This is a genomic window from Inquilinus sp. YAF38, assembly GCF_052113205.1.
GTDB lineage: Bacteria > Pseudomonadota > Alphaproteobacteria > DSM-16000 > Inquilinaceae > Inquilinus.
On sequence record NZ_JBFRCU010000014.1, the window covers coordinates 1 to 108,621 of the forward strand.

The window sequence follows — 108,621 nt, forward strand, 5'->3', positions numbered from 1 at the left end:
GGGCTTGGGGCTTGGGCGTGAAAGCCGCGGGCCAGCGCCTCCGCGAGCTCCATCAGCTCGGACAGCATCGCGGCGTCGGCCTCGATCGCGCCCGGCCACGCTACGGCATCCTCCCGCCGCCGGCGCAGCTTGAGCGCGACGGCGCGGCGGATGGCGAGGAAGAGGGTGCTGAAGCGGGCTTCGGCCTTGCCGGCACGGCCGAGATCGCCGGCTGCGAGGGCAGCGAGTGCTTGAGCCTGGAAGGTCCGGGCCATCTCAAGGGCGAGCTTCGTCAGCCCGGACAGCACCTCGGTCTCCCGGCCAGCCTCGTCGGCGGCCGGCGAGGCGGCGGAGGGAAGTCTCGGCTGAGGAGGCATTGACCATGCCTCCATTAGAACAAAACAGGAACATAAAGTCAAGCGGAAGCGCGCTGCGATGGCATCGTCATTGCACCGTCGGGCCGGAGCTGCTGGATGGCCAGGCCCCTTCGGGGCTCGCCATGACGGTTTGATCGAAGCCGTGCATCCAGACTGGCGAAACCTGTACGGCCTCTCCCGTAAACGGGAGAGCCAATCGGACGGCGCCTGATATGGCAAGGAAGAGACCGATCACCGGCTCGGCAATATCACACCGTCCCGGGGATCGGCTCCCAGCCCTGTGCCCCCAGGCGGAACTGCGGGATATGGCCGAGCGCCGTGACCAGGGCGGCATCGGCACCCAGCACCGGCTCCCAGTCATGCGCCTCGGTCAGGATCACGCCGATGCCGGCCACCTCGGCGCCGGCCGCGCGCACCAGCGCCAGCGACCCGGCCAGGCTGGAGCCCGTGGCCACCACGTCGTCCACCACCACGACCCGCTTGCCGGCGAGGAGCGGCACCGCGGCCCGATCCAGCAGCAGCCGCTGCTCTCCTTTCGAGGTGATCGAGGTGATGCTCTGCACCAGCGCGTCGCCGAGATGGATCTTGGGCGATTTCTGCAGGATGACGTAGCGGTCGAGCCCGAGATGGCGGCTGACCTCGATCGCGACCGGGATGCCCAGCGTGGCGGCGCCGACGACGATATCCGGTTTCAAGGGGGCCAGGCGCTCCGCCAGGGCGCGGCCGATATGGGTGCCGAAGGCGATTCCGGCATCGATCATCATCAGCAGCGAGATGGCGAAGTCCGGCTTGATCGGCACGATCGGCAGATCGACGGGCAGCCCCGCCACGTCCACCCGCCAGCTCGGCTTGTTCTGCTCCGTCACGTCCTGCGGTCTCCATTTTCGGCGGCCGGCAGCCGCTCCTCCACCAGCACCCCGACCCGGCGCCAGCTGCTGCGCCGCACCGCCGGGTCGAAGCCGTAGACCGACAGCGAGGTCGCGATCGCCTGAGCCATGCGGATGCTCTGCACCAGCAGCGGCACGCCGCGGGCCAGACCATAGCGCAGCCGGGTCCACAGCGGCACGTCGTCCAGCTCCATGCCGCGGGCGCGTTGGGCCTCGCCGATGCGTTCGAACTCGTCGCGCAGCATCGGGATCAGGCCGAAGATCAGGGCCAGAACCAAAGTCGCCATGGACGGCAGGCGCAGCGCGCTGGCCGCGGCTAGAATCGAGCCGGGGCTCGACGTCTCCATGACGAAGAAGAAGGCGCCGGTCGTCGCCACCAGCCGCGCCGCCATGCGCAGCGCCGTGGCCGCGGCCTCGGCCGGCGGGGCGCCCTGCAGCCAGAGATTGAGCAGCCAGGTGGCGAACACCAGGGTGAACAGGATCGCGGCACCCTTCAGATAGCCGCGCAGGCCCGGAAGCCGCAGCGCCAGCAGCACCGCCAGCACCGCCACCATCAGCAGCAGTGCCGGCACGGGCGTGCCGACAATCCAGGCCGCGGCGGTGACGGCAGCGGCCGCCAGCAGCTTGAGGAAGAAGTTCAGCCGCAGCAGCAGGCTCATGCCACCGCCTCCGCGGCTAAGGGCAGCGGCGCCGGCCAGCCCAGCGCCGCGAAGGCGGTGGAGCGCCAGCCCGCCTCCGGCGGCCCGTCATGGCGGATCCTGCCGCCATCCATGATCAGCAGCCGGTCGGCGACGTCGTCGATCAGCTCGAGGTCGTGCGAGACCAGCAGAGCGCCGCCGCCCCGGCCGCGCAGATCGTCGAGGAAACGATCGAGCAGCGCCCGACCGGCAAGGTCGCGCGCCAGCAGCGGCTCGTCGAGGATCACCAGCTCGGCCTCCGCCGCCGCGGCGCAGGCGAGACCCAGCACCGCCTGCTCGCGCGCCGACAGGGCGAAGGGGCTGTCCCCCGCCCGGCAGTCGAGGCCGAAGCGCATCAGCGCCGCCTGCGCCTTGGCGCGGACCTCGGCGCTGCCGACCGCGCGTGGATTGCCGGAGACGGCGAAGGCGGCCTCGTCCAGCACGGTCAGGTTGAACAGGATGCGCCGGACATTCTGCGGCACATAGGCGATGCGGCGGGCCCGGCGGGCGACGGTCCAGCCGCCGGCGTCCTCGCCGCCCAGCACGATGCGCCCGGCCGCAAGCGGCGACAGGCCCAGGATCGACTGGAACAGCGTGGTCTTGCCGGTGCCGTTCGGCCCGATCAGCCCTGCCACCTCGCCGGCCCGGACAGTGAGGTCGACGCCGTCCAACACCGGCCGGCCATCGCCGCGGCGCAGCCGGCTGACCAGTCCGATGGCCTCTATCAGGATCCGATCGGCGCCCGCGCCGCGGCGGCGGCTGCCGGCCCGGCGCCGCAGCGGCAGCAGCCCGTGGTCGAGCCACAGCCGGTCGTCGGTTGCCGCTTCGGCTATCGGCCGCGGCGTGCCCGCGGCGCCGTCCTTCTGCAGCAGCACGGCATCGGCGACTTCGGCCAACGCACCCGCATCCTGCTCCGCCGCCAGCAGCATCGGCAGATCCCCGCCCAGCCGGCCGAGCAGCCCGGCCAGGCGCCGCCGCGCCGCCGGATCGAGGCCGGTGGTCGGCTCGTCCAGCACCAGCAGCTCCGGCCCCGTCGCCAGCGCGGCGGCCAGGGCGACCATGCGCCGCTCGCCGCCGGACAGGGTCAGCACCCGGCGGCCGAGCAGAGCCTCGAGCGACAGGGCCGCGACCAGCTGCAGCACCCGGTCCCGCACCTGCAAGCCCGGCACGCCGCGGCTTTCGAGCGGGAAGGCGATCAGGTCCTCGACCCCGAGGTCCCAGAGCTGGTCGTCGAGGTTCTGAAACACGATACCGACGCGGCGGAACAGCTCGGTCCGGGGCAGGCCGCCCAGCTCGGCGCCGCCGAGGCGGACGGATCCGGCCAGCAGCGGCGGCCGGGACAGCTTCGGGATCACCCCGGCGGCCGCGGCCAGCAGGGTCGACTTGCCGGAGCCGTTGGCGCCGCACAGCAGCAGCCGCCCGCCCGGTTCAATCCGGAATGAGGTCGGCAGGATGGTGGGCTTCGCTGGGGCGAAGCCCATGCTCAGCGCTTCGATCTCCAGCACGCCCGGCGCCGGCCCTCAGAACCGGGTGATGCCGGCGGTCAGGCCGGACCCGGCCAGGATCTTCAGCGCCGGCTTCACCAGGAGCGGCGTGCCGATGATCATCGGCACGATGTCCGACAGGCCGAGATACAGCAGCCCCCACCAGAACGGGAAGATGCCGAGGAAGGCCAGGCTGGCCGCCACGGCGGCCACCATCACCAGCCCGACGACCAGGCAGGTGGCGGCGATCTTCGCCAGCCCGGCGGTGTCGATCGGCTTGCGGGCCGGGTCGAACAGCAGCCCGGGCGCGGCGCCGGTCAGCCCGACCATGAAGCCGTCGACGATCAGCGTGTGGGCCGGGATGAAGGTGCCGGCCAGCAGCGACCAGACCAGCGACCCGACATAGCCGCAGATGAAGCCGCTGCGGAACCCGAACAGGATGCCGACCAGCGGTGGCAGGAAGGCGAAGATGCGCCACTGGATGACGCCGGGCACCAGCTGGATCGGGTTGGCGTAGCACCACAGGACGCCGGTGGCGACGCCGGCGACCAGCGCCAGCACGATCGGGAACAGGATGTTGCGTTCGGTCTTGACGGTGGTGATGTCGGTCATGGCGGGACCTCGCTTTCGTCTCAAATTCGAAGCAAGGCCCGTGCCAGCCGCCGGAGGGCTCAAAACCGCCGGCTCCGCCCTCCCCTCGCCGCCTCCCGGTGGGGCACACTGCACAGAATGTGGTCAGCTTGCGCAGGCGGTCTCCGGGCGCAGCGGCGAGGCCAGGGCCAGCTCCGGCCGGATGCAGGCGCTGAGGTGCCCCTCCCCGACCGCCTGCAGCGGCGGCACGATCTCGGCGCAGGCCGGCAGGGCGTAGCGGCAGCGGGTGCGGAAGGCGCAGCCGGAGGGCGGCGACAGCGGGCTGGGCAGCTCGCCCTTCAGCAGGATGCGCTGGCGGCGCAGCGTCGGGTCCGGGATCGGCGCGGCCGACAGCAGCGCCTCGGTGTAGGGGTGGCGCGGCGTCTCGAACAGCGCCCGGGCCGGGGCGATCTCGATGATCCGGCCGAGATACATCACCGCCACCCGGTCGCAGATCTGCCCCACCACCGCCAGGTCGTGGCTGATGAACAGGATGGTCAGGTCCAGCCGCCGTTTCACCTCCATCAGCAGGTTGATGATCTGGGCCTGGACCGAGACGTCGAGGGCGGAGACCGGCTCGTCCGCCACCAGCAGCCGCGGCTCGGTCACCAGCGCCCGGGCGATGCCGATGCGCTGGCGCTGGCCGCCGGAGAATTCGTGCGGGAAGCGGTCGGCATGGCTGGCGGACAGGCCGACCGTCTCCAGCGCCGCCGCCACCCGGGCGGCCCGCTCCGCCGCCGGCGGCGGATCTTTCTGCACCCTGAGCGGCATGGCGACGATGCGGCCGACGGTCATGCGCGGGTTCAGCGACGCCGCCGGGTCCTGGAACACGAATTGCAGCCGCGGCCGGATCGGCTTCAACTGCCGGCGGCCGAGATCGGTGATGTCGGTACCCTCGAACAGCACCCGCCCGCCGGTCGGCCGCATCAGCCGCAAGAGGGTGCGGCCCAGCGTGCTCTTGCCCGAGCCGGATTCGCCGACCAGGCCCAGCACCTCGCCCTGCGTCACGGTGAAGGAGACGCAGTCGACCGCGCGCACCTGCAGCCGCTCGCGGCCGAACAGCGAGCCGCCGACCGGGAAGGACTTGCTGAGCTCCTGCAGCTCGAGGATGGGCGGCGGTGTCGTCATCATGCGCCTGCCGCCTCGATCTCGCGCCACCGAAGGCAGCGCACCACCCGGCCATCCGCCTCCTCCAGCGCCGGCACCGCGGCGTCGCAGGCGCCGGGCCGGGCGTGGCCGCAGCGCGGGTGGAAGGAGCAGCCGGGCGGCAGCCGGCCGGGGTCCGGGACGCTGCCGGGGATGGCCGGCAGCACGCCGCCGCCGAAATCCAGCCGGTCGATCCGCGGCACCGAGCGCAGCAGCCCCTGGGTGTAGGGCATGCGCGGCCGCTGCAGCAGCCCGACGGCGTCGCCGCGCTCGACGATCCGGCCGGCATACATGACCATGACGCTGTCCGCGATCTCGGCCACCACGCCGAGATTGTGGGTGACGAAGATGATCGCCATGCCGGTCTTGGCCTGCAGCGATTTCAAGAGGTCGATGATCCCGGCCTGGACGGTGACGTCCAGCGCCGTGGTCGGCTCGTCGGCGATCAGCAGGCTGGGGTCGCAGGCCAGGGCCATGGCGATCATCACCCGCTGGCGCATGCCACCCGACAGATGGTGCGGCCAGGCGGCCAGGCGCCGCCGCGGCTCCGGGATGCCGACCAGCTCCAGCAGTTCCTCGGCCCGGGCCAGGGCCTCGCGCCGGCCGAGGCCGCGATGGTAGGTCACCGCCTCGGCGATCTGGTCGCCGATCCGGTGCACCGGGTTCAGCGAGGTCATCGGCTCCTGGAAGATCATCGAGATCTCGTCGCCGCGCACCGCCCGCATCGCCTCGGGGGCGAGCCGCAGCAGGTCGCGGGCCCGGCCGTCGCGCCCGGCGAAGCGGACCGACCCCGTGATCGTGCAGCGCGGCGCCGGCGGCAGCAGCCGTAGCACCGCCAGGCTGGTGACGCTCTTGCCCGAGCCGGATTCGCCGACCAGCGCCAGGGTCTCGCCGCGGCGGACCGAGAAGGAGACGTCGTTGACCACCGTCACCGCCCCGGCTTCGCCGCGGAAGGTCACGGCCAGGTCGCGGACCTCGAGGATCGGGGCGTCGGTCATCACGTTTCCAGCCGGGCGTCGAGCGCGTCGCGCAGCCCGTCGCCGATGAAGTTGAAGCTGGTCACCGCCAGGGTGATGGCGATGCCCGGGACCAGGGCCAGCCAGGGCGCCGAGGTCAGGTATTGCTGGGCGTTGTTCAGCATGTTGCCCCAGCTCGCCGTCGGCGGCTGGATGCCGTAGCCGAGGAAGCTGATATAAGCCTCCATCAGGATGGCGCGGGCCACCGTCAGGGTGGCGGCGACGACGATCGGGCCGACGGCGTTGCGCAGCAGCTCGTCGACCATGATGCGGGCGTCCGACGCGCCCATCATCTCCGCCGCCAAAGTGAAGTCGCGCTCGCGCAGGGTGCGGATCTGGCTTTCGACCACGCGCGCCACCTCCATCCAGCTGGTCGCGGCGATGATCAGGGTGATGGTGATCGGGTCCGGCTTCAGCAGGGCGGCGAGGGTCAGCAGCAGGAAGACGGCGGGGAAGCACAGCATGGCGTCGACCAGGCGCATCAGCACCGCCCCGACGGCCCTTCCGTAATAGCCCGCCACCACCCCGACGGTGGAGCCGACGATCGTGCTGATCACCATCGCGGCGAAGGCGACGGACAGCGAGATCCGCCCGGCCATCAAGAGCCGGGCGCAGAGGTCGCGGCCGAGCGGGTCGGTGCCGAACAAATGCCACCCAGTCAGCGGCGGCGCGAAGCGGGCGCGCATGTCGATGCGCAGATCGTCGAAGGGCAGCAGCCAGGGCCCGGCGACGCAGGCCAGCACCAGCAGCAGGATGCAGGCGACGCCGATCATCGCGAGGCGGTGCCGGCGGAAGCGGCGCCAGCCACGGTTCCCGGTGCGGCGGGCGGTGTCGACGGCGGCGTTGGGGTCGGCGGCGGTCGCAGTCATCGTCCCTCCCCTCAATCCAGCCGGATGCGCGGATCGGCGACCGCGCAGAGGATGTCGGCCAGCAGATTGCCGAGCAGCACCAGCACGGCCGAAAACATCAGGATCCCCATCACCACCGGATAGTCGCGGTAGCCGAGGGAGTCGAGGAACAGCCGGCCCATGCCGGGCCAGGTGAACACCGTCTCGGTCACCAGGGCGCCGCCCAGCAGCGCCGGCAGCTCCAGCCCGGCCAGGGTGATCATCGGCAAGAGCGCGTTGCGCAGCGCATGCCGGATCAGCACCCGCTTCTCCGGCAGGCCCTTGGCCCGGGCGGTGCGGATGTAGTCCTGGTTGATCACGTCGATCATCGAGGCGCGCATGTAGCGGCTCCAGATCGCCACCTCGACCAGCGCCAGCACCAGGGCCGGCGCGATCAGGTGATGCAGGAAGTCGAGCAGCGACCCGTCGCCGACCGTGTACATGCTGCCGGCCGGCAGCCATTGCAGCCGGACCGAGAAGATGTAGATCACGACCAGGCCGAACCAGAAGGTCGGGATCGACAGCGCGACCATGGCCCCGACCGTTGCCAGCATGTCGGCGACGGAGTAGCGCCGGACCGCTCCCATGACGCCGATCCAGACGCCGAGCAGCACCGCGATCAGGATCGCCGTCGCCATCAGCTCGAGCGTGGCGAAGAGGTGTGAGCCGATAACCGAGAGCACCGGTGACTGGTCGCGGTAGGACCGCCCCCAGTCGCCGGTCAGCAGCCGGCTGGCCCATTCCCAGTATTGCACCGGCAGGGAGCGGTCGAGGCCCATGTCATGGGCGATCTCGGCCAGCCGCGCCTGGGTCATGCCCGGCACCAGGGCGAATTGCGACAGCGGGCCGCCCGGGGTCAGGTGCAGGATGGCGAAGCCGATCATCGACACGAGCCAGAGCAGCAGCAGGCTCTGCAGCACGCGGCCAAACAGGAATTGCGCCATCGCGTCCTCCTTACCCGGGCGATCGCCTCCCTCAGCTCGCCCAGTACCAGGTGCGGGCGTTCCAGCAATTCTCCTGGACGTTGACGTTGGGGGTGAAGCCAGTCAGCCCCTTCTTCACGCCCTGGACCATGGCGTATTGGAAGATCGGCAGGTAGGGCAGGTCCTTGCGCGTGAACTCCTGCATCTTGAAATAGGCCGCCTTGCGCTTGGCCGGGTCGACCGTCGACGCGCCCTCGGCCAGCAGCTTGTCGACATCGGCGCTTTCATACTGCGTCGTGTTCTGGCCGCCGCCGCCCTTGGCGCCGATCGAGCGGCTGGAGAAATAGTCGGTCGCATCCGGGTCCGGGCCGACCATGAAGTAGATCCCGACCATCGCCGTCTCGAACTTCGACTGCATCCAGTAATCGCCCCACATCACCGCCGGGGGCAGGTTGTTGATCGTCATCTTGACGCCGATGTCGAGCCAGTTCTGCTGCAGCAGCTGCTGCGCCTGCTCGCGCACATGGTTGCCGGCGGTGGTCGAGTTGACGAATTCGAGCCGCACGCCGTTCTTCTCGCGGATGCCGTCGCCGCCCGGTTTCCAGCCGGCGGCGTCCAGCATCTGCTTGGCCTTGTCGGGATCGTAGGCCTGCTTCGGCAGGTCCGGGTTGAAGGCCCAGGACTGCTTCGGCAGGAAGGATTCGGACGGTGACGGCAGGCCGTAATAGATGCTGTCGATGATGCTCTGCTTGTCCATCGCGGTGTACAGCGCCTCGCGCACCGCCGGGTCCTGGAAGATCGGCAGCCCCTGGTTGAGGGCGATGTTCTCGATGAAGGCCTGCGGCACCGGCGAGACGTCACGGTCGGCCAGGCCCTTGGCCTCCTCGTAATGGTCGGCGGTGATGCCCTGCAGGCCGATATAGTCGATGTCGCCGGTGGTGAACTGGGTGAACAGCACCGTCAGGTCGGGGATGTACTTGATCACCAGCCGTTCCAGATACGGCCCGTCCAGATGGTAGTCCTCATGCGCGGCCAGGGTGATGTGGTCGCCCGGCACGCGCTCGACCCATTTGAACGGCCCGGTGCCGACCGGCTTGGTGGCGAAGACGGACGCGTTCGGGTCGGCCTCCTTCTCCAGCAGGTGCTTCGGCACGATGAAGGTCCAGGACAGGATCGACGGATAGGGCGCGTAGGGCTTTTCCATCTTCCAGGTCAGCTCGGTCGGGCTGACCACCGTCAGGTCGCGCACCAGCTCGTGCCCGGCGCGGCGGGCGGCGCGGAACTTCGGGTTGTTGTTCAGGTCGATCGAGAACTTGACGTCCTCGGCGGTGAACGGCGTGCCGTCATGCCATTTGACGTTGTCGCGCAGCTTGATGCGCCAGGTCAGCCCGTCGGCCGAGACGCCGCCATTCTCCAGCGTCGGCACCTCGGCCGCCAGGTCGGGGACGAACTTGCCCTCGGGGTCGACCTGCCACAGCGGGCTGAACAGGTTGAAATAGACGCCCTCATCGACCTCGATGTGCAGCATCAGCGGGTTGAACACCGTCGGCTCCTGCGACAGGCCGATCACGGCCTGGCCGGTGGCTTTGGTGGGCGGCCCGGCAGCGCGGGCGGCCTTGACCCAGCCCTGGCCGGGGCCGAGCCAGACCGCCGTGCCGGCGGCGAGCCCCGCGGCCAGCAGGCGGCGGCGGGTGGTCTGGGCGAATGGAAGATCCCTGGTGTCGTCGGTCATGGTGAAGCTCCCTTATTCGTTGCCTCCAAGGCCCGGCGGGGGCGGGTCTGTGCCCGTCTCCCCGCCCGGCCGTCTCACACCCCGGCCATCGGCCGAGGCTTCGATCCATCGGTAAAGYGTGAGAAGCGGAAATCCTTCGGGTCGACGATCGGACGGGCGCCGGTCGCCAGGTCCGCGGCCAAGTGCCCGGCGCCGGGGCCTATGCCGAAGCCGTGGCCGGAGAAGCCGGTCGCCACCACCAGGCCCGGCACCGCCTCGACCGTCGAGATCACCGGCACCGCATCGGGCGTGACGTCGATCAGCCCGGCCCATTCCTGCACCACCTTGGCCCCGGCGAAGGCCGGGAACTGCTTGGCCAGGGCGTCCATGGCCTTGCGATTGGCGGCGCGGTCCGGCTCCGGGTCCAGCACCCGGGCCTTCTCATAGGGCGAGACCTGGTCCAGCGGCACCGGCGCCGCCTCGCGCCACTCCTGCAGGAAGCGGTCGTCGAGCCGGATCTTCAGCCCCGACCATTCCATCCGCAGCGCGGGCAGGAAGTCGTTGAAGAAGCGGACGCTGTCCGGCACCAGCGGGGCGATGTTGGAGTTGCCGTTGGCGATGGTGTAGCCGCCATCCTGGCGCTTGCGCAGCGCGAACTCCTTCGACCACATCGCCGTCTCCGGCGCGCCCTCCAGCGGCGCCGTGCGCTGCACGCTGGCCCGGACCTTGAGCTGCGGCAGGGTCAGGCCGAGATCCTTGAGGAAGCGCCGCGACCAGGCGCCGCCGGCCACGATCACGCTGTTGCAGGCGATGCGGCCGCGTTCGGTGACCACCCCGGCGATGCGCCCGCCGGCCCGGTCGACGCCGCGCACGGCGCAATCGGTCAGGATCGCGGCGCCGGCCCGGCGTGCGGCGCGGGCGATGGCGGGGGCGGCGCGCTGCGGCTCCGCCCGCCCGTCGGAGGCGGAGTACAACGCCGCCTTCCAGCGCCCGCCGGCACCGGGCATCAGCCGGTCGAACTCGGCCGGGGAGATCAGCCGGGCGTCGAGCTGATAGGGCCGCGCATGCTCCAGCCAGGCCTCATACTCCGCGATCTCCTTATCGGTCTCGATCGCGAACAGGATGCCGCTCTGACGGAAGCCAGTCTCGGCCTCCACCGTCTGGTTCATGCCCTCCCACAGCCGCATGCTCTCGATCACCAGCGGGATCTCCCGCGGATCGCGCCGGGTCTTGCGGCACCAGCCCCAGTTGCGGCTCGACTGCTCGCCGGCGATGTGGCCCTTCTCGCACAGCGCCACCGAGACGCCTCGCTGCGCCAGGGCCAAAGCGGCGCTGGTGCCGATGATGCCGCCGCCGACGATGACCACGTCGGCGCGCTGCGGCAGCACGGCATCCGGCTCGACGCTGTCGACCTGCAGCCCCATCAGCGGCCTCCCCGCACGGTGATGACATGCATCGGGCTCACCAGCTGTCCTCCAGGGTCGAATTGATCGGGATCTCGGCGATGCTCGCCGTGTCGGGCAGGTCGAGCAGGAAGGCGACGATCCGTGCCACGTCCTGCGGCTGGGTCATCGCCTCGGGCGGCCGGTTGGCGAGGCCCGCGGCCATGTCGGTGGCGACGAAGCCGGGGCAGATCGCGGTGGCGCGCACGCCCTCGTCCCAGCCGGCATGGCGGATCGCATGGGTCATCGCCAGCGCCGCGAACTTGCTGACGGCATAGAGACCGGAGGTCGCCGACTTCACCCGCTTGCCCGACAGCGAGGCGATGGTGACGACGCGGCCATGGCCCGAGGCGACGAGATGCGGCCAGGCCGCCCGCACCAGCCGCAGCGGCGACTTGACGTTGACCTGGATCAGGTCGTCGAGGTCGGCGTCATCGGCCGCGATCACCGTCTTCGGGATCATGATGCCGGCATTGGCGATGACCGCGTCGATCCGGCCGAACCGCTCGGCCGTGGCCTCGGCCCAGAGCCGCTCGGAGTCCGGGTCGCGGGCGTCGAAGCGGTGGACCAGGGCGCCGTCGGACGGCGTCAGCCGCGCCGGGTCGCGGGCGCCGAGGCTGAGCCGCCAGCCGGCGCTGGCCAGGGCGGTCGCGATCTCGGCGCCGATGCCGCGGCCGGCCCCGGAGATCATGGCGACGCGGGCGGTCGTGTCAGACGACATGGAGGTGCCTTCCGTCAACGCCTGCTGTCGGATGCTCCCATTCCCCAGCCAAACCCCAACGCGTCCCCCCTCCCCTCGCGGGACGGGGGACAGGCGTCGTCGTTGGAGCGCGTTGCCTCTCCCGCTTGCGGGAGAGGTCGGACATCCGAAGGATGTCCGGGTTAGGGCCGTCGTGGTCTTGCCGAAGGAGCGGCCTTGCCAACAGCGAGCAAACGACCCGTTCACCATTCCGGCGCCGCGGCTCGGATGATCGCGGCCGCTGGCCCTCACCCGGAGCCGCTTCGCGTCTCCGACCTCTCCCGCAAGCGGGAGAGGCAACGCAAGCTACAGAGGCTAATCCCCCGGCGGCGCCTGCTCGACATAGCCGACATAGACCTTGCGCAGCAGGTGCAGCAGGTCGGCCTGTTCCTCCCCGCTCAGGATCGAGAAGAACTCGGCGGACTGCCGTTGAGCGACAGCGCGCACCTGCCCGGCCACACGCTGCCCCTTCGGTGTCAGGTACAACTCGCGGGCCCGGCGCTCCTCCGGCGAGATCTTCTGCTCGACCAGCCCGGCCTGCTGCAGCTGGTCCAGCAGCCGGCCCATGGCCGAACGGTCCTTCAAGATGAAATGCGCCAGCACCGAGGGCCGGATGCCCGGGTTGCGGCCGACCAGCAGCAGCGTCGAGATCTTGCCGGTGCCGCCCGCCACCTCGAGCGCCGCCATCTGCTCGTCCAGATCGCGGCTGACCAGCATGTTGACGGTGCGGACGTAGAAGCTGAGCAGGTCGGTGAAGATGTCGAAGTCGATCTCCGAGAAGTCGATCGTCTTCGGGACCTGCGGATTGCGCCGCGGGCCGGCGCGGCCATCGCTCGTGGCGGACATAGCCGTCCTTGGTTTCGCTGAGGTGGGTCAAACCGGGGGTCCGCATGGTCAGAAGGGCGGCGGGTCGAGGCCGTCGCGGCGGGCGGCGCGCTGGTCGCGGATCCGCGACCAGGCCAGCATGACGCGCGGCATGAAGCTCATATAGACGGGCGTGCGCTGCAGCTTCTCGATCGGCAGCGCCAGGTCCCGCGGCGGCGTTCCCGTCGCCCAGTCGGCCAGAACCGTGCCCATCATCGTGCCGGTCGGCACGCCGCGGCCGGAATAGCCGAGCGAGGCGATCACGCCCGGCGCCAGGCCGTACAGCCGCGGGAAGGTGCGCGGCTGCATGTCGAGCGCGCCGGTCCAGCTGTACTGGAAGTCGACATCGCCGATCTGCGGCAGCAGCCATTGCAGCTTCCGGCGCATCAGGTCGTGGGTATATGTCGGATCCGTGCCACGCCGCCCCTCGACGAACAGCGAGGTCACCAGCCGCCCGTCCTTGTCGAATTTCCAGATCGAGATGTCGCGCCGGCTGTCGACCACGGTGTTGTTCTCCGGCGCGATCGTCCGCCGGACGTTGTCGCCGAGCGGCTTGGTCGCCAGCACGGCGACGCCGAGCCGGGCGAAGCTCTGCTCCAGCCCCGGCCAGTAGCCGTCGGTGTAGGCGCCGGTGCCGCACATCACCTTGTCGGCGACGACGGCGCCGGTCGGCRTTTCGACCCGCCAGCGCCCGCCCTGCGGCCGGATCGCGGTGACCGGCGAGCCGGTGAAGACCCGGGCGCCGCGCGACATCGCCGCCCGCGCCAGGCCGCGGGCGTAGCCGAGCGGGTTGAGATGCCCGCCCTCCGGATGGATCCAGCCGCCGCAGAAGCGCGGCGACCCGGTCAGGCGCTGGGCCTCGTCGCGGTCCAGCATCCTCGTGGCCTTGCCGACCGCAGCATACTCCCGGCAGCGCCGCTCCAGCTTCGCCAGGGCGGCGGTGGCGTGGGCGGCGTGGATGTAGCCGGTCTGCACCGCCTCGCAGTCGATGCCGTAGCGGCGGATGATGTCGAAGACCAGGTTGGCGGCGTTGGTCTGCCGCTCGATCAGCCGTTCGGCGAAGGGCTCGCCCAGGATGCGCCGGACGGTGGCGATCTCATGGACATGAAAGGTCGGCGTGCAATGGCCGGCGTTGCGGCCGGATCCGCCATGGCCGATCTGCGCCGCCTCCAGCACCACCGCGCCGACGCCGCGCTCGCCGAGATGCAGCGCGGTCGACAGGCCGGTGTAGCCGGCGCCGATGACACAGACCGGCGCGTCGATGGTGCCGTCCAGCGCCGTCGTCTCCGGCGCTGCGGCCGCCGTGGCGAACCACAGCGACGGCTCAAGTGGTGTCTTGTGCATCATGTCCTCCTCATCCTGGAAGAACTGACACAATTCCGATGAGAGAACGCAGAATGCCTATCGCAGGCGCATCATGCCTTCTTTTTCACCAGAACTTGGCGCGGCAGCATGCGATCAAGCAAGTCCGGATCTGAGACCGGTCTCAGGATTGATCGTTTCTTGGCAACTGAGATTATGATTGTGATCGTCCACTATCGACGGAGTCAAGTGTCAAGTGAGGGATTGATGCTCGTCCCCTCAGGCGAAGGAGGACTGGTCCAGCGTGGTCGCGGAATAGAAGCTGAGGCCGCCCGGCAGGTTGCGGAACCCTTGCAGCGCCTTGCGCATGGCGAAGCCCTGGGCCCGGTAGGCCAGGGTCACCATCGGCGCCTGGTCCAGCACCAGCTGGCCGGCCTTGGCGTAGATCTCCTTCCGCTTCGCCGTGTCGAACTCGCCCCGCCCCGCCGCCAGCAGCTCGTTCAGCCCGGGCACGGTGATGCCAGCGCTGCGGATATAGGACGGCGACAGCGAGGAATCGACGAAGGAGGACAGGCTTTCCGGGTCCGGGCTCTCCATCGCCGTGCCCATCACCGCGAACTCGTATTGCCCGCGATTGCCCAGGCTGACCCGGGTCGGCCAGTCCGGCATGTTGAGCTCGACCTGGATGCCGAGCTCGGCCAGGTTCTGCTGGATCACCTCGGCCGTGCTCTTGTGCATGCCGTACTGGGCGGTCGACAGCAGGGTGCAGGAGAAGCCGTCGGCCACGCCGGCCTCAGCCAGGAGGGCCTTTGCCTTGTCGAGGTCATGGCGCCAGCCATGCGCCGCCGCTTCATCATAGAAGGGGGTCTCCGGCGGGAAGGGTAGCCCCTCCAGCGGCGCACCGCGGCCGAAGAAGGCGGCCTGCACGATCTCGTCGCGTTTGATGCCGAGCGCCACCGCCTTGCGGATGCGCGGGTCGGCGAAGGGCCCGGCCTTGCCGTTGAAGGTCAGGTACATGAAGGGGCCCAGCTGGTTGTCCAGCTTCAGGTTCTGGTCGGCCTCGATCGACTGCATCGACTGCCATGGGACGTAGTCGATCAGGTCGACATCGCCAGCCTGCAGCGCCGCCACCCGCAGGGTCTCGTCCGGATAGGCGATGACCTTGACCGCCTTCAACTTCGGCAGGCCGGGCTTGTAGTATTTGTCGAAGGCGACGAGGTCGAGCGAGACGCCGCGCTCCTGCCCCTGCAGCACGAACGGCCCGGCGCCGCTGCCGAGCGGGTCGTCGGCGGTCGACCCCTTCGCCACGATCGGCATGTAGTAGTTGGCGAACCAGTGCGGCACGCACACGGTCGGCTGCTTCATCACCAGGCGCACGGTGCGGTCGTCCGGCGTCTCGACCCGCTCCACCCCCTGCAGCTGGGTGCGCAGATAGGCGGTCGATTTCTCGCCGGCGACCTGCTCGATGTTCCACTGGATGTCGGCGGCGGTGACCGGGGCGCCGTTGTGGAAGAAGGCCTGGCGCAGTCGGAACACCCAGGCCTTGTCGCCCTCCGGCTGCCAGCTCTCGGCCAGCTCGCCCTGCAGGCTGCCGTCGGCGGCGTAGGACAGCAGGCCGCGATGCAGCAGCGCCGCGACCGATCCCGCCGCGCCGCCGGAATTGATCCAGGGCTGCAGATTCGGCGGATAGCTGGAGAGGCCGAAGCGCAGCGTGTCCGGCGACGCCTGGCCCCAGGCCGGCAGGCGCAACGCCGGCAGCACGGCGCCGGCGGCGAGCCCGGTGGCGAGCAATGTGCGACGGGACAGCAGCATGATGGCCTCTCCCTGTTTGTTGTCGTGGTCAGAGCACGGCGCCGTAGACCCTCTGCGCCGTCTCCCGGTCGATCCGTCCCTCGGCGACATCGCGGCGGACCGCCTCGGCCGCGCGCCCGGCCGGTGGGCCGTAGCCGCCGGCGCCCGGCGTGATGATCTCGATGACATCACCGCGCTTCAGGTCGCCATTGCCGTGGTCGAACGGGGCGACGCCGGGGCCGAAGACGAAGCCGCCGCGGCCGCCCGCCATCCCGCCCTCCAGCCCCCAGGGCGCGGAGCGCAGGCGCGAGCCGTCGATATGCACACGGCAATCGGCCTCGGCCCGGTAGACCCGGCTCAGCCCCATGCCGCCGCGCTGCGTTCCCGGCCCGCCGGAGCCGTCGACCAACTCGTAGCGCAGCAGGGTCAGCGGATATTCCAGCTCCAGCGCCTCGGCCGGCAGGTTGGAGGTGTTGGTCATGTGGACATGGACGCCGTCGAGCCCGTCCTTGCCCGCCCGGGCGCCGCTGCCGCCGCCGATGGTCTCGAGATAGACCCACAGGCCGCCGGTCTTCGGGTCGCGCCCCATGAAGGTGGCCGAGGCGCAGGAGCCGTTGCTGGCCGCGGTCAGCCGCTCCGGCACCGCCTGGGCCAGGGCGCCGTGGATCAGGTCGGCGATGCGCTGGCAGGTCGCCACCCGGCCGTTGACCGCCGCCGGATGGACGCAGTTCAGCACCGTGCCCTCTGGCGCCGTGACCGTCAGCGGCCGCGCCAACCCGGCATTGGGCAGGATGGTCGGGTCGACCACGGTCTTCACCGCGTAGTAGACCGTCGACAGCAGCGCCGTGTAGACGACGTTGAGCCCGCCGCGGACCTGCGGCGGGCTGTCGAAATGCAGCGTCATCTCGTCGCCGGCCACGGTGATCTCGACTGCGAAATCGAGCTCGCCGTCCAGCTCCGGGTTGTCGAAACGGTCGTTGAAACGGTAGGTGCCGTCCGGGATCGCGGCGATGCCGGCGCGCATCTTGCGCTCGGCATAGTCCTGCAGCGCGGCGCCGGCCGCGAGGACGACGTCGACGCCGTATTTGGCGCACAGCGCCGTCATCCGCTGCACGCCCAGCCGGTTGGCCGCCATCTGCGCCCGCAGGTCCGACAGCCGCTCGCGCGGGACCTGGCAGTTCAGCAGCACCAGCTCCTGCACATCGGCCTGCAGCTGGCCGGCGCGGTACAGCCGGATCGGCGGGATCCGGATCCCCTCCTGGTAGATATGGGCGTGGCCGCGGTCGGCGAAGTCGGCGTGATGGGCGGTGTTGACCGCCCAGGCCACCATCCGGCCGTCAACGAAGATCGGCTCGGCCAGCACGATGTCGGGCAGATGGGTGCCGCCGCCCTCATAGGCGTCGTTGCCGATGAACACGTCGCCCGGCCGCATCTGGTCCAGCGGGTGGCGCTTCATGATGTGCGGGATGATGCCGATGAAGCTGCCGAGATGCATCGGGATGTGTTCGGCCTGGCACAGCGTGTTGCCGGCCAGGTCGAACAGCGCGGTGGAGCAGTCGCGCCGCTCCTTGATGTTGGTCGAGTAGCTGGCCCGGACCAGCGCCTCCCCCATCTCCTCCGCGATCGAGGCGAAGGCGCTGCCGATGACCTCGACCGTGATCGGGTCGAGCGCGGCCTCGCTCCGCTGCGGGACGGCGACGCTCATCGGACCTCCAGGACCAGGTTGAGATAGGGTTCGACACGGGCCGTCATGCCCGGAAGGATGATGGTGGTGCTGTCCATCTGCTCGACCACGGCCGGGCCGGCGATGCGGTTGCCGGGCTTGAGCTGGGCGCGGTCATAGACCGGGCAGGACACCCAGCCCCCCGCCTCCGGCAGCCAGACCTCGCGCACGCCGGTGACGGCGTGGCCCGCCTCCGGTCCCGCATCGGGCTGCGGCTGGAAGCTGGCCTTGGTGACGACGCCCGCCGCCTCGACCCGGAAGGTGACCAGCTGCACCGGCTCGCCCGCGGCGACGAAGCCGTATTGCCGCTCATGCGCCTTGGCAAAGCCCGCCGCCAGCGCCTCCAGCGTCGCCGGCCCGACCGGCCCGTCCGGCAGCGCCACCGGCAACTCGTAGTTCTGGCCGGCATAGCGCATGTCGACGGTGCGGGTGACCCGCCGGGCGCCCTGCGGCACCTCCTCCTGCGCGAACCACGCCTCGGCCCGGACCAGCAGCCCGTCGAAGGCGGCCTCAACCGCGGGCAGCGCCGCCGGGTCCAGCGTGGTCAGCCGGGTGGCCGCGAAATCGGCACGCAGGTCGGTCAGCAGCAGCCCCATGGCGCAGAGGATGCCCGGAGTCTGCGGCACCAGGATGCGGCCGATGTCGAGCTCCTTGGCCATGCGGGCGGCGTGCAGCGGGCCGGCGCCGCCGAAGGCCATCAGCGTGTAGTCGCGCGGGTCGTGGCCGCGCTGCACGCTGATGACGCGGATCGCCTTGGCCATGTTGGCGGTGACCACGGTCAGGATGCCCTGCGCCGTCTCCATCGGCCCCAGGCCCAGCCGCTGCGCCAGCCGGCCGATCGCGGCCTCGGCCAGGTCGCGCCGCACGGCCATGCGGCCGCCCAGCAGCGACACCGGGTTCAGCGTCTGCAGCACGACATTGGCGTCGGTCACCGTCGGCTCGTCATTGCCGTGGCCGTAGCAGACCGGCCCCGGAAAGGCCCCGGCGCTGCGCGGCCCGACCTTGAGCAGGCCGCCGCTGTCGACAGTGGCGATCGAGCCGCCGCCCGCCCCGACCGTGTGGATGTCCAGCATCGGCGCCTTGATCGGATAGCCATGCACCACCGCCTCGCCGGCCAGGCGGCACTGCCCGCCGGCCAAGAGCGCGACATCGGTGCTGGTGCCGCCCATGTCGAAGGTGATCAGGTCCGGGAAGCCGGCGATCGCCCCGATCGCCTGGGCCGCTACGACGCCGGTGCTGGGGCCGGACAACACGGTGCGGACCGGCAGCCGCGCCGCCGTCTCGAAGCTGATGACGCCGCCATTCGACTGGGTCAGCCGCGGCGCCGCCTTGACCCCGATCTCCGCCAGCCGCCGGCCCAGGCGCTCGATATAGCCGCGCATCACCGGGCCGAGATAGGCGTTCACCACGGTGGTCGAGACCCGCTCATATTCGCGGAACTCCGGCGCCACGCCATGCGAGGCGCAGGCGAAGGCCTCCGGGAACTCCTCGGCCAGGATTCGCAGCGCCGTCTCCTCATGCTCGCTGCGGACGAAGCCGTACAGGAAGCTGACCGCCACCGCCTCGACCCCGGCCGCGCGCAACTGGCGCACCGCCCGGCGCAGCGCCGCCTCGTCCAGCGGGGTCTCGACCGAGCCGTCATGGCGGATGCGCTCCGGGATGTCGATGCGCAGGTCGCGGCTGACCAGCGTCTCGGGCTTGTCGGCCTGCAGATCGTACAGGTCCGGGCGCTTCTGCCGGCCGATCTCCAGCAGGTCGCGGAAGCCGTCGGTGGTGAGCAGGCCGGTGCGGACGCCGCGGTGCTGGATCAGCGCGTTGGTGCCGACCGTGGTGCCATGGCCGAAATAGCCGATCTCGCCGGGCGCGGCGCCGACCCGGGCCGCCCCCTCCTCCACCCCCTGGACGATGCCGCGGGATGGGTCGTCCGGGGTCGAGGAGACCTTCCAGACGTCGAGCCGCCCGCTCGTGTCGTCGAACAGGCAGACGTCGGTGAACGTCCCTCCGGAATCCACGCCAATGCGCCAAGCCATGCGAGGTGACCTCACGAAACCGAAGAACCAGAAACCATCGCGCGCCTCCTGAGCCGCGGCCCGCAGTAGGACCTTGGCGAAGCACGCATGGCGGAACGGGGCGGGTCGACGGTGCCCGGACCGTCCGGCAATCGCGAAACGATGCTAGGCAGCCTCGCGCCGTCATGGAAAATTCATTTATTCGAGCTTTCCATTCCGAAACGGAATGAGCAGGGACCCATGCACAAGATCAAGATCCGGCACCTCGAGACCCTGATGGTGTTCATGAAGACCGGATCGGTGACCGAGGCCGCGGCGGCCTTGGGCACGACTCAGCCGAACGCCAGCAAATCGCTGAAGCAGCTGGAGGATTCGATCGGCATCTCGCTGTTCCAGCGAAGCGGCGGCCGGCTGCAGCCGACGCCGGAGGCCGAGATCCTGTTCACCCATGCGGCCCGGCTGATGGAGGAGCTGACCTTCTTCGAGACCCTGTCGGTCGATCTGGCGCGGCTAAAGAGCGGCTTCGTCCAGGTCGCGACGCTCGCCACCTTCGGCGTGGCGCTGCTGCCGCTGGTGGTCGAGGGCTTCAACACCCGCTATCCGGACGTGTTCGTCCAGATCGACATCCTCGATTCCGACAAGATCCATTCCTTCGTCAGCCGCGGCAACTACGACCTCGGCCTGGTCCACCACCCGAGCCAGGAGATGGACCTGATGGCGCAGACGCTGCGCACCGGGTCGATGGTCTGCATCATGCCGCCGGCGCACCCGCTGGCGCGACAGGCCGGGATCAAGGCGTCCGACTTGGCGGGCCTGCCGCTGATCACCTATCCGAAGACCCTGCCCTTCGGCGCCGCGGTCGCCAAGACGCTGGCGGATGAGGGCGTGCAGATCCGCAACCCGCTGTCGGCCAATCACAGCCATGTGGTGCGCAAGCTGGTCGAGCGCGGCCGCGGCCTGGCCCTGGTCGACGAGTTCTCGGTCTGGGACGCGGCGGCGGCGCCCGGCATCGCGATCCGGCCCTTCATCCCCCGCATCCCGGTCTCGATCGGCCTGATCGTGCCGAAGCGCCGGCCGCTGTCGCTCGCCGCCCAGGCCTTCCTCGCGACGCTGCAGGATGCGCTGGCCGCGCCGCCGTTGTAGCAGTGCCGCGAGTGCGGAACTCCCGCATCTCATTTGCTTGATACAAATGCGGAGATCCCGCACTATCCCCTCATGAAGACGCCGACGGCATTCGATTGGGATGACGCCAAGGCAAACGCCAACTTGGCCAAACACGGCATTCCATTAACCTTCGCCGTCCGGGTGTTCCTCGATCCGGCTCACGTGATCGAGGAAACCATCCGCGCCGAGGACGGTGAGGCTCGCCACAAGGCGATCGGCGCCATCGGCGGCAAGCTATACGCCGTCGTCTTCACAATGCGCGGCGACGCCTGCCGGCTGATCTCGGCCCTGCGGACGAACCGGAAAGAGGATCGGATCTATGGCTAGGTTCACGCTGGACCCGAAGAACCCGCCCGAGCTGACGCCGGAAGAGCAGGCCCGGCTCGAGGCGATGACCGACGAGGAGATCACGGCCGCCGCCCTGAGCGATCCCGACAATCCGCCGATGACCGAGGAGGAGATCGACCGGATCGCGGCGGCCCGGGCCGCCAAGATCGCGCGCCAGCGCACGGGCCTGACACAAAGGGAGTTCGCCCGGCGCTACCGGATCAATTTCGGCCGGCTGCGGGATATCGAGCAGGCCCGTAATGCCCGGGCCGACAGCGCCCTGGTCGCCTATCTGACGGTGATCGCCCACGACCCGGAGGCCGTCGACCGCGCCCTTTCGGTCACTGCAACATAGCCAAGCGCTCCAGCATCCGTGCGTAAAAGGCCGGTGCGTCGCATCCGGTCAGCCACAGGCCGTTGGCCGGGCGGCCGGAGATGCCCCACCAGTCGACCACGGTCATGCCCAGGGTCAGCGCCGATGCCGTCTCGATCTCGACATTGCAGCGCCGGCCGGTGAACAGCTCCGGCCACAGCAGGTAGCCGACCGCCAGCGCATCATGCAGCGGCCGGGTGGCGGTGCCGTATTTCTCGTTCCCGAAGCGCTGGAAGAACCGCATCATCCCGGCCCCGGCGGCCCCGACGCGGGTGCCCAGCGCCGCCAGGTCGGCGGTCCAGCTGTCCGGCGTCGGCGCCGCATAGGTGCAGTCGATCGGCACGACGACCAGGTCGATGCCGGCGCCGAACACGATGGCGGCGGCGTCGGGGTCGACCAAGATGTTGAATTCCGCCGCCGGGGACATGTTGCCGCCCTGGAAGAAGCCGCCGCCCATCAGCACGATGCGGCGGATCTTGCGGGCGATGGCCGGGCAGCGGCGGAGCGCCATCGCGATGTTGGTCAGCGGGCCGACCGGCACCAGGGTGATCGCGCCATCCGGCCGGGCCAGCAGCGTCTCGACCATCCAGTCGACCGCATGGCCGGGCTCCGGCGGCCGCGCCGGGACCGGGAAATCCCAGCCGTCCAGGCCGGTCTTGCCGTGCACCTCCTCGGCGAAGCGGGCGGGCCGCAGCAGCGGCCGCTCGCAGCCGGCCCGCACCGGGATCTCCGGCCTTCCGGCCAGCTCCACCACCCGCCGGGCGTTCGCGGCGGTGACCCCGACCGGCACGTTGCCGGCGACGGTGGTGAGGCCGAGGACCTCGAGCTCCGGCGACGCCAGCGCCAGCAGGATGGCGAAGGCGTCGTCCTGCCCCGGATCGGTGTCGATGATGATGGCTTCGGCCAAACTCGCCTCCTCGTTCTTCAGAAAAATGTATACAAAAATTAGTTTCTGTATACAGATATCCCAAACAGGGGAGCTTGCGCATGGGTCGGGGAGAATTCTCGAACATCCCGGTGCTCGACGTGTCGCCGCTGCGCGGCGGCGCGAGGCCGGAGGACCGGGCCGGCACGGTGGCCGAGCTGCGCCGGACGCTGGAGACCATCGGCTTCGTCTACCTGGCCGATCACGGCGTGCCGGCGGAGCTGGGCGAGCGGCTGCACCGGCTGTCGGTGCAGTTCCACGACCTGCCGGCCGAGACCAAGCTGCGCATCCGCATGAACGAGGCGCATCGCGGCTACATGCCGTTCAGCACCTCGACCATCGTCACCTCCTCCGTCGCCGCGGTCACCAAGCCGAACCAGAGCGAATCCCTGATGGTGATGCATGACCTGGCCGAGGACGACCCGGCGCAGGGCGAGCCGCTGCAGGGCCCGAACCAGTGGCCGGCGGAGATCCCGGAGCTGCGGCAGGCGGCGCTCGACTACATGCGGGCGATGTCGGCACTGGGCCGCGACATGGCGGTGGCGATCGCCGAGGCGCTGGGCCTGCCGCCGACATATTTCCTGCCCCACTTCGACCGCCCGACCCTGTTCCTGCGCCTGCTGCACTATCCCGAGCAGCAGCGCGAGGAAGGGTTGTTCGGGTCGGCCCCGCACACCGACTACGGCTTCATCACCCTGCTGGCGCAGGATTCGGTGGGCGGGCTCGAGGTCCGCAACCGCGCCGGCGACTGGATCCCGGCGCCGCCGATCCCCAACACCTTCGTGATGAATGTCGGCGACATCCTGGCGCGCTGGTCGAACGACCGCTTCGCCTCGACCCCGCACCGGGTGCTGAACCTGAGCGGCCGCGAGCGCTATTCGCAGCCCTTCTTCTATGACCCGTCGATGGACACGGTGGTCGATTGCCCCGCCGCCATCCTGACCCCAGGCGAGGCGCCGCGCCACCCGCCGGTGCGCTACGGCGACTATCTGCTCGACCGGCTGAACAAGAACTACGCGTACCGCAAGAAGGCGTCCTGAGAACGCCAAGGGACCCGGCAGAGGTCCCATTGGGAGGCGCCGCCCGGGTCGGCGGTCCACAGCGAGGCCACGAACAGCGGAGATTGAGACATGCAGCCCACTCGACGGCAGGTTGTCATGGCATGCGCGGCCCTGATGGGCCCGGCCATGCTGCGTTTCCCGGCCCTGGCGGCCGCGGCGCAGGAGCTGGTGATCACCACCTATGGCGGGGTCTGGGAGGCGTTCTGGCGCAAGAGCCTGGTGCCTGCCTTCGAGACCTCGACCGGCGCCAAGACCAAGCTCGACATCGGCTTCGGCCGCACCTTCACCTCGACCCTGCGGGCCGCCGGCAAGGACCAGCCGCCCTATTCCATGGTGATGATGAACGAGGTCTTCGCCTCGCTGCTGCGCAAGGAAGGGTATTTCGAGAAGTTCGACCTCTCGCTGGTGCCGCACTACAAGGATCTGTACCCGATCGCCCAGACCGGCGACGGCTGGGCCGCGGTCGGCATGATCTCGCCGCTGGGCCTCGGCTACCGCACCGACCTGGTCCAGACCCCGCCGAAATCCTGGAAGGATTTGTGGACCAACCCGGAGTTCCAGGGCCGCATCGGCCTCTACAACATCGTCAACTCCGCCGGCAAGGCGATGGTCATGCTGACCGGCAAGCTGTTCGGCAGCGGCCCGCAGGACCTGGACAAGGCCTATGAGAAGCTGAGTGAGCTGGCGCCCGTGCTGCAGACCGACTTCAACATGTCGACCCTGATGTCGACCGGCGAGATCGTGGTCGCGCCCTATGATTTCGGCGAGATCGCGCGGCTGAAGCACCAGGGGCTGCCGGTCGACTGCATCGTGCCGGAGGAAGGCCTGCTGATGTGGGACCAGACCTTCAGCATCTGCGCCAACGCCCCGGCGCGGGAGCTGGCCTACAAATACATCGATTTCATCCTGTCGCCGGAGACGCAGCTGATGCTGGCGCGGGAGTTCTTCGTCTCCCCAGTCAACCGCACGGTCGAGGTGCCGGAGGACCTGCGCGCCGACGTGCCGGTCTATGGCGAGCAGATGAGCAAGATCCTGACCTGGGACTGGGATTGGGTGAACGCCAATGCCACCGAGATGACGGAACGCTGGAACCGGACCTTCCAGTGACAGCGGTCGTCATTTCAGAGCTGACCCGCAGCTTCGGCGCGGCCCGCGCGGTCGACCAGCTGTCGCTGTCGATCGCAAGCGGCGAGTTCGTCTCGCTGCTGGGCCCGTCGGGCTGCGGCAAGACCACCACGCTGAAGCTGATCGCCGGCTTCGAGGAGGCCGAGCACGGCAGCATCGCCTTCGACGGGCGCGATGTCTCGGCCCTGCCGCCGGAGCGGCGGGACATCGGCATGGTGTTCCAGTCCTACGCCCTGTTCCCGCACATGACCGTGGCCCGCAACCTGGCCTTCGGGCTGGAGATGCGGAAGGTGAGCCGGGCCGAGATCGCAACCCGTGTCGCCAGGGTGCTGGAGATGGTGCAGTTGCGCGGGATGGAGGAGCGCTATCCGCGCGAGCTCAGCGGCGGCCAGCAGCAGCGCGTCGCCCTGGCCCGGGCGCTGGTGATCGAGCCGAGCATCCTGCTGCTGGACGAGCCGCTGGCCAATCTCGACGCCCGGCTGCGCGACGAGATGCGGGTGTTCATCCGCGACCTGCAGCGGCGGGTCGGCATCACCACCATCTACGTCACCCACGACCAGGCCGAGGCGATGACGATGTCCGACCGCGTCGTGGTGATGTTCGGCGGACGCATCGTCCAGGCCGGCGCGCCCGAGGCGATCTACGAGCGGCCGGCCGATGCCAGGGTGGCCAGCTTCGTCGGCCAGGCCAACCTGCTGCCCGGCATCGTCGTGGCCAACGGCGCCGACGCCAAGATCCGCACCGTGTTCGGCGACCGTGCGGCCGACGGGCTGAACGGCACCGCGCCGGGCACCCCGGTCAGGGCCCTGCTGCGGCCGGAGGCGATCACCCTTGCCCCCGCCGGCATCGGCACCACGGCGACGGAGGGCGTGGTCGAGGGCCGCTACTATCTGGGCAACATGGTCAATTACCGCATCCGGCTGCCGGACGGCAGCGATGTCGAGGCCCACAGCCTGACCCAGACCCGCTTCGCCGAGGGGCAGCGCGTGGCGGTGCGGCCGCCCGCAGCCCCGCTCTGGATCGTCCCGGAGGCGCCATGATACCCCGGCGCAAAAGGCTGCCCTTGACCTGGCTGCTGATCGCGCCGGCGGCGGTGCTGCTCGGCGTGTTCCTGCTGGTGCCCTATCTCAACATCGTGCTGATGAGCTTCCGGCCGCCCGCCACCGGCGCGCCCTACGGGCCGGGGCTGACGCTGGAGAACTACCAGCGCGCCCTGACCGACGGCTACTATCTGGGCCAATTGGGTAGCACGCTGTGGATCGCGCTGCTGACCACCGCGGCGACGCTGCTGGTCGGCTTCCCGGTCGCCTGGCAGCTGGCGCGCAGCCGGTCGCGCTGGCGCCCGGTGCTGTACGGCATCGTGCTGTCGCCGCTGCTGGTCGGAATCGTGGTCCGCAGCTTCGGCTGGACCATCCTGCTGGGCAACAACGGCGTCCTCAACAAGGCGGCCCGGTCGCTGGGCCTGACCCTGGCGCCGCTGCCGCTGATGTACAACACGCTCGGCATCGTCATCGCCCTGACCCATGTCTTCCTGCCCTTCATGATCCTGCCGGTCATGGCGGCGCTACAGACCATCGACCCGGCGCTGGAGGCGGCGGGCCGGTCGCTCGGCGCCACCAGGCGGGTGACGTTCCGGCGCATCGTGCTGCCGCTGGCCCTGCCCGGGATCCAGTCGGGCTGCATCCTGGTCTTCGTGCTGGCGCTCAGCGCCTATGTCACCCCGGTGCTGATCGGCGGCATGCGCGTGAAGACCATGACCCTGACCGTGGTCGACACGCTGACCGACGCCTTCCAATGGCCGCTGGGCTCGGCGCTGGCGCTGATGCTCAGCGTCGCCGGCGGGCTCTGCGTCATCCTGTTCGCCCGGGCCACGCGGATGCGGTGGGCGGCATGAAGCAGCGGCGCCCGATCCTGTTCCTGATCTTCTGCGGCCTGGTCTACGCCTTCCTGCTGGCGCCGATCCTGGTCGTGGTCGGCGCCTCCTTCAGCGCCGGGGCCTTCCTGGCCTTCCCGCCGCAGGGGCTGTCGCTGCGCTGGTACGAGGCGTTCTTCGCCAACGAGGTGTTCGTCACCGCGATCTGGACGTCGCTGCAGGTCGCCACCATCGCCACCGTGGTCTCGGCCGCGATCGGCACCGCGGCCGCGCTGTACCACGCCCGCCATGCCGGCCGGTCGAAGGAGGCGATCCGCATCGCCGTGCTGGCGCCGCTGCTGCTGCCCGAGGTGCTGACGGCGATCGCCCTGCTGTTCTTCTTCTACGCCATCGGCATCGGCACACGGAACCTGGTGGCGCTGGTCACCGGCCATGTGCTGATCACCCTGCCCTTCGTGTTCATGAATGTCTCGGCCTCGCTGCAGGGCTTCGACCGGTCGTGGGAGCTGGCGGCGCGCAGCCTCGGCGCCCGGCCGTGGCGGGTGTTCGTCCGCATCACCCTGCCGCTGATCAAGCCGGGGCTGATCGGCGGCTGCCTGTTCGCCTTCATCATCTCCTTCGACACCTTCGCGATCTCGTTCCTGCTGAAGGACGTCGGAACCTCGACCCTGCCGATCCAGCTGTTCGACTATCTTCGCCTGAACTTCACGCCGGAGGCCGCGGCCGTCTCCACCATCAGCATCGTCATGACGCTGCTGGTCGTGGTGGTGACCGAGAAGATCCTCGGCCTCAAGATCCAGAGGTTCTGACCCGCGACCATGGAAACCCCGGACGAAGACAGCGCCACCCCGCGCCGGCCGGTGCTGTCGCAGACGGTGCTCGCCTTCCTCGAGCGCAAGATCATCCTGCGCGAGCTGCCCCCCGGCGCCAAGCTGGTGGAGGAGGAGCTGTGCGAGCGCTACGGCATCAGCCGGTCGCCGGTGCGCGAGGCACTGCGGCTGCTGGAGGGCACCGGGCTGGTGATCCGCCGGCCGCGCCAGGGCGTGCGGGTGGCGCCGATGTCGCTGGCCGATCTCGACCAGATCTATTCCTGCCGGGTGAGGCTGGAGGCGCTGGCGGCGGAGGGCGCGGCCCGGTCGGCCAACCCGGTCGCGGTCGCCGGCGAGCTGTCGGTCGCCCTCGCCGCCATGCGGTCGGCGCTGGAGGCCGGCGATGTCGAGCGCTGCTTCGACGCCAATGTCGCCCTGACCGAGGCGCTGCACGAGGCCTCGGGCAACGCCGTGCTGCAGCGCCTGCTGGCCATCGTGCAGAGGCCGGCGCTGCGCTACCGCCACCTGGCCTATGGCGTGTCGGCGGAGATGACCGCGATCGCGATCGAGGCCAACCAGCAGATGATCGACGCCATCCGCCGCGGCGACGCCCCGGCCGCCGGCCGGGTCACCGCCGGGCTGGTCGAGGCCGCCTGGCAGATCGTCCGCACGGCGCTGTCCTCGACCATCGGCAGGCGGTGACGAATCCGTCCGCTGAAACTGCCGACCTCAGACCCGGAGCAACGTCTTGATGGCGCGACGGTCATCCATGGCGCGATAGCCTTCGGCCACGTCGGCGGCTGGGCGCTGATTGGCGGAAACCCTCCTCGTCGATTCTGCTCGCGATCAGACCGGCTGGGCGGTCGGCCGAAAGAGAATCTCGTTCACGTCGACCTCGTCAGGCTGGCTGATGGCGAATGCGACCATCCGGGCAAAGCTGTCGGCAGGGATCGCGATCTGGCTGACGAAATCCCTCGTCTCCGCCTGGATCTCCTTTTCGCTGATGTGCTCGAGGAGCTCCGTTGCGACCGCGCCTGGAGAAATGACGGTCGTGCGGATGTTGTAAGGCTTCACCTCCTGTCGCAGGCCCTCGGACAGGGCACGAACCGCGTGCTTGGTCGCGCAATAGACGGTCGCGTGCGGCCCGAGCTTGTGACCATAGACGGAGGAGACGTTGATGATGTGCCCCGATTTCTGCTCCTTCATGTACGGGAGCGCGGCGGCGATGCCGTAGAGCGTGCCCTTGAGATTGACGTCGATCATCCGGTCCCACTCGTCGATCCTGAGGCTCTCGAGAGGGGCGAGCGGCATCAGCCCGGCATTGTTGATGATCACGTCGACCCGGCCGTAGCCTTGGACCGCCGCGTCGACCAGCCCCTGGACTTGGGCTCGGTCGGCGACATCCGTGGCGACGGCGAGGGCCTTGCCGCCCCGCCAGGTCAATTCATCGGCCAGCACCTTCAGCCGGTCGGCGCGCCGGGCCCCCAGCACAACGGTGGCGCCCTGCTCGGAGAGAAGCCGAGCCGTGGCCTCGCCCAGGCCGCTGCTGGCGCCGGTGATGACGACGACCTTGCCTTCGATATTGGTACTCATGGTGTCCTCTGTTCCAGGTGGCCGCGACTACTGCGGTGTCAGGTGAGAAACTCGACGCGGAGCGGGAATTCGCCGCGCACCAGCAGCGGCTCGATGCCGCCGTCCAGGCGGCCGAGCCGGATCAGCCCTTTCGAATAGCGGTAGCCGGCGTAGAAGAACGCCAGGTTGCCCCACGGGACGTAGTAGCAGAGGTCGCCCGGGGCCTCGTTCGTGATTGGCCTGCTGCCGTCCTCGGTGAGCTTCCGCGGCAGATACGCGATCTTCTCGTTGGTCGAGTAGTCGTCGATGGTGAGATCGAGCGGCAGCATCGATGCGAGGTCGCGGGCCGACGGGGTGTCGTCGAGGGTGGCCGTAAAGTCGCGGCCGTTGAAGGCGATCCGTATCTTCATCCTGGTCCCTCCCAGGTCAGTCGTGTTGTGCGCGGTTTGAGCCGGCGCTGTGTGCGGCATGACGGTGCCGACGAGAGCGGCTCCGAGGAGGGCTCGGCGCCCGAGCGACCGGGATTCAAGCTTCATGCGATAGCTCCCATTCGAACCACGCGGCGGCCGCGGCCAGCGAAGAGCCCAGCAGCAGGATCGCCGCGACTGCGAAAGAGCTCCACCAGCCCGTCCAGTCGAACAGCAGGCCGCCGATCGCGGCGCCGATCGTGATCGCAAGCTGAATGATGGCGACCTGCAGGCCCCCGCCGGCTTCGGCGTCGTCGCGCAGGACCCGGCTCAGCCAGGTCCCCCAGCCCACCGGCGCGGCGGTGCCGAAGAAGCCCCACGCGATCAGCAGGAGGGCCGTCGGCACCTGCAGGGAGCCCAGGGCGATCAGCAGGATCGCGATCCCGGCCATCACCAGGGGAATCGCGATGACGATCGAATACAGGCGCGTGCGAAGCAATCGGCTGATGCACCAAGTGCCCGCGACACCTGCAAGCCCCATCAGCAGGAGGGCCAGCGACAGCGCCGAAACCGAATAGCCGGAGACGGATTCGAGGAAGGGCCGCAGATAGGTGAACAGCGCGAACTGCCCCATGAACAGCAGGAAGATCGACGTCATGCCCAGGGCGACCTGGCGGCGCCACAGCAGCCGGAACACATTCCCCCGGCCGGCCCGCCGCCGCGGCGGCAGCGACGGCATGCTCACCCACTGCCAGATCAGCGCCATCAGGGTGAGCGGCACCACGAGGAAGAAGGCGCCCCGCCAGCCGACATAGGCCCCCAGAAAGCTCCCGAGCGGGGCCGAGATCGTGGCCGCGACGGCATTGCCGGCGTTGAGCATCGCGAGGCCCCGCGGCACCGAATCCTCCGGCAGCAGCCGCATGACGATGGCGGTGGACATCGACCAGAACCCGCCGATCGCGATGCCCAGGAGCGCGCGGCCAAGCATCAGGATCGAATAGTCCGGGGCGAAGGTCACGACCGTGCCGGAGACGATCAGCAGCAGGGAGAAGGAGGACAGGACGATCTTACGGTCGATGCGCCGGGTCAGCCCCGCGACGAACAGGCTGGTGACCACGGCGAAGAGGCCCGAGATCGAGATCGACTGCCCGGCCTGTCCCTCGGCGAGCCCAAGGTCGTGCGCGATCGGCGTCAGGAGGCTCACTGGCATGAACTCGGACGCGATGAGGGCCGCGACGCAGAGGGCCATGGACGCCACCGCGCCCCAGGCCGCGCGCGGCCTGACCAGCGTCTCGTCATAGGCTGATTGCATGATGCGTCTTTCACCGGCGTGTACGCCTCTGAAGGTAGCGGCGGCGGGCCCCATAGATTAGCGGCCATAATTCGCTTGCATTTATCGATATAAGCCATAAATCCCTGTGGCCGATTGCGAGGAGCGCCGATGGCCAGGGAAGACTTCAACAACCTGCTGTGGTTCCTGGCCGTCGCCGAAGAGCGCAGCTTCACCAGAGCGGCCGCAAAGCTCGGCATTGCCCAGTCGACGCTCAGCCACACCATAAAGGGCCTGGAATCGCGGATGGGCATCCGGCTCCTGACGCGGACGACGCGGAGCGTCGCGCCGACCGAGGCAGGAGAGCGGTTGCGGCAGTCACTGGCACCGCGGGTGGCGGAGATCGAGGCCGAGATCGCCGCGCTCATGGCGTTTCGAGACAAGCCGGCCGGGACGATCAGGATCACCCTGTCGGACCATGCCCTCGAAACCGTCGTGTGGCCGAAGCTGCGGCCGGTCCTGAGTTCCTATCCGGACATCAAGCTCGAGCTGAGCATCGACAACAAGTTCCGCAACATCGTCGAGGACGGGTTCGATGCCGGCATCCGGCTGGGGGAAAGCGTCGAGCGGGACATGATCGCGGTTCGGGTGGGGCCGGACTGGCGCATGGTCGCCGTCGCTTCGCCCCGCTATCTGGCAACCCGCCCCTCGCCGAACCATCCGCAGGACCTGTTGGGCCATGACTGCATCAACATGCGCCAGGCCGCAGGGGGCTTCTATGCCTGGGAGTTCGCCAAGGACGGCAAGGACCTCCGGGTCAGGGTGGACGGGCAGTTCACCTTCAACAGCTCCTACCCCATGGTCGATGCTGCCCTGAACGGCTACGGGATTGCCTATGTCCCCGAAAGTCTCGTGGCGCCGCAGGTTGCGGACGGACGGCTGATTCTACTGCTCGACGACTGGTCGCCGAGCTTTGAGGGATATTACATATACTACCCGAGCAGGCGCCAGAACTCGCCTGCATTCGAAGTCATCGTCGATGCGCTCCGATATAGAGACGCCTGATCCGCAAGATGTCCTCGCGGCTCAGTCCGCGGCCGCGAGCGGACGGATCTCGCCGGTGGTGCCGTCGGCCAGGCCGAGATCGGTGACATGCGGCCCCGGGTTGCAGGCCAGGCTAGCACCGACCACGGCCTTGAAGGTGCGGTAGGGCGGCTGCCAGTCGACAATCCGATCCGCCGCCGCCTTCACCGCGGCGAAATCGGCCGCCACCTCCGCCGCCGGCGCGTCGGACAAGAGGCCGCAGACCGGCAGCGCCACCAGCGCGGTCACCACGCCGGCTTCGGCCACCGCCATGCCACCGCCGGCCGCGATCACCGCGTTCGCCGCCGCCGCCATGTCGGCCGGGTCGCGGCCGAACACGGTCAGGTTGTGGCTGTCATGCGAGATCGTCGTCGCCAGCGCGCCGCGCCAATGGCCCCAATCGTCCAGGATGCCGATCTGCGGCACCGCCGGGCGCCGGCCGTGGCGGTGGATCACCGCCATCAGGATCCTGTCGGCCGGCAGCACCACCGCGCCGTCCCGAACCTCGACCGCCAGGTCGCGCCATTCGGTGAAGCGGGGCCGGAAGATCGAGTTGACCACGGCGGAGCCGCGCCCCGGCAGGCGGAGGACGAAATCGTCGGCGGTCAGCGGCAGCACCTTCACGCTGTCATGGAAGGCGTCGGCCGGGCGGCCGAGCGGCCCCGCGGTCAGGCGCCCCTCCGCCGCGACCTCGCGGCCCGAGGCGAAGACCCGCTCGACGCCCAGCGTCTCCAGCCCGTCGAGCACGATCAGATCGGCGCGGCGGCCGGGGGCGACCAGGCCAAGGTCGCGCCGGCCGAGCCGCATCGCCGCGTTCAGCGTGGCTGCCCGGATCGCGTCGACCGGACGCATGCCGTAGCGGATCAGCCGCCGCAGCACATCGGCGATGCCGCCGACCGCGACCAAATCGTCCGGGAAGATGTCGTCGGTGCAGATGGTCAGGGTCTGCGGCAGATGCGGCAGTGTCGCCAGCGCCTGCACCGCGCCGGGCAGGACATAGTCGTGCGACCCGCGCAGCTCGACGGTGAAGCCGGCGCGCAGCTTGGCCAGCAGGTCGTCGCCCGAGGTGATCTCGTGATCCGACTGGATGCCGGCGGCGGCGAAGCCCTGCAGCGCCGCGCCCTCCAGCCCGCGGGCATGGCCGCAGACCAGCTTGCCGCTGACGAGGCCGGCGGCGACCACGCCCTGCATCGGCTCGCTGCGGTCCAGCACGCCGCGCATGTTCATCACCTCGGCGACGCCGACGATCTCGGGCCAGCGCAGCATCTCCGCCATCTCGCCGCCGCCGAACTCGGCGCCTGCCACCTCCAGCCCCGGCGCCGAGGGCACGCAGGACGGGGCCAGGGTCAGGATCCGCAGCGGCAGCCCCTGCCCCGCCTCGACCGCCCAGCGCACCCCCGCCAGGCCGGCGACGTTGCCGACCTCATGCGGGTCCCAGCAGATCGTGGTCGTGCCCTGGGGCACCACCACCTCGGCATAGCGCCGCGGCGTCATCATCGAGCTTTCGACATGCATATGCGTGTCGATCAGCCCGGGCGCGACGAAGCGGCCGGCGGCGTCGACCACCCGGCCCGCGTCGGCACGGCTGCCGGGGGCGTGCACGCTGGCGACCAGCGGCCCGACCAGGCCGATATCGGCGGCGCGGATCTCCGAGGTCGCGACATCGATGAGTTGGGCGCCGGTGATCAGCACGTCGAAGGGGATCAATCCGCGGGCGGCGCGCACGGCGCGGTCGCGCAGGCCGGGTTCGTCGAGGTCACGCGGTTCGCGAGTCATGGCTGGACCTTCGGTTGGGCGGCGCGTTCCAGCGCGCCGAGCGCCAGGGCGCGGATGCGATCGGCGTCCGGCACGGTGGCGATGTCGGCATTGGCGGCGGCCTTGCGCGGCACCCGCCATTCGATGACGGTCATGCCGCGGGTCATCCGGCCGGACAGCTCGGCATCCAGCCGGGCCGGGCGGAAGCCGACCGTCGCCGGCTCGATCCAGGCGGCCGCCGCCACCGGGTCGTAGAGCGGATGCGGCACCCCGGCCTGGCCGATGCGGGCATAGCCCTCCAGCAGGTCGGCCAGCACCGCGGCACGGTCGCCGCCGACGGCCCGCAGCCGGCCGGCATCGGCGACCGAGACCGTGACCGGCCGGCAGGCGTCGAGCCCGACCATGGCGATGCGCACCCCGGCATCGATCACCGCCTGGATCGCCTCCGGGTCGACCGCGGCGTTGAACTCGGCGACCGCCGTGTGGTTGCCGGGGCCGGCGCTGCCGCCCATCCAGACCAGCCGGATCCGAGCCGCCAAGTCGGGCCGGGCGAGCACCAGCGCCGCGATGTTGGTCAGCGGCCCCAGCGCCAGGATCTCGGACCCGCCCTCCTCCAGATATCGCGTCAGCGCCGCCAGCGCCGGTTCCCCGGAAAGCGGCGTGTCCGCCTCGGGCAGGGTACGCCCGGCCGTCGGCATGGCGCCGTCGCCGAGCGCATAGGCGGCGGTGACGAGATCGCCGAGCAGCGGCCGGTCGCGGCCGAGGTGGATCGGCATCGCCCAGCCGAAGAAGGCGGCGGCGGCACGGGCGTTTTGCGCCACCCGGTCGAGCGGCGCGTTGCCGGCGACCAGTGACATCCCGGCGATCGAGACATCCGGCGCGTCCGCCACCATCGCGATGGCGATGACATCGTCGAAGCCCATATCGGTGTCGATCCAGACCCGGCGCATCATGCCCGCTCCATCACCGCCGCCGTCGCCAGCGGCAGGTCGAAGGCGATCTCCGCCCCCGCCTCGTGCCGGGGCGCAGCCGCCGGCACCTCGGCCTTCACCGGCCCCGCCGGCGTCTCCAGCAGGTATTCGACGGTCTGGCCGAGATAGGAGACGCCGCGCACCCGGCCGCGATGCGGGCCGGCGCCCAGCGCCACCGCCTGCGGCCGCCAGCCCAGCGCCTTGGCCGAAACCGGCAGGGCGAAGCCCGGCGCCAGGCTGCCGCCCGTGGCGGCCAGCCGCCCCTGCTCCACCGCGAAGGTGTTCTCGAAGCCCATGAAGCGGGCGACGAAGGGCGAGCGCGGCGCCTCGTAGATCTCGTCCGGCCGGCCCATCTGCTCGATCTGGCCGGCGCGCATGACGATGATCCGGTCGGCCAGGGCCAGCGCCTCGGCCTGGTCGTGGGTGACGTAGATCATGGTGATGCCGAGCTCGCGCTGCAGCCGGCTCAGCTCGCTGCGCATCTCCAGCCGCAGCCTTGCGTCGAGGTTCGACAGCGGCTCGTCCAGCAGCAGCAACTGCGGCTCGACCACGATCGACCGGGCCAGGGCGACGCGCTGCTGCTGGCCGCCGGACAGGGCCTTGGGCAGGCGCTGGGCGAAGCCGGAGAGGCCGACATTTTCCAGCGCCGCGCCGACCCGGCTGGTGATCTCCGCCTCCGGCAGGCGCTTCAGCCGCAGGCCGAAGGCGACATTCTCGGCCACCGTCAGATGCGGGAACAGGGCGTAGGACTGGAACACCAGCCCGACGCCGCGCTTGTTGGCCGGCACCCGGGTGATGTCGCGGCCGGCCAGGGTGATCTGCCCGCCGGCCGGCGCCATCAGCCCGGCGATCGCGCGCATCGTCGTGGTCTTGCCGCAGCCGGAGGGGCCGAGCAGCGCCACCAGCTCGCCGCGCCGGATCGACACGGTCAGCCGGTCGACCGCGACCTGGCCGTGATAGGCGAGCGTCAGCCCGTTGATATCGAGGAAGGCGTCAGACATAGCGGGACAGCCCCAGCAGGCGTTCGGCGACCAGCACGATGGCGAGCGACATCAGGGCCAGCAGGCCCGACAGCGCGGCCACCGACGGGTCGTAGTTGAATTCCATGTAGAACATCATGTCGATCGGCAGGGTCGACACCCCGGGGCCGGACAGGAACAGCGACACCGGCACCTGGTTGAAGGAGGTGACGAAGCCGATGACGAAGGCGGCCATGATGCCGTTGCGGATGTTCGGCAGCACCACCCGGAAGAAGGCCCCGGCCCGGCTGGCGCCGAGCAGCACCGCCGCCTCCTCCATGTCGACCCGCAGGTTCTTCAGGCTGGCCGAGGTGATGCGCACGGCATAGGGCACCAGGAGGGCGGTGTGGGCAACGAACAGCGCGGCCATCACCGGGATGCCGGCCGGGATCACCAGGTGCCGCAGCAGCGCCAGGCCGACGATGATGCCGGGCACGATGATCGGCGCCGTGACCACGCCGCGCACCGCCTCGCGCCCCGGCAGGTCGTAGCGCTCCAGCGCGTAAGCCGCGGGAATGCCGAGCAGCAGCGCAGCACCGGTGGCGCCGAGGCCGAGCGCCAGCGACAGGGCGAAGCTGGAACGGAAGCTCTCGACCTCGAACACCTTTTCCACCCAGCGCAGCGACAGGGCCTGCGGCGGAAAGGCCAGGGTCTCGCCGGCAGACAGGCCGGCGACGCAGATCAGCAGGAACGGGCCGATCAGGAACACCATCACGGCGGCGAGCAGGGTGTGGCCGGCGATCCGCATCAGCCGGCCCTCCGCCGCGCCGTCGCCAACCGCTTCAGCCCGCTATGGGTCAGCAGGCTCATGCCGATCAGGATCACCGCGATCACCCCGGCGGCGGCATAGTCGTTGGCGACCGAGACGCGCTGGTACATCAGCGTCTCCAGCATCAGCACCTTGGAGCCGCCGAGGATCGCCGGGGTGACATAGGCGGTGAGCGAGCCGACGAAGACCAGCGTGCCGCCGACCACCAGCCCCTCGCGGGTCAGCGGCAGCAGGATGCGCCGGAACACCGTCCACCAGGAGGCGCCGAGCACCCGGGCCGCCGGCACCACATCGGCCGGCAGGTTCTCCAGCGCGCTGACCAGCGGCAGCACCATCAGCGGGAAGAACAGCTGGATCAGGCCGATGAAGATCGCGGTCTCGCTGAACAGGAAGCGGATCGGCTCGTCCGACAGGCCAAGGTTCGTGAGCGCCACGTTGACGATGCCGGTGCGGCCGAGGATCACCAGCCAGGCATAGGTCCGCGCCACCGGCGAGATCATCAGCGGCAGCACCAGGAGGCCGACCAGCTTGCCCTTCACCCCCGGCGAGGCGTCGACAATCACCAGCGCCACGGCATAGCCGACCACCGCCGCCACCGCCGTGACCGTGAGCGCCAGGCGGAAGGTGCGGAAGAACACATCGCGGTTCAGCGGCTTGGCGAAGAACTCGGTGAAGTTCTCCAGCCCCCAGCCGGCGGCGGAGTGGAAGCTGCCGGCCAGCAGGATCGCGACCGGCAGCAGGAAGCCGACCGCGACGAACAGGGCCGCGGGCGCCATCAAGGCCAGGCCGATGCCTCGCTTCTCGAACATGGGGCGCTCAGAACGTCGAACTAAAAGGAAAATTGTCATGCCCGGGCTTGACCCGGGCATCCAGAGTCTGTCGACAGCTTCTGGATTGCCGGATCAAGCCCGGCAATGACAGGTAAGAGAAAGCCTCCTGTTCGGAGCATCTATGCTTGAACCTGTTCATGCTCTGGGCCTACTGCGCGACCTTGGCGTTCCAGCCGGCGACCCAGGCCTCGCGGTTCTCCAGCATCGCCGCGGGCGTGATGAAGCTGAGGCTGGCCGCGGTCTCGGCGCCGTAGGTCAGCGCCTCCGCCGTCCCAGCCGGCACCTCGACCGATTTGTTGGCCGGGCTGTCGACCAGGTCCATGGCCAGCCTGGTCTGGACTTCCTGGGACAGCCAATAGTCGATGAACTTCAGCGCCAGCGCCTCGTTCTTCGTGCCCTTGACCAGGGTCAGCACGTTCATGCCGCCGGTCTGGCCCTCGCTCGGCGTCGCCCATTTGATCGGCAGGTCGAGCTTCTTGATGTTGGCCCAGCCGAAGCGGCCGACCACCGCCGCCAGGATCTCCTCCTGCTCGAACAGCTGCGGGATCTGCGAGCCGCGCTCATAGAAAGTGACCACGTCCTCGCGATGCGCGGCGATGGCGTCGATGCCGGCCTTCAGGTCGGGGGTGGTGCCGCCCTCGGCCTTGTCGATCATGTAGAGCGCCAGCGGCCCCTGGGTGGTGGTGATGTTCGGCAGGGCGATGCGGCCGGCCAGCTCGGGCTTGAACAGGTCCTTCCAGCTGGCGATCGAGACCTTGTCCGAGCGGTAGACGATGCTGGTCGAGTAGAAGGTGTAGCCGACCGCCAGATGGCCGCCGAGCGGGTCCTGGGCGAGGTCGTAGAGCGCGGCGTAATTCGACAGCTTCGACACGTCGATCGGCTGGATCAGGTCCTTCCTCGCCGCCTCCAGCGCGTTGAAGTCGGCGATCGCGGCGACGTCGATCACCGGCGCCGCCTTGTTGGCCTCCAGCTTCGCCAGCCGCTCGCTGCTGTTGCCGGTCTCGACCACCAGCTTGCAGCCGCAGTTCGCCTCGAACGGGTCGTACAGGTCTTTCTTATAGGCGTCCTGCGCTATGCCGTAGACCGAGATGGTCAGAATCGGCGTCTCGGCGAAGGCGGGCGAGAGGCCGAGAACAGTCAGCGCGGCGCCGGCGGCCATGCGTGTCGAGATCATGAAGCACCCCCTCTTCGGTTGTCGTTGACGTGTCGCGGGCAGGCGGTCGAGGCCCGGAGCACGAGCTCGACCGGGAACAGCCGCGCGCCCTGCCGCTCGCCGGTGGCGACAGCCAGAGCATGGTCGGCGATGGCGGCGAGGTCCTGCCGCACGGTGGTCAAGGGCGGCGAGACGATGCGCGCCCACATCAGGTCGTCGAAGCCGGTGACCGAGACGTCCTGCGGCACCCGCACCCCGCGCGCGGCCAGGGCGGTGACGAAGCCGACGGCCAGCGCGTCATAGGCCGCGGCGCAGGCGGTGACGCCGGCGAGGTCGGCCGCGGCGCCGATCTCCGCCCCCATCTCGAAGCTGGTGACGGAATGCCGGATGTGCGGGGTGATGTCGGCCCGGGCGAAGACCTCGCGCATGCCGTCGGTGCGCTCGCGCGCCACCTTGGAATCCTTCGGCCCGGCCAGCAGCAGGATGTCGCGGTGGCCGAGCCCGATCAGGTGGCCGGCGATCTGGCGGCCGCCGTCGCGATGGTTGCTCGCCGCCGTGTTGCCGCGGGTGGCGGCGCTGTCGATCACCGCCACCGGCACCGGGATCGCGGCGGCGTCGACCGTGGTGCCACGGGTCGGGATGATCACCAGCGCGTCGATGCCGCGGCCGAGCAGGTTGGCGATCTCGGCCGCCTGCCCCGCCGCCGTGCCCAGGCTGTCGCCGACCAGCACGGCGACGCCGCGGCTCTTGGCGGCGCGCTCGATCGCCTGGGCGAAGATCGGAAACAGCGGCTGGCCGAAATCCGGCACGATCAGGCCGATGGTGGCGCTGCGGCCGGTGCGCAGCGCCCGGCCGGCATGGGCCGGGATGTAGCGCAGCTCCGCCGCCAGCGCCCGGATCCGCCCCGCCAGCTCCGGCGACAGCCGCCCCTTGCCGCGCAGCGCGTTCGACACGGTCGCCCGCGACACGCCGAGAGTGCGCGCGAGATCGAGCATGGATGGCGGCTTGCCGGGCATCGGCTTCTGGTGTCACGATTAAGCAGATTGCACGATTAACCATGCAATCGCTGCAGCGCAAGCCGAAACCGCGAGCGGCTGCGCCTACCCTCCCCTCACTCGGCGCCGGCCGGAGCGGGGATCGCCTCGCCGTGTCGGTGACCAAGAGCGGCTTCCGGTGAGACGGAAGGCTTCACGCGGAACCAGGTGGCGTAGAGCGCCGGCAGGAACAGCAGGATGAGCACGGTGCCGATGGCCGTCCCGCCGATCAGCGTGTAGGCCATCGACCCCCAGAACACCGAATGGGTGAGCGGGACGAAGGCCAGAACGGCGGCGAGCGCCGTCAGGATGACCGGCCGGGCGCGCTGCACGGTCGCCTCGACCACGGCGTGGTAGTCGTCGAGCCCGGCATCCTTGTTCTCCTTGATCTGCCCGATCAGGATCAGGGTGTTGCGCATCAGGATGCCGGCGAGCCCGATCAGCCCCAGGATGGCGTTGAAGCCGAAGGGCTGGTTGAAGGCGAGCAGGATCGGCACGGCGCCGACCAGGCCGAGCGGGGCGGTGAGCATCACCATGGCGGTCGCCGAGAAGGAGCGGACCTGCAGCATGATGAAGACCAGCATCAGGGCGACCATGATCGGGAACACGGCGGCGAGCGCGGCATTCGCCTTGCCCGCCTCCTCGATCGAGCCGCCCATCTCGATGCGGTAGCCGTCGGGCAGCGAGGCGATCAGCGGCTGCAGGGCCTGCATGACATGCTTCGAGACTTCGGGCGGCTGGGTGGCCTCGCCGATGTCGGAGCGGACGGCGATCGTCGGGATCCGGTCGCGCCGCTTCATGATCGGATCTTCCATGCGCACCTCGGCGTGGCCGATCTGGTCGAGCGGGATCAGTCGCCCGTCGCGGCTGGTGAGCGAGAAGTCGGTGAGGCGGGCGGGATCGAGCCGCTCGCCACCGGCGCTGCGGGCCACCACGTCGACGGTGCGGATGTTCTCGCGAACCTGCGTGACGGTGACGCCGGTGAGCAGGAACTGCAGTTGCTGCGCCGCTTCCGCCGGCGACAGGCCGATCAGGCGCAGCCGGTCCTGGTCGAGGACATAGCGCAGGGTCGGCACGCGGTTGCCCCAGTCGCGATTGGCCTGCTGCACGTCGGGCACGCCCCGCATGATGGCGAGAGCCTGCTCGGAGATCCGGCGCAGCTCGCCGGCATCCGGCCCCATGATCCGGAACTCGACCGGGAACGGCGTGTAGGGGCCGAACACCAGCTGGGTGATGCGCAGATAGGCCTCGGGCGCCAGCCCTTCGGCCACGGCCGTGCGCAGCCGGTGCTTCAGGGCCTCGCGGGCCTCCGCGTCCGGCGTCAGGATGACGATCTTGGCGAAGGCGGGGTCGGGCAGTTCCGGGGACATGGCCAGGAAGAAGCGCGGCGCGCCCTGGCCGACATAGCTGGTGACGATCTGTGCCTCCGGCTGGTCCGCCAGCCAGCGCTCGACCGTCTCGACCGTCCGCTCCGTCGCCTCGATGCTCGTACCCTCCGGCATGCGCACCTCGACCAGCACCTCGGGACGATCGGAGGTCGGGAAGAATTGCTGCTTCACCGCGCCCATCCCGATGACGGAGAGCACGAAGACGATCCCCACCGCGCCGCAGGTCAGGAATTTGTGGCGCACGGCGAAGGCGATGACCCGGCGCAGGCGCCGGTAGTTCGGCGTGTCGTAGATGGCGTGGTGCCCACCTTCGACCGGCTTGATCTCGGGCAGCAGCTTCACGCCGAGATAGGGCGTGACCGCGACCGCCACGACCCAGGAGGCGATCAGGGCGAAGCCCACGATCCAGAAGATGTTGCCGGCATATTCGCCGGCGGTCGAGCGCGCGAAGCCGACCGGCATCAGCCCGACCACCGTCACCAGCGTGCCCGACAGCATCGGCGCCGCCGTGTGGCTCCAGGCATAGGCCGCGGCCGCGATCCGGTCCATGCCCTCCTCCATCTTCACCACCATCACCTCGATGGCGATGATGGCGTCGTCGACCAGCAATCCGAGCGCGAGGATCAGGGCGCCGAGCGTGATGCGGTCGAAGAAGCGGCCGGTCTCCAGCATCACGAGGAACACAACCGCGAGGGTGAGGGGAACCGCGGCCGCGACGACGATGCCGACCCGCCAGCCGAGGCTGAGCAGGCTGACCAGCAGCACGACCCCGAGCGCCATGAAGAATTTCAGCATGAACTCGTCGACGGACTCCGTGATGTTCACCGCCTGGTCGGTCACCTTGGTCAGGCTGAGCCCGAGCGGCAGGGCGCCGGCCACCTTCGCCGTCTCCGCCTCCAGCGCGCGGCCGAGGTCGAGGCCGTTCCAGCCGCCCTGCATCACCACGGACAGCATCAATGCCGGCTCGCCCTGATGACGGATGATGAAGGTCGCCGGGTCCTCGTATCCGCGCCGGACATCGGCGATGTCGGAGAGCTTGAGCGTGCGGCCGCCGGCGGCGATCGGCGTGTCGGCGATCTTCTGAAGGTCGTCATAGGCACCGTCGAGACGGATGAAGACCTGCGGTCCCTCGGTGTCGATCGAACCCGCCGGCGTCACCGCGTTCTGCCGCTGCAGGGCGACGAAGATGTCCTGCGCCGAGACGCCGAGCGTGACCAGCTTGGCATAGGAGAACCCGACGAAGATCCGTTCCGGCCGTTCGCCGAGAATGTCGATCTTCTTGACGCCGGGCACCTGAAGGAGCTGCTGGCGGATCGCCTCGCCCTGCCGGACCAGAGCGCGCATCGGCATGCCGTTGGCCTTCAGCGCGTACAGCGCGAAGCTGACATCCGAGTATTCGTCGTTGACGAACGGGCCCATGGCCCCCGCGGGCAGCTTCCGGGCCTCGTCGCCCAGCTTCTTGCGGGCCTGGTAGAACTGCTCCTGCACCGCGGCCGGCGGGGTGCCGTCCTTCAGGGTGAGCGTCATGAAGGCCAGCCCGGGCCGCACCATGGTCTCGACCCGGTCGTACCAGGCCAGCTCCTGCAGGCGCTTCTCGAGCGGCTCGGCGACGAGATCCTGCATCTCCTGCGCCGTCGCGCCCGGCCAGGCGGTGGTGACGGTCAGCGTCTTCACGGTGAAGGCGGGGTCCTCGGCGCGGCCGAGTTCGAGGAAGGCGAAGGCGCCGGCAATCGCGATGGCGATGATGAAGAACAGCGTCACCGCACGCTCGCGGACGGCGAGCGCCGAAAGATTGAAGCTCATGGCGAATCCGCCTTTGCCACCAGGGTGCGGACGGTCTCGCCGTCATGCAGGAGGTGGGCGCCCAGCGCCGCGATCCGCTCGCCGGATTCGACGCCCGACACGATCGCGGTCTCCTCACCGAGCCGGCGTATCGTCACCGGCCTGAAGCCGACCGTGGATTTGGCCTGGTCGATCACCCAGACGCCGGTCTTGCCGCCATTGTCCAGAACGGCGCCGATCGGGACCTCGACGTCTTGGGCGGCATCGGCATCCGCGATCCACAGCGTCACCGTCGCGCCCAGCGGCGCCGATGCCGCATCGCCATCCAGCACGTAGCGCGCCTCATAGGTCCGGGTCTGCGGGTCGGCTGAATCCGACAGTTGCCTCAGGCGGGCGGGCCAGCGCCGCTTGTCGAGGCCGTAGACGGTCGCCTCGGCTTGGGAGCCCAGGACCGGCCTGACCGCCTCGGGAAGCGCGACGATGGCCTCGCGCGGCCCGGCATGGGCCAGCCGCACCACCACCTGTCCGGCGGTGACGACCTGGCCGGGCTCGCCGAGCGTCTCCATGACCACGCCGTCCGCGTCGGCCGCGAGGATGGAATATCCGGCCTCGTTCGCCGCGACTCTGGCCTCGGCTTCGGCGGCGGCGAGCTGCGCCTCGGCGGAGTCCAGCGCCGCCTTGGCCTGCTCATGGCGCTGCTTCGTCGCCCATCCCTTGGCAACGAGATCGGCATATCTCTTGTCGTCCGCGCGGGCCTGCACCGCGACTGCCCGGGCGGCGGCCACCGCGTTCTGCCTGGCGGTCAGGGCAAGGCTCAGGTCATTCTCGTCGATGCGCATCAGCGGCTGGCCGGCGGCGACCCGCTCGCCGATATCGACCATGCGTTCGACGATCTTGCCGGGCACGCGAAAGCCGAGATTGCTCTGCACCCGCGCCGAAATCGAACCGGTGAACGCGCGCTCGGCATGCCCGACCCGCTTGGCCTCGGCGATCGCGACGACCGGCGGAGCGCTGCGCGGATCGTCCTGCACCCTTCGCTCTTCGGCCGCTCCGGAGACCACGACGAAGCCCGCCACGCCAGCGGTCAGCAACGGGAGAGCGACGAGGAGCAGAAGGTACGTCTTTTTCATGAGCGGGTTTCCGACAGCTGGGGTGGCGGCTCCGGAAGGCGGAATCGAACGCAAGCCCGGAAATCAGTGGATATGCACATATATGGCCGACCTTCGAGACTGGTGCCCATCATTCAGCCCCTCTCCGTAGCCTGGAAGCGCTCCAGCGAGGATGTCAGTTGCGCGAATTCTTCCGGCGGGATGCCCGCAGTGACCGCCCGCTGGGCCTGATGCCAACCGTCCTTGGCCTCGGCCAGGATCCCCTCCCCGGCTGCCGTCAGGGTGATGCGCCGCGCCCGCGCATCGTGCTCGTCGGTGGCCACGCGCAAAAGCTCGCGCCGGGCCAGCGGTTTCAGGTTCTTGGTCAGGGTCGTACGGTCCATCCCGAGCACCTCCGCCACTTCCCCGATGGTCGGGGACCGAAGCTGCCGGAGCGCGATGAGGATGGAGAACTGCCAGTTGTTGATCCCGAGCGACCGGAACGCTTCGTCGAAACGGCGGCCGATGATCCGCCCCGCCCGCTGGATGCGCTGGCACAGACAGGTGCGGACGATGAGGTCGGCGGTTTCGTCGTCGAGAGCTTGCGAAGAGGACATGCCGCCTAAATAGGTGCATATGAACGTATCGTCAAGAGGGAGCGCTTGGTGCTGGAGCCGGGCGAAGCCGCATCCTGCTTGAAAATGCCGACGGAGAAATTATCTAGTTCACTAGATAATGCTGCACTAGTGTATCGCGATGCCTGAGATCGAACCCGATGCCCGTCGCCAGGTCGGCACCCAGCTTTCATTCGCGCTTTACGGTGCGGCCAACCGGATGGCCCGCCTCCACAAACCATTCCTGGAGCCGCTGGGTCTGACGTTCCCGCAGTATCTGGTGATGCTCGAACTTTTCGCGGGCACGCCGCGCGCTGTCGGAGAGTTGGGCACGAAACTCGGCATGGATACAGGGACGATCACGCCGCTTCTCAAACGGCTCGAAGCATCCGGCATGGTGACCCGGACACGCGACCGCGACGACGAGCGCCGTGTCCTGATCAACCTTACAGCGGGCGGCGAGGCCCTGCGCGAGGAGCTCTGGGGCATCACCGACAAGATCAAGACTGCCTGCCGGCTTACCGACGACGGGCTGACCGAACTCAGGGACACGCTCGATGCGTTCGCCCGCCCCGCCCGCGACTGAAAGGACATCCTATGAAGATCGGAATCATCGGCGCAGGAAATATCGGCGCGACTCTGGCCCGAAAGCTTGCCGCCAGCGGCCACGAGATCAAGCTCGCCAATTCGAAGGGGCCGGACTCCATCCGCGATCTGGCTCGCGACGTCGGCGCCACCGCCGTCTCGAAGGAGAATGCCGTTCAGGGCGTCGAGGTGGTCGTCCTTTCGATTCCGTTCGCAAAGCATTCCGAGCTCTCGAACCTCTTCAAGGACGTGCATGCCGGCATCGTCGTCATCGACACGTCCAATTACTATCCGTTCCGTGACGGCGCGATTGCCGAGGTCGTTGGCGGCAAGCCCGAAAGTATCTGGGTCGGCGAGCGGATCGGTCGACCGGTCGTCAAAGCCTGGAACGCCGTGCTGGCGGCAACGTTGTCCGAGAAGGGACGACCGGCCGGAGCATCGGGTCGCATCGCCATTCCAGTCGCGGGTGACGATCTGAAGGCCAAGGCCATTGCCATGGAACTGGTAAAAGCCACCGGTTTCGATGCGGTGGATTCAGGGGGCCTCGCCGAATCCTGGCGGCAGCAGCCCGGCACCCCTGCCTATTGCACGGAACTGACGGCGAACGAACTGGAGCCGGCGCTGCAGTCCGCCGATCGGTCCCGTGCTCCCGGCAACCGTGAAGCCCTCATCCGGGAGTTCATGGCAGCCGGCGACAAGCTCGCCCATGACGACATAGTCGCCCGCAACCGCGCCGTGACGGCGTGATTGTAGAACCTACTAATGCGCCCGGCGCTGCGCCGCGACGAGGCGGGAGATGCGGACGAAGTCGAGCACGGCCGGCGAGGTCTCGCCGGCCGGCCAGGCGATGGCCAGCTCCACCGCCTGCGGCAGGTCGTCGAGCGGCCGGTAGGCCAGCTCCGGCAGCGGCATGTGCGACACCCAGGACGGCACGATGCCGAGGCCGACGCCGGCGGCGGCCAGGGTGACGATCGACAGGGTGTGTGAGGCGTCCTGCACCACCATCGGCCGCACCCCGGCCTGGCGGAACGCCTCCAGCACCAGGTTGCTGTAGCTGGCGCCGAGGATCGGCGCATAGCCGATGAAGGGCTGGCCGGAGAAATCGCGCAGCGACAGGTCCGGCTTGGACGCGAGCGGATGGTCCCGCGGCAGCACCGCGACGAAGCCCTCGCTCGACAGCCGCTCCATCTGCATGAAGCCGGCTGCGGTGGTGGGCCGGATGAAGGCGACGTTGATGCCGCCGGTGTCCAGGGTCTTCAGCTGCTCGGCCGTGGTCAGGGGCACGACGTCGACCGAGACCGCGGGATAATCCTGGCGGAACGCGCGGATGATGCCGGGCAGGAACTGCGACAGCGCCAGATGCACGCCGCCGACGACGAGGTGGCCGACATGCTCGCCCGAGATCGCCCTGGTGTGGGAGATGGCGCGGTCCAGGCCGCTCAGCACGTCGCGCGCGTGGCGCAGCAGGATCTCGCCGGCCGCGGTCAGCTTGACCCGCCGCGTGGTGCGGTCGAACAGGCGCACGCCCACCCGCTCCTCCAGCTGCCGGATCTGCTGGCTGAGCGGCGCCTGGGCCATGCCGAGGCGGTCGGCGGCACGGCCGAAATGCAGCTCCTCCGCCAGGCAGGCGAAGTAGCTCAGATGCCGCAGCTCGATGCCCCTATTCATATCTGCGAGATATAAATGCCTTTGTATTTTTGTGATAGATCCCATGGGATCGCTGTGGTTCGCTAGCCCCTTCGATGCCCCGGATCGGCCGCTGTCCTGCCGATCGCGGGCCCTCTCCCGAGACCGGCCCTGCCCGCCCCCGACACGGAGAAGGCTGCTGTATGGTGCGCTTCTGGTCGGTGAAAGCCGCACGGACCCTCCTGACGCTCTGGTTCGTGGTGACCTTCGCCTTCATCGTCCTGCGGGTCTCGGGCGACCCGGTGCAGTCGCTGCTGGGCCCCGACGCCACGATCGAGGAGATTGCGCAATTCCGGGAGGCCTGGGGCCTCGACCGGCCGCTGCCCGAGCAGTATCTGCGCTATGTCGTGCAGATGGCGTCGGGCCAGTTCGGCACCTCCTACCGCGACGGCAGGTCGGTGACCGAGATCATCGCCGAGCGCGTGCCGTGGACCGTGCTGCTCGGCCTGTCCGCCTATGCCGTCGCCATCCTGGTCGGGGTGCCGGCCGGCATCGTCGCGGCGCTGCGCCGCGGCTCTGCCCTCGACCGGCTGGTGATGGGCTTCGCCGTGTTCGGCTTCGCTTTGCCGAACTTCTTCCTCGGCATCCTGCTGATCCTGCTGTTCTCCCTGACCCTGCAATGGCTGCCAAGCTCGGGCACCGGCTCGATCCTGCACCTGCTGATGCCGGCCGCGACCCTCGGCGTCTACACCGCCGGCACGCTGGCCCGCTTCACCCGCTCGGCGATGCTGGAGGTGCTGGACAAGCCCTATATGCGGGCCGCGGCGGCGAAGGGTGCGCCGCCCTTGTACCGGGTGCTGCGCCACGCCCTGCCCAACGCCGCCATCCCGATCGTCACCGTCATCGGCCTCAATCTCGGCGCGCTGGTCGGCGGCGCGGTGGTGGTGGAAACGGTGTTCGCCTGGCCCGGCATCGGCCGGCTGCTGGTCACCGCCGTGACCTCGCGCGACCTTGCCGTGGTGCAGGCGCTGGTGCTGCTGGTCGCCGTCACCATGGTCGCGGCCAATCTGGCGGTCGACCTGCTGTACGGGCTGCTCGACCCGCGCATCCGCACGGCGCGCTGAGGGCCGGGCGATGCGGCGCTTCCCCTGGCTCCTTGCAGCGGCCTTCGCGATCCTGGCGGCGGCGCTGCTGGCCGCCCTGTTCGGCGGCTGGCTGACGCCCTATGGCGTGACCCAGCAGAACCTGCTCGCCCGGCTCAAGCCGCCGGCGTTCCTGGGCGGCGATCCGCGCCACCTGCTCGGCACCGACCGGCTCGGCCGCGACATGGTGGCCCGGCTGGTCGGCGGGCTGCAGATGTCGCTGTCGGTCGCCGTCGCCGGCACGGTGATCGGGGCGGTGGTCGGCTGCGCCATCGGCTTCATCGCCGCGCATTTCCGCGGCTGGGTCGAGGAGTCGCTGATGATGCTGGTCGACTTCCAGGCGTCCCTGCCCTTCATCCTGATCGCGCTGACCCTGCTGGCCTTCTTCGGCAACAGCCTGACGCTGTTCGTCATCCTGATGGGGCTGCATGGCTGGGAATCCTATGCCCGGCTGGCGCGCGGCGTGGTCCTGTCCGCCGCCAGCCAGCCCTATGCCAAGGCGGTGGTGGCGCTGGGCGCTTCGCCGATGCGCCTGTACCTGCGGCACATCCTGCCGAACGTGGCGAGCGCGCTGATCGTCCAGGTCACGCTGAACTTCCCGCAGATCATCCTGCTCGAGACCTCGCTGAGCTTCCTCGGCCTCGGCATCCAGCCGCCCATGACCAGCCTGGGCCAGATCCTCGGCGATGGCCGCGAATACCTGTCCAGCGCCTGGTGGATCGCGGTCTGGCCCGGGCTGGTGATCTTCGCCGTCACCCTTTCGATGAGCATCGTCGGCGACTGGCTGCGCGACCGGCTGGACCCGATGCTGCGCGTCCGCACCGCCTGACAACGAAACAAGCAAAGGAGGCTTCGATGTTCACAAGACGCGGTTTCGGCAAGCTGGCGCTCGGCGCCGGCGCCGTCTCGCTGGCGACGCCGCTGCGATACGGGCGGGCGGCGGACCGGCCGGTGCTGACCATCGCGGTCGACAACCTGTGGCAGACGATGTCGCCGATCAACGGCCTCAGCACCACCTCGAACCGGATCTTCCCGAACTTCTATGAGGCGCTGATCGAGCGCGACTACCTGTCCGACCCGAACGGCCTGGCGCTGCAGCCGAAGCTGGCGACGAAGTGGGAGCGGAACGGCACGGTCTGGACCATCGAGTTGCGCCAGGGCGTGAAGTTCCACGACGGCACGGACATGACGGCCGAGGACGTCGCCTTCACCCTCGGCGCCGACCGGCTGTGGGGCCCGAAGCCGTTCGAGCCGCGCGGCAAGACCTTCACCGCCGGCTTCAAGCGGGTCGAGGCCACCGGGCCACACACCATCGAGATCGAGACCGCCACGCCCGACCCGAACGTCCCGGGCAAGCTGACCGGCAATATCGGTCTGGTGGTGCCGAAGAAATACTATCTCGAGGTCGGCGTCGACCGCTTCGGCCAGGCGCCGATCGGCACCGGACCCTACAAGGTCACCACCTTCCGCTCCGGCGAGGTGATGGTGCTCGACGCCTTCGACGGCTATTGGGGCGACCCGCCGCCGGCGCGGCAGCTGGTGTGGAAGATCGTGCCGGAATTCGCGGCACGCCTGGCCGGGCTGGTGTCGAAGGAGTTCGACTTCATCGTCAACATCCCGACCGACCAGGAGCCGACGCTGGCGGGCTATCCCGAGGTCAAGCTGGTCCGGCGCCAGGTCGAGAACTACCCGGCCTTCGCCTTCAACACCCTGCCCGACCCGCCGGACAATCCGCTGGTCGACTCGAAGCTGCGCTACGCCATGGTGCAGGGCGTCAACATGGACGAGATCGTCACGGCCCTGTTCGGCGACAGCACCTTCCACCCGGCGGTGCCGTTCAACTTCACGGAATACGGCAGGTTCTACGACCCCGAGGCGAAGCCGAAGCTGCCCTTCGACCCGGAGCGGGCCAAGGCCCTGGTCAAGGAGACCAGCTATGACGGCCAGAAGCTGCTGTGGCACATCACCCGGCAGTTCTATCCGAACTACGAGGCCGCGGCCGAGGTGATGGTCGAGCAGTGGCGCGAGATCGGCGTCAATGTCGAGGCCCAGGTGCTGGACAATTTCGAGCTGGTCTATCGCCGGCCCTATCACCTGATGAACATGTCGATGAGCTCGGACTTCATCCCGGGCGACCCGTACCAGCCGCTGTGGCTGGATTGGGGCCCGACCGCGACCCGCTCCACCGCGAGCTGGAAGACCTGGACACCGACCGACAAATTCGTCGAGCTCGGCCGCGCCTTCGAGAAGGAGATCGAGTTCGAGAAGCGCAAGGCGGCCTATCTCGCCTTGTCCGAGGAATGGCAGCGGGTCACGCCGGGCTTTTACCTGTGGAAGAGCGTCTACAACTGGGCGCATCGCGGCGACATCCAGTGGACGCCGATCGGCGACAGCGACATGCGCCTGTATGGCGGCTACCTGAAGCTGGGCTGAGACCGATGCCGCTGCGCAAGCACGCCCTGAAGGACATGACCTTCGTGGAGTTCCGCGAGCGTCTGGCCGAGCGCCCGGTCATCCTGCTGCCCTTCGGCAGCCAGGAGGAGCAGGGCCCGCACGCCCCGATGGGCGACTTCATGCTGACCGAGCGGCTGTCGCTGCTGGCGGCGGAGGCGGCGGACGCGATCGCCGCCCCCACCGTCCCCTTCGGCTATGCCGATTTCTTCCGCACCGTGCCGGGCGGCATCCAGCTGCGCCCCGAGACCTTCTCGGCCGTGCTGGAGGACACGGTGACCGCCTTTCTCGACCATGGCGTCGAGCATCTGGTGGTGTTCAACGGCCACAGCTCGAACGCGCCGCTGATCGACCAGACGCTGCGACGCCTGCGGCGCGAGCGCGGCGTGGCGGTGGCGGCGCTGAACATCTGGCGCCTGATCCCGCCGGAGCTGTGGCGGGAGCTGCACGGCGACAAGGCCGGGCAAGCCCGCGGCCATGGCGGCGACCCGCTGACCTCGGTCTATCTGCACCTGTTCCCGGAGCTGATGCGGCCCGACCTGGTGCGCCCGGCGACGCCCTCCCAGGCCTTCGGCCTGCCGACCGACGGCGTCGCCGCGGTCAGCTTCGAGGGGCTGCCGGTGCAAATGCCGCTCGACGTCACCGAGGTCAACCCGGACGGCATGCTGGGCGGCGATCCCACCCTGGCCGATGCCGCGATCGGCGCGCGGGTGGTCGAGCACATCACCGGTTTCACCGCCCGCTTCGTCGCCCATTTCCGCCGCTGCGACCCGCGCCGGGTCGAGACGGCGCCGGCATGACGCCGCTGCTCGCCATCGAGGATCTGCGGGTGCCGCTGCCGCCGGCGGCGGAGCGGCCGGATGCCGTCTCCAACCTATCGCTGACGCTCGGCCGCGGCGAGATCCTCTGCGTCGTCGGCGAATCCGGCTCCGGCAAGTCGATGACGGCGCTGGCGGTGATGGGGCTGCTGCCGGCCAACCTGCCGGCGGCGAGCGGCCGCGTGCTGTTCGAGGGCCGCGACCTGCTGGCCCTCCCCGAGCGGGAGCGACGCGACCTGGCCGGCCGTCGCATCGCCATGATCTTCCAGGAGCCGAGCGCCGCGCTGAACCCGATCTACCGGGTCGGCGACCAGGTGGCCGAGACCTTCCGGCTGCACACCAAGCTCTCCGCCGCCGAGATCCGGGAGCGGGTGCTGGCGCTGTTCCGCGAGGTCCGCCTGCCGGACCCCGAGCTTCTGTATCACAGCTATCCGCACCAGCTGTCCGGCGGGCAGTGCCAGCGCGTGATGATCGCGACGGCGCTGGCGCTGGACCCCGCCATCCTGATCGCCGACGAGCCGACCACCGCGCTCGACGTCACCACCCAGGCGCAGATCCTGCGGCTGATGCTGGACCTGCGGCAGCGGCACGGCACCGGCATCCTGTTCATCACCCATGATTTCGGCGTGGTCGCCGAGATCGCCGACCGGGTCGCGGTGATGCAGAATGGCAGGCTGGTCGAGGAAGGCCCGCGCGACCGCGTGCTGCGGCGGCCGGAGGCGGCCTACACAAGCGACCTGCTGGCCGCGGTGCCGATGCTGGAGCCACGGCGCGCCCGGCCGGGGCTGGGCCCGATCGCGGTCTCGGCCAAGGGCATCGCCAAGACCTTCCGCAAATCCGGGCTGTTCGGCGGCGGCCGCAGCGTCAAGGCGGTGGACGGGGTCGATGTCGAGATCCGCCGCGGCGAGACGCTGGGGCTGGTCGGCGAATCCGGCTCCGGCAAATCCACTTTGGCACAATGCGTCATCCGGCTGATCGAGCCCGAGCGCGGCGACATCACCCTACCGGGCGGCTCCTTCTCTGCCCTCAGGGGCAAGACGTTGCGGGCGGCGCGCCGGCGGGTGCAGATCGTGTTCCAGGATCCCTACAGCGCGCTCGACCCGCGGCAGAGCGTCGGCGCCGCCATCGCCGAGGGGCCCACCATCCATGGCGTCGACCGGGCGGCGGCGCGGGACCGCGCATTGCGGCTGCTCCAGGCCGTCGGCCTCGATGCCGAGGCGGCGGTCCGGTTCCCGCATGAATTCTCCGGCGGCCAGCGCCAGCGCATCTGCATCGCCCGGGCGCTGGCGATCGAGCCGGACCTGCTGATCGCCGACGAATCCGTCTCGGCGCTCGACGTCTCGGTCCAGGCCCAGATCCTCGACCTGCTGGCGGAGATGCAGCAGCGGCTGGGCTTCGCCATGCTGTTCATCACCCACGACCTGCGCGTGGCCAGCCGGATCTGCGACCGCATCGCCGTGATGCGCCAGGGCCGCATCGTCGAGGAGGGCGAGCCCGCCGCCCTCTTCGGCGCCCCGCGTGAGGCCTACACCCGCGAGCTGCTGTCGGCCGTGCCCGGCCGCGACTGGGACCGGAACGCCGCCGGGCCGGAAGGAACGAAGCTGCATGAGAAAGTATGAGATCGGCGCCGTGCCGCCACAGATCGCCCCGGCCCTGGCCGAGAAGCTGGCCGGGGTCGAGATCGCCACGATCGGCCATTTCCGCCATCGCGGCTTCGTCCATCGCAGCATCGCGCCGTTGCAGCCGGTGCGCGGGACGCTGGTCGGCACGGCCGTCACGGTCGCCATCCCGGGCACGGATTCGACCCTGCTGCACCATGCCATCGGCCTGCTGCGGCCGGGCGACGTGCTGGTGATCGACCGGCTCGGCGACGACCGCCATGCACCGGCTCGGCGACGACCGCCATGCCTGCCTCGGCGGCGGCGTCGCCCGGGCGGTGAAGCGGGCCGGCGCGGTGGCGATGGTGCTCGACGGCCCCTGCACCGACCCGGAGGAGATCCGCGAGGCCGGGCTGCCGGTCTGGTGTCGCGGCGCCTCCGCCATCACCACCCGGCTGAACGATCTGGGCGGGGCGCTGAACCTGCCGGTGTCCTGCGGCAACGTCCCGGTGCTGCCGGGCGATGCGATCCTGGCCGATGCCACCGGCGTGCTGGTCCTGCCGCCCGGCGAGGCCGAGGCCGCCGCCGACGAGGCGATCGCCCGCGAGGCCCGCATCGCCGAGCGGCAGGCCCGCGCCCGGGCCGGGCAGACGCTCGGCGACCTCTCCGGCGCCAGCCGCCTGGTCGCCGCCGACCAAGAGGCCAACCAAGGCTGATCCCCGCTACGCTGGTGCCCCGGGTCGAGTATTGGGGAAGGTGCCGCGAGAGTATTCGGTGGGCGGGTCTTGAATGCGCCTAAACCCCGAAGGCCGGCCACGCGTTCAGGTCGTCGATCTCCTTCCAGGCGCGGACGCAGGCGTCAGTCGGGTCGAGGCCCAGGAAGATCGCGGCCTCGGCCCATCGGCGCCGCAGCAGGCCGAGCAGCGGCTTCCCCGCCTGATTGATCCATTTGCGCATCTCGTCGGGCACGGCCCCCTTGTCGCCCGCATTGAGCCGCGTGAGCATCGTCGACTTCGCCAGGTTCCCGCCACCGAGATTGTAGGTCCATGAGATCAGGGCCGCAGCCTCCCGCGTGAGCAGGGCGACCTTGACCCGTTGATCGACGTCCCGGGCCGATCCCTCCATGTCCCGCTGCAGCAGGATCTCGGCCTCGGCCTCGGTGATCGGCGGGGTCTTCGACGTCACCGGCTTGCCGTTCTTGTCGAAGATACTGCCGTAGCCGATGGTCATCGTTCCGCCAGGCAGGCTGCCGTTGTCGTCATAGGGATGGGGGATGAAGCTCTCGATGCGCTTGACGACGACCGTGGCTGCCAGCGGGACCGACTTGTCCCACGGCTTGTTCAAATCACTCATTGCAATAGCTCCCAGGCATCAAATAATATTTACAGGAAATTGGCGTCTCGGCGGCATGACGGCCCTATCTACGAGCCTCGGGCGGCCAGATCGATCAGATATTGGGTGGGGTTCAGCAGGCTGGGTGGCCGCGGCTTGTGCGCCTTCCAGCTCGAATTCTGGATGGTGCCGGAGATCGGGATCGCGAGGGCCTTCGGAGCCTTGGCCATCAATGCCTCCATGAAACAGGATAATGAAACGACTTCGATCAATGGCGCGCATATCGGGCCGAGCTTGGCTGGGACGGTAATGTCCCGGCGACGGAAACGCCGCCCATCTCGACCTTGGCAGAAACGGATCGGATGATAGTGCCGCCGCGGCGATCCCGTCATCCCTCAAACGGGGTATGTCGGTTTGGCAGCTGCCTTCCGGACCGATCCCTGCCGGGAAGGTCCGCGAGGGCACCTGGCACGGCGGCTCGGCCGGCGGGTGGGCCGGTCTTGAACGTGGCCTGAAGAGCGAAATCAGCCAAGCCGACCGCGCGGGGACCGTTCAATCTTCGGTCAATCGAAGCGAGGCGGTTCGGCGGCGGTGCGAAGCGCCTCCAGCAACGCCGCCGAGGGCCGCCCCGTGACCGGCAAAGCATGGCTCCCCTGGAAGGTGGCAATCGCGGCCCGGGTCTTGCGCCCGAGCCGGCCATTGGCCCGACCGGCATCCAGGTTCAACTTACCCAGAAGCAGCTGGATTTCCCTGATCTGGGCGCTGGTGGCCGGCCGCTCCGGCGCGATTGCCGGTAGCGTGGCAGTCCCGACTGGCGGAGACACGGTTGCCATCTGGCCGGAGCCGGCCGGCGCCGGCGCCGCTCGATTGTCCGGGACCTGCTGCGGGCTCTCGTCGGCCGCTGCGGTTTGGGCCGGTGCCAGACGCCCGGCGTCCAGCGCCGCCTGCAGCCTCGCCAGCGCCTGCTTCCCCGGCTCGTCGCCGGCCTTGGCTGCGATCCGGTACCAGCCGGCGGCCATCACCGGGTTGGGTGGACCGAGCTCGCCAGCTTCATACAGGCGGCCCACCTCGTACGCGCCGCGGGGATTGCCGGTGACGCTGGCCTTGCGGAACCAGGTCATCGCCTCCCTCGCGTCGCGCGGCACGCCGAGACCCTGTTCCCACAGAAAGCCGAACGCATAGGCGGCATCGGCTTTGCCCCGGTCGGCGGCACGGCGGTACCAGTAGGCGGCGTGCTCATAGTTCTGCGGCACGCCCACGCCCTGTGCGAAGACGGTGCCGATCTCATACTCGGCATTCGCGTCGCCGGCGATGGCCTTGCGCGCCAGGTCGCGCAGTTCGGGAGAAGCGTTGTCCGGCAGCTGCAATTGGGCTGCCGGGTCACCGTCCGGGATCTGCGGCGATGGCGCGGCCACCCTGACAACGGGCGCCGAGACCGCGGGCATGGCCTGCGGAGTAATGATTGTGGCAGCTTCCTGCGGCGCTTCGGCGGAAGCCGTGTCGCCCCAGCCCAGTCCCAGGTCGTTCAGCGTGGAGCAGCCGACCAAAGTCAAGCCGAGCAGCACCGCCGCCGCGTGGCGGGCGGCGCCTCGGCGCATAGGGTTCGGCTCACGCTCGAGGCTGGTCCCATCATCGGCCAATGATTTCACCGAAGCTCCTCGCCGTTGCCGGATCGAGATTCGCCCCCAATACATCGGCCAGGCCCCGATGGCGACTCGGCAGGGGAAGAATTCACCGGCGGGCTGCTGGACGATGACTCATTGCCCGGATGATCGCGAGTGGCCCAATGGTACATCCCCTGCCTTGTCGCGCGTCCGATACGGGGTGGAGCTTCCCCGAATTCCGAATAGCCATACGTCCTTCGTGGTACTCACTGGCGCCGTATCGCTGCTGGCCCGCTCACCTGCGCGACAACACCGGCACAGGGGCATCGATCCGCGGCGATGATCGATCGGCCGCTGCCGGCCGGCCGGGCGCGTGGACATCGAGCAGCTCGGTCAGCCGTTCCAGGTTGCCGGCGGTCATCTCGGCGCGGGTGGCGAAGGCCAGCGCGCGCGCCTTGCGCTCGCCGTGGCGAAGGATCGAATACTTCTTCTGGTGCCGTATGCCGTCCTGGGTCCAATAGGCGACCCAGAAGGCGGTCGTGCCCTGCGGGCGGGCATAGCGCGAGACCCCCGGGATGCCGTAGGGGGTGTTCTTGCGCCGGATCAGCATTCTGCGCAGCGATCTGATCTGTCGGTGCTCTTCGAGATCTTTCATGGCGAACGCCTTGGCCGCGGCCTTGGCCCGCGCCGAGCTGCCGAACGCCCGGTCGGAGAAGAATTTGCGCGTATGCAGCCCAGCAACCGAGTACTGGACGAGCCAACCGAGCATCCGTTTCGTCTTATCGTCAATTCGACTGACGCGCATCGGACTCTCCAAACCGACCCGCGGAGTCTCGCATACTGTGCCGCTGATTAGCAGGATCGACTGGATACCGCTTCCGGATGAGACAAGCCGCCGACCCCTTGTCCGGCGCTCTACCCGCTCGCCCTGACCACCAGGCTGAGCTCCACCAGCTCGATCCCGCGCTCCGGCGTGCCGCCGCCGAGGCGGGTCAGCAGCATCCGGCCGGCGCGGCGGCCGATGTCGTCGCTGTCGATCCGCACCGTGGTCAGCCCCGGCTCCACCGCCTCCGCCAGCTCGATGTCGCCGAAGCCCGCCACCGCGAGGTCGCCGGGCACGGCGAGGCCGCGGCGCCGCGCCTCGAACAGCGCGCCGATCGCCAGCAGGTCGTTGCCGAAGAACGCCGCGTCGAGCGGCTCGCCCTGCCCCAGCAGCGTGGCCATCGCCTGGCGCCCCTCGGCCAGCCCGGCAGGTCCCTCGACCGACAGCTCCGCCGCCGGCCGCAGGCCGTGCTTGGCCAGGCCTTCCTTGAAGCCCTGCAGCCGCAGGACGCCGCGGCCGCCGCCGCGGCCGACATAGGCGATGCGGCGATAGCCGCGCTCGCCGAAATGCTCGCCGACCAGCCGGCCGCCATCAAAATTGGAGAAGCCGACCAGCATGTCGATCGGGTCCTGCGGATAGGCCCAGGTCTCCATCACCGGCACGCCGAGCGAGCGCAGCGCCTCACGGTTCCCTTCCAGCTCGATCACCCCGGTGAACAGCACCGCGGCGGGCTTGAGGTCGCGCAACGACTGGATCATCGCCGTCTCGCGGGCATAGGAATAGGCGGTCTCGCCTGTCATCAGCCGGTAGCCCGCCGGCTCCAGCACCTCGGCGCAGGCCCGCACCGCGCGGGAGAATTGCGGGTTGGCGATGTTGGAGACGAAGGCGGCGACCAGGGTCGACGGCGCGGCCCCGGCCGACGCCGCCGCCGGCCGGCCGCCGGAGCGCAGGCGGATGGCGTCCTGGTTCGGCGCGTAGCCGGTCTGCTCGATCGCCGCCTGAATGCGGCGGCGCTTGTCCTCCGCCACCTTCTCCGGCTGGCGCAGCGCGCGGGACACGGTGATCGGCGACACCCCGGCGATGCGCGCGACCTCATCGATGCGGGGCGGCCGCTTCTCCGAATCCGTCATCCCTTCCCCTCCGCCCCGCCTTCGCCTCGCCCCGGTCACCGGCCGGCGTCCAGCACCTCGGCTACCTGAATCAGACAGTCGCCCGGTTCGCACCGGCTGTGCAACCGGTGCGAGATCACCACCCCGGCCTCGGCGAAGCGCAGCGGCGCCTCCGCGATCTCGAGCCGGTCGAGGTCGTGATACCAGCCGGCCAGGTCCCCGACCTGAACCTCGGCGCCGACCTCGACCGCCGGCTCGAACCAGCCGGGGGCCGTGGCATAGATCGCCTGGGCATGCCGGGCCAGGGACAGCAGGCGCATCGGCACCACCTCCGGCGCCGGGCCCAGCAGGGGCGCATCGATGATGCCGAGCGCCAACAGCAGCGCGTCGATCGCGGCCGAGGCGCCGCGCATCGTCGCCGGGGTCACGGTGCCGCCGCCGCCGAACTCGCCGGACAGGCCGATGATGCCGGCCCGCGCCGCGGCACCCATCGAGGTCGGCGCCGCCGGCCMGTTGTCGGCGATGAAGCCGTAGGGCAGCCCGAGCGCCCGCATCAGCGCCACCCCCCGTTCCTGCCGCGCCGGCTCGGCCTGGCGCTCGATCAGGGCGCAGGGCAGATGCGCCATCGAGGTGCCGCCGGAATGCAGGTCGAACACCACATCGTGGCGCGGGAACAGCTCATGCTCGAGGAAATCGGCGATGCGCTGGGTCGGGGTGCCGTCCGGGTCGCCCGGGAAGGCGCGATTGAGGTTGCCGCCGTCCAGCGGCGAGCAGCGCTTCGACGCCCGTACCGCCGGCGCGTTGGTCATCGGCAGGATGGTCACCGCGCCGCGCATCCGGGCCGGGTCCAGCCGGCGGATCAGCCGGGCCAGGGCGAACTCGCCCTCATATTCGTCGCCATGATTGCCGGCCAGCAGCAGCACGCGCGGGCCATCGCCGTTCCTGATCCGCGCGACCGGCACCTTGACCTGGAAATAGGGCGACCGGTCGACCGAGAAGGGCACGCCCAGATGGTCCAGGACGCGGCCGTCGGCGTCGAAATCGATGGTGTGGAACAGGCCGGTGTGCATCAGCCGAAGCAGGTGGGATAGGCGGCGCGGACGCGGCCCTGGCCGTCGATGCCCCAGATCACCCGCCAGCGGTCGAGGCAGGTGCAGGGGTGGGAGATGCCGAACTCGATCACGTCGCCGACCGCGACCGGGCTGTCGGCGCCGAGCGCCAGGAATCCATGCTGGTCGTTCAGCTTCATCACCCGCGCCTCTTCCGGACGGGCGAAGGCGGCCAGCGGCCGGCCGTCGCGATGCAGGCGCAGCGGCGTCGGCAGGTCCTGGTCGAAAGACACGTCGCGCATGCCCATGCCGCAGATGGCCAGCCCCGGCGCCGGGCGCGACAGCACCTCGGCCCAGATCCGCAGCACCGGGCGGAACCCGTCCGACGCGCTCGCTGTCTCGCCGCCGAGACGGAACCCCTGCCGGGCGTCGAGCGCCGCCAGGCCGCGCTTGTAGATGCCGTGGTCGTGGAAGAAGATCGCGCCGCTGCGCAGCACCAGCCGGGCCTTGCCGTCCGCCGCCGCCACGGGGCCGAGATGCTGCACGATCATGTCGAAATAGACCGAGCCGCCGGCCGTCAGGATCAGCGGCGCCTGCGGCCCGGCGGCCGCGCGCACCTTTTGGAAGGCCTGGGCGGCCAGCGCGGCGAGGTCGGCGATCGCCATCCGCGTCCGCTCCGCATCCGCCGTTGCCGCCGCACCCTCATAGGCGCCGACACCGGCCAGGCGCAGCCGGCCCTCGCTGGCCTGGATGGCGTCGATCACCCGCTCCGCCGCCAGGTCGCGGGCGCCGGCGCGGCCGGACCCGACCTCGACCACCACCGGCAGCGGCGCCAGCCGCTCCTCGCCCCAGGCGGCGTCGAGCGCCGCAGCGGCTTCGGGGGAATCGACGAAGGCGTAGATCTCGGCCCGGGGATAGGCCTCGTGCAGCCGGGCCAGCCGGCGCGCCCCGCCCGGGCCGCCGACCTGGTTGGCCAGCAGCAGCCGGTTCAGCCCGGCGCGCAGCATCACCGCGGCCTGGCGGATGTCGGCCACCGTGGTGCCCCAGGCCCCGGCCGCGACCAGCGAGGCGGCCAGCGCCGGCGCCATCGGCGTCTTGGCATGCGGCGCGATCACCGCCCCCTGCTCCGCCGCATAGCGCAGCATCAGCGCGCGGTTGTCGGCGAAGGCGTCCTCGTCCAGGGTCAGCACCGGCAGCGACATGATGCCCTCGGCCGGATGCCAGCCCTGCGCCGCCACGTCGTCCAGCGGGATCGGCCCGGCGCCCGGGGGCACGCCCCGGATGCCGTCATGCAGCATGTCCGCTTCCCGCACGATGATCCCGTCGGCCACGATCGCCGCTCCCCTTCCCTGCTATGGTCTTTCTTAGACGGCAGCGGCAGGTTATCTGTCAAGACAACGTTGTCATCGAGCAGGACGGTTATCCTGCGGGAGCAGCTTCGTGACCCAGCTTTATGACGGCCCGATCATCGACGCCCACCACCATCTTTGGGACCTCTCGATGGACCGCCATCCCTGGCTGCGCCCGGCGCAGGGCGAGATGGTGTTCGGCGACAACGCGCGGCTGCGCCGGAACTACCTGCCGGCGGATTACCGGACGGATGCAAAGAACCAGCCTGTAGTCGCGACCGTGCACATCGAGGCCAGTTGGGACCCGGCCGACCCGGTGGCGGAGACCGAGTGGCTGGAGACGCTGGACAAGGCCGACAGCACCGCCAGCCGGTATGTCGCCCATGTCCCGCTCGAGTTATCGGACGCGGCGGCGCTGCTCGAGCAGCAAGCCGCGTTTCCCCGCGTCGTCGGCATCCGCGATATCCTGAGCTGGCATCCCGACCCGGCGCGCAGCTTCGTCGCCCGGCCGGACCGGATGGACGACCCGTCCTGGCGCCGCGGCTTGGCCCTGCTCGCCGCGCTCGGCCTGAGCTTCGACCTGATGATCTATCCGGGCCAGATGGCGGATGCGCTGCGGCTGGTGCGCGACTTTCCGGACCAGGTCTTCATCCTGAACCATTGCGGCAGCCCGGCCGACCGCGACCCGGAGGGCATGGCCCGCTGGCGCACCGGCCTGGCCGCGCTGGGCCGCGAGCCCAACGTCCATCTCAAGATCTCCGACCTCGTCGCCTACGACCATGACTGGACGCCGGACAGCCTGCGCGACGTTGTCCTGACCTGCCTCGACGCCTTCGGCCCCGGCCGGTCGATCTTCGCCAGCGACTTCCCGGTGGCCGGGCTGCACGCGTCCTTCGACCAGGTCTGGGACGGCTTCAAGGCCTTCACCGCCGACCTGACCCCGGCCGAGCAGCGCGCCTTGTTCCACGACAACGCCCGCCGGCTGTATCGCCTTTGATATGTCTTGAAGGTAGCTACGCCTCGGCGATCATTGCGATCGAGACCTTGAGCCCGAGCATGCGGACAGGGAGCTTGGCTCCCTGTCGTGCCGGCGGGTCGGTCGGAAACCACCTCACCCATTCTTCATTCATGCCTGGAAAGTCGTCCTCATCGGCAAGGATGACGGTGGCGCTGACAGCCTTGTCGAGCGTGGTTCCGGCTGCTTTCAGAATGGCTGAGATGTTCCGCAGGGCTTGCGCCGTCTGCTCCTGTATCGTCTCGCCGACGATCTTGCCCGTCGCCGCGTCGTAGGCGGCCGTCCCTGAGACGAACACCAGTCCCGCACACTTGACCGCATGACTGTAAAAGGGTGGAGCCTTGGGAAGATCATCGGCGGAAACAATGGTCCGCGACATGTCGCTGCCCCTCATCCTCTGATGACTGTCTCCTCGCACCCGATTGCGGCGGAAATCCAGTCGATCGGAGAGCGAAGATCCTCACCGAATGGACGATGGAGATAGCTTCATCCAGGTCTGATCGGGGTCCCGATCAGCGCCGCGCCTCTCGCCCCGACAGCAGCAGCAGGCCCAGGATCAACCCGCCGAACAGGATGCTGCGCCAGCCGGGCGAGGCGTTCACCACGGTGATCAGCGCGGTGATGGTGACCAAGAGGATCGCCCCCGGGATGGTGCCGGCATAGGTGCCGCGCCCACCCAGGATCGAGGTGCCGCCCAGCACCACCGCGGCGATCGAGGTCAGCAGATACGGGTCGCCGATGCCGACATAGCCCTGCCGATTCATGCCCAGCACCAGCACCCCGGCGATCCCCGCCATCAGCCCGCTCAGCGTGTACAGCAGCACCGTCGTCCGCCCGATGTCGACGCCGGACAGCCGCGCCGCCAGCGGGCTGGTGCCGAGGGCGAAGATCCGGGCGCCCGCGGCGGTGCGGTGCAGCAGCACCAGCACCCCGGCCGAGACCACGAGCCACAGCAGGATGCCGACCGGCACCCCGGCCGGGCGGGCCGAGCCGAGCCATTCCACCACCGGGTTGCGCACGGTGATGGCGCTGCCGCCGGCGACGATCACCAAGAGGCCCTGCAGCAGCGTCGCCATCGCCAGGGTCATGATCAGCGGATGCACCCTGAGGGCGGCGATGCCGAGGCCGTTGAGGAAGCCGATGCCTGCGGCCACCAGCAGCGTCGCCGCCACCCCGACCAGCCCGGTCGGGTCCCAGGCCACCGACAGCAGCGGCAGCACGATCGCCGTCACCGTGATCACGGCGCCGACCGCGAGGTCGATGCCGCCGCCGATCACCACCAGCGTCTGCCCGGCGGCGACCAGGCCGATCACGGCCGCCAGTTCCAGCAGATAGCGCAGATGGCCATAGGCGCCGAAGCCGCGGGTCAGCAGGCTGGCGGCGATCCACACCGCGGCCACCACCAGCCAGGCCAGCACCACCTTATGCCGCAGGATCGCCGGCAGCCTGGTCGCGATTGCGCTCATGCCCGCCTCCAGCGGATCTGCGGCAGCGCCACGGCGCCGACGATGATCAGCCCCTGAGCGATGTACTGCGCCACGGGCGGAAAGCCCAGGAAGAACATGACGTTGATCATGACGCTGAGCAGCAGGCTGCCGGCGATGGCGCCGCGCATGGTGCCGGCCCCGCCGAGGAAGCCGACCCCACCCAGCACCGCCGCGGCGATCGAGTTCAGGGTGAAGGGCGTGCCGATCACCGGGTCGCCCGACCCCGTCTGCGCCGACACGAACAACCCGGCCAGCGCCGCCAACATGAAGCTGATCGCATAGGCCACGATCTTGGCGAGGTCGACCGGCACGCCGGAGCGGTAGGCGCCGACCGGGTTGTCGCCGGCGGCATAGAGGCCGAGGCCGATCGGCGTCGCCAGGTACAGCTTCCAGCCGACCGCGAGCAGCACCAGCAGCAGCAGCGCCACCGGCTGGTTGCCCGCGAGAAGATCCGACAGCCAGTCGGGCACGTCGCCGCCCGGCCGCGGCAGCACCAGCAGGGCCGCGCCGCCGAGGATGAAGGACCCGGCCAGGGTGACGATGATCGCCGGCAGCCGGAACAGCGCCACGATCGCCCCCGCCCCGGCCCCGACCGCCAGCCCGATCGCGGCCACGGCCAGCACCCCGCCGGGCACGCCGAGCAGCCCGTCGAAGCTGGTCGCGGCGACCACGGCGCCGAGGCTGACCATGGCGCCGACGGCGAGGTTGATGCCGCCGGTCAGCATGATCATCGCCTGGGCCATCGCCACCAGCGCCAGCGGGAACCAGTTCTGGGTGAATTTGGCGACGCCCTCGACGCTGACCAGCCCCGGGAACAGCGCGACATACAGCGCCAGGAACAGCGCCACGATCAGGTACAGCCCGCGCAGCCCCTGGTGCCGGCGGCCCTGGATGGCTCGGTAAAGCGCCGCGCTCATGCCGCCAGCCCCGGCGCCGCGACGCCCATGGCGGCGCCGACGATCGCCTCCTCGCTGATCCCCGGCCGCTCCAGCGTCGCCACGGTGCGACCGGCGAACATCACCGCCACCCGGTCGCAGAGATGGACCAGCTCGGGCGTGTCGGAGCTGAGCAGCACGATCGCCTTCCCCTGCGCCGCCAGCGCCCGCAGCATGACGTAGATCTCCCGCTTGGTCTCGACATCGACGCCCCGCGTCGGGTCGTTCAGCAGCAGCACGCGCGGCGCCAGCGGCATCCACTTGGCCAGCGCCACCTTCTGTTGGTTGCCGCCGGACAGCGCCTGCACCGGCCGTGCCGTGTCGCCCTTGATGGTCAGGCGCTTCGCCAGATCGGCCACTGTCGCCGCCTCCGCCGCCCGGTCGCGCAAGCCCCGCGCCGGCCGTGCCAGCGTCGGCAGCATCAGGTTGAAGGCGATGCTGTGCGGCAGCAGCAGCCCCTCCTTCTTGCGGTCGGCCGGGATATAGGCGAGGCCGGCCGCCGTCGCCTCGGTCACCTTGGCGAAGGGCCGGTCGGCGCCGGCGATGCGCGCGGCATCGGCCGCCGCCGGCAGGGCGCCGACGAGGCCCAGCAGCAGATCCTCCTGCCCCTGCCCGACCAGCCCTCCGATGCCGACCACCTCGCCATAGCGGACCGTGAGATCAACCTCACGCGCGGCCCCCGCTCGGAAGCCCTTGATCTCGATCGCCGTCTCCGCCTGGGCGGCAGGCTGCCAGGCCGGGAACAGATCGCCGGGATCGCGCCCGACCATCAGCCGCACCAGCCCTTCCGGGTCGACGCCCTCCAGCTTCCGGTCGGCGGTGCGGCTGCCGTCCTTCAGCACCGTGGCGTAATCGCAGAGGTCCAGCACCTCGTTCAGCCGGTGCGAGATGTAGAGGATGGCGACGCCCTCGTCGCGCAGCCGCCGCACCAGCCGGGCCAGGGTCTGCGCTTCATGCGCCGACAGCGAGGAGGTCGGCTCGTCGAGGATCAGCACCCGCGGCCTGCGGTACAGCGCCTTGGCGATCTCGACCATCTGTCGGCGGCCGAGCGACAGGGCGTCGACCGGCAGGTCCAGCGGCTCGTCCAGCCCGACCAGGGCGCAGGCCGCCCTCGCCCTCTCCGCCAGGGCGCCGTAGTCGATCAGCCCGAGCCGCCGCGGATAGGCGCCGAGGCCGATATTCTCCGCGATCGACAGGTGCGGCGCCAAGCTCAGCTCCTGCTGCACCACGGCGATGCCGGCGCGCTGGGCCTCGCGCGGCGTCAGGTGGCCGGCGCCGCGGCCGTCGACCGTCAGCGACCCGCCATCGGGCCGCAGCGCCCCGGACAGGATGTTGATCAGGGTCGACTTGCCGGCCCCGTTCTCGCCCAGCAGGGCGTGGACCCGGCCGGGATGCAGCGCAATCGAGACGTCGCGCAGCACCGGATTGCCGAAGAAGGCCTTCGAGACGCCCTCGGCCGTCAGGATGGGCGACGCCGTCACGGCGCCGCCCCCAACCCCCAGGCTCACTTCGCCGCCAGCAGCTTGTCGAACAGCGCCGTGTCGTACTCCGAGAAGATGTAACCATCGGCCGGGAACTTGTCGGCCCGCGCCAGGTAGCCGTCGATGCTGGCGTCGTCGATCACCGGCAGCGGCACCTTGACGAAGGCCGGCACGTCCTTGCCCGACAGCGCCTGCACCGCGGTGTAGACGGCCAGCGCGCCGAGCCAGTTCGGCTGCATCGTCGCCCAGCCCTTCATCTCGTGCTGCTTCCACAGCTCGAGGAACTGGCGGTAGTTCTCGCCGGTGGTCGGCACGAAGGCGCGACCCTGCCGGTCCATCGCCAGGATCGCGCCGGCCGACAGTGCGCCGCCCATCGACAGGATGCCGTCGATCTCCGGGTTGGCGAACAGCAGGCTGGTCACCGCCTCCTGCGCCGGGGCGACATTGTAGTCGGTGTTGGTCTCGGCCAGCACCTCGACCCCCGGATTGGCGGCCAGCACCGGCGTCGCGCCCTTGCGGCGGTCGTCGCTGACCGAGATGCCGGCCGGGCCGTTCAGCACGATGATCTTGCCCTTGCCGCCCATCGCCTTGACCAACCACTCGGCCGCCTGCTTGCCCCAGTCGAGCGAGTCGGTGTTGATCTTGGCCGTCACCTTGTCGGTCTGCACCAGGCTGTCGAAGTTGATCACGGCGATGCCCTTGGCGCAGGCGTCGGCGACCACCCGGTCCAGCGCCGTGGCCGATCCGGCGATCAGGATGATCGCGTCGACATCGGCGTCGATCATCGACTGGACCTGCTGGATCTGCGTGTTGGCGTTGCCCTGGGCGTCGGTGATGACCAGCTTGTCGACCAGCCCCTTGGCCTTCAGCTCGTCCACCATCCCGGCGATGGTGCCCTCGGTCTGCTTCATCCAGGTCGGCACGGAGTAGATGTTGGCCCAGCCGACCGTGAAGGGGGGCTTGCGGTCGCCCTTGATGCAATTGGCGGCGGCATCGGCCGCACCGGTGGCGGCGACCAGGGCCGCGATCGCAAGAGCGGCACCGCAGACGGCGCGGCGCGCCAGATCCTTCGTCATCATCCTCTCCCTGTTTGATCCGGACCGTCGCGGGCCGGTGCGTCGTCGGGATGCTGCGACGCCGTCACACCGGCCGCAATCTTCCGCTGCGGGCCGGCGACGGGACGACATCATCCACGCGCATAGAGAGACGAGCCGGCAGGATTCTGTCAAGACAACGTTGTCATCGAGAGTGATCGAAGGCTGGGCGGCGATGCTGCCGCCTCACAGCCCTCTGGGCATCAGGAGCCTCGCCGCGAGGGCCTTCACCTCGCTGTCCTGGAACGGCTTCGACAGCATCGGCCGGGCGACGAACCGATCTTCGATCCGGTCGCCGGCGCAGGACGACACGAAGGCGAACGGAACATTGCGCTCGGCCAGGATCTGCGCGGCCGGGAAGACCTCGTCACCGCCGGACAGCTCGACATCGAGCAGGGCGGCATCCACGCCGTCATGTCCCGCCAGCTCGACGGCTTGCTCCAGGCTCGCAGCCGGCCCCAGGACGCGGATGCCGGCCCCGGCCAGCGCCTCCTCCACCAGAACCGCCGTGAGGAATTCGTCCTCGACGACGAGGACGCAGGGTTTTCGCTCGGGCACCATGGGCCGTTCCTCCGTATTGCGCTTCTATTGCAACAGCCGGGGCGGCAGAGGAGTGCAAGTAGCTTTCTTGCTTATTTCCGAGCGATGCGCGACCCGGGGCAGCCACTTTCTCAGACACTTGCCCCCTCTGCCGAAGGCGTGCATCACCATCGAGCCCACAGCCTGGAGCCCGACATGCCCGCCAACGAACGCGACGACGAGCTGCGCTACGCGATGACCCAGCTGGAAGCCTGGCTGGCGCGGTGGCATGCCGGCCAGGCCCCGAACGGGGTTCAGTCGGCCGCGCTCAAGCGCGCGGTCGGCGAGCTCCACATCGACGAGGGCGAGGTCCATGACGACGCCGAGCCCTCGGCGCATGAGGAGATCGCCAACCTGCTGGCCGCGGCGGATCCGGAGCATTCAGCCCTGGTCGAGGCCGGCGATGCCTCCGCCGTCGACTACTCGCTGCCGGAGTTCGAGCGCGACATGGAGCTGCTGCGGCCGAAATACGAATATCTGAGCTGGCACGGAGGCCGCCCGGTCGGGAACGCCTAGTCAGACGGCTATGGACCCGACGCCGAAGCGCTCTCCCGCTGGGCGGGCACCGTGAACTGAAACACGGCTCCTTGCGGCTGACTCGCCTCGACCCACAGCCGGCCGCCATGCGCCTCGACGATCGATCGGCAGATCGCCAGGCCGATGCCCGTGCCGCCGGGCTTGGTCGTGTAGAAGGCCTCGAACAGCCGGTCCATGCGGCTCGGGTCGACACCCGGTCCCGAATCCCGCACCGTCACGCGCACGTCGCCGGCCTCGGACCTGCCGGTGCTGATCAGCAGCTCTCGCGCCCCCCGGCCGACTGCGCTCATGGCTTCGACCGCATTGATGACCAGGTTGAGGGCCACCTGTTGCAGTTGGACCCGATCGCCTTCGATCGGCGGCAGGCCGTCCATGAGGTCCGTCCGCACCGAGACGGCGTTCTTCCTCGTCTCGCCTGAGGTGAGCTCGATCACCTCGCGGATCGCATCGTTGATCTCCAGCCGATCGTTGCGGGGCGGCGCCTTCCTGACCAGGGCGCGGATCCGGCCGAGCGTGTGGCTCGCGCGATTGCTGTCCCGGACGATACGATCGAAGGCCGCCCGGGCCTTGTCCAGATCGGGCCGCGGGCGGTCCAGCCAACGCAGGCCTGCCATGGCATTGGTCACCGCCGCGGCGATGGGCTGCTTCATCTCATGGGTGATCGAGGCGGCGAGATAACCCAGGGTCGCGAGCCGATTCTCGTGAGACAGCTCCATCATCGCGACCATGTCGATGCCGGCGGTGGCCCGGCAGATCTCGGCACCGGCAGGCTCGTGATCGTCGCTCGACGCTTGCATCGCTGGATCCCCTCAAGCCGGCTCTCGAAGACCTCGATATGGAGGCCGTCATTCGGCGGCCCGATGTCGTCGGGCCGGATCTGCGTCATCGCGATCGAGACCGGATGGCCACGACGTCCGGCGCCGCGGAGCACAGCACTCGCCACTTCATCTTCCGTACTCCGTCGAGCGCGACATGAGCGACAGTAGGGCGTCGCTCCATGACAGGATGCCGGGATGATACGCACGATGCCGGATGGCCGTGAGTTTACTCTTGTAAAAACAGGTAAAGCCGCAGCCGGCCCGGCGTGTCGACGCCACCATCTTCACGATGGTGCCGGGCTTGCGGCCCGTCAGTCCGGCTGCGGCCGAAGCGTGCCGATCCATGCGCCGGCTGTCCTGAGATCGCTCGTGTCGTAACCCTCCGTGAAACGATCATAGACGGAGGAAAGGAGCTCACAGGCCTCCGCGGCCTTGCCGCTTTGGTGCCGAAGCTGGGCCAGGCACGTGACGGCCCGCAGTTCCCATGACAGGGCGCCCTGCCGCCGCGCCCAGGCCGAGGCTTCCCGGAAGTTCTCCTCCGCCGTCGCAATCGATCCTTTGGCCCAGGCGAGCCGGCCCTTCACGCGCAAGAGTTCCGATATGCACCAGCGATCCTCATGGGCCGCGCACCGGGCCAACCCTTCATCGACGGCGACCAGCCCCTCCTCGATCTCGCCGGCATCGCACATCGCTTCGGCCAACATGCTTAGAATCAACGTGATATGGGCCTCGAACCCGGTATGCCGCAGCTTCGCGACCGCCGCTCGCAGGAGCGGCAGCCCGGTTCCGGGATTGGTCGACCGGACCAGCCGGATCGCCTCGAAACAGCGGCCGCAGGCCTCCCAGATGAAGAAGCCGTGCTTGGTGGCGAGATCGAGCAGCAACGCGGTCAAGCGCCCTGCCGCGTCCAGATCGCCCACCAGCAGCGCGAGCGGTATCGCGGTTTCGCTCAAGACGTATTGCAGCGTCATGACATGGCCGAGCGCCTGAGCGTCTGCCAGCGATCCTTGCGACATGCTCAGCGCCTGGTCGGGCGCACCCTGCAGCCAGAGAACGCGGGCAAGGTTCGCGCGTCCGACAATTCTGTGGTCCACGCGAAAGCCGGCCGTATGCCATCGATGCAGATCGCGCTCGTAGCGTGAAAGCATATACTCAAGAATCTGTTTGGCCTCAGCCTGCTCACCAAGATAATGCTTCGAGATCGCGGTGATGCGCTGCCCCATCAGAAGCTTTGCCGTGTCGCCGCGTTTTGCAGCCAGATCGCAGAAGCGTTCCGCAAAGCCCAAAGCGATTCGGGGAGAACCGCCATAAAGCCTCGCATTCCATAAGCCCCATAGCGCCCGTGCCTCGTAGTCTGATTCGCCGAGTTCGGTGGCGAGTTCAAGGGCGCGCAACCAGGCCGCATCGGTGGCTTCGCCAGGGCCTCGCGTATAGACCAACGCCGCTCCCAGCGCCGAGCGCAGCCGCATCTCGCTATGCAGATCATGACCAGGGTCCGCCTCGATTGCATCGAGTGCCCGCTCGGCACTCGCCACGCAGGCGTAGATCTGGCCCAGGTCAAACAACAATATTGCGGCGGCGACGGAAAGCGAGACGCCGATTGCCGGATCGCCGCCGGCCGAGAATGCCCAATCGAGCGCCGAGCGTATGTTGTCGACCTCCTGACGATAGATGGCCAGCCACTCGTCGGTGGAGCGCCGGGCCCACTCGGCCCGCGCTCGATCCAGGAGGTCACGGTAAAACTCGGCGTGGGCCCGCGAGGCGAGTGGAGCTTCTCCGCTGTCACGGAGCTTTTCGATCGCATAGGCGCGCGTCGTGTCGAGCAGTCGGTAACGCACGGCGACGTCACTCACATCCGCCGAGATCAGCGACTTCGCCATCAGGTTCGACACCCCGCCGACGACCTCGGGACCGGCGATGTGACCGCCCGCGGCCACGGCACAGGCTGATTCGAGCGTGAAATCGCCGGTGAATACGGAGAGGCGTCGCAGGATGATGCGCTCATCCTCCGACAGGAGCCTGTAGCTCCAGTCGAGTGTCGCGGCCAAAGTCTGCTGCCGTGCCGGAGCGGTCCTTCGCCCCTGGTTCCCCAGCCGGAACCCGTCATTGAGAAGGGCCGCGAGTTGGTGGATCCCGAAGGCATCGGTGCGGGCGGCCGCTAGCTCGATCGCGAGTGCGATCCCATCCAGCTTGCGGCAGATATCCGAAACGATGGGCGCCTCGGCATCGCTGAGCTCGAAATCCTCCCGGCTCGCCGTTGCGCGTTCGACAAAGAGCTGCACCGCCGGAAAGCTGAGCGCCTCCGCCGCCGTCGGATCGGACCGGCGGGGCGGGCTCGCCAGCGGCAGCAGGCGATGCACGTGCTCTTGTCTCAATCGCAGCGGTTCACGGCTGGTCGCCAGGATGTCCACGTTTGGCGCGCTGGTCGCGATCTGCTCCGCCACGGCGGCCGCAGCCCCGATGACGTGCTCGCAGTTGTCGAGCAGGATCAGCAAACGCTTATCCCGCAGATGGTTCGTCAACCTCTCGATGACATCCCGTGAGCGAATTTCCAGCCCGAGCGCGGAGGTCAGAGTGGCCGGAACGAGTTGAGGATCGCGCAAGGGCGCCAGATCGACGAACCAGACCCCATCATCATAGGCGGACATCAGGGCGTCGGCCGCGGCAAGTGCAACGGTTGTCTTACCGATGCCGCCGGGCCCGACGATGGAGACGAGCCGGTACTGCCGCAATTGCCTCAGCAACGCGCCGAGACTATCGGCGCGGCCGATGGTCCGGATCAAGGAAGGCGGCAGGTTGTGCATGCGCTGGACGGCGGAGCTCTGAGCCACCGGCGCCGGCTCGCAGGGCTCCACCGGCGCGACGAAACAATAGCCGCGGCCGGTAACGCTGGCGACATAGCGATGGCCGGGCCGACCTTCGCCGAGCGCCTTTCTCAGCGCCGTGATCTGGACTCTGAGATTGGCTTCTTCGACGACGACGTCGGGCCAGACGCGCGCCATCAATTCTGCCTTGGTGACCAGCTCGCCCGACCGTTCGACCAGCGTGGTCAGAATCTCCAGGGACCGGTTGCCCAGGCGCACTGGTCTTTCCCCCTCCAGAAGGAGCTGCCTGGACGGAAGGAGGCGGAAAGGACCGAACGAATAGGCGCGTTCGCGCGAGGCGGACGCGTCGACCACGGTTTTGAACCCCTTTGGCAATTTCTAGCTTGGCCACAGGATATGGGTGCAGCCCGGGCTTGTCCATTCCGGGCGTACGGGTCGATGCTGGCCCGCCGGGCACGCCTGGCTTGCCGGAGTGCCCGGCCGCCGCCATGTCCTTTGGACGACCGAAGGGGAGAGAGGCGATGCCCGGCACCGACCGAGACGCCGAGCTGCGCTATGCGCTGGGCCAGCTCGAGCAATGGCTGCAGCGCTGGCAGGCCGGCCACAGGATGACCTCGCGCGAGCGCTGGAACATCCGGTTCGCCGTCCAGCAGCTCCAGGCCGACGAGGGCGCGAGGCAGGACCCGGACGTGGTGACCAAGGCGGACACCATGATCGACCCGATCCGGCGAATAGATCCCGCCCTGCCCGACCAGCCCGACGCCAGCGCCGCGCCCGAGATCGACTATCCCCTGGAGCAGTTCGAGCGCGACCTGGAGCAGCTGCGGCAGAAATTCGCCTATCTCGAGGGCGATTCCGTCGGAGCGGCTGACGGGCCAGCGCGTTGACGTTAGTGCCTGACGCCTGACACGCAGCAGTCGTGAGGGACCGGAGCCGGCGCGGCGGATTTGAGCCAGCACCGGGCTTTGGGGCCTTGCACTCCACCCCTGACATAGGTGTAGGCGACGCACATGGCGTCCGCCGCGCAGGCATCGCGGCACAGTTCCGGGACCTCCTGGATCAGGTCGGAATCCCTGAAGTCCAGGCCGGGGCGATTGGTGTTCGGCTCGAGCGTGAATTCAAGGCTGCCGTCACGATGCGCCGTGCACCCGCCGGTCGCCGGGTTCCACAGGATGTAGCCACCCTCGAAGTCGCCGCGGCGGCCGCCCGCAACGTCGATCTCGTCGCTGACCGGGAAACCGAGCCAGGAGCCGGTTCCGCCCAGGCCCTGGTAGGCGGAGCCGATGCAGCCATGTACGGCGAAGGATCTGCCGGCCAGGGGCCCGTCGCGGTGCCAGATGATGACGCCGCCCGTGAACGTCCCATACCGCCCGGTCGTGCCGGTTGACGAACGGCCTGCCTCGTCCTCGTTGCCTGTCGCGCAGCCGAGGAGTCCGGCTTCGCCCCCGAATTCCTGCCATTTGGCGAGAATGCCGGACCCGAGCGTGAATCCGCAGGCGCCGTCGCCGGTCACCACGGGCGGCTTGAAGGGCGTGTCGGTGCCGCCCTTGTACAGATAGATGACCTGCAGCATCCCCGCACCGCGGAAGCCGAACTGAAGAACGAAATACGCATAGGGGCGAGTGCTGCTGTGATCGTAGACGTCGAGACGGATGATCCGCGTCGTGCTCGTTGGGGCACCGCCGTCATTGGTGCCGAAGGCGAAGCGGGTGGCGATCGTATCGGGGCCGGTATAGAACCGGTCCCCATCCGTGATCGTCATCTGCTCTTCGGACACGGCCGGGCTGCCGCCCTTGCTGCCGATGGCGGTCGTTCTGGCGTCCGCGGCAATCGCCCCGCCGCAGGGCGGCGTGATGTGCAGCAGCTCGCCGTGCAAGCCCAGCTGCACATCGGATCCTTCCGGCAGCTGCGAAACGTCTCCGAAAAAATCCCAGCTGAAGCGCACCTGCTCCGAGCCCCCCGGACAGCTGGACAGCATGTCGTCGCCGCTCAGCTGGAACTCGAGGAAACCGCCCTTGCCGTCCAGGCGTTTGCTGATGACGGTCGCGCTGCGGTAGAGCTTCTCCGTGTTGATCCTGATGTCCTGCAGCGTCCAGATGTCGTCCTTCGCGGCGAGCGCCTGGCCGCGTGGCCCGAGGCCGGCAAAAACCGTCGCAAGGACGGCAAGAAGGACCGCTCTGAGAAGAAGATCGAATGCGCCGCGCGCTGACTGGATCATGATCCCCCTCCCGAGGATCATTCGCCGCTGCGCATGATTGCATATTTCGAAGAAAAGCGACATGGCGTCTGATGCATCGAGTATTCGAAGGCAATCGTTTCGGGCTATCCGGCACATCGGCAGTGTCGTGAGAAATAAATCTCAGAGTACTTCTGATTATATCATGGGAATTGCGCCGCACCGCATTCTGGTCGAGGCAATGGAGTTAGGAATTCCGGTGAGAGTCCGGAATTGACGCAGCTTCGGTGAGCGGAGCAGGTCGGGCAGCCGCCTGCGCGTCCGGCGCTCGGACCGAACACGTGACCGCGCCGGCGAAATGCCGCCCTAATGCGGCTCCGTTCAGCGGCATTTTATCATTTGATATTTTGCATTGAATTTCAATGCCGTACGGAACGGTGCGGCCATGAAGTCTATTGCTTTGGTGTCGTCTCTCCCACCCGGGAGGGACCCCACCTCCGGAGATTGCTGATGCTCCGCACAGCACTTTTCGCTGCCCTTCTTTCCGTCGGCGTCGGCGGACCGATGGCAGCAGCCCAGACCACCACCCCCTCGACCGATCCCGGCGCCGCGACGGACGCCAAACAGGGCGTCGTTCTCCCCTCGACCGCGGGCCTGCAGAAGGGCGCCAACAGCTTCACCGAGGCGCAAGCCACGTCGCGATTGGAAGACCACGGATTCACCGGCGTCACCGGCCTGACCAAGGACGATGCAGGTATCTGGTGGGCGACGGCGTCCAAGGACGGCAAGAGCGTCAAGGTCGGGCTCGACTACCAAGGCAACGTCGCCACCCAGTGACGGCCTTCCACCGCATCATCAGGAGATAGCCATGTCCCGGGTCACGATCACCGGTCTGTTCGACAATCCACAGGATGCCGCGGATGCCCGCCGCGACATCGAAGCCTTCGGCATTTCGCACAATGACATCGGCTTGCTTGCTCACGGTTCGGAGTACACCGCCGGGGACGCCGACCACTCTGACGCGGGGTCCGGCGCCGGGACCGGAGCTGGCATCGGCACGGTGCTGGGCGGTGGCGCCGGGCTCCTGACCGGGCTCGGGGTCATGGCCATTCCCGGCGTCGGCCCGATCGTCGCCGCGGGCTGGCTGGCAGCCACGCTGGCGGGCGCGGCGGCCGGAGCCGTGGCCGGCGGCGCCACCGGTGGGCTGATCGGGGCCATGACGGGTTCCGGCGTCGATGAGGACTCCGCCCATGTCTATGCGGAAGGCGTCCGCCGCGGCGGCACGGTCCTGACGGTCCAGGCCGACGAGGCTCAGGCGAGCCAGATCCAGGCGATCCTGCTGGAGAACGGCGCAGTCGATGCCGCGGCTCGCGGCCAAGCGTATCGCGCCTCGGGCTGGACCCGCTACGATCCCGCCGCGCCCGCCTACACGCCGGAGGAGATCGCCCGCGAACGTGACCTGTATGGCCGCGGCGACACCCGCATCTAACCGCACTGCCCCCTGCTCGGCCGCTGCCGGGCAGGGGAACGCGCTGATACAGTGAAGGCCGCTCATGCGGCCTTTACGGCTGCTGGAGCGGCTCGCTGGTCCGACGACGCCGTTTGGATGGCCAACGATCGCCGACGAAGGTTTGCCCCGAATGCAACGAGGCCCGCCACCACCGGGTGACGGGCCTCGTCGAACGAGAACGGATCAGTGGCGGCTGGCGTCGCGAATCGCGTCCTTGCCCTTGCCGATTTCCTTCTGCAGCTTGCCTTCGGCCTTGTCCATCTTGCCTTCGGCCTGCATTTTCTTGTCGCCCATGACCTTGCCGGCGGCATCCTTCACCGCGCCCTTGGCCTGCTTGCCGGCGCCAGCAATGCGATCCTTGTCCATTTCAGCTCTCCTACGAGTTGCCGTACAGGATCAATGGCGTTTCGGTCCGGCCGGTTCCAATAAATTAAGAAGATCGCTGCGAATTACGGCGAGGCGATCGCGGCGATCAATCATGTCGATCAAGCAGGGCGACCTCCGGCATTTGGTTTAGGTCCGGCGAATTCGTAAACGCAATGTTCATTGCGCTCACCGGCACAGCACGTTCATTATATGTTCCATGAAGGAGATCCCTGCTGATTTCGACCCCCGGGCCTATGGCTGCGGCTGCGCGCTTCAGCAGTGCGAGATGCTCTCGCGCTTGGCCGAGATCGGCATGCAATTGGCCGAGGCGGCCGGCGCCCGCGCCCTCGCCGCCCAGGCGGCGGAGGCTCAGCCCGCGGCTGCGGCCGAGGCCCCGGAAGCTCAGCCCCAGGCCGCGGCCCCTGGTCTCGCCTTCGCCCGCTACGCCCATCTGGTGCGCCAGACCCTGGCCCAGCGCGCCCGCGCCGTGAAGGACCTCTGCGCCCGCGGTGGCGGGCGCGACGATCGCCGCGCCCGCCACCGCGAGCAGGTCGAGACCATGATCAGCCGCCTGATCTGGAGCGATGCCGAGGACCGCGGCCGCGCTGCGACCCTCGACCTGCAGGCCGCCCAGGCCTTCGCCGACCTCTACGCCGACCAGGAGGATCCGGTCGAGGACCGCCCGGTCGGGTCGGCCGCGTCCGGGCCGGCCATCGACGACCTCGCCGCGCCCGCCGTGGCCGTCGATATCCGGGCCGGGCTGGCGGTCCGGATGCGGAGCCCGATGTCGAGACGCTGCTCGACACCGAAAGCTTCGGCACCGCCGTGATCCGCCTCTGCCGCTTCCTCGGCTTCGACATCGGGAACGACCTCGACATTCCGCTCGACGACGATGACGAGGACAACGAAGATTCGCCCGACAGCAGTTGATCGCCGGAGACCAGAGCGCGATGGATCAGGCCGGGACGGTGATCGCACCGAAGCGCTGACGCGTGGCCTCTCCCGCTTGCAGGACCAATTCACCCCTCGCCGTCATTGCGAGGAGGCGAAGCCGAGGAAGCAATCCAGGGCCGGTTCGAACGGCCCTGGATTGCTTCGCTGCGCTCGCAATGACGGTTTTAAAATTCTGCAAAGGCCCCTCCTCCCCGGGGTCAACCTGGGAGGAGAGGCGACGCGAACACGCTCGATATCCAGTCAGCCCACCGGCACCGTCGCCGAGATCGAGAGCTCCCCGCCCGCCAGGTCGGTGGTGCGGATGCGATAGAAGCCGCCCGGCCGCTCGACGGCGTGGAGATACATGCTGGACAGCAGCCGGACCGGGTTGACCGGCTCGAACGGTCCGGTCTCGGCGGCGCTCCACAGCACGTCGAACAGGCGCACGCCCTCCCCGGCCGGCGGATCCCAGAACAGCAGCTGGTTGGGGCCGTTCAGGCCGCGGTCGCGCCGCACCCGGATGTTCGTGGCCGGTGCGCCCGTCTGCGCGGCGCTCTCTCGCGCCAGCACCACCAGCGCCACCGAGGGCAGCAGCAGCTCGAGATCCAGCGTCAGGCGGCCATCGGCGCCGATCTCGACCTCGCGAACGCTCAGCGCCGGCTCCTGCGCCGTGCGCATCGCCGCCAGCTGCGCCGCGTTCGGCGTGCTCAGCGCCGCCAGCTGCTCCGGATGCGGCAACGCCCGGGCCTGGTCTTCCCAGACCGAGAACGGGTCGCCCTTGTCCCGGGCGATCTCGAACAGGCCCAGCGCATAGCGGCCGGGGGCCAGGCCCGCGACCTCCAGCTTCACCGGGCTGAGGCCCGACTGCCAGATCCGGTCGACGCTGTTGTAGAGCAGCACCGCGGCGCCCTCGGGCGTCGGCGTGGCCATGGCGCCGAGCCCGGTGCGGTCGGGGTCCAGCGCGCCCGGCGCATCGACCCGGCGGTCGCCGAGCAGGGCCAGCAGCTCCATCACCGTCAGCCCCGGCTTCTTGACGTAGTCGAACGGCTCCGGGTTGGCGCGCCGGTCCGCCAGCGCCGCGAGGTCGGTGACCCAGTCGCGCTGCGCCGCGTCGAACTGGCGGGCGCCGAAATGGGCCAGATGGGTGCGCTGGCCCCAGCGGCCGAGGAAGCCGTTGTCGTTGCTGAGGATGTCGTAGTCGACGCCCTCGGCCTCGACCAGCAGGCGCTGGTGCTGGTCGATCACCTTGGCGATCAGCCCGGCGAAATACGGCATGGCGTGCCAAGTATGATAGTGCTCCCAGCCGATCTGCGGGTCGCATTCATCGTTGATGAAGGGCAGCCCGGCGAAGCCCGGATGGTGCTCGCGGATGTAGCTCACCGCCTCCATCTCGTGCCGGCAGATGCCGACCGTGTCCGGGGTCAGATCCTCCGGATGCTTCACCGCCCCCTTCTCATGCACCGAGATGAAGTCGAGCCGCACCCCGGTCTCGCCGGAGAAGTAATTCGTGCCGGTGTCGCAATGGGCCAGGAAGCTGCGGAAGATCGCCGGCACCCGCCGCGCCACGCCCGGCCCGCCCAGGCGCAGCGCCGGGTCGACCGTCTTCAGGCCCTCCGAGCAGGCATCGTAGTAGTTGTTGAAGCCGGTCTCGCCGCCCAGCTTCCACCAGATGTCCGGCTCGTTCCAGGTTTCGAAATACCAGCTCCGCACCTCCTCCGCGCCATAGCGCTCGACGCAGCGCCGGGCCAGGGCCTCGACCAGGTCGCGCCAGTGCCGCACCTGCGCATCCTGGTTCAGGTCGGTGAAGAGCTTGCCGGGGTTGCCCATCAGCTCGAAGAACGGCCGCAGCCGGTGGCCGATGATGGCGTCCAGCGCCTGGTCCAGCAGGGTCCAGTCATAGGCGCCCAGCCGGTCCGCCTTCACCAGGTCGAGCATATAGTGGACCCGCAGATACTCGATGCCGCGGTTCGGCACGGCGCCGAGATGGGCCAGCGCCTGCTGCATCTCCGGCTCCAGCAGCAGCTCCGCCGGCGAGAAGCCGGTGCTGCGCCAGAAGCGCTTCCACGGGCGGGCGGGGCCGTTCAGGTCGACCCGGATCGGGGTGGCGGTCACAAGTGTCTCCTTGGTCTCCGCTCTCGCGAGCGGCTGAGTCACAGATCCTTCAAACGGATTGCCTCTCCCGCTTGCGGGAGAGGTCGGAGACGCGAAGCGGCTCCGGGTGAGGGCTCTTTGTCGAGGCCCGGGCCAGCCCTCACCCGGCCGTCCTGCGGACGTCCGACCTCTCCCGCCAGGCGGGAGAGGCAACGCAAAATCAGCCGCCGGATCCCCTTGCCAAGGCCCGGGAGTCAGACAGAAGCCAGCAGGCCGCCATCGACATAGATGATCTGGCCGTTGACGAAGTCGGAGGCGCCGGAGGCCAGGAACACGGCGGCGCCACCCAGCTCGTCCGGATGACCCCAGCGCGCCGCGGGGGTGCGGCGCTTGACGAAGGCGTCGAACTCCGGATCGTCCATCAGGGCGCGGTTCAGCTCGGTGGCGAAATAGCCGGGGCCGATGCCGTTGACCTGGATGTTGTGCCGCGCGAACTCGACCGCGAGGTTTCGGGTCAGCATCCTGAGGGCGCCCTTGGCCGAGGCGTAGGGGGCGATGGTCGGCCGGCCCAGCTCGCTCATCAGCGAGCAGATGTTGATGATCTTGCCGGCCTGGCGCTCGACCATCCCCGGCAGCACCGCCTTGGCGGCGACGACGCTGCCGATCAGGTGGACGTCCAGGATCATCCGCCAATCCTCGATCGCGAAATCGAGGAACGGCTTGCGCAGCTGCACGCCGGCATTGTTGACCAGGATGTCGATCGCCCCGACCGACTGCACCACTTGGCCGATCGCGGCGGCGGCGGCCTCGGGCTCGGTCAGGTCGAAGCGGGCGGCGTGGACGTCGATGCCCTCGTCGCGCAGCTTGCCGACCGCCTGGGCCAGGGCCCCGTCGTCACGGCCGTTCAGGATCACCGTGGCGCCGTGCCGGCCCAGCGCGGCGGCGACCGAGAAGCCGAGGCCGCGCGAGGAGCCGGTGACCAGGGCACGCTTGCCGGTCAGGTCGAACAGGGTGGTCATCGGAACTTCTCCCGCATCGCCTGGATGCCGGGGATCCGGTCCATCAGATGGGCGTGCGCGGGATCGAAATACTGCACCAGGCCGCGCTCCGTCTTCCCCGCCATGACGGTGAAGATGTAGGCGCGGTGGCCCGGCGAGGTGACGGTCGGGTGGTAGCCGCGGTCGACCGTAAAAGTGTCGCCGTCGCGGGTCAGCCAGGCCTGCGGCTCGCCGCTGTCCTCGTAGATCAGTTGGGCGCCGAAGCCGGAGGGCGGGTCGTAGCGGAAATGGTACAGCTCGTCGTGAGCTGTTTCCTGCATACCGCCCTGGCCCGGCACGTCGGTGTCGTGCTTGTGCGGCGGATAGCCGTTCCAGCATCCGTCATCGGCATAGAGCTCGCTGACCAGCAGGCGCCCCGCCCGACCCTGCCCGTTCTGGCCGAGGATGTGGAAGATCCGCCGCCGGCTGTGCGTCTCCGGCGACCCGACTTCGACCATCACCACCTCCTCCGGCGGAATGCGGAAGGCGGCATGGCGCTCGGTGCTCAGCCCGCCGCCGATCGCGACCTCGGCCGGCCCCGTCCCCGCCGCGATGCGGATGGCGCTGCCGACCGGGGCGTAGACCGAATCCGCCGGGCCGGACCAGATGTCGGCGCGCCGGCCGACCGCGGCGAAGGCCTCGCCGTCGACCGTGATGTCGACCGTGCCGGACAGCACGGCGAGGATCGCCTCATGCTCCGGCAGCCGGGTCTCGAACACCTCGCCCGGGCCGAGCCTGACCAGGTTGAAATGCACGCTGGCCATGCGGGCGTCGTGATGCAGGATCGGCCGGTTGCCGTTGTCGTGGCGGCGGATGATGTCAGGCATGGGCAATCTGCGGGTTCGGGTCGGAGAGGACGCCGCGGAGATCGAGCTCCTCGGCGTAGTGGCAGGCGGCGGCATGACCGCCGAAGTGCTTGAGCGGCGGCGCCGTGGTCCGGCACAGCTCGGTGGCGAAGCGGCAGCGCGGGTGGAAGGCGCAGCCGGAGGGGCGGTTGGCGGGATCCGCCACCTCGCCCTTCAGCTGGATGCGCCGGCGCTGCCGCTGGCGCCGCGGGTCCGGCACCGGCAGGGCCGACAGCAGCGCTTCGGTGTAGGGGTGGCGCGGCCGGGCGTAGAGTTCGTCGATCGGCGCGCTCTCGACGATCTGGCCGACATACATCACCACCACGCGGTCGCAGATGTACTGGATGACGCTGAGGTCGTGGCTGACGAACAGATAGGTCAGCCCGAACTCCTCCTGCAGGTCCTTGAGCAGGTTCAGGGTCTGGGCCCGGACGCTGACATCCAGCGCCGACACCGCCTCGTCCAGGATCACCAGCCGCGGCCGGGTGGCCAGCGCCCGGGCGATGCCGATGCGCTGGCGCTCGCCGCCGGAGAAGGCGTGCGGGTAGCGATGGGCGTATTCGGGCCTGAGGCCGACCCGCTCCATCAGCCCGGCGACGATGCCGGGGATCTCGCGGCCGGTTGCCAGCCCGTTGACGCGCAGCACCTCGCCGACCAGGTCGACCACCGTCATGCGCGGGTCCAGCGAGGCCTGCGGGTCCTGGAACACGAAGCGCAGATCGGTACAGTAGGGCCGGCGCTGGGCTTCGCTCAGTGCCGCCAGGTCGACCACTTTTCCCTTTGGGTCGCGATAGGCGATGGTGCCACCGGTCGGCCGGTAGGCGCCGAGGATGCAGCGGGTGACGGTCGACTTGCCGCAGCCGGATTCGCCGACCAGCCCCAGCGTCTCGCCGTGGCGGATGTCGAAGGACACGCCGTCGACGGCGCGGACCGGGTTGGCCAGGCCGGAGCGGAACAGCCGCTTGCGCGGCGCGAACTCCATCCTCAGGTCACGCAGCTCGACCAGGTTCTCGGGCGCGAGCTCAGGCATGCTGGACGCTCCTCGGCTGAAGCTGCGGCCCGGCCGCGTCCTCCAGCAGCACGCAGCGTGCGCCGCGGCCGGGACCGAGCGCCGTCTCCGGCGGGTCCTGCCGGTCGCACAGCCCGGCCACCGCCTGGTCGCAGCGCGGATGGAACGGGCAGCCGGGCGGCCGGTCGAAGGCCGAGGGCACCATGCCGCGGATCGCCGCCAGCCGGTGCACCCGCTGCCGCGACAGGGTCGGCACCGATTGCAGCAGCGCCCGGGTGTAGGGGTGCTGCGGCTCGTAGAACAGCTGGTCGACCGACCCGCGCTCGACCACCCGGCCGAGATACATCACCGCCACCTGGTCGGCGACATCGGCGACCACGCCCAGGTCATGGGTGATGAACAGGATCGACAGGCCATGCTCGGCCTGCAGCTTCTTGAACAGGTCGAGGATGTTGGCCTGGGTGGTGACGTCGAGCGCGGTGGTCGGCTCGTCTGCGATGATCAGCCGCGGGCCGCAGGACAGCGCCAGCGCGATGCAGACGCGCTGGCGCATGCCGCCGGAGAACTCGAAGGGATAGCTGTCCAGCCGCTCGGCCGGCTTCGGGATTCCGACATCGGCCAGGCATTCCAGCGCCCGCTCGCGCCTCGCCTTGCGGCCCAGCCCCATATGCTGGCGGATCACGGCGTCGAGCTGCTGGCCGATGGTGTGCACCGGCGACAGCGCCGCCATCGGCTCCTGCGACACCAGCGCGATCTCCGCCCCGCGGATGGCGCGGATCGCCGGACCGCGCGGCGGCAGGGCGGCGATGTCCACCACCGGGCCGGCCCCGGTGCGATAGGCGATGCTGCCGCCGGCGATGTGCATCCGCTCCGGCAGCAGGTTCATCAGCGCCCGGCCGGTCATGCTTTTGCCCGAGCCGGATTCGCCGACGATGCACAGGGTCTTGCCGGCCGCCATCTCGAAGCTGACGCCGTCGACCGGCCGGATCACCCCGTCATCGGTGCCGACCTGCACCCGCAGGTCCTCGACCCGCAGCAGCAGGTCGGGGTCCAGACCCGCGGGGCGCAGATCAGTTGTAGGGGTCGGCGGCATCGCGGATCCCATCCCCCAGGAAGTTGAGCGCCAGCACGGCGACGACGACGGCGATGCCCGGGATGAACAGCCAGGGCGCGGTGGTGACGGCCAGCAGGTTCTGCGCGTCCTTCAAGAGCACGCCCCAGCTGATCACCGGCGGCTTCAGCCCGATGCCGAGGAAGCTGAGCGCGGTCTCGGCCAGAATCATGGCCGGGATCGCCAGCGTCACCGAGGCGATGATGTGGCTGGTGAAGGACGGCACCATGTGGCGCCAGATCACCCGCTGCTGCGAGCAGCCGTCGAGCCGCGCCGCCAGCACGAAATCCTCGGTCCTGAGCGACAGGAAGCGGCCGCGGACGACGCGCGCCAGGTCGGTCCAGCCGATCAGCGACAGGATCACCGTGATCCAGAAATAGACCATCAGCGGCGCGATGTTGGTCGGGATCGCGGCGGCGAAGCCCATCCACAGCGGCACGGTCGGGATCGATTTCAGCAGGTCGATGGTCCGCTGCACCACCTCGTCGATCCAGCCGCCGTAATAGCCGGACATGCCGCCGAGCAGGATGCCGAGGAACAGGCTGATCGCCACCCCGACCAGGCCGATCGACATCGACACCCGGGCGCCGTGGATGGTCAGGGACAGCACGTCGCGGCCCAGCCGGTCGGCGCCCCACAGGTAGAACGGCGCCTTCGGGTCGACCGGACCGATCAGGTGCCGGTCCCAGGGGATCAGGCCGAGGAGATGATAGGGCTCGCCCTTGACGAACAGCCCGACCGGGATCACCGCCTTGGGATCGCTGACATAGGTGCGCTGCACAGTCAGCGGGTCGACCGTGCTCTTGATGCCGTTGACATAGGCCAGCACGAAATTGCCCTGGGCGTCGTGGCCGCCGAACTTCAGCAGCTGCGGCGGCGCGTAGGTGTAGCGCGAGCTGTAGGTCTCCGGCCCATACGGCGCGACGAATTCGGCAAAGGCGGCGACGAGGTAGATCGCGATCACCACCACGCCGCTCCACCACGCCAGGCGGTGGCGGCGGAAGCGCCGGTAGATCAGCGCCCATTGCCCCTTCTCCGCCATGGTGGCGCGGCGCGGGGCCGGGAGGACGGTCGGGTCGGCGGCAGGGTCGGCGACTGTCATGACATCCTCCTCAGCCGTGCCGCACGCGCGGGTCGAGCCACGCCAGCAGCAGGTCGGAGATGAAGCTGCCGAGGATGGTCAGCGCGCTGAGCATCAGGATGAAGGATCCGGCCAGGTACATGTCCTGGGTCAGCAGCGCGCCGAGCAGCAGCGGCCCCGCGGTCGGCAGGCTGAGCACGACTCCGACGATGACGGTGCCGGAGACCAGGTTCGGCAGGATCCAGYCGATGGTGGAGACGAAGGGGTTCAGCGCGACCCGCACCGGGTAGCGCAGCAGCACCGTCATCTCCGGCAGCCCGGCGGCGCGGGCGGTGGTGACATAGGGCTTGTTCAGCTCGTCCAGCAGGTTGGCCCGCATGATCCGGACCAGCGAGGCGGTGCCGTGCACCGCCAGCACGAAGACCGGCAGGTACAGATGCGCCGCCAGGTCGGCGACCTTGCCCCAGCTCCACGGCGCGTTGATGTATTCGGCCGAGAAGAAGCCGCCGACATCGGCGCCGAAGCTGCGCGACAGCACGAACATCAGCACCAGGGCCAGCAGGAAGCTGGGGATGGCGAGGCCGAGGAAGCTGAGGAAGGTGACCAGGTAGTCGAGCGTCGAGTAACGCCGCACCGCGCTGTAGATGCCGATCGGCAGCGACACCGCCCAGGTCACGATCAGGGTGATGAAGGACAGCAGCAGCGTCATGCCCAGCCGGTCCCACAGCAGCACCGAGACCGGCCGGTTCCAGTCGAAGGATTGGCCGAAATCGCCCTCGAAAACGATGTTCGAGATCCAGCGCCAGTACTGCACGTACCAGGGCTGGCCGAGGCCGTATTGGGCCCGCATCGACTCCAGCATCGCCGTGTCGACCGACCCGCCCTGCTCGGAATAGCGGGCGACATAGCTGGTCAGGAAGTCACCCGGCGGTAGCTGGATGACGATGAAGACGACGACCGAGACCGCGGCCAGCGTCACGGCCATATAGGTCAGGCGGCGCAGCAGGAAGCGGAGCATCGCGGTCTCGGTGTCGTTGCCGGGGCGGTTTCGACTATTCGTAGAAGTAGGTTTCCGGGTTGGTCGGCCCCGGGGTCATGTAGAAGACCGTGTCCGGCATCGCGTCCGGCACATTGTGCATGTTGGTCTTCACCACCCCAACATTGTCCGGCTGCATCACCGTGCCGATCACCCAGAACTGGTCGCGGGTGATGGCCAGCAGCTTCTTCATCACCTCGATCTGGCGGGCGGTGGTCGGCTGGGCCTTGAGCTGCTCGTACAGCTCCTGTTGCTCGCGCGCCGGGCCGGTTGGCTCGACCCCGTTCGGGTCCTTCGGGTTCTGGTACCAGATGCCCCAGGCCGAGGCGAAGGCCGACTGGTTCTCGTAGGGGAAGTACCATTTCGGGTCGAGCAGCCCGAGGAAGTCGTAGCCGCCGCCGCCGAGCCAGACCAGGCCCTGCTGGTCGTTGGCGAGCTGCCGGGCGAAGGCGAAGGAGGATTCGATCGCCTTGACCTGCATGTCGATGCCGACGTCGCGCCAGTACTTGCGGATCAGCTCCAGCGCGTCGACGTGATACTTGCGCGAGGCCAGGGCATCGATGTCGAAGGAGATGCGCTTGCCGTCGGGGCCGAGGCGGAAGCCGTCGCCATCCTTCTTGTCGAAGCCGGCGGCGTCGAGCAGCTGGTTGGCCTTGGCCGGGTCGTATTCGGTGTACTGCGTGGCCATGGTCTCGTCGTACAGCGCCATGTCCGGCCGCGGCGCCGCCTGGTAGGGCCGCGACAGACCGGCATAGATCAGCTCGTTCAGCTCGTCGCGGTTGATGGCGTAGGACAGGGCGATGCGGAAGTCGCGGTTCTGGAACACCTTCTGCAGGCTCGCGTCCTTCACCGTCTGGTTCAGGCAGATCAGCATCGAGTTGGAATAGGCCGGCCGGGCCCGGAACAGGCGGTAGCCGCCCTGCTCCCTATGCTGGGCCATCACCGCCTGGTTCTCGATGCCGTCGAGGCCATAGGCCTGCATGTCGAGGTCGCCGTTGATCGCCTTCAGCACCAGCCCCTGGGTGTCGCCGACCACGTCATAGGTGACCCGGTCCATGTAGGGCAGCTGGTTGCCCTCGGTATCGACCTTGAAGAAATACGGGTTGCGCTCGGCCACGACCTGGCTGGTGCCGCTGTAGCCCACGGTCAGCACCCAGGGGTCGAGCACCGGCCGGCCGACATCGCGCCAGCGGCTGGCGTTCTGATAGGCGGTCCGGTTCTGGAACAGCGTCGTCCAGTTCGGCGCGCCGGCCGCCTTGACCAGGGCGTCGATGCCGTCGGGGTTGTACGTCTTGTGGAACTGCTTGAGGTAATGGGCCGGCGACGCCGCCAGGATGTCGGAGCCGAGCTGCGTCGCCATCGCCGGCAGGAACAGGCCGTTCGGCGCGGCGAAGCTGAAGCGGACGGTCTCGGCGTCGATCTTCTCCACCGTCACCGGCTTGCCGCCCGCCCGGAGCCAGCGCGGCGCCGACGGCGTCAGCTCGGTGTTCATCAGCACGTCCTGGTACCAGAACATGATGTCGTCGGCGGTGAAGGGCTGGCCGTCCGACCACTTCATCCCCTTCCGCAGATGGAAGGTGAAGGCGGTGGCGTCGTCGTTGACGTCGACGGATTCGGCGGCGTCGGGCACCACATCGGTCCAGGCCGGGTTCCAGCGCACCAGCCGGGTATAGCCGATGGTGCGCTCCATCGAGCCGTCGGAGCCGCCGACCACGGCCTGCCGCCAGGTGCCGCCGTATTTGCCGACCTTCTCCAGCGGCGTCACCACCAGCGGATGCTCCGGCAGCCGCTGCGCCAACGGCGGCAGCTTGCCGGCCGTCACCTCGGCGGCCAGGGCCGGCGCCTCACGGTATTCGGCGGCCGCGATCGCGGTGGCAAAGAACAGCATCGGGATCAAAGCCGCGCCCCACAGCGCGCGTGTTCCGGCGCCCATCCTGGAGTCCTCCCTCTGGGTTGGTCTTCGACCTTATGTCCGACTCAATATCGTTAACGTTAACTCTCGTCAATGCCGCTTGCGGTCCGTGGAAGTTCTCCGTATTGCTCTGATATAGCGCCTAGCCTTGTCAGAGACCGTGAGAGTGACCGTTAACGATACCATGCAACGCGGCCCGAAGCCCCTGCCCCGCGGCGCCACCTTGACGGATGTGGCTACGGCGGCGGGCGTGTCGACCATGACGGCGTCGCGGGTGATGAACGGCCGCGGCGGCGCCAGCGAGGAGACCCGGGCCCGGGTGCTGGCGGCGGCGGCCAGCCTGGCCTACCGGCCGAACACCTTCGCCAAGGGGCTGAAGGGCGACCGCTCCTACACCGTCGGCATCGTGGTGCCGGACATCGGCAACCCGTTCTTCCCGGAGGTGATCAAGGGCGCCGAGCTGGCGGCCCGGGCCCGCGGCTTCACCCTGTTGACCTGCAACGTGGTCGAGGACCCGGAGCGCGAGGCCGAGGTGCTGGCGACGCTGCTGGACCGCCGGGTCGACGGCGTCATCGTCTGCAGCGCCCGGCTGGAGGACAAGCGGCTGCAGCAGGCGATCGAGCCGCACCGGGCGGCGGTGCTGATCAACCGGCCGATGCCGCGCCGGGTCGCCGGCACCATCGAGATCGACTTCCGCACCGGCCTGGCCGCCGCCACCCGCCTGCTGATCGGCCGCGGCCGCCGCCGCATCGCCTATATCGGCGGCCCGCCGACCTCCTATAGCGGCCGGATGCGCCGCGCCGGCATCCTCGATGCCCTGGCCGAGCACGGGCTGGACCTGGCGGCCGAGGAGGCCACGGCGCCGGACCTGGAGGGCGGCATCGCCGCCGCCCGCCGCCTGTTCGACGGGGACACCGGGATCGACGCGGTGATCTGCTACAACGACCTGATCGCGATCGGCGCCCTGTCGGTGCTTCGCGAGATCGGGCTGGCGGTGCCCGGCGACGTCGCCGTGCTGGGCTGCGACGACATCCTGCCGGCCCGGCTGGTGAATCCGCCCTTGTCGACCATTCATGTCGCCAAGCAGGATCTGGGCGACGCCGCCATGCGCATGCTGATCGACCGGATCGAGGGCCGCAGCCTGCAGCATTCGATCGTGATCGAGCCCGAGCTGATCGAGCGCAGCACGACTTGAGGCCTGGCCCTACGGCCCCCACAGGTCTAGCACCAGCCGCCCGACCACCTCGCCCCGGCGCAACCGCGAAAGCGCTTCGTTTACTTGGCCGAACGGCACCGTCTCGACCGTCGCCGCCACCAGCCCGCGGGCGGCGAAATCCACCGCCTCCTGCAGATCCTGGCGGGTGCCGACATTGGAGCCGCGGATCGACTTCTCCCAGTTCGAGATGGCGGCGATCGACAGCCGGATCGTGTCACGCTGGCCGCCCGGCAGGCCGATGAAGACGGCGGTGCCGCCGGGGCGGATCAGGGTCAGGCTCTGCTCGAAGGCGGCCGGCGCCGGGGCGGTGACGATCGCGGCCGCGGCCCCGCCGCCGGTCAGGGCGGTGACAGCTCCCGCCGCGTCGGACCCGGCCTCGACCACCGCCTCGGCGCCGAGCCGTCGGGCGAGGTCGAGCTTGGCCGGATCGACGTCGAGCACGATCGGGCGGAAGCCCATGGCGCGGGCATATTGCACGGCGACATGGCCGAGGCCGCCGGCGCCGACGATGGCGACGAACTCCCCCGCCCGTGCCTCGCTGCGCCGCAGCCCGCGATAGGTGGTGACCCCGGCGCACAGGATCGGGGCGATGCGGACCAGGTCGACGCCGTCCGGGATCACGCCGACGAAATCCGCCCGCGCCACCATGTATTCGGCATAGCCGCCGTCGCAGCTGAAGCCGGTGGCGGCGCCCTCCGGGCAGATCGTCTCCATCGCCGCCCGGCACCAGGCGCAGCGACCGCAGGCGCCGGCCATCCAGGGCACGCCGATGGCGGCGCCGAGTGCCGGCCGGTCGACTCCCGGGCCATGCGCCACGACGTGGCCCGTCACCTCATGGCCGGGGATCAGCGGCATCTTCGGCGGCTCGCCCCAGTCGCCGTCGACCGCATGCAGGTCGGAGTGGCAGACACCGCAGGCGACGACCCGGATCAGGATCTCGCCCGGCCCCGGCTCCGGCACCGGCGCGGTTCCGATCTCCAGCGGCTCCCCGACCCGGCGCAGCAGCGCCCGACGCATCAGCGGCATTCCGGCTTCCTTCGATGGTTCGCGAATCCAGTTAGTTGAATATTCAACAATCTGAAATTACGGTACAGCGGAGAAATCCAGGCACGGGAGACCGGACGGAATGATCACGATCACGGCGATCCTGCGCGCGAAGCCGGGAGCGGAGGCCGAGCTGCAGGCGGCACTCCTCGCCGTCGCGGCGCATGTCCGGGCCGCGGAGCCCGGCACGGTCGACTTCTTCGTCTCCCGCGACATCGAGACGCCGGCGGTCTTCACCACCTATGAGCGGTTCCGCGACCGCGCCGCCATGGACACCCATAACGGCTCCGCCGCTGTCGCCGTCTTCTTCGCCGCGGCGACGCCGATCCTGGACGGGCCAGTCACCTTGCACATCTGCGACGAGGTCAGCACGAAACGGTGAGGCCCTACTCCGCGATCAGGCCGCGCAGGATCTCGGTCAGGCGCGCCAGATCGCCGGGGGAGAGGCGGTCTAGGACGCGCTTCTGCTGCTCGCGGGCGTAGCCGCCGATCTTTTCCCACAGCGCCTGACCACGCTTGGTCGCGTAGATCAGGACGCGGCGCCGGTCGTTCGGGTCGGGCGCCCGGATCACCAGCGACTGCGCCACCATGCGGTCGATGATCTTGGTCAGGGTCGGCGCCTCGACGAAGACCTGCTCGGCCAGCTCGGTCATCGGCCGGCCCTTGCCGTCGGCGAGCAGGCCGAGCACCCGGGACTGCTCGATCGGCACCCCCTGGGGGCGCAGCTTTTCCCTGAGCTCGTCCTCGAATTGACGGTTCACGCCGGCGATAAGGTAGGCCAGCTGGTCTTCCAGGCGTTCCGGCGTCATGGCCTTATCGATTGTCAAAATTTCATTAGATGACTTCCGAAGCAAATAGCTGAGACAGAGCCGGTTTTCAAGACCAACAGGACCGCTGTCTACCAAGCGCGCCCCTTGCCCAGAACATGGGCAGCCGGGATCGCCCCGCCGATTTTCGCGCCATGCCGGCCGCGGCCGAAGCGGCAGGGGGCCAGCCGAGGCCTGTTCGCCGCGATGGCATGCACATTGCTTCTTGTTGTCGACAGACTCGAGCGCGCGACGGGCGCGTCCGTCCGGCGAGGCCGGTCTGCGAGGGATTTGGCGTGAAGATCGGGTTGCTGCTGCCGCGGGACGGGCCGGCCGGCCTGTGGTCCCCGTCCACCGAGGCCAGCGCCCTGCTGGCGGTCGCGGAGATCAATGCCCGCGGCGGCATTCGCGGCCGCCCGGTCGACCTGGTCCTCGGCGATGCCGGCGGCACGGTAGCGGAAGCGGCGGAGGCGGCCGACGACCTGATCGTGCTGGACGAGGTCGACCTGCTGGTCGGCATGCATCCGAGCGACATGCGCGAGGCAGTGACCGCGGCGGTGCGCGGCCGCCGGCCCTATCTGTACACGCCGCAATACGAGGGCGGCCGGATCGAGGCCGGCGTGACCGCAACCGGCGTCACCGCAGCCGAGCTGCTGCGGCCCGGCCTGCACTGGCTGTCGGAGCGGCGCGACGCCCGGCGCTTCTTCATCGTCGGCAACGACTATGTCTGGCCGCAGGTGTCGAGTGCCGTCGCCCGGGCGCTGATCCGCGACGGCGGCGGCACGCTGGTCGGGCAGAGCTTCCTGCCCTATGGCGCGCGGGACTACGACCCGATCTTCGCGGCGATCCGGCGGACCCGGGCCGATGTCGTGATCCTGCTGCTGCTGGGCCAGGAGGCGATCGCCTTCAACCGCGACTTCGCCGAGGCCGGGCTGGACCATCGCCATCTCCGCTTCGCGCTGGCGACCGACGAGACCGTGCTGTACGGCATCGGCGCCGAGGCCTCGGCTGGCCTCCACATCACCGCGACCTATCTGGCGGCGCTGCGTTCGGCCGGCAATGACGGCTTCCTCGAGCGCTATCACGGCAGCTTCGGCGACCATGCGCCGACCCCGAACGCCTTCTGCCAGTCCTGCTACGACGCGCTGCACGCTTTGGCGGGACGGCTGCGGCCGACGCCTCGCCGCGCCGTGCACCTGGCCGAGGCCGACGGGCTCGACTTCCGCGTGATCGCCAGCTTCTGAGCTGGCCGATAAACCTATTGCAATAGCAATAATTGCCGTTTCATATATCTCCAATCCAAAAATGAACGGCAGGAGAGGCGGCACATGCGGATCTCGCGGCGCGACGTTCTGAAGACCACGGCCCTGTCGGCGGCCGGCCTGCTGGCCAGCCCGGCGATCCTGCGGCACGGCGCCCTCGGCGCCGACGACCCGATCCTGGTCGGCAGCCTGCACGACCAGTCCGGCCCGCTTGCGGCCACCGGCGTGCCGATGGTCGCCAGCCTGCAGCTGGCGATCGAGGAGGCGAACGCCGCCGGCGGCCTGCTGGGCCGGCCGCTGAAGCTGGTGCATTACGACACCCAGTCGACGATCCAGATGTACAGCCAGTACGCCCAGCAGCTCGCGCTCAAGGACAAGGTCGCGATCGTGCATGGCGGCATCACCTCGGCCTCGCGCGAGGCGATCCGGCCGATCTTCGACCGGTTCAAGGTGCTGTACTTCTACAACACGCTCTATGAGGGCGGCGTCTGCGACCGCAACATCTTCTGCACCGGCACCACCCCGGCCCAGACGGTGGAGAAGCTGGTCCCTTCGGCGATGAAGAGCTGGGGCAAGAAGGCCTACATCATCGCCGCCGACTACAATTACGGCCAGATCACCGCCAAGTGGATGACCAAATACGTCCGCGACAATGGCGGCGAGGTCCTGTCGACCGACTTCTTCCCGCTGGACGTGACCAATTTCGGCCCGACGATCAGCAAGATCCAGGCCGCCAAGCCGGACATCATCCTGTCGGCCCTGGTCGGCGGCAACCACACCGCCTTCTACCGGCAATGGGCCGCGGCCGGGATGAAGCAGGCGATCCCGATCGCCTCGACCACCTTCGGCCTGGTCAACGAGCAGACCACGCTGGACGCGCAGGAGAGCGACGGCGTCCTCGCCGCCTACGGCTATTTCGAGGAGCTGACGACCCCGGCCAGCGCCACCTATGTCAAGAAGCTGAAGGACAAGTTCGGCGCCGACATCCCCTATATCTCCGAGATCGCCGCCGCGACCTATGAGGGCTTCTATCTGTGGCTCGAAGGGGCGAAGAAGGCCGGCTCGCTCGACCGCATGAAGGTGACCGAGGCGCTGGAGACAGGCATCAGCTTCGACGGGCCGACCGGCAAGGTCGTGCTCGACCACGCCACCCATCACGCCACGCGCAACGCCTATCTCGGCAGCGTCAAGGACCGGCACTTCTCGGTGGTCGAGACCTTTGAGCAGCAGCCGCCCGCCGACACCGCCGCGGTCTGCAACCTGATCGACAAGCCGACCGACAATCAGCAATACGTGATCAAGGTCTGAGCGGGGCCGGACCGATGGATCTCGCCGCCATACTCGCGCTCGACGTCCTGAACGGCGTCGCGTCCCTGATCCTGCTGTGCACCGGCCTCGCGGTCATCTTCGGCATGATGCGGATCATCAACCTCGCCCATGGCGAGTTCCTGATGCTCGGCGCCTACGCCACCGTGGTCTCGACCAATGCCGGGGTGAATGTCTGGGTGGCGATGCTGGTGGTGGCGCCGCTGTTCGTCGGCGCGGTCAGCCTGGTGGTGGAGCGCTGCCTGATCCGTTTCCTGTACGGCCGGCTGGTCGACACCATGCTGGCCACCTGGGGCCTCAGCCTGTTCATTGTCGGGCTGGTGACCACCATCTACGGCAACACCATCCAGGGCGTGCCGACGCCGCTGGGCGGCTTCTCGATCGGCGCCTACCGGTCAAGCCTGTACACCCTGTTCCTGGTGGCGATGGCGGTGCTGCTGCTGGCGGCGGTCTGGGTGGTGCTGCGCTACACCCGGCTCGGGCTGATCGCGCGGGCGACGATGCAGAACCCGAACATGGCGGCCGCCCTCGGCGTCAGCCCGAACCGGGTCTACATGGCCACCTTCGCGGTCGGCGCCGCCATCACCGGCCTGGCCGGCGGCCTCTTGGCGCCGGTCTCCGGCGTGGTGCCGACGATGGGCGCGGCCTATGTCGCCAAGGCCTTCATCACCGTGGTCGGCGGCGGCTCGGCGATCCTGGCCGGCACCGCCTCGGCCGCCGGGCTGTTCGGCTTCATCAACCAGATGGCGGCCTATCTGACCACGCCGGTGTTCGGCGAGGTGACGCTGTTCGTCTCGGCCATCATCCTGATCCGGGTGCTGCCTCAGGGCATCTCCGGCCGCTTCTTCGGGCGCAGCCTATGACCGGGCATCCTCTCGCCAAGCTGGCGCAGGCGGCGGCGCTGGCCGCGGCGATCGCCGCCGTCGTGGTGATGCCGCAGCAGGTCGAACTCTTCGACCTGATGCAATACACGCTGTTCGCGGCGATGGGCATCCTGGCCCTCAGCCTCGGCTTCATCTGGGGCTTCGGCGGCATCCTGTCCTTCGGCCAGACCGCCTTCTTCGGCCTCGGCGCCTATGCCTATGCCGTCGCCGCGATCAATTTCGGCGACAGCACCGGCGCCGTGGCGCTGGCGGTGCTGGTGCCGGCGGGGTTCGCCCTGGTGCTCGGCTACTTCATGTTCTACGGCCGGATCAGCGACGTCTATCTCGGCGTGATCACGCTGACGGTGACGCTGATCCTGTTCAACCTGGTGAACTCCACCGCCGGCGACGAGTACCGGATCGGCACGGCGGCGCTGGGCGGCTTCAACGGCATGCCGTCGATCCCCGGCCTGAACGCGCCGGGCAATCCGGACTACCTGCTCGACCCGGAGGAGCTCTGGTTCGTCACCGGCGGCGCCCTGATCCTGGTCTATGTCCTGCTGCGCCTGCTCCTGGCCAGCCGGTTCGGCCGGGTGGCGGTGGCGATCCGCGAGAACGAGACCCGGGCCGCCCTGCTGGGCTACGACCCGCGGCTGACCAAGCTCGCGGTGTTCGTCGTCGGCGGCGGCGTCGCCGGGCTGGCCGGCTGCCTCTATGCCAATTGGGGCGCCTTCGTCAGCCCGACGATCTTCAGCCTGGCCCTGTCCGCCGAGATCATCATCTGGGTCACGGTCGGCGGCCTCGGCACCCTGATCGGGCCGGTGATCGGCTGCGTCCTGATCCAGTACCTGGTGGCGCAGATCGGCACGCAGCAGACGTTCAATTCCAACCTGGTGCTGGGCGTCATCCTGATCGCCTTCGTGCTGCTGCTGCGCAAGGGTCTGGTGCCGACGGTGCAGGATCTCTGCGGCCGGCTGGTCGCCCTGCTCCGCCGCCGCGCCGGCCGGACCGCCGACAGTATCGGTGCGCTGAAGGAGGCCGAGTGACATGGCAACGCCGGTCCCCCTGCTCGAGACCAAGGCTCTGACCATGCGCTTCGGCGGGGTGACCGCGGTCAGCGAGGTCGATTTCACCCTGCGCGAGGCCGAGCTGCGCTGCCTGATCGGGCCGAACGGCGCGGGCAAGAGCACCTTCTTCAAGATGCTGACCGGCCAGCTGGCCCCCAGCGCCGGCACGATCATGTTCCGCGGCCGGCCGGTCGCCGGCGCCAGCCCGCACCAGATCGCCCGACTCGGCGTCGGCATCAAGACCCAGGTGCCGAACGTGTTCAACGGGCTGTCGGTGCGCGAGAACATCTGGCTCGGCGCCCGGCGCACCCACACGCCGATGCGTACGGCGGCGGTGGTGGACGAGGTGCTGGAGAAGATCCGCCTGACCGCGAAGGCCGCGACCCTGGTCGGCCAGCTGTCGCACGGCCAGCGCCAATGGGTCGAGATCGGCACGGTGATCGCGGCCGATCCGGAGCTGATCCTGCTCGACGAACCGGCCGCCGGCATGACCCATGACGAGGTGCTGCGCACCGCCGAGCTGATCCGCGAGATCAACCAGTCCCGCGCGCTGGTGGTGGTCGAGCACGACATGCAGTTCATCCGCATGATCGCCCACACGGTCACCGTGTTCCACCAGGGCCGCGTGCTGATGGAGGACACGGTCGACGCGGTGCTGCGCGACGGCCGGGTGCGTGACGTCTATCTCGGCAAGAAGGTCGCGGCGTGATGCTGAGGGTCCAGGGCCTGCATGGCGGCTACGGCCGCATCCCGATCCTGGCGGGGGTCAGCCTCGCAGTCGAGGCCGGGGAATCGGTCGGCATCCTCGGCCATAACGGCATGGGCAAGACCACGCTGATGCGCACCCTGATGGGCTACCTGCCGGCCACGGCCGGGACGGTCAGCTTCGAGGGAAGCGACATCACCAAGGCGCCGACCGCCGACCGCGCCCGGGCCGGGATGGGCTTCGTGCCGCAGGGGCGTGAGATCTTTCCGAACCTGTCGGTGATGGAGAATCTGCGCATGGGCATGGCCGCCGCCCGCGAGGACCGCACCGTGATCGACGAGGTACTGACCGAGTTCCCGCGGCTGCAGCGCCTGCTCGACCGGCGCGGCGGCGCCCTGTCCGGCGGCGAGCAGCAGCTGCTGGCCCTGGCACGCTGCCTGTGCATGCGGCCGAAGCTGCTGCTGCTCGACGAGCCGACCGAGGGCATCCAGCCCTCGATCATCGAGGAGATCGTGGAGACGCTGGACCGGCTGCGCGCCCGCCGCGGCCTGACCCTGATCCTGGTCGAGCAGAATCTCGATTTCATCGCCGCGCTGTCGCAGCGGATCCTGACCATCCAGAAGGGCCGGATCACCGGCAGCCTGGCACCCGAGCAGTTCCGCGACCCCGAGCTGATCGCCGAGTTCGTCGGCATGGCGTAGCCGCCCTGGCCGCACCACCGTTCCGTCCACACCCGACAAGGGAGCACAGCAATGGCCGTCACCCGTCCGTCCGTTCCGCAGTTGGTCGACATCGCGGCCGGTCTCGGCATGCATCTGACCGCCGAGCAGGCGGCGGAATACCTGTCGCTGATGGCCGGCAGCTTCGCCGCCTATGACGTCGTCGACGCGCTGCCGGACGAGGTGCCGGCGGTCAAGTATCCGCGCACCCCCGGCTATCGCCCAGGCCCGGCCGAGAACCCGCTCAACGCCTGGTACTGGAAGAGCGAGGTCAAGGGCGCCGCGGGCGGCAAGCTGGCCGGCAAGACGGTGGCGCTGAAGGACAATGTCTGCCTCGCCGGCGTGCCGATGATGAACGGCGCCTCGACCCTGGAAGGCTATGTCCCGAACATCGACGCCACCATCGTCACCCGCATGCTCGATGCCGGCGCCACCATCCTGGGCAAGTCGGTGTGCGAATATTTCTGCCTGTCCGGCGGCAGCCACACCTCCGAGCCCGCGCCGGTGCACAACCCGCGCAAGCACGGTTACTCCGCCGGCGGCTCCTCCTCCGGCAGCGGCGCGCTGGTGGCGGCCGGCGCGGTCGACATGGCGATCGGCGGCGACCAGGGCGGGTCGATCCGCATGCCCGCCGCCTTCTGCGGCATCTATGGCATGAAGCCGACCCACGGGCTGGTGCCCTATACCGGCGTGATGCCGATCGAATCCACCATCGACCACACCGGGCCGATGACGGCGACGGTGGCGGACAACGCCCTGCTGCTGGAGGTGCTGGCCGGCCCCGACGGGCTCGACCCGCGGCAATACGCGCCCAAGGTCACCTCCTACACCGATGAGCTCGACCGCGGCGTGAAGGGCATGAAGATCGCCGTCGTCACCGAGGGCTTCGCCGGCGCCAACCTGGAAGCGGATGTGAAGGAGAAGGTGCTGGCCGGGGCCGAGCGGTTCCGCTCGATGGGCGCCGAGATCGCCGAGGTCTCGATCCCCGAGCATCTCGTCGCCGCCTCGATCTGGACGCCGATCGCGCTGGAAGGCCTGCAGTGGCAGATGATGCTGGGCAACGGCATGGGGATGAACTGGAAGGGCCTCTACAATGTCGGCCTGATCGACGCGCATGCGGCGTGGCGGGAACGGGCCGACGACCTGTCCGAGAGCCTCAAGATCTCGATGCTCACCGCTCAGTACTTCATCAGCCATTATCGCGGTCGGTACTATGCCAAGGCGCAGAACCAGGCCCGCCGGATCAAGGCGGCCTACGATGCCGCCTTCGCGCAGTACGACCTGCTGCTGATGCCGACCCTGCCGATCAAGGCGACGCCGCTGCCGGAACCGGGCGCCTCGATCACCGAGATCGTCACCCGGGCCTTCGAGATGATCGGCAACACCTCGCAGTTCGACGTTACCGGCCACCCGGCGATGTCCCTGCCCTGCGGCCTCGGCGACGGCCTGCCGATCGGGCTGATGCTGGTCGGCAAGGACTATGCCGAGGCGACGATCTACCGGGCCGCCGCGGCCTTCGAGGCCAGTGGCGACTGGACGAATTTCTGAACCGGAGGGCTACGGCCCATCCGGGTCGTCCAGGGTGCGGTCGAGCGCGTCGACCAGGATCTCGGCGTGCTCGCGGCCGAACACCAGCGGCGGGCGCAGCTTCAGGACGTTGCCGTGCCGGCCGCTGCTGCTGACCAGCACCCGCCGGCGCCGCAGCCCGTTGACCACGCGGGCGGCCAGCGCGCCGTCCGGCTCGCGCGTCGCCCGGTCGCGCACCAGCTCGACCCCAAGGAACAGCCCCGCGCCTCTGACATCGCCGATGGCGGGATGGCGGGCCGCCAGGTCCTGCAGCGCTTGCCGCAGGAAGGCGCCAGTGTCGCTGGCGTTGGCGACCAGACCCTCGCCCTCGATCACGTCGAGCACCGCCATGCCGACCGCGGCCGAGACCGGGTTGCCGCCGAAGGTGTTGAAGTAGCGGGTGCGGCGGCCGAATTCGGCCAGCACCTCCGGCCGCGCGGCCATGCCGGCGATCGGGTGGCCGTCGCCCATCGGCTTGCCCATGGTGACCATGTCCGGAACGAAGCCATGCCGGTCGAAGCCCCACATCCCGCCGGTGCGGCCGAAGCCGGGCTGGACCTCGTCGGCGATCACCAGCCCGCCGGCAGCCCGCATCGCCGCCGCTGCCGGGGCCAGGAAGCCGGCGGGATCGGCGAAGACGCCGTCGCTGGAGAAGATGGTGTCGACCAGCAGCGCCGCCGGTACGATGCCGTTTTGGCGCATGTCCTCGATCGCGGCCGTCACCCGGGCGGCAAAGGCCTGACCGACATCACTCGGTTCGCGATAGGCGTCGGGCGGCGCGACCAGGCGGACATGGTCGCCGATCCGCACCGCGCTGCCGAGCGAGGGCGACATCTCCGCCAGCGCCACGGTGACGCCGTGATAGGCCCAGTCGGTGACGATCACGCCGGTGCCGCCGGTGACGGTGCGCGCCACCCGCAGGGCCAGGTCGTTGGCCTCGCTGCCGGTGCAGGTGAACATCACATGGCCGATCTCGGACGGGAAGGTCGCCAGCAGCCGTTCGGCGTAGTCGAGCACGCCCTCCGAGAGATAGCGGGTGTGGGTGTTCAGCACCGCCGCCTGCCGCGCCAGGGCGGCGACGACATGCGGATGGCAATGCCCGACCGAGGCGACGTTGTTGTAGGCGTCGAGATAGCGCTCGCCCCCGGCATCGGTCAGCCAGACGCCCTCGCCGCGCACGACATGCAGCGGCTCGTCGTAGAACAGGCGATAGGCCGGGCCCAGCAGCCGGTCGCGGCGGGCGCGCAACGTGGCGGTCTGGGATTGGGGGGGGCGGTCGTCAGCCATGGCTTTCCTCCCGGCAGATCCGGTGCAGGCGGTCGGCGGCTTCCTGCCGGTCGAGACCGGCCAGGCGCCGCAGCCGCGCCCAGGCCGTCCGGTTGTTCCGCAGGATGTAGTCCCGGTTCCCCGGATGGCGCCGGGCGCGCCAGGCGCCGATGGTCACGATCATCACCAGCCGCGTCGCCATCAGGTCGCAGAGCAGCTCGATCTCCGGCGGTTGCAGCGGCAGCGCGGCGTGGTAGCCGGCGATCAGCTCGCCGGCCGGGCCCAGAGGGTCGTCTCCGTCCGACAGGTGATAGGCGGCGGCGACGGCGACATCGCTGGCCAGCACGGTCCGCACCGCGTCGCCGAAATCGATGATGCCCGTGACCATGTCGGGGTCGGCCGGATCGACCAGGATGTTGCTGGGATTGGCGTCGGCATGGATCACCTGCCGGCGCAGCCCCGGCAGGGCCGGCACCACCGCGCGGTCGAACCGGTCGAGGCCGGCTTCGGCCAGGGCCCGGCTGTCCGCATCCTCGATCTCGCCCAGCAGGTCGCGCAGCCGGGCCGCGCGGGCCATATCCCAGATCAGCTCGTGCCCATCCACCGGATGGCGGAACCCGGCCAAGGCTGCGGCGGTGCGGCCGAGCCTTTCGCCGATCCGCCGACGCTGGCGCGGCGAGCGCGCGGCGACCGTCGCCAGCGGCGTCCCGTCCAGGAAGGACAGCAGCCGGGCGACCAGCGGAGCGCCGGCGCCGATCTCGATCTCCGCCACCCCTTCGGGCGTGCACAGGATGCGCGGCGCCGGCAGCGCCGGATCCGTCCGCTCCAGATGCAGCAGCAGCTCGGTCTGGAAGTTCGTGACCTGCCGCTCCTCGGCCGGGTCGGCGATCTTGAGCAGCACGCGCCGCCCGGCCGCGGTCTCGATCCGGAAGTTCTGGTCGCGCTCGCTGCTCAGGGCGTCGGCGCGCCCCTCGATGCCGTAATGGTCGAGGACCAGCCGCTCGGCGTCCTGTAGCGAGAGATGCCCCGCCGCCATCAGCCGGAGAAGCCGTCGAAGAAGCGCGTCAGCAGCCAGCCGAGGACATCGACGGCGTAGCCGCCCTCCTGGATGATCGCCATCGGCTTGCCGAGCGCCTTGATCTTCTCGCCCGCCTTGGCAAAGCCGTCCTCGGTCACCTGCAACGCCGCCAGCGGCTCGTCCTTCGAGGCGTCGAAGCCGAGGCTGACCACCACGGCGTCGACGCCGGCCCGCTCGACCGCCGCCACCGCCTGGTCGACCGCCGCGAGCCAGCCCTCGTCGCCGGTGCCGAGCGCGAGCGGCAGGTTGAGGTTGGCCCCCTCTCCTGCCCCGTCGCCAGTCTCGCCGGCATGGCCGACATACCAGGGGTAATAGCGGTTCGGGTCGCCATGCACCGAGGCGACGAAGACATCCGACCGATCCCAGAAGATGCCCTGGGTGCCGTTGCCGTGATGAGCGTCGATGTCGAGCACGGCGACGCGCCTGGCGCCACGGTCGCGCAGCCGCTGCGCCGCCAGCGCCGCGTTGTTCAGGTAGCAATGGCCGCCGGCCCGGGCCGCATAGGTGTGGTGCCCGGGCGGGCGGGCCAGCGCATAGGCGGCCCGGCCGGACGCCGCCTCGTCGGCCGCGGCGATGGYGCAGGCCGCCGCGGCGGCCGAGGCCGTCCAGGTCTGCGGCCCGATCGGGCAGGAGGTGTCGGCGGTGTACCAGCCGAGCTTGCCGACGATGGTGCCGGAGGGCTTGGCGCCCTGGGCCAGCATCTCCGGGCTCGGATGGATGTTCGGTACCAGCTCGGGCCCGTGGTCGGGCAGCGCCGACCACTCCGCCCAGGCCTGCTCCAGGAAGTCGAGATAGTCCGGCGCATGGACCGACTGCAGCGCGGCGCGGTCGACCGCCGGCGGCTCGACCACGTCGAGCTTCATGTCGCGCACCGCGGCCAGCAGCGCCTCGGCCCGGGCCGGCACCTCGAAGTTGCGGCGCAGCTGCCCGCGCTGCAGGAAGAACTGCGGCGCGTGGCTGCGCTGGATGTCGTTCCAGAAGACCTTCATCTGATCGTCCCATTCGTCGAAGGGCAGCGGGCCGGCCTCGACCGCCCTGGCGTCACTGATGTATGATGCATCATCGAGACCCTTCGCACCATCCCCGCCGCATGGACAGCACGACGCCCCCGACGACCGAGAGACCCCGCCCGGTGCCGGGCCTGGATACGATCGACCACGAGAATCTGGGCGACATCGTCTATGCCAAGCTCAGTGCGGCGCTGATGGAGGGGGCGCTGCGGCCCGGGGAACGGCTGCGGATCCGCGACCTGGCGCAGCAGATGGGCACCAGCGTCACCCCGGTGCGCGACGCTATCCTGCGGCTGGTGCAGGAGCAGGTGCTGATCCTGCGCAGCCTGCGCGACATCCGGGTGCCGTCCCTGAGCCTGGAGCAGTATCTCGAGATCCGCGACATCCGGATCGAGCTGGAGGGGCTGGCGGCGGAGCGGGCCGCGGCGCGGGCGACGCCGAAGGACCTGAAGCTGCTGGAACGGCTGATCCGCCAGAACGAGACCGCGATCCGCAAGGGCGACAGCGCCGCCGCCATCGCCCTGAACGAGCAGTTCCACCTGGCGCTGCCGGCGATCGCCGGGCTGCCGACCCTGGCCGGCATCCTGAAGCCGCTGTGGATGCGGATGGGGCCGCTGATCTCCGAGCTGTACGAGGCCGGCGGCCGGTCGATGATCGAGCATCACTACCCGGTGCTGGAGGCGATCCGCGCCGGCGACGGCCCGGCCGCACGCCGGGCGATCGCGCAGGACATCCTGAAGGGCGGCGAGGTCATCCTGCAGCGTAAGCTGCTCGAGGCGGAAGAGCCGGCTCATATGGATCGTGCGAAACCCTGACTCGCGATCCCCTCCAATCCGTCATGGCGAGGAGCGAAGCGACGCGGCCATCCAGGGGCCGGTGCGAGCGGCGCTGGATGGCCACGCCCCTGCGGGGCTCGCCATGACGGATCAATATTTCGGGCCGCCACCTCACGACCAGTAGGGCGGTTTCTGGTCCTCGACCAGGACCAGCGCGGCCTTCCACCCCTTCTCGCAATGCTCCAGCGTGGCGCCGCGGCGGAACTGCTCGGCGGTATGCAGGCGCACCTCCTCCGGCGGCAGCACCAGCTCGGCCCCGCCGGCCAGCGCCTGGATCTGGGCCTGGCAGGCGCGCTCCAGGTAGTAGATCTGGTTGAACGCCTCCGGGATGCTGCGCCCGGCCACCAGCAGCCCGTGGTTGCGCAGGATCATCGCCTGGCGGTCGCCGAGGTCGCGCACCAGCCGGTCGCGCTCGTCGAGGTCGAGGGCGATGCCCTCATAGCCGTGATAGGCCAGCCGGCCGTAGAATTTCAGCGCGTGCTGGCTGATCGGCAGCAGGCCCTGCTTCTGCGCCGAGACCGCGATGCCGGCGGCGGTGTGGGTGTGGATGACGCAGACTAGGTCGTGCCGGGCGGCGTGGATCGCCGAATGGATGGTGAAGCCGGCGGCGTTCACCTCCTGGTCCATCGCCACGTCGGCGCCGCCGACCACCTGGCCGTCCAGGTCGATCTTGACCAGGTCGCTGGCGCGCATGCGCTCGAACAGCACGCCGTAGCGGTTGATCAGGAAATGATCCTCCGGCCCCGGCACCCGCGCGCTGATATGAGTGTAGATCAGGTCGGTCATCCGGAAATGCGCGACCAGCCGGTACAAAGCCGCCAGGTCGCAGCGCGTCGTCCACTCCGCCTCGCTCATGCCGGGCGGCACTGCCGTCACATGTCCGTCCATCCGGGCCTCCTCCTCAATAGCCTCGTTCGCGTTCGACCAGCCCGATCAGCGGCTGCCGGTCGACGGCGCGGCGATAATTCTCCGCCGCCTGGCGGGCAATGTCGCGCCGGTCCGTGCGCGACGCCATATGCGGCGTCACCACCACCGCCGGATGCCGCCAGGCGGCATGGTCCGGCGGCAGCGGCTCGATCTCGAACACGTCGAGCACGGCGCCGCGCAGATGCCCCTCATCGATCAGGGCCAGCAGGTCGTCCAGCACCAGCTGCTCGCCGCGGCCGACATTGACGAAGGCGGCGCCGGGCTTCAGCCGCGACAGCACTTCGCGGTCGAACAGGCGCCGCGTATCCGCCGTCAGCGGCAGGATCGACACCACCACGTCGCAATCGGCGATGCAGGGCCCCAGCCCCTCCGCCCCGGCGAAGCACTCCACGCCCTCGACCTGTTTCGGGCTGCGCGACCAGCCGCGCACCCGGTAGCCGAGGTCGCGCAGGGCCGCGGCAACGCCGAGGCCGATGGCGCCGAGCCCGAGCACCCCAACGGTCCAATCCGCGGCCGGGACCGGCGCCCGCGCCTGCCACAGCCGCTGTTCGCGCTGGCGGGCGGCGAGGTCGAAGTCGCGGTGGAAGTACAGCACCGACCACAGCACGTATTCCCGGATCCCGGCCGCCATGGCGCCGTCGATCATCCGGCACAGCGGCCGGTCGGGCAGGTCCGGGTCGGCGGTGATGTGGTCGATCCCGGCGCCGATCGAATGGATCAGGCGCAGCCGCGGCATGCCGGCCAGCACGCCCGCCGGCGGCCGCCAGCAGATCGCCATCTCCACTGTCTCAGGATCCGCATCCGGCCACAGCCGGACATCGGCGCCCGGCAGGGCGGCCTGCATCGGCTCGACCAGATAGCCGAGATCGAGGGTGGTGGAGAGCAGCAGGACCGTGGGCGCGCTGGACACTGCGTGTCTCATGCCGCCGGCTCCATCGCCAGGGCCGGCGGCGTCCAGTGCCGGCCCGGGATGCTGTCCAGCAGCTCGCGCGTGTAGTCATGGGCCGGGGCGGCGAAGACCGCGGCGATGTCACCCTGCTCGACGATCTCGCCGCGGCGCATCACCGCGATCCGGTCGCAGATCTGGGCCGCGACGCGCAGGTCGTGGGTGATGAACAGCATCGACAGGCCGAGGCGCCGGCGCAGGTCGCGCAGCAGGTCCAGCACCTGGGCCTGGACCGAGACGTCGAGCGCCGAGACCGGCTCGTCCGCGACCAGCAGCTCCGGCTTCATCGCCAGGGCCCGGGCGATGCCGATGCGCTGGCGCTGGCCGCCGGAGAATTCATGCGGGTAGCGGCCGGCGGCGGCGCGGTCCAGCCGCACCAGGTCGAGCAGCGCCAAGGCCTCCGCCTCGGCCTGGGCCCGCGGCACGCCATGGGCGATCGGCCCCTCACTGATGATCTCGCCCACCCGGCGCCGCGGATTGAGCGAGGCAAAGGGATCCTGGAACACCATCTGGATCCGCTTGCGATAGGGCTGCCAGCCGGACCGCGACAGCGGGCGCAGCTCGGCGCCGTCGAAGATGATGGAGCCGTCATCCGGCCGCACCAGCCGGACCAGCGTCCGGGCCAGGGTCGACTTGCCCGAGCCGCTCTCGCCGACCAGGCCGAGCGTCTCGCCGCGCCGGATCTCGATGGTGGCGCCGTCGATCGCCGTGGTCGCCGGCCGCCGGAACAGCCCGTGCGAGCGGTAGGTCTTGCGGATGCCCCGCGCCGCGACCAGGATTTCCGATCCGACCGCCGCACCGCCCGGCGCCCGCCCCTCGAAGCGGGGCACCGCGCGGATCAGCGCGCGGGTGTAGGGATGGGCCGGCGCGTTCAGCACCTCCTGCGCCGTCCCGGTCTCGACGATGCGGCCGTGCTGCATCACCGCGACCCGGTCGGCGATCTCGGCGACCACGCCGAAATCATGGGTGATGAAGATCACCCCCATGCCGCGCCGGCGCTGGATCGACTTGATCAGCCGCAGGATCTGCATCTGGGTGGTGACGTCGAGTGCCGTGGTCGGCTCGTCCGCCACCAGCATCGCCGGCTCCAGCGCCAGGGCGATGGCGATCATCACCCGCTGGCGCTGCCCGCCGGACAGCTGGTGCGGGTAGGACCGGGCGATCCGGGCCGGGTCGGGCAGGCCGACCGCGTCGATCAGCTCGGCCACCCGGTTGCCGGGGCGCACCCCGTGCACCTGCAGCACCTCGGCGATCTGGTCGGCCACCCGCATCAGCGGGTTCAGCGCGGTCATCGGCTCCTGGAAAATCATGCCGATGCGGGCGCCGCGCAGGGCGCGCAGCTGCTCCGGCTTCAGCGCCAGCAGGTCCCGCCCCTCGAACAGGATGCGGCCGGACCGGACCGGCAGCTGCTTCGGCAGCAGGCCGGTGACCGCGGCGGTCGCGACCGACTTGCCCGACCCGCTCTCGCCCACGACGCACAGGATCTCGCCGGCCGCCAGGGTCAGCGAGATGTCGGCCACCGCGTTCGGCCGATCGCCGCCCGGCGGCAGCGCGACGGTCAGGCCGGTGATCTCGAGCAGGCTCATCCCCGCCTCCGTGCCAGGCGCGGGTTCAGGGCGTCGCTGAGCCCCTCCCCCACCAAATTGAGCGACAGCACGGTCAGGAAGATCGCGACGCCGGGGAAGACGCTCATCCACCAGGCCAGGCGGATGACGCTGCGGCCGCTGCCGATCATGAAGCCCCAGGACATCAGGTTCGGGTCGCCGAGGCCGAGGAAGGACAGCGAGGATTCGAGCAGGATCGCGGTCGCCACCATCAGGCTGGCCAGCACCACCACCGAGGAGGCGACGTTGGGCAGGATCTCGCGGCAGATGATGGCGGCGTGCGACCGGCCCAGCACCTCCGCCGCCTGGACGAATTCGCGGTGGCGCAGCGACAGGCATTCGGCCCGCACCACCCGCGCCACCGGCGGCCAGGAGACCACGGCGATCGCCACCACGATCGATCCCAGGCTGGGCGTCAGGATGGCGACCACGACGATGGCCAGCACGAAGCCGGGCACGGTCTGGAAGATCTCGGTGAAGCGCATGATCAGATCGTCGACCCGTCCCCCGGCATAGCCGGCCAGGGCTCCAAGCAGCACGCCGATGCCGAGCGCGGCCAGAGTCGAGACCACGCCGATCAGCATCGAGACCGAGGCGCCATAGGCGATGCCGGCGGCGACGTCCCGGCCCAGCGAGTCGGTGCCGAGCAGGAACTGGTCCTCGCCCGGCGGGGTGAAGGGCGCGCCCTGCATGTCCCAGGGCGAGAACGGGAACAGCACCGGTGCCAGCGCGGCGATGAGGCCGAGCACGACCAGGAAGAGGAGGCCGGTGACGGCGCCCTTGTGGCGCAGGAAGGCCCGTCCCATCACACTGCCTCCACCCGCGGGTCGATCACCAGGTACAGCAAGTCGGTCACCAGGTTGAACAGCACCACCAGAACCGAGGTGCAGAGGAAGACGCCGAGCAGCAGTTGGTAGTCCCGCGCCATCAGCGCGTCGAATGCCAGCCGGCCGATGCCGGGCCAGGCGAAGACGGTCTCGACCAGCACCGCGCCGCCGACCAGCTGCCCGGCCTGGATGCCGGCCAGGGTGACGATCGGCAGCAGCGCGTTGCGCAGCACGTGCCGGCGCAGGATCCGCCCCTCCGGCACGCCCTTGGCCCGGGCGGTGCGGATATGGTCCTGGTCCGCCACCTCCAGCATCGAGGCGCGGGTCATGCGGGCATAGACCGCCATGTAGAATAGGCCGAGGGTCACCGCCGGCAGGGTCAGGTACCACAGCGTGTCGAGCACCGCGGCGATTCCGGTCAGGTCGGCGCCGACGGTCTCGCTGCCGAAGCTGGGCAGCCAGTTCAGCCAGACGCTGAACACCAGCACCAGCATCAGCCCGACCCAGAAGATCGGCGTGGCGTAGAAGCACAGGGCGACGACCGTGACCACGCTGTCGAGCCAGCGCCCGGCATGGCGCGCCGCGATCACCCCCGCGACCACCCCGGCCAGCAGCGCCAGCAGGAAGGCGGTGCCGGTCAGCAGCAGCGTCGCCGGCAGGCGCTCCAGGATCAGCGAGGCGACGCTGCGCTGCTGCGGGTAGGAGAAGCCGAGGTCGAGCTGCGCCACATGGCCGAGATAGATGCCGAGCTGGGTGATCAGCGGCTTGTCGAGGCCGAATTGCTGCCGCAGCTGGTCGACCAGCTGCTGGTCCGCCGCCCCGGACTGGCCGGCGATGACGCTGGCCGGGTCGCCGGGCGCGGCGTGGATCAGCAGGAAGCTGACGATCGCGACCGCCAGCACGACCAGCACCATCTTGACCAGGCGCCGACCGAGCAGGAGCAGGAGCCGCGTCATGGTCAGGCGATGAAGACGTCGTCGAAACAGGCATGCACGCCGGTTCCGGTGGTGATCAGGTTGGTCACCCGCCGGTCGTGGATGGTGGGGAAGCTCATCTCCATCAGCCAGACCACGGGCACCTCTTCGGTCAGGAGCTTCTGCACGTCATAGAAGGCCTGCTTCCGCACCTCGGGGTCGGCCGACATCCGCGCCGTCTCGAACAGCTTGTCGACCGCCGGGTTGGCGTAGCCTTCGGTGTTGGTGAAGGTCACCTTCTTGATGTTGCTGCTGACATAGGTGCGCTCGACCCCCAGCGTCGGGTCGCCGTACTGGTAGACGAAGTTGATCGCGGTCTCGTAGTCCCAGTCGCCGACCCGCTTGGCCCAACTGCCGGGGTCGGTCGTCTCCAGCACCACCTGGATGCCGACCTTGCCGAGCGAGGCGCGGATGTATTCCGACAGGCGCGACCAGATCTCGCCATAGGGGATGGCCAGGTGCTTGATGGTGAAGCGCACGCCGTTGGCATCGGGCTTCAGCCCGGCATCGTCCAAGAGCTTCGCCGCCGCCTTGAGGTCGTAGGCCTGCAGCTTGGCGTCCGGGTCGTGATAGCGGGTGGCCGAGGCGATCGGGCTGGTCGCCGGCTTGCCGACGCCGAACCACAGCCGCTTGACGATGAAGTCGCGGTCGAGCGCGTGGCTGATCGCCTGGCGCACCCGGACGTCGTCGAGCGGCTTCACCCGGTTGTTGAGGTCGAGCCACATCAGCGGCGCGAAATACTCCCAGCCCGTGGTTTCGACCATCACCGTCGGCAGCTGCTGGAACCGCGGCACGTCGAATGGCTCGATGTCGTTGAACTGGGTCATCTGGACCTGGCCGGTCTCCAGCGCCAGCGCCCGGCTCTGGCTGTCCGGCACGATCCGGTAGATCAGCTGGTCGAGATAGGGCTGCCCGGGCTTCCAGTACTCGGCGAACTTCTTCAGCCGGATGAAGCTGCCGCGCTGCCAGGCGTCGAAGGCGAAGGGGCCGGTGCCGACCGGGTGCTGGTTCGCCGGGTTGTTGCGGTAGTCGGTGCCGTCATAGAGGTGCTTCGGCACGATGGCGCAGGTGGTGACGTCGAACATCAGCAGGAACGGCTCGAACGGCGAATCGAGCGTCAGCTTGACGGTCTGCGGGTCCGGCGCCTCCGCCGCCTTGATCTTCGAGAACACGCCGCGGGCGCGGGGCGCCAGCTCCATGTGGAACTTCATGATCGAGAAGATCACGTCGTCGGCCGTCATCGGCTGGCCGTCGTGGAACGTCACATTCGGCTGCAGATGGAAGGTGTAGGTCAGCTTGTCGTCCGACAGCTCCCAGCTCTTCGCCAAAGCCGGCAGGGGCGTCAAGTCGGGGGCGTAGCTGATCAGCCCCTGATAGATCTTGCTGGCGACGATCAGGGTCGGCCCCTGGTTGTTCACTCCGGGGACCAGCAGCGGCGGCTCCGGCGTGATCACGGTGGTCAGCGTGCCGCCGGCCTTGGGCGCCACGCCCTGGGCCCGGGCCTCGGCGAGGCTCAGGAGCGAGAGCGCCCCGGCGGTGGCGAGCAGATGCCGCCGTGTCAGACCATGGCTGTCCATTCTTCGATCGCCTCCCGTGCTGCCGGCCGGCCCCGTCTGCGCCGCCCCGATCCGGCTTTTGCAAATCCCGTGCCATCTGGCGCATCATGTTTGATGCATCATAATCCGGCGTCAAGAGCCATGGCGAGCGATCAGCGGTCGGGGCCGGCGGGATCGATCCGGGGCGGATTGCCCAGGATTTGATCAGGCCGGCCCTCCCTGCGAGACCTGTCCGGAATTCCAACACCGTCATTGCGAGCGCAGCGGTAACTGCCCAGGAGGACCTTAACCTCTTGACCGATCTGGGAGGTTTGTGAGTCAAGGAAGGATGACGCCGCCACCCCCATCGTTGTCCGAGGAAGGTCTTCTGGCCCTAATTGGCGAGTTGCAGGCGCGCAACCGGATGCTGGAGCAGCAGAACGCAGTGCTGACGGCGCGGGTTGCCGAGTTGGAACGTCGGCTTGGGCTGGATAGCAGCAATAGCAGCAAGCCGCCGTCGAGCGATGGGCCGGGCACCCGCCAGGTGCGGGCGCTGCCAGGCGGCGCTGCAGGACCAGCCGGTGCAGCTTGTCGACAGCCGTCAGGTGTTCGATTTGCCTGAGCCGGCGGGGCTGATCGTCACGGAACATCAGCGCTATGGTTGCAAATGCCGTGGTTGCGGCGCAGTCACGACAGGATCGTTTCCGCCCGCGGTCAGTGCGCCGGTGCAATATGGTGGTCGGCTGGCCGCTGTGKTGAGCTATCTGTCGGCGGGACAGTTCCTGCCCGAAGACCGGCTCGGGCAAGTCCTCGCCGATCTGTTCGGGGTGAGGGTGTCGGCCGGCACGATCGGACAGATGATCGCCCGCGCCGCCGGCCGTGCGCAGGACTTCGCGGCCGCCGTGTGCGAGAAGATCCGCCAGGCACCGGTCAAGCATCTGGATGAGACCGGGTTTTGGGCAGGTAGCAAGCCGCAATGGCTGCATGTGGCGGGCACCGCCGGGAGCGACGGGCTGGTGCATTACCGTGTGTCACCCAAGCGCGGCGACGTGCTGGCGCAGGCGGCGCATATCGTCGTGCACGACCATTGGACATCCTACTTTCAGATGTCCGGCGTTACGCATGCGCTGTGCAATGCCCATCACTTGCGCGAATTGACKGCGCTGGTGGACATCGATGACGAGGCCTGGGCCCGGCGGATGCGAGGGTTGCTCCGTTCCCTGTGCCATGCGGTCAATCCGGCCCGGGAGCGCCCGGCAGATCGGACAGGCGCACTGCGCCCCCTCAGGATCCGCGCCGCCGAGCGGCTTTACGACCATATCGTCCGCGATGGTATCGCCTGGCACGAGGCGCTGCCCGCACTGCCCCGCGACATCAAACGCGGACGGATCAGGCGGCGCACCGGCCACAATCTCCTGCTCCGCCTCAAACTGCAGAAAGACGCGGTGCTTCTGTTCCTGCACAACCCGGCGGTGCCGTTCACCAACAACGAAGCCGAGCGCGATGCCCGGATGATGAAACTCCGACAGAAAATCTCCGGCGGGTTCCGCACATCTCAAGGCGCAGACAACTTCGCCACGCTCCGCACCCTCATCGGCACCGCTCGAAAGCGCGGATGGAACCTGCTCGAAACACTGTCATCCTGCCCAACACAACTCATCCATAACCTCAACTCCGCCTAATCACGCCTGCACCTGGGC

At 69.4% G+C, this 108,621-nt stretch carries 102 protein-coding genes and 2 pseudogenes; 36 read left to right on the forward strand and 68 right to left on the reverse strand.

The genetic code is table 11. The features are described from left to right. The 17 genes from AB4Z01_RS08740 to AB4Z01_RS08820 all read right to left on the reverse strand — a co-directional run. The coding region (locus AB4Z01_RS08740; protein ID WP_441692473.1) for a hypothetical protein at positions 1 to 287 on the reverse strand (287 nt) is incomplete at its 3' end. A gap of 317 nt (positions 288 to 604) precedes the next feature. Beyond that, positions 605 to 1,222 carry a phosphoribosyltransferase family protein gene (locus AB4Z01_RS08745; protein WP_441692475.1) on the reverse strand — a complete coding sequence of 206 codons (618 nt, stop codon included), beginning with the start codon at positions 1,220 to 1,222 and terminating at the stop codon, positions 605 to 607. Further along, a complete protein-coding gene (locus tag AB4Z01_RS08750) occupies positions 1,219 to 1,902 on the reverse strand; it encodes an energy-coupling factor transporter transmembrane component T family protein (RefSeq protein ID WP_441692476.1) in 684 nt (227 codons plus the stop codon). Before AB4Z01_RS08750 ends, AB4Z01_RS08745 begins: the two co-directional genes overlap by 4 nt. Beyond that, positions 1,899 to 3,425 (reverse strand): ABC transporter ATP-binding protein, encoded by a 1,527-nt coding sequence (locus AB4Z01_RS08755; RefSeq protein WP_441692478.1) that lies wholly within the window; start codon positions 3,423 to 3,425, stop codon positions 1,899 to 1,901. The genes AB4Z01_RS08750 and AB4Z01_RS08755 overlap by 4 nt, the downstream gene beginning before the upstream one ends. A 15-nt stretch (positions 3,426 to 3,440) precedes the next feature. Then, a complete protein-coding gene (locus tag AB4Z01_RS08760; protein WP_441692480.1) occupies positions 3,441 to 4,016 on the reverse strand; it encodes a hypothetical protein in 576 nt (191 codons plus the stop codon). Positions 4,017 to 4,139: 123 nt separating this feature from the next. Next, complete coding sequence (locus AB4Z01_RS08765; RefSeq protein WP_441692482.1) at positions 4,140 to 5,165, reverse strand: ABC transporter ATP-binding protein; 1,026 nt, start codon at positions 5,163 to 5,165, stop codon at positions 4,140 to 4,142. After that, positions 5,162 to 6,178, reverse strand: coding sequence for an ABC transporter ATP-binding protein (locus AB4Z01_RS08770; protein WP_441692484.1), 1,017 nt, complete (start codon positions 6,176 to 6,178; stop codon positions 5,162 to 5,164). Before AB4Z01_RS08770 ends, AB4Z01_RS08765 begins: the two co-directional genes overlap by 4 nt. Further along, entirely contained in the window at positions 6,178 to 7,065 is an 888-nt protein-coding gene (locus AB4Z01_RS08775) for an ABC transporter permease (RefSeq protein WP_441692485.1), read from the reverse strand. Before AB4Z01_RS08775 ends, AB4Z01_RS08770 begins: the two co-directional genes overlap by 1 nt. A gap of 11 nt (positions 7,066 to 7,076) precedes the next feature. Beyond that, complete coding sequence (locus tag AB4Z01_RS08780; protein ID WP_441692487.1) at positions 7,077 to 8,027, reverse strand: ABC transporter permease; 951 nt, start codon at positions 8,025 to 8,027, stop codon at positions 7,077 to 7,079. A gap of 31 nt (positions 8,028 to 8,058) precedes the next feature. Further along, positions 8,059 to 9,738 carry a peptide ABC transporter substrate-binding protein gene (locus AB4Z01_RS08785; protein ID WP_441692488.1) on the reverse strand — a complete coding sequence of 560 codons (1,680 nt, stop codon included), beginning with the start codon at positions 9,736 to 9,738 and terminating at the stop codon, positions 8,059 to 8,061. A 74-nt stretch (positions 9,739 to 9,812) separates the two neighbouring features. Next, positions 9,813 to 11,141: an NAD(P)/FAD-dependent oxidoreductase gene (locus AB4Z01_RS08790; protein WP_441692490.1), complete on the reverse strand. Its 1,329-nt coding sequence runs from the start codon at positions 11,139 to 11,141 to the stop codon at positions 9,813 to 9,815. A 37-nt stretch (positions 11,142 to 11,178) separates the two neighbouring features. Beyond that, positions 11,179 to 11,880 carry an SDR family NAD(P)-dependent oxidoreductase gene (locus AB4Z01_RS08795; protein WP_441692491.1) on the reverse strand — a complete coding sequence of 234 codons (702 nt, stop codon included), beginning with the start codon at positions 11,878 to 11,880 and terminating at the stop codon, positions 11,179 to 11,181. A 333-nt stretch (positions 11,881 to 12,213) separates the two neighbouring features. Beyond that, positions 12,214 to 12,744 (reverse strand): MarR family winged helix-turn-helix transcriptional regulator, encoded by a 531-nt coding sequence (locus AB4Z01_RS08800; RefSeq protein ID WP_441692493.1) that lies wholly within the window; start codon positions 12,742 to 12,744, stop codon positions 12,214 to 12,216. Positions 12,745 to 12,792: 48 nt separating this feature from the next. After that, the gene (locus tag AB4Z01_RS08805; RefSeq protein WP_441692495.1) at positions 12,793 to 14,106 is read right to left on the reverse strand and encodes an NAD(P)/FAD-dependent oxidoreductase; all 1,314 of its coding nucleotides are present in this window, start codon (positions 14,104 to 14,106) and stop codon (positions 12,793 to 12,795) included. Positions 14,107 to 14,343: 237 nt separating this feature from the next. Next, positions 14,344 to 15,876 carry an ABC transporter substrate-binding protein gene (locus AB4Z01_RS08810; protein WP_441692497.1) on the reverse strand — a complete coding sequence of 511 codons (1,533 nt, stop codon included), beginning with the start codon at positions 15,874 to 15,876 and terminating at the stop codon, positions 14,344 to 14,346. A gap of 28 nt (positions 15,877 to 15,904) precedes the next feature. Further along, positions 15,905 to 17,560 carry a hydantoinase B/oxoprolinase family protein gene (locus AB4Z01_RS08815; RefSeq protein ID WP_441692499.1) on the reverse strand — a complete coding sequence of 552 codons (1,656 nt, stop codon included), beginning with the start codon at positions 17,558 to 17,560 and terminating at the stop codon, positions 15,905 to 15,907. Further along, positions 17,557 to 19,608 carry a hydantoinase/oxoprolinase family protein gene (locus AB4Z01_RS08820; RefSeq protein WP_441692500.1) on the reverse strand — a complete coding sequence of 684 codons (2,052 nt, stop codon included), beginning with the start codon at positions 19,606 to 19,608 and terminating at the stop codon, positions 17,557 to 17,559. Before AB4Z01_RS08820 ends, AB4Z01_RS08815 begins: the two co-directional genes overlap by 4 nt. 219 nt (positions 19,609 to 19,827) lie before the next feature. Here AB4Z01_RS08820 and AB4Z01_RS08825 point away from each other — a divergent pair, with 219 nt between their 5' ends. The 3 genes from AB4Z01_RS08825 (at position 19,828) to AB4Z01_RS08835 (ending at position 21,433) form a co-directional block, all read left to right on the forward strand. Then, positions 19,828 to 20,730, forward strand: coding sequence for a LysR family transcriptional regulator (locus AB4Z01_RS08825; RefSeq protein WP_441692501.1), 903 nt, complete (start codon positions 19,828 to 19,830; stop codon positions 20,728 to 20,730). A 72-nt stretch (positions 20,731 to 20,802) separates the two neighbouring features. Continuing rightward, positions 20,803 to 21,078 carry a BrnT family toxin gene (locus AB4Z01_RS08830; protein WP_441692503.1) on the forward strand — a complete coding sequence of 92 codons (276 nt, stop codon included), beginning with the start codon at positions 20,803 to 20,805 and terminating at the stop codon, positions 21,076 to 21,078. Next, positions 21,071 to 21,433 carry a hypothetical protein gene (locus tag AB4Z01_RS08835; RefSeq protein ID WP_441692504.1) on the forward strand — a complete coding sequence of 121 codons (363 nt, stop codon included), beginning with the start codon at positions 21,071 to 21,073 and terminating at the stop codon, positions 21,431 to 21,433. The genes AB4Z01_RS08830 and AB4Z01_RS08835 overlap by 8 nt, the downstream gene beginning before the upstream one ends. Here AB4Z01_RS08835 and AB4Z01_RS08840 read toward each other — a convergent pair. Beyond that, a complete protein-coding gene (locus tag AB4Z01_RS08840) occupies positions 21,420 to 22,358 on the reverse strand; it encodes a nucleoside hydrolase (protein ID WP_441692506.1) in 939 nt (312 codons plus the stop codon). The genes AB4Z01_RS08835 and AB4Z01_RS08840 overlap by 14 nt on opposite strands. 80 nt (positions 22,359 to 22,438) lie before the next feature. On the opposite strand from AB4Z01_RS08840, the gene AB4Z01_RS08845 reads away from it, so the two are divergent. The 6 genes from AB4Z01_RS08845 (at position 22,439) to AB4Z01_RS08870 (ending at position 27,946) form a co-directional block, all read left to right on the forward strand. Next, positions 22,439 to 23,416, forward strand: coding sequence for an isopenicillin N synthase family dioxygenase (locus tag AB4Z01_RS08845; protein ID WP_441692507.1), 978 nt, complete (start codon positions 22,439 to 22,441; stop codon positions 23,414 to 23,416). Between the two features lie 117 nt (positions 23,417 to 23,533). Beyond that, positions 23,534 to 24,544, forward strand: coding sequence for an ABC transporter substrate-binding protein (locus tag AB4Z01_RS08850; protein WP_441692508.1), 1,011 nt, complete (start codon positions 23,534 to 23,536; stop codon positions 24,542 to 24,544). Further along, positions 24,541 to 25,602, forward strand: coding sequence for an ABC transporter ATP-binding protein (locus tag AB4Z01_RS08855; protein ID WP_441692510.1), 1,062 nt, complete (start codon positions 24,541 to 24,543; stop codon positions 25,600 to 25,602). The genes AB4Z01_RS08850 and AB4Z01_RS08855 overlap by 4 nt, the downstream gene beginning before the upstream one ends. 23 nt (positions 25,603 to 25,625) lie before the next feature. Next, positions 25,626 to 26,456: an ABC transporter permease gene (locus AB4Z01_RS08860; protein ID WP_441692512.1), complete on the forward strand. Its 831-nt coding sequence runs from the start codon at positions 25,626 to 25,628 to the stop codon at positions 26,454 to 26,456. Further along, positions 26,453 to 27,244 carry an ABC transporter permease gene (locus AB4Z01_RS08865; protein ID WP_441692513.1) on the forward strand — a complete coding sequence of 264 codons (792 nt, stop codon included), beginning with the start codon at positions 26,453 to 26,455 and terminating at the stop codon, positions 27,242 to 27,244. The genes AB4Z01_RS08860 and AB4Z01_RS08865 overlap by 4 nt, the downstream gene beginning before the upstream one ends. A gap of 9 nt (positions 27,245 to 27,253) precedes the next feature. Beyond that, entirely contained in the window at positions 27,254 to 27,946 is a 693-nt protein-coding gene (locus AB4Z01_RS08870) for a GntR family transcriptional regulator (protein ID WP_441692515.1), read from the forward strand. A gap of 144 nt (positions 27,947 to 28,090) precedes the next feature. Here the strand turns inward: AB4Z01_RS08870 and AB4Z01_RS08875 are convergent, their stop codons facing one another. The 3 genes from AB4Z01_RS08875 to AB4Z01_RS08885 all read right to left on the reverse strand — a co-directional run bounded on the left by AB4Z01_RS08875 (position 28,091) and on the right by AB4Z01_RS08885 (position 30,589). Continuing rightward, complete coding sequence (locus tag AB4Z01_RS08875; protein ID WP_441692516.1) at positions 28,091 to 28,837, reverse strand: SDR family oxidoreductase; 747 nt, start codon at positions 28,835 to 28,837, stop codon at positions 28,091 to 28,093. Positions 28,838 to 28,875: 38 nt separating this feature from the next. Next, positions 28,876 to 29,226 carry a cyclophilin-like fold protein gene (locus AB4Z01_RS08880; RefSeq protein ID WP_441692518.1) on the reverse strand — a complete coding sequence of 117 codons (351 nt, stop codon included), beginning with the start codon at positions 29,224 to 29,226 and terminating at the stop codon, positions 28,876 to 28,878. A gap of 115 nt (positions 29,227 to 29,341) precedes the next feature. Further along, positions 29,342 to 30,589: an MFS transporter gene (locus tag AB4Z01_RS08885; protein ID WP_441692520.1), complete on the reverse strand. Its 1,248-nt coding sequence runs from the start codon at positions 30,587 to 30,589 to the stop codon at positions 29,342 to 29,344. Positions 30,590 to 30,664: 75 nt separating this feature from the next. Here AB4Z01_RS08885 and AB4Z01_RS08890 point away from each other — a divergent pair, with 75 nt between their 5' ends. After that, on the forward strand, positions 30,665 to 31,558 hold the full coding sequence (locus tag AB4Z01_RS08890; RefSeq protein WP_441692521.1) for a LysR family transcriptional regulator: 894 nt from the start codon (positions 30,665 to 30,667) through the stop codon (positions 31,556 to 31,558). A 21-nt stretch (positions 31,559 to 31,579) separates the two neighbouring features. Here AB4Z01_RS08890 and AB4Z01_RS08895 read toward each other — a convergent pair whose 3' ends face one another. From AB4Z01_RS08895 to AB4Z01_RS08940, 10 genes are all read right to left on the reverse strand, one after another. Beyond that, positions 31,580 to 33,352: an adenine deaminase gene (locus AB4Z01_RS08895; protein WP_441692524.1), complete on the reverse strand. Its 1,773-nt coding sequence runs from the start codon at positions 33,350 to 33,352 to the stop codon at positions 31,580 to 31,582. Then, positions 33,349 to 34,284, reverse strand: a complete 936-nt coding sequence (locus AB4Z01_RS08900; protein ID WP_441692526.1) for a nucleoside hydrolase — start codon at positions 34,282 to 34,284, stop codon at positions 33,349 to 33,351. The genes AB4Z01_RS08895 and AB4Z01_RS08900 overlap by 4 nt, the downstream gene beginning before the upstream one ends. Then, positions 34,281 to 35,303, reverse strand: a complete 1,023-nt coding sequence (locus AB4Z01_RS08905; protein ID WP_441692527.1) for an ABC transporter ATP-binding protein — start codon at positions 35,301 to 35,303, stop codon at positions 34,281 to 34,283. Before AB4Z01_RS08905 ends, AB4Z01_RS08900 begins: the two co-directional genes overlap by 4 nt. Further along, positions 35,296 to 36,069, reverse strand: a complete 774-nt coding sequence (locus AB4Z01_RS08910) for an ABC transporter permease (protein WP_441692529.1) — start codon at positions 36,067 to 36,069, stop codon at positions 35,296 to 35,298. Before AB4Z01_RS08910 ends, AB4Z01_RS08905 begins: the two co-directional genes overlap by 8 nt. Next, positions 36,069 to 36,899 carry an ABC transporter permease gene (locus AB4Z01_RS08915; protein WP_441692530.1) on the reverse strand — a complete coding sequence of 277 codons (831 nt, stop codon included), beginning with the start codon at positions 36,897 to 36,899 and terminating at the stop codon, positions 36,069 to 36,071. Before AB4Z01_RS08915 ends, AB4Z01_RS08910 begins: the two co-directional genes overlap by 1 nt. A gap of 169 nt (positions 36,900 to 37,068) precedes the next feature. After that, entirely contained in the window at positions 37,069 to 38,094 is a 1,026-nt protein-coding gene (locus AB4Z01_RS08920) for an ABC transporter substrate-binding protein (RefSeq protein WP_441692531.1), read from the reverse strand. Beyond that, on the reverse strand, positions 38,091 to 39,068 hold the full coding sequence (locus AB4Z01_RS08925; protein WP_441692533.1) for a LacI family DNA-binding transcriptional regulator: 978 nt from the start codon (positions 39,066 to 39,068) through the stop codon (positions 38,091 to 38,093). The genes AB4Z01_RS08920 and AB4Z01_RS08925 overlap by 4 nt, the downstream gene beginning before the upstream one ends. A 116-nt stretch (positions 39,069 to 39,184) precedes the next feature. Then, the gene (locus AB4Z01_RS08930; protein WP_441692535.1) at positions 39,185 to 42,298 is read right to left on the reverse strand and encodes an efflux RND transporter permease subunit; all 3,114 of its coding nucleotides are present in this window, start codon (positions 42,296 to 42,298) and stop codon (positions 39,185 to 39,187) included. Continuing rightward, positions 42,295 to 43,461, reverse strand: a complete 1,167-nt coding sequence (locus AB4Z01_RS08935) for an efflux RND transporter periplasmic adaptor subunit (RefSeq protein ID WP_441692537.1) — start codon at positions 43,459 to 43,461, stop codon at positions 42,295 to 42,297. The genes AB4Z01_RS08930 and AB4Z01_RS08935 overlap by 4 nt, the downstream gene beginning before the upstream one ends. A 59-nt stretch (positions 43,462 to 43,520) precedes the next feature. Further along, complete coding sequence (locus AB4Z01_RS08940) at positions 43,521 to 43,982, reverse strand: MarR family winged helix-turn-helix transcriptional regulator (RefSeq protein WP_441692539.1); 462 nt, start codon at positions 43,980 to 43,982, stop codon at positions 43,521 to 43,523. Positions 43,983 to 44,121: 139 nt separating this feature from the next. On the opposite strand from AB4Z01_RS08940, the gene AB4Z01_RS08945 reads away from it, so the two are divergent. Both AB4Z01_RS08945 and AB4Z01_RS08950 read left to right on the forward strand, forming a co-directional pair. Next, a complete protein-coding gene (locus AB4Z01_RS08945) occupies positions 44,122 to 44,565 on the forward strand; it encodes a MarR family winged helix-turn-helix transcriptional regulator (protein WP_441692541.1) in 444 nt (147 codons plus the stop codon). An 11-nt stretch (positions 44,566 to 44,576) separates the two neighbouring features. Continuing rightward, a complete protein-coding gene (locus tag AB4Z01_RS08950; RefSeq protein ID WP_441692543.1) occupies positions 44,577 to 45,311 on the forward strand; it encodes an NADPH-dependent F420 reductase in 735 nt (244 codons plus the stop codon). A gap of 12 nt (positions 45,312 to 45,323) precedes the next feature. Here AB4Z01_RS08950 and AB4Z01_RS08955 read toward each other — a convergent pair whose 3' ends face one another. After that, positions 45,324 to 46,232, reverse strand: a complete 909-nt coding sequence (locus AB4Z01_RS08955) for a LysR substrate-binding domain-containing protein (protein ID WP_441692545.1) — start codon at positions 46,230 to 46,232, stop codon at positions 45,324 to 45,326. A gap of 161 nt (positions 46,233 to 46,393) precedes the next feature. On the opposite strand from AB4Z01_RS08955, the gene AB4Z01_RS08960 reads away from it, so the two are divergent. From AB4Z01_RS08960 to AB4Z01_RS08990, 7 genes and pseudogenes are all read left to right on the forward strand, one after another. Then, positions 46,394 to 47,314, forward strand: coding sequence for an ABC transporter permease (locus tag AB4Z01_RS08960; protein WP_441692546.1), 921 nt, complete (start codon positions 46,394 to 46,396; stop codon positions 47,312 to 47,314). 10 nt (positions 47,315 to 47,324) lie between these two features. Next, complete coding sequence (locus AB4Z01_RS08965; protein ID WP_441692548.1) at positions 47,325 to 48,161, forward strand: ABC transporter permease; 837 nt, start codon at positions 47,325 to 47,327, stop codon at positions 48,159 to 48,161. 26 nt (positions 48,162 to 48,187) lie between these two features. Beyond that, positions 48,188 to 49,765 (forward strand): ABC transporter substrate-binding protein, encoded by a 1,578-nt coding sequence (locus AB4Z01_RS08970; RefSeq protein WP_441692550.1) that lies wholly within the window; start codon positions 48,188 to 48,190, stop codon positions 49,763 to 49,765. A 5-nt stretch (positions 49,766 to 49,770) separates the two neighbouring features. After that, complete coding sequence (locus AB4Z01_RS08975; protein WP_441692552.1) at positions 49,771 to 50,583, forward strand: creatininase family protein; 813 nt, start codon at positions 49,771 to 49,773, stop codon at positions 50,581 to 50,583. Beyond that, positions 50,580 to 52,220 carry an ABC transporter ATP-binding protein gene (locus AB4Z01_RS08980; protein WP_441692553.1) on the forward strand — a complete coding sequence of 547 codons (1,641 nt, stop codon included), beginning with the start codon at positions 50,580 to 50,582 and terminating at the stop codon, positions 52,218 to 52,220. Before AB4Z01_RS08975 ends, AB4Z01_RS08980 begins: the two co-directional genes overlap by 4 nt. Continuing rightward, a pseudogene (locus AB4Z01_RS08985) lies at positions 52,207 to 52,458 on the forward strand (hypothetical protein); the annotation flags it as partial. The gene AB4Z01_RS08980 and the pseudogene AB4Z01_RS08985, both read left to right, overlap by 14 nt. Positions 52,459 to 52,480: 22 nt before the next feature. Beyond that, complete coding sequence (locus AB4Z01_RS08990; RefSeq protein ID WP_441692555.1) at positions 52,481 to 52,915, forward strand: RraA family protein; 435 nt, start codon at positions 52,481 to 52,483, stop codon at positions 52,913 to 52,915. A 79-nt stretch (positions 52,916 to 52,994) separates the two neighbouring features. On the opposite strand, the gene AB4Z01_RS08995 is transcribed toward AB4Z01_RS08990, so the two are convergent. From AB4Z01_RS08995 to AB4Z01_RS09025, 7 genes are all read right to left on the reverse strand, one after another. Further along, positions 52,995 to 53,552, reverse strand: a complete 558-nt coding sequence (locus AB4Z01_RS08995; protein ID WP_441692557.1) for a lysozyme — start codon at positions 53,550 to 53,552, stop codon at positions 52,995 to 52,997. Between the two features lie 68 nt (positions 53,553 to 53,620). Continuing rightward, positions 53,621 to 53,761 (reverse strand): hypothetical protein, encoded by a 141-nt coding sequence (locus AB4Z01_RS09000; RefSeq protein WP_441692558.1) that lies wholly within the window; start codon positions 53,759 to 53,761, stop codon positions 53,621 to 53,623. Between the two features lie 333 nt (positions 53,762 to 54,094). Continuing rightward, a complete protein-coding gene (locus AB4Z01_RS09005; RefSeq protein ID WP_441692560.1) occupies positions 54,095 to 55,180 on the reverse strand; it encodes a peptidoglycan-binding protein in 1,086 nt (361 codons plus the stop codon). 250 nt (positions 55,181 to 55,430) lie between these two features. Continuing rightward, complete coding sequence (locus AB4Z01_RS09010) at positions 55,431 to 55,940, reverse strand: AP2/ERF family transcription factor (RefSeq protein ID WP_441692562.1); 510 nt, start codon at positions 55,938 to 55,940, stop codon at positions 55,431 to 55,433. A gap of 110 nt (positions 55,941 to 56,050) precedes the next feature. After that, positions 56,051 to 57,088, reverse strand: a complete 1,038-nt coding sequence (locus AB4Z01_RS09015) for a substrate-binding domain-containing protein (protein WP_441692564.1) — start codon at positions 57,086 to 57,088, stop codon at positions 56,051 to 56,053. Positions 57,089 to 57,123: 35 nt separating this feature from the next. Next, the gene (locus AB4Z01_RS09020; protein ID WP_441692565.1) at positions 57,124 to 58,137 is read right to left on the reverse strand and encodes a succinylglutamate desuccinylase/aspartoacylase family protein; all 1,014 of its coding nucleotides are present in this window, start codon (positions 58,135 to 58,137) and stop codon (positions 57,124 to 57,126) included. Further along, positions 58,137 to 59,447, reverse strand: a complete 1,311-nt coding sequence (locus AB4Z01_RS09025; RefSeq protein ID WP_441692567.1) for an amino acid deaminase — start codon at positions 59,445 to 59,447, stop codon at positions 58,137 to 58,139. The genes AB4Z01_RS09020 and AB4Z01_RS09025 overlap by 1 nt, the downstream gene beginning before the upstream one ends. Positions 59,448 to 59,556: 109 nt before the next feature. Here AB4Z01_RS09025 and AB4Z01_RS09030 point away from each other — a divergent pair, with 109 nt between their 5' ends. After that, the gene (locus AB4Z01_RS09030) at positions 59,557 to 60,462 is read left to right on the forward strand and encodes an amidohydrolase family protein (protein ID WP_441692569.1); all 906 of its coding nucleotides are present in this window, start codon (positions 59,557 to 59,559) and stop codon (positions 60,460 to 60,462) included. A 16-nt stretch (positions 60,463 to 60,478) separates the two neighbouring features. Here AB4Z01_RS09030 and AB4Z01_RS09035 read toward each other — a convergent pair whose 3' ends face one another. From AB4Z01_RS09035 to AB4Z01_RS09060, 6 genes are all read right to left on the reverse strand, one after another. Next, positions 60,479 to 60,859 (reverse strand): RidA family protein, encoded by a 381-nt coding sequence (locus AB4Z01_RS09035; protein ID WP_441692570.1) that lies wholly within the window; start codon positions 60,857 to 60,859, stop codon positions 60,479 to 60,481. A gap of 133 nt (positions 60,860 to 60,992) precedes the next feature. Beyond that, positions 60,993 to 61,946 carry an ABC transporter permease gene (locus tag AB4Z01_RS09040; RefSeq protein ID WP_441692572.1) on the reverse strand — a complete coding sequence of 318 codons (954 nt, stop codon included), beginning with the start codon at positions 61,944 to 61,946 and terminating at the stop codon, positions 60,993 to 60,995. After that, positions 61,943 to 62,884, reverse strand: a complete 942-nt coding sequence (locus tag AB4Z01_RS09045) for an ABC transporter permease (protein WP_441692574.1) — start codon at positions 62,882 to 62,884, stop codon at positions 61,943 to 61,945. Before AB4Z01_RS09045 ends, AB4Z01_RS09040 begins: the two co-directional genes overlap by 4 nt. Then, positions 62,881 to 64,383, reverse strand: a complete 1,503-nt coding sequence (locus tag AB4Z01_RS09050; protein WP_441692575.1) for a sugar ABC transporter ATP-binding protein — start codon at positions 64,381 to 64,383, stop codon at positions 62,881 to 62,883. Before AB4Z01_RS09050 ends, AB4Z01_RS09045 begins: the two co-directional genes overlap by 4 nt. Before the next feature lie 23 nt (positions 64,384 to 64,406). Beyond that, a complete protein-coding gene (locus AB4Z01_RS09055; protein WP_441692577.1) occupies positions 64,407 to 65,459 on the reverse strand; it encodes an ABC transporter substrate-binding protein in 1,053 nt (350 codons plus the stop codon). 204 nt (positions 65,460 to 65,663) lie between these two features. Beyond that, complete coding sequence (locus tag AB4Z01_RS09060) at positions 65,664 to 66,038, reverse strand: response regulator (protein ID WP_441692579.1); 375 nt, start codon at positions 66,036 to 66,038, stop codon at positions 65,664 to 65,666. Between the two features lie 174 nt (positions 66,039 to 66,212). Between AB4Z01_RS09060 and AB4Z01_RS09065 the strand changes: the two genes are divergently transcribed. Continuing rightward, positions 66,213 to 66,572: a hypothetical protein gene (locus tag AB4Z01_RS09065; RefSeq protein ID WP_441692581.1), complete on the forward strand. Its 360-nt coding sequence runs from the start codon at positions 66,213 to 66,215 to the stop codon at positions 66,570 to 66,572. Between the two features lie 8 nt (positions 66,573 to 66,580). Here AB4Z01_RS09065 and AB4Z01_RS09070 read toward each other — a convergent pair whose 3' ends face one another. Both AB4Z01_RS09070 and AB4Z01_RS09075 read right to left on the reverse strand, forming a co-directional pair. Continuing rightward, positions 66,581 to 67,390 (reverse strand): sensor histidine kinase, encoded by an 810-nt coding sequence (locus tag AB4Z01_RS09070; protein WP_441692582.1) that lies wholly within the window; start codon positions 67,388 to 67,390, stop codon positions 66,581 to 66,583. Positions 67,391 to 67,722: 332 nt separating this feature from the next. After that, positions 67,723 to 70,494 (reverse strand): ATP-binding protein, encoded by a 2,772-nt coding sequence (locus tag AB4Z01_RS09075; RefSeq protein WP_441692583.1) that lies wholly within the window; start codon positions 70,492 to 70,494, stop codon positions 67,723 to 67,725. A gap of 263 nt (positions 70,495 to 70,757) precedes the next feature. Here AB4Z01_RS09075 and AB4Z01_RS09080 point away from each other — a divergent pair, with 263 nt between their 5' ends. Next, entirely contained in the window at positions 70,758 to 71,123 is a 366-nt protein-coding gene (locus tag AB4Z01_RS09080) for a hypothetical protein (RefSeq protein ID WP_441692584.1), read from the forward strand. Between the two features lie 2 nt (positions 71,124 to 71,125). Here AB4Z01_RS09080 and AB4Z01_RS09085 read toward each other — a convergent pair whose 3' ends face one another. After that, positions 71,126 to 72,454, reverse strand: a complete 1,329-nt coding sequence (locus AB4Z01_RS09085; protein WP_441692585.1) for a PAN domain-containing protein — start codon at positions 72,452 to 72,454, stop codon at positions 71,126 to 71,128. A 468-nt stretch (positions 72,455 to 72,922) separates the two neighbouring features. Here AB4Z01_RS09085 and AB4Z01_RS09090 point away from each other — a divergent pair, with 468 nt between their 5' ends. Both AB4Z01_RS09090 and AB4Z01_RS09095 read left to right on the forward strand, forming a co-directional pair. Beyond that, complete coding sequence (locus AB4Z01_RS09090) at positions 72,923 to 73,249, forward strand: hypothetical protein (RefSeq protein ID WP_441692587.1); 327 nt, start codon at positions 72,923 to 72,925, stop codon at positions 73,247 to 73,249. Between the two features lie 31 nt (positions 73,250 to 73,280). After that, positions 73,281 to 73,901 carry a hypothetical protein gene (locus AB4Z01_RS09095; protein WP_441692589.1) on the forward strand — a complete coding sequence of 207 codons (621 nt, stop codon included), beginning with the start codon at positions 73,281 to 73,283 and terminating at the stop codon, positions 73,899 to 73,901. Between the two features lie 204 nt (positions 73,902 to 74,105). On the opposite strand, the gene AB4Z01_RS09100 is transcribed toward AB4Z01_RS09095, so the two are convergent. Then, on the reverse strand, positions 74,106 to 74,288 hold the full coding sequence (locus tag AB4Z01_RS09100) for a CsbD family protein (RefSeq protein ID WP_441692590.1): 183 nt from the start codon (positions 74,286 to 74,288) through the stop codon (positions 74,106 to 74,108). 286 nt (positions 74,289 to 74,574) lie between these two features. Between AB4Z01_RS09100 and AB4Z01_RS09105 the strand changes: the two genes are divergently transcribed. Continuing rightward, positions 74,575 to 75,117, forward strand: a complete 543-nt coding sequence (locus AB4Z01_RS09105) for a hypothetical protein (RefSeq protein ID WP_441692591.1) — start codon at positions 74,575 to 74,577, stop codon at positions 75,115 to 75,117. Positions 75,118 to 75,482: 365 nt separating this feature from the next. Here AB4Z01_RS09105 and AB4Z01_RS09110 read toward each other — a convergent pair whose 3' ends face one another. The 8 genes from AB4Z01_RS09110 to AB4Z01_RS09145 all read right to left on the reverse strand — a co-directional run bounded on the left by AB4Z01_RS09110 (position 75,483) and on the right by AB4Z01_RS09145 (position 85,364). Further along, entirely contained in the window at positions 75,483 to 77,333 is a 1,851-nt protein-coding gene (locus AB4Z01_RS09110) for a GH39 family glycosyl hydrolase (RefSeq protein ID WP_441692593.1), read from the reverse strand. A 233-nt stretch (positions 77,334 to 77,566) separates the two neighbouring features. Then, positions 77,567 to 78,331: an SDR family oxidoreductase gene (locus AB4Z01_RS09115; protein ID WP_441692594.1), complete on the reverse strand. Its 765-nt coding sequence runs from the start codon at positions 78,329 to 78,331 to the stop codon at positions 77,567 to 77,569. After that, a complete protein-coding gene (locus AB4Z01_RS09120) occupies positions 78,328 to 79,176 on the reverse strand; it encodes a 5-deoxy-glucuronate isomerase (protein WP_441692596.1) in 849 nt (282 codons plus the stop codon). The genes AB4Z01_RS09115 and AB4Z01_RS09120 overlap by 4 nt, the downstream gene beginning before the upstream one ends. After that, positions 79,169 to 80,224: an ABC transporter ATP-binding protein gene (locus AB4Z01_RS09125; protein ID WP_441692598.1), complete on the reverse strand. Its 1,056-nt coding sequence runs from the start codon at positions 80,222 to 80,224 to the stop codon at positions 79,169 to 79,171. Before AB4Z01_RS09125 ends, AB4Z01_RS09120 begins: the two co-directional genes overlap by 8 nt. Beyond that, on the reverse strand, positions 80,217 to 81,296 hold the full coding sequence (locus AB4Z01_RS09130) for an ABC transporter ATP-binding protein (protein WP_441692600.1): 1,080 nt from the start codon (positions 81,294 to 81,296) through the stop codon (positions 80,217 to 80,219). The genes AB4Z01_RS09125 and AB4Z01_RS09130 overlap by 8 nt, the downstream gene beginning before the upstream one ends. Continuing rightward, positions 81,274 to 82,416, reverse strand: coding sequence for an ABC transporter permease (locus AB4Z01_RS09135; RefSeq protein ID WP_441692601.1), 1,143 nt, complete (start codon positions 82,414 to 82,416; stop codon positions 81,274 to 81,276). The genes AB4Z01_RS09130 and AB4Z01_RS09135 overlap by 23 nt, the downstream gene beginning before the upstream one ends. Before the next feature lie 10 nt (positions 82,417 to 82,426). Next, positions 82,427 to 83,413 (reverse strand): ABC transporter permease, encoded by a 987-nt coding sequence (locus tag AB4Z01_RS09140; protein ID WP_441692602.1) that lies wholly within the window; start codon positions 83,411 to 83,413, stop codon positions 82,427 to 82,429. Between the two features lie 34 nt (positions 83,414 to 83,447). Beyond that, complete coding sequence (locus AB4Z01_RS09145; RefSeq protein WP_441692604.1) at positions 83,448 to 85,364, reverse strand: ABC transporter substrate-binding protein; 1,917 nt, start codon at positions 85,362 to 85,364, stop codon at positions 83,448 to 83,450. A gap of 145 nt (positions 85,365 to 85,509) precedes the next feature. Between AB4Z01_RS09145 and AB4Z01_RS09150 the strand changes: the two genes are divergently transcribed. Then, positions 85,510 to 86,538 carry a LacI family DNA-binding transcriptional regulator gene (locus AB4Z01_RS09150; RefSeq protein WP_441692606.1) on the forward strand — a complete coding sequence of 343 codons (1,029 nt, stop codon included), beginning with the start codon at positions 85,510 to 85,512 and terminating at the stop codon, positions 86,536 to 86,538. 9 nt (positions 86,539 to 86,547) lie between these two features. Here the strand turns inward: AB4Z01_RS09150 and AB4Z01_RS09155 are convergent, their stop codons facing one another. Beyond that, positions 86,548 to 87,585, reverse strand: coding sequence for an alcohol dehydrogenase catalytic domain-containing protein (locus AB4Z01_RS09155; RefSeq protein ID WP_441692608.1), 1,038 nt, complete (start codon positions 87,583 to 87,585; stop codon positions 86,548 to 86,550). A 100-nt stretch (positions 87,586 to 87,685) separates the two neighbouring features. On the opposite strand from AB4Z01_RS09155, the gene AB4Z01_RS09160 reads away from it, so the two are divergent. Then, positions 87,686 to 87,985 (forward strand): putative quinol monooxygenase, encoded by a 300-nt coding sequence (locus tag AB4Z01_RS09160; RefSeq protein WP_441692610.1) that lies wholly within the window; start codon positions 87,686 to 87,688, stop codon positions 87,983 to 87,985. A 4-nt stretch (positions 87,986 to 87,989) separates the two neighbouring features. Here the strand turns inward: AB4Z01_RS09160 and AB4Z01_RS09165 are convergent, their stop codons facing one another. Further along, positions 87,990 to 88,412, reverse strand: a complete 423-nt coding sequence (locus AB4Z01_RS09165; protein WP_441692612.1) for a MarR family winged helix-turn-helix transcriptional regulator — start codon at positions 88,410 to 88,412, stop codon at positions 87,990 to 87,992. A gap of 293 nt (positions 88,413 to 88,705) precedes the next feature. Between AB4Z01_RS09165 and AB4Z01_RS09170 the strand changes: the two genes are divergently transcribed. The 7 genes from AB4Z01_RS09170 (at position 88,706) to AB4Z01_RS09200 (ending at position 95,900) form a co-directional block, all read left to right on the forward strand. Beyond that, positions 88,706 to 89,653: a substrate-binding domain-containing protein gene (locus tag AB4Z01_RS09170; protein WP_441692614.1), complete on the forward strand. Its 948-nt coding sequence runs from the start codon at positions 88,706 to 88,708 to the stop codon at positions 89,651 to 89,653. An 84-nt stretch (positions 89,654 to 89,737) separates the two neighbouring features. Continuing rightward, entirely contained in the window at positions 89,738 to 90,979 is a 1,242-nt protein-coding gene (locus tag AB4Z01_RS09175) for an urea ABC transporter substrate-binding protein (RefSeq protein WP_441692616.1), read from the forward strand. A gap of 14 nt (positions 90,980 to 90,993) precedes the next feature. Then, positions 90,994 to 91,860, forward strand: coding sequence for a branched-chain amino acid ABC transporter permease (locus tag AB4Z01_RS09180; RefSeq protein WP_441692617.1), 867 nt, complete (start codon positions 90,994 to 90,996; stop codon positions 91,858 to 91,860). Next, complete coding sequence (locus tag AB4Z01_RS09185) at positions 91,857 to 92,906, forward strand: ABC transporter permease subunit (RefSeq protein ID WP_441692619.1); 1,050 nt, start codon at positions 91,857 to 91,859, stop codon at positions 92,904 to 92,906. Before AB4Z01_RS09180 ends, AB4Z01_RS09185 begins: the two co-directional genes overlap by 4 nt. A gap of 1 nt (position 92,907) precedes the next feature. Then, the gene (locus AB4Z01_RS09190; protein WP_441692621.1) at positions 92,908 to 93,636 is read left to right on the forward strand and encodes an ATP-binding cassette domain-containing protein; all 729 of its coding nucleotides are present in this window, start codon (positions 92,908 to 92,910) and stop codon (positions 93,634 to 93,636) included. Next, positions 93,636 to 94,334 carry an ABC transporter ATP-binding protein gene (locus AB4Z01_RS09195; RefSeq protein WP_441692641.1) on the forward strand — a complete coding sequence of 233 codons (699 nt, stop codon included), beginning with the start codon at positions 93,636 to 93,638 and terminating at the stop codon, positions 94,332 to 94,334. Before AB4Z01_RS09190 ends, AB4Z01_RS09195 begins: the two co-directional genes overlap by 1 nt. Positions 94,335 to 94,385: 51 nt before the next feature. Continuing rightward, positions 94,386 to 95,900, forward strand: a complete 1,515-nt coding sequence (locus AB4Z01_RS09200; RefSeq protein ID WP_441692623.1) for an amidase — start codon at positions 94,386 to 94,388, stop codon at positions 95,898 to 95,900. A 9-nt stretch (positions 95,901 to 95,909) separates the two neighbouring features. Here the strand turns inward: AB4Z01_RS09200 and AB4Z01_RS09205 are convergent, their stop codons facing one another. The 3 genes from AB4Z01_RS09205 to AB4Z01_RS09215 are packed head-to-tail and all read right to left on the reverse strand — an operon-like array spanning position 95,910 to position 99,251. After that, the gene (locus AB4Z01_RS09205; RefSeq protein WP_441692625.1) at positions 95,910 to 97,205 is read right to left on the reverse strand and encodes an aspartate aminotransferase family protein; all 1,296 of its coding nucleotides are present in this window, start codon (positions 97,203 to 97,205) and stop codon (positions 95,910 to 95,912) included. Next, the gene (locus tag AB4Z01_RS09210) at positions 97,198 to 98,220 is read right to left on the reverse strand and encodes a phosphotransferase (RefSeq protein ID WP_441692626.1); all 1,023 of its coding nucleotides are present in this window, start codon (positions 98,218 to 98,220) and stop codon (positions 97,198 to 97,200) included. The genes AB4Z01_RS09205 and AB4Z01_RS09210 overlap by 8 nt, the downstream gene beginning before the upstream one ends. After that, positions 98,220 to 99,251: a histone deacetylase family protein gene (locus tag AB4Z01_RS09215; protein WP_441692628.1), complete on the reverse strand. Its 1,032-nt coding sequence runs from the start codon at positions 99,249 to 99,251 to the stop codon at positions 98,220 to 98,222. Before AB4Z01_RS09215 ends, AB4Z01_RS09210 begins: the two co-directional genes overlap by 1 nt. 143 nt (positions 99,252 to 99,394) lie before the next feature. On the opposite strand from AB4Z01_RS09215, the gene AB4Z01_RS09220 reads away from it, so the two are divergent. Next, on the forward strand, positions 99,395 to 100,087 hold the full coding sequence (locus tag AB4Z01_RS09220; RefSeq protein WP_441692630.1) for a GntR family transcriptional regulator: 693 nt from the start codon (positions 99,395 to 99,397) through the stop codon (positions 100,085 to 100,087). A gap of 132 nt (positions 100,088 to 100,219) precedes the next feature. Here the strand turns inward: AB4Z01_RS09220 and AB4Z01_RS09225 are convergent, their stop codons facing one another. From AB4Z01_RS09225 to AB4Z01_RS09250, 6 genes are read right to left on the reverse strand one after another with little or no spacing between them, the layout of a single operon-like run. Further along, entirely contained in the window at positions 100,220 to 100,996 is a 777-nt protein-coding gene (locus AB4Z01_RS09225; protein ID WP_441692631.1) for a class II aldolase/adducin family protein, read from the reverse strand. A gap of 13 nt (positions 100,997 to 101,009) precedes the next feature. Then, positions 101,010 to 101,957, reverse strand: coding sequence for a 2-hydroxyacid dehydrogenase (locus AB4Z01_RS09230; protein WP_441692632.1), 948 nt, complete (start codon positions 101,955 to 101,957; stop codon positions 101,010 to 101,012). Then, entirely contained in the window at positions 101,954 to 103,567 is a 1,614-nt protein-coding gene (locus AB4Z01_RS09235) for an ABC transporter ATP-binding protein (protein WP_441692633.1), read from the reverse strand. The genes AB4Z01_RS09230 and AB4Z01_RS09235 overlap by 4 nt, the downstream gene beginning before the upstream one ends. Then, a complete protein-coding gene (locus AB4Z01_RS09240; protein ID WP_441692635.1) occupies positions 103,564 to 104,391 on the reverse strand; it encodes an ABC transporter permease in 828 nt (275 codons plus the stop codon). The genes AB4Z01_RS09235 and AB4Z01_RS09240 overlap by 4 nt, the downstream gene beginning before the upstream one ends. Continuing rightward, positions 104,391 to 105,368 carry an ABC transporter permease gene (locus AB4Z01_RS09245; RefSeq protein WP_441692637.1) on the reverse strand — a complete coding sequence of 326 codons (978 nt, stop codon included), beginning with the start codon at positions 105,366 to 105,368 and terminating at the stop codon, positions 104,391 to 104,393. The genes AB4Z01_RS09240 and AB4Z01_RS09245 overlap by 1 nt, the downstream gene beginning before the upstream one ends. A 2-nt stretch (positions 105,369 to 105,370) precedes the next feature. Next, positions 105,371 to 106,963, reverse strand: a complete 1,593-nt coding sequence (locus AB4Z01_RS09250; RefSeq protein WP_441692639.1) for an ABC transporter substrate-binding protein — start codon at positions 106,961 to 106,963, stop codon at positions 105,371 to 105,373. A gap of 307 nt (positions 106,964 to 107,270) precedes the next feature. Here AB4Z01_RS09250 and tnpC point away from each other — a divergent pair. Then, a pseudogene (tnpC, locus tag AB4Z01_RS09255) lies at positions 107,271 to 108,603 on the forward strand (IS66 family transposase). Positions 108,604 to 108,621: the final 18 nt, after the last annotated feature.

Coding starts and splice junctions, on each gene's coding strand:
- AB4Z01_RS08760 (WP_441692480.1), bottom strand. CDS start 4,016: ATGACCGACATCACCACCGTCAAGACCGAACGCAACATCCTGTTCCCG.
- AB4Z01_RS08835 (WP_441692504.1), top strand. CDS start 21,071: ATGGCTAGGTTCACGCTGGACCCGAAGAACCCGCCCGAGCTGACGCCG.
- AB4Z01_RS08945 (WP_441692541.1), top strand. CDS start 44,122: ATGCCTGAGATCGAACCCGATGCCCGTCGCCAGGTCGGCACCCAGCTT.
- AB4Z01_RS08900 (WP_441692526.1), bottom strand. CDS start 34,284: ATGATGCGCCGGGTCTGGATCGACACCGATATGGGCTTCGACGATGTC.
- AB4Z01_RS09060 (WP_441692579.1), bottom strand. CDS start 66,038: ATGGTGCCCGAGCGAAAACCCTGCGTCCTCGTCGTCGAGGACGAATTC.
- AB4Z01_RS09120 (WP_441692596.1), bottom strand. CDS start 79,176: ATGCCTGACATCATCCGCCGCCACGACAACGGCAACCGGCCGATCCTG.
- AB4Z01_RS09100 (WP_441692590.1), bottom strand. CDS start 74,288: ATGGACAAGGATCGCATTGCTGGCGCCGGCAAGCAGGCCAAGGGCGCG.
- AB4Z01_RS08995 (WP_441692557.1), bottom strand. CDS start 53,552: ATGAGTGATTTGAACAAGCCGTGGGACAAGTCGGTCCCGCTGGCAGCC.
- AB4Z01_RS08975 (WP_441692552.1), top strand. CDS start 49,771: ATGCCGCTGCGCAAGCACGCCCTGAAGGACATGACCTTCGTGGAGTTC.
- AB4Z01_RS08910 (WP_441692529.1), bottom strand. CDS start 36,069: ATGCGGATCGCCGGCCACACCCTGCTCGCCGCCGTGATGGTGTTCCTG.
- AB4Z01_RS08780 (WP_441692487.1), bottom strand. CDS start 8,027: ATGGCGCAATTCCTGTTTGGCCGCGTGCTGCAGAGCCTGCTGCTGCTC.
- AB4Z01_RS08960 (WP_441692546.1), top strand. CDS start 46,394: ATGGTGCGCTTCTGGTCGGTGAAAGCCGCACGGACCCTCCTGACGCTC.
- AB4Z01_RS08990 (WP_441692555.1), top strand. CDS start 52,481: ATGCACCGGCTCGGCGACGACCGCCATGCCTGCCTCGGCGGCGGCGTC.
- AB4Z01_RS09015 (WP_441692564.1), bottom strand. CDS start 57,088: ATGACGGATTCGGAGAAGCGGCCGCCCCGCATCGATGAGGTCGCGCGC.
- AB4Z01_RS09115 (WP_441692594.1), bottom strand. CDS start 78,331: ATGACCACCCTGTTCGACCTGACCGGCAAGCGTGCCCTGGTCACCGGC.
- AB4Z01_RS08750 (WP_441692476.1), bottom strand. CDS start 1,902: ATGAGCCTGCTGCTGCGGCTGAACTTCTTCCTCAAGCTGCTGGCGGCC.
- AB4Z01_RS08795 (WP_441692491.1), bottom strand. CDS start 11,880: ATGTCGTCTGACACGACCGCCCGCGTCGCCATGATCTCCGGGGCCGGC.
- AB4Z01_RS08930 (WP_441692535.1), bottom strand. CDS start 42,298: ATGAGCTTCAATCTTTCGGCGCTCGCCGTCCGCGAGCGTGCGGTGACG.
- AB4Z01_RS09205 (WP_441692625.1), bottom strand. CDS start 97,205: ATGGCTGACGACCGCCCCCCCCAATCCCAGACCGCCACGTTGCGCGCC.
- AB4Z01_RS09145 (WP_441692604.1), bottom strand. CDS start 85,364: ATGGGCGCCGGAACACGCGCGCTGTGGGGCGCGGCTTTGATCCCGATG.
- AB4Z01_RS09165 (WP_441692612.1), bottom strand. CDS start 88,412: ATGACGCCGGAACGCCTGGAAGACCAGCTGGCCTACCTTATCGCCGGC.
- AB4Z01_RS09085 (WP_441692585.1), bottom strand. CDS start 72,454: ATGATCCAGTCAGCGCGCGGCGCATTCGATCTTCTTCTCAGAGCGGTC.
- AB4Z01_RS08845 (WP_441692507.1), top strand. CDS start 22,439: ATGGGTCGGGGAGAATTCTCGAACATCCCGGTGCTCGACGTGTCGCCG.
- AB4Z01_RS09250 (WP_441692639.1), bottom strand. CDS start 106,963: ATGGACAGCCATGGTCTGACACGGCGGCATCTGCTCGCCACCGCCGGG.
- AB4Z01_RS08810 (WP_441692497.1), bottom strand. CDS start 15,876: ATGCTGCTGTCCCGTCGCACATTGCTCGCCACCGGGCTCGCCGCCGGC.
- AB4Z01_RS09070 (WP_441692582.1), bottom strand. CDS start 67,390: ATGCAAGCGTCGAGCGACGATCACGAGCCTGCCGGTGCCGAGATCTGC.
- AB4Z01_RS09175 (WP_441692616.1), top strand. CDS start 89,738: ATGCGGATCTCGCGGCGCGACGTTCTGAAGACCACGGCCCTGTCGGCG.
- AB4Z01_RS08775 (WP_441692485.1), bottom strand. CDS start 7,065: ATGACTGCGACCGCCGCCGACCCCAACGCCGCCGTCGACACCGCCCGC.
- AB4Z01_RS08825 (WP_441692501.1), top strand. CDS start 19,828: ATGCACAAGATCAAGATCCGGCACCTCGAGACCCTGATGGTGTTCATG.
- AB4Z01_RS09090 (WP_441692587.1), top strand. CDS start 72,923: ATGCTCCGCACAGCACTTTTCGCTGCCCTTCTTTCCGTCGGCGTCGGC.
- AB4Z01_RS08765 (WP_441692482.1), bottom strand. CDS start 5,165: ATGATGACGACACCGCCGCCCATCCTCGAGCTGCAGGAGCTCAGCAAG.
- AB4Z01_RS08865 (WP_441692513.1), top strand. CDS start 26,453: ATGAAGCAGCGGCGCCCGATCCTGTTCCTGATCTTCTGCGGCCTGGTC.
- AB4Z01_RS09000 (WP_441692558.1), bottom strand. CDS start 53,761: ATGGCCAAGGCTCCGAAGGCCCTCGCGATCCCGATCTCCGGCACCATC.
- AB4Z01_RS08850 (WP_441692508.1), top strand. CDS start 23,534: ATGGCATGCGCGGCCCTGATGGGCCCGGCCATGCTGCGTTTCCCGGCC.
- AB4Z01_RS09185 (WP_441692619.1), top strand. CDS start 91,857: ATGACCGGGCATCCTCTCGCCAAGCTGGCGCAGGCGGCGGCGCTGGCC.
- AB4Z01_RS08820 (WP_441692500.1), bottom strand. CDS start 19,608: ATGGCTTGGCGCATTGGCGTGGATTCCGGAGGGACGTTCACCGACGTC.
- AB4Z01_RS09155 (WP_441692608.1), bottom strand. CDS start 87,585: ATGCCGCTGATGCGTCGGGCGCTGCTGCGCCGGGTCGGGGAGCCGCTG.
- AB4Z01_RS08815 (WP_441692499.1), bottom strand. CDS start 17,560: ATGAGCGTCGCCGTCCCGCAGCGGAGCGAGGCCGCGCTCGACCCGATC.
- AB4Z01_RS08950 (WP_441692543.1), top strand. CDS start 44,577: ATGAAGATCGGAATCATCGGCGCAGGAAATATCGGCGCGACTCTGGCC.
- AB4Z01_RS08915 (WP_441692530.1), bottom strand. CDS start 36,899: ATGTTCGAGAAGCGAGGCATCGGCCTGGCCTTGATGGCGCCCGCGGCC.
- AB4Z01_RS09080 (WP_441692584.1), top strand. CDS start 70,758: ATGCCCGGCACCGACCGAGACGCCGAGCTGCGCTATGCGCTGGGCCAG.
- AB4Z01_RS09055 (WP_441692577.1), bottom strand. CDS start 65,459: ATGACGAAGGATCTGGCGCGCCGCGCCGTCTGCGGTGCCGCTCTTGCG.
- AB4Z01_RS09040 (WP_441692572.1), bottom strand. CDS start 61,946: ATGAGCGCAATCGCGACCAGGCTGCCGGCGATCCTGCGGCATAAGGTG.
- AB4Z01_RS09035 (WP_441692570.1), bottom strand. CDS start 60,859: ATGTCGCGGACCATTGTTTCCGCCGATGATCTTCCCAAGGCTCCACCC.
- AB4Z01_RS08770 (WP_441692484.1), bottom strand. CDS start 6,178: ATGACCGACGCCCCGATCCTCGAGGTCCGCGACCTGGCCGTGACCTTC.
- AB4Z01_RS09245 (WP_441692637.1), bottom strand. CDS start 105,368: ATGACGCGGCTCCTGCTCCTGCTCGGTCGGCGCCTGGTCAAGATGGTG.
- AB4Z01_RS08885 (WP_441692520.1), bottom strand. CDS start 30,589: ATGGGGCCCGCCGCCGCTACCTTCAGAGGCGTACACGCCGGTGAAAGA.
- AB4Z01_RS09230 (WP_441692632.1), bottom strand. CDS start 101,957: ATGAGACACGCAGTGTCCAGCGCGCCCACGGTCCTGCTGCTCTCCACC.
- AB4Z01_RS09190 (WP_441692621.1), top strand. CDS start 92,908: ATGGCAACGCCGGTCCCCCTGCTCGAGACCAAGGCTCTGACCATGCGC.
- AB4Z01_RS09065 (WP_441692581.1), top strand. CDS start 66,213: ATGCCCGCCAACGAACGCGACGACGAGCTGCGCTACGCGATGACCCAG.
- AB4Z01_RS09235 (WP_441692633.1), bottom strand. CDS start 103,567: ATGAGCCTGCTCGAGATCACCGGCCTGACCGTCGCGCTGCCGCCGGGC.
- AB4Z01_RS08980 (WP_441692553.1), top strand. CDS start 50,580: ATGACGCCGCTGCTCGCCATCGAGGATCTGCGGGTGCCGCTGCCGCCG.
- AB4Z01_RS08875 (WP_441692516.1), bottom strand. CDS start 28,837: ATGAGTACCAATATCGAAGGCAAGGTCGTCGTCATCACCGGCGCCAGC.
- AB4Z01_RS09130 (WP_441692600.1), bottom strand. CDS start 81,296: ATGCCGCCGACCCCTACAACTGATCTGCGCCCCGCGGGTCTGGACCCC.
- AB4Z01_RS09180 (WP_441692617.1), top strand. CDS start 90,994: ATGGATCTCGCCGCCATACTCGCGCTCGACGTCCTGAACGGCGTCGCG.
- AB4Z01_RS08920 (WP_441692531.1), bottom strand. CDS start 38,094: ATGATCTCGACACGCATGGCCGCCGGCGCCGCGCTGACTGTTCTCGGC.
- AB4Z01_RS08965 (WP_441692548.1), top strand. CDS start 47,325: ATGCGGCGCTTCCCCTGGCTCCTTGCAGCGGCCTTCGCGATCCTGGCG.
- AB4Z01_RS08870 (WP_441692515.1), top strand. CDS start 27,254: ATGGAAACCCCGGACGAAGACAGCGCCACCCCGCGCCGGCCGGTGCTG.
- AB4Z01_RS08785 (WP_441692488.1), bottom strand. CDS start 9,738: ATGACCGACGACACCAGGGATCTTCCATTCGCCCAGACCACCCGCCGC.
- AB4Z01_RS09045 (WP_441692574.1), bottom strand. CDS start 62,884: ATGAGCGCGGCGCTTTACCGAGCCATCCAGGGCCGCCGGCACCAGGGG.
- AB4Z01_RS09010 (WP_441692562.1), bottom strand. CDS start 55,940: ATGCGCGTCAGTCGAATTGACGATAAGACGAAACGGATGCTCGGTTGG.
- AB4Z01_RS08940 (WP_441692539.1), bottom strand. CDS start 43,982: ATGTCCTCTTCGCAAGCTCTCGACGACGAAACCGCCGACCTCATCGTC.
- AB4Z01_RS09225 (WP_441692631.1), bottom strand. CDS start 100,996: ATGGACGGACATGTGACGGCAGTGCCGCCCGGCATGAGCGAGGCGGAG.
- AB4Z01_RS08890 (WP_441692521.1), top strand. CDS start 30,665: ATGGCCAGGGAAGACTTCAACAACCTGCTGTGGTTCCTGGCCGTCGCC.
- AB4Z01_RS08955 (WP_441692545.1), bottom strand. CDS start 46,232: ATGAATAGGGGCATCGAGCTGCGGCATCTGAGCTACTTCGCCTGCCTG.
- AB4Z01_RS09125 (WP_441692598.1), bottom strand. CDS start 80,224: ATGCCTGAGCTCGCGCCCGAGAACCTGGTCGAGCTGCGTGACCTGAGG.
- AB4Z01_RS09210 (WP_441692626.1), bottom strand. CDS start 98,220: ATGGCGGCGGGGCATCTCTCGCTACAGGACGCCGAGCGGCTGGTCCTC.
- AB4Z01_RS09240 (WP_441692635.1), bottom strand. CDS start 104,391: ATGGGACGGGCCTTCCTGCGCCACAAGGGCGCCGTCACCGGCCTCCTC.
- AB4Z01_RS08880 (WP_441692518.1), bottom strand. CDS start 29,226: ATGAAGATACGGATCGCCTTCAACGGCCGCGACTTTACGGCCACCCTC.
- AB4Z01_RS08905 (WP_441692527.1), bottom strand. CDS start 35,303: ATGTCTGACGCCTTCCTCGATATCAACGGGCTGACGCTCGCCTATCAC.
- AB4Z01_RS09195 (WP_441692641.1), top strand. CDS start 93,636: ATGCTGAGGGTCCAGGGCCTGCATGGCGGCTACGGCCGCATCCCGATC.
- AB4Z01_RS09200 (WP_441692623.1), top strand. CDS start 94,386: ATGGCCGTCACCCGTCCGTCCGTTCCGCAGTTGGTCGACATCGCGGCC.
- AB4Z01_RS08800 (WP_441692493.1), bottom strand. CDS start 12,744: ATGTCCGCCACGAGCGATGGCCGCGCCGGCCCGCGGCGCAATCCGCAG.
- AB4Z01_RS09095 (WP_441692589.1), top strand. CDS start 73,281: ATGTCCCGGGTCACGATCACCGGTCTGTTCGACAATCCACAGGATGCC.
- AB4Z01_RS09135 (WP_441692601.1), bottom strand. CDS start 82,416: ATGACAGTCGCCGACCCTGCCGCCGACCCGACCGTCCTCCCGGCCCCG.
- AB4Z01_RS09160 (WP_441692610.1), top strand. CDS start 87,686: ATGATCACGATCACGGCGATCCTGCGCGCGAAGCCGGGAGCGGAGGCC.
- AB4Z01_RS09105 (WP_441692591.1), top strand. CDS start 74,575: ATGCTCTCGCGCTTGGCCGAGATCGGCATGCAATTGGCCGAGGCGGCC.
- AB4Z01_RS08970 (WP_441692550.1), top strand. CDS start 48,188: ATGTTCACAAGACGCGGTTTCGGCAAGCTGGCGCTCGGCGCCGGCGCC.
- AB4Z01_RS08830 (WP_441692503.1), top strand. CDS start 20,803: ATGAAGACGCCGACGGCATTCGATTGGGATGACGCCAAGGCAAACGCC.
- AB4Z01_RS08925 (WP_441692533.1), bottom strand. CDS start 39,068: ATGCTCGATCTCGCGCGCACTCTCGGCGTGTCGCGGGCGACCGTGTCG.
- AB4Z01_RS08895 (WP_441692524.1), bottom strand. CDS start 33,352: ATGACTCGCGAACCGCGTGACCTCGACGAACCCGGCCTGCGCGACCGC.